Source organism: Paenibacillus zeisoli, assembly GCF_003994465.1.
In the GTDB taxonomy this organism is placed as follows: domain Bacteria; phylum Bacillota; class Bacilli; order Paenibacillales; family Paenibacillaceae; genus Fontibacillus; species Fontibacillus zeisoli.
Genome location: NZ_RZNX01000001.1, coordinates 692,056 through 807,398 on the forward strand (window position 1 = coordinate 692,056; position 115,343 = coordinate 807,398).

The window sequence follows — 115,343 nt, forward strand, 5'->3', positions numbered from 1 at the left end:
TCTGCTCCACAGCAGGGCAGCGAAAATTTGATTCGATTTGTATCTTTCGTTGCGCTCCGAGAATTTCTCAACTTCATATGGCTCTCTGGCAAAAGATTTAACCGTTCTAACTCCTGTAATATTCTCCTGTACGGAGGTAGTGAGAGAGCTTAAGGCAAGCCTCATTTCCTGAAAAGCCGGATGAATCTTGGACTCAAACTTCCATGCAACGAGAACCAGAAAAGGCATGGTAATCAGAGTCAATACCGTTAGCTCCCAGTTCATTGACATCATCATGACAGCACCGAAGCTCACCATGAAGAAGAGGTTGAGCAGCTGGGCAAACCCGAATCCGATAAAGAGGCGAATGGCTTCCAGGTCCCCGGTCAATCTGGACATGAGGTCTCCTGTCTTCGCGGTATCATAATAGCGGAACGATAGAAACTGCAGCTTCTCATAACAGGCATTGCGAAGTCGATAAGCCAAGTAATTCCCTAATCGTCCACCAAAGAACCCGCTTAAAAACTGCATGAAAGCCTTTACAATAATGACTGAAAGCGCTGTTAAAGCAAGATATGGAGCCTCACTATAATTCCGGGGTGCAATAACATCGTCAATCAGCTTTCTTAGCAAATTGGGGTACACCAGACCCAATGCCGTTGCGGCTGCAAGACATAATATCGAGAGAATCAATAGATGGTTCTTCTCCCGGTAGTAGACGTGCAATTGCCTGAGAACATTCATATGTCTCCTCCTCGCTGCCATCCGTCAATTTAGGAACTTTAAGCAGTTTACCATCATGACTTTAAGGCAGCAAAGAGGAAATACCTTCATATTGATGAGTATTATAGTTCCAATCTCAGTTACACGAACCTAATCCGATTTCGTCTTCTAAATACTCCTTCATGCTTCGTATATCTGCCTAAGTTGCTGTTCTGTGTTATCCAGGCCTATTCTAAGCTCTTCGAGGACTGCTGATTCATCATTAGAACCGCTTAATTCACGCATTTCAGCTTCCCATTCGAGCCATAAATTGATGAAATGGTCGCATGCATCCTGTTTCCGGAGTCTCGCCCCATCACAGTAATATTCGGCATACCTAATCTGAACCTGATCAACAGCTTCCTTGACGAGTATCTCCAAGGGACCTTCCAAAGCTTCCCGAAGCGCCTCTCTTCCCTTCCCCTCAAAGAAATGTTTTGGATTCCTGAAGTAAGACCAGTAAGCATGCCAATCCAGCTTCCCGGTGAGCAGACCTTCTCCAATCTCCGGTGTAGTCCAAGGAATAGGATTTCTGAGATACAAGTGCGGGCCAAGATCTCTATGCTCAGCTTTCTCAAGCCATCTGTCCCCTTCTCGCTTCACCAAAGCATTCACCTTTGTCTCGAGACGCAAGGATGTAGCCTGTAGTTCCCGTTCCAGCTCACCTGACAATTGTGCTGTCCAATCATGCATGGATACAGCAAATTTCTTCTTCAGATCTCCCCCGTCCTCCTGAAGCAGTGAAGGATGGAAGAATTCACGGTAGAGCTCCATTGAAGCGAGCCGAAGCCGCTGACGGACATGGAACAGCAGTTCATCCGATTCCTGGATAATCTCACTGCTCAGATCCATAGTGGCGAGCTCTTTAAGTGACTGTTCATAACTCGCCCGTTCTGTGTCCAGACGCTGGAGAATACGTTCCCGGTCCATTTCCGACTGTGACAAAGCGTAGAGCCTCTGCTGCACACGGAGAGAGTTTTGGTGCAGCTCATCCGCTGCAGAGCCCGCTGCCAGGCTGCTGAGATCTTTTCCTATGAACGAATCGAATGCCTCTTCAAATTGTTCAAAGCCAGAAGAAGACAGCTGGACTTGGTCTCCTATAAGCTTAGCTTCCAGCGCGTTCAGACTTGATAAGGCGTAGATCTGAGGGCGCTCAATCCCGGCTGTGCGCAGACTGCTGTTCACATGATCTACAACCTCTTGTAGTTCATCAGAGGATGCCGCCAGGTCTGCCGCATTAACGATAAAGAACATCTTATCCAGGGCAAAATTGCCTTTTACCCGGCCGAGCTGAGCTAGGAACTGACGATCGGCGCGTGAGAACGCATGATTGTAGTACGTTACGTACAATAAAGCATCTGAATTTTTCATATATTGAAAGGTGACACCCGTATGCCGTGCATGGATGGAATCCGCCCCCGGCGTGTCCACAAGAACGATCCCCTGCTCCGTGAGCGGGCAGCTGTAGTACAGATCGATTCCCGCTACAAAACAAGCTCTTGCCTCCTCAGCTACAAAGGCAGAGAACTCGGTCATATCGACCGACAGACTTGTACCAAGCTTGCCTTCGTAGGAAGTCCAGCCGATCGCTGCTGCTTGTAGGAAGCTGTAATGGGAGCGCCCCGAGGCTGGAATATCCTTGGCTTTCAGCTTCCTGACTGCCTCCAGCCAGGACTGTTCCTTCCAGGCTCCAAGCTGGAGAACACTGAAGGAGTAGGCCAGGTCTTCCCGCATAGCCTCTGGAGTCTTCAGTTTCACAACAGCTGTGCCATGAGCATATCCCCCCTCCGGGGCCATGATGCGGTTAATCGCCGCGGTGGTCGGATGCGGCGATACCGGCAGTACGCGCTGCCCCAGCAGGGCATTCGCGAACGAGGACTTGCCCGCGCTGAATGCACCGAACAGCGCGATCGTGAACCGCCCGCGGCGCAGCTCGCCGGCGCGCGCCATCAGCGCACGCATCCCCGCCTCGAAGGCGGGATGCGGCGCAAGCGCCTCGGCCGCGCCTTCCAGCAGCGCGGCCGCTTCATCCAGCCGCCGCTGGATCGGCGCGGCGGCTGGCGCCGCTGGCGCTGCCGCCTGCACTGCTGCGGCAGCTGGCGCTTCTTGCGCCGCCTGCATCTGCGGCGGCGCAGCGGGTTCCCCCACCTCCGGCAGTACGCCGGAGGTGAGGGCCGCGGGCGCGCCCAGCAGCGCCCGCAGCTCCGCGGCGCGGGCATCGGCGCCGCGGTCAAGGGCTTGTAGACGCGCGGCGAGGTTCGCGCGCGTCAGCAGCGTCTCGCGGCGGTGCGAGAGCTCGCCGCGTACGGCCTCCTGCTGCGGGGCCAGCTCCGCCAGCAGCTCGGCTGCGAAATCCAAGGCGGCTCTGCGGTACGCCGCCGTGATTACGGCTTTGACGTCCGCTGCGTAATGCAGCGTCGACTCGCCGGACAACGTCGCTCCGGCCTTCACCGGCTCGGAGATCCAGTTCAGACTCGGCTTCGGAAGCGCCTCGTCCAATTGAGTCTCCCATACGGATGACCACAAGTGATGCGACTGCCCCAATTTGCGCAGCAAATCACGAACGTGCCAATCCACCTGAGCCGAGACCTGTTCGCTCAGCTTCTGGAAGAGGTTGTCCTGCCGCCGCTGCTTCTCCGCTTCCGTCTTGCCTGCTGCGAACAAGAAGCCCATCTTGAAGCCGGGATTTCGGCTCTCCAGATAGAGCTGTGCCGCTTCCCTTATCGGCGGCGTCATCAGCTGAGCACTGCCCAGCAGCTTGTCCAGCTCAGCCGCCAATTCAGCTTGAAGCCTCGAAGGTAATGTCTCGTTCTCTTCCGAAGCCCGCTGAAGAGCGGCGATTTCTTCCTCTACTCGCGCAGCCTCTTCTTCCCCGCCCAATTCATCAATTAACCGTTCACGCTCCGGCTCCTCTATGCTGTCCAGCTGCTTCAGATGAGCTTCAGCCAAATGAAAGGCCGAACAGGATAACGAATACTGAAGCAGCTCTTCCCTGTGCTCCATCAGTTCGGCCAGAACACTCTTCAACTTTGGAAGCATATTGCGAGGATGTTCCTGCTGTTTTAAGGATAGATAAAAGATACCAGCCGGCTTCACCTGCCACAGTTCAAAAGCTTGCTCTACGGACTGCCGATATTTATCGAACTCCAACTCCTGTTCCCGATGCTTATCAATTTGATTGACCACCAGGTACACCGGTTTACCCCAATCGGACAGGCTTTTGGCAAAGCTCAGATTGGTCTCCGACTGCACATGGTTGTAGTCCATTACATAGAACACCACATCCGCCAGATGAAGCGCCGATTCGGTCGCAAGTGCATGTCCTGCATCATTGGAGTCTACCCCGGGCGTATCCAGTAGAACACCCTGATTCTCCAGTAAAGGAATCTGATCCCACACGGCAATCCGCGTATACGCCTCTCCGTTTCGGCAGTATTCCTCCAATTGATCCAGCTGCGCAAGAACTGGCTCTTCATTCGAAGATTTAGTTAGCAGCACCCGCGGAGATCCATTACGAATCATGACCACGTTCGCACTGGTTGGAAGAGGGCTGGCCGGCAGCACTCTTTTGCCGCACAGGGTATTGATCAGGCTCGACTTCCCCGCAGAGAAATGTCCGCAGAACGCGATAGTCAACTCGCCGGCCCGCTGCTTTAAAGCCAGCTCGTCCACATCTCGGCTTGCCTTACGATCCCCTGCCTGGTTCAGATGTTCCTTCAAGCTACGAAGCAGCTGCTCTACAGGCAGCCTATTTTGATCTGATAACGTTTTCATTGAAAAGTCTCTCTCCTGACCGCATTCTTCTATGTTCTCTATGGAACCCTAAATTTATAAATATGTTTATTTTATCATTCGATATCCCCGCTTGGAAGCCGTTCAAGGACAAAAAAAATAAAACCGAAAAAATTCGGTTTCATTTCAGGTGGAACCATCATTCAATTCAAATCGGGAATATCCGAAACTACTAACCTGCAGTTACAGCTTCACTTTCATCTGAAGGAATCAGAATTTCGAACACTTTACCGTGCTGAAGAATTGTAATGCCTCTGTTCTTGTCTTTCATTACTACAACTTCCGGTTTCTTCGCCATGCGCTCAAGATAGTGCTCAGGAACCTCACCAGAGTCGCTGATTGTGATTCCTTCCAGTTCACGCTCATCGTTCTCATTCAAATTAATCTCAATCACCTGTTCAAACATATCCGAGAAAAGCTCGAAATTGTCTGTGTAAACGGAAATACATCTCATGAAGTCTCATCCTCTACTATCAATATCATTTTTTGGCCTTACTCTCTCTATCTTCTCTAAGCTGCGCAGTTTTCATACGCTTTTTGCCTTCCCGGCACACATCAAGCAGTGGACATACCTGGCATTGCGGGGACTGGGCTTTACAGTGATATCGTCCAAAGAAAATTAATCTATGATGTGTCAGTGTCCACTCATCCTTCGGCACCCGCTTCATCAGCTTCTTCTCGACCTCTAGGACAGAGTCTTTCCAGCCTGCAAGGCCCAGTCGCTTGCTTACGCGCTCCACATGAGTATCTACCGCAATAGCAGGAACCCCGAATGCATTTGAGACAACGACATTGGCTGTTTTTCTGCCTACACCTGGCAGGAGGACAAGCTTATCGTGCTCTGAAGGAATTTCCCCTCCGTACTGTTCGATTAGAATTCGGCACAGATTCTGGATGTGCTTCGCTTTGTTCCGGTAGAGACCAATCCGGCGGATATCCTGCTCCAATTCTTCAATCGGCACAGATACATAATCCAGCGGAGTATGGTACTTCTGGAATAAATCTACCGTTACTTTGTTGACCGTGGCATCTGTGCACTGTGCTGACAGAAGGACGGCAATCGTCAGTTCAAAGGCGTTGCTGTGGTTAAGTTCACAGTGGGCATCCGGAAACATGGCTCCTATGCTGTCCAGTATGTGGCGGACGCCAGCCGCATTCATGTGCATTCCCCCCGGCAAAAAAAAGTCTTGATATGGGACTGAATCCCGTATCAAGACGGTCAATCTCAGAAAATGACTTATTGTTTTTCGATCTCAACCAGCTTGTCATTGTTGAAATATAATACAATATTATCATTTTCTTTGAGGGATTGCACGGTTAAAGTGATGTCTCCTTGGTGAACATACGTCTCCAGAGTCACTCCATACCGATAATTATTGTCGTTAAAGTCATGTTTTACATAGATTTCTTTCGCAGTTGAATCGTAATAATTGAATGGACGGACAATCGAATTAAGAACGGTGAATACGAGCTGGCCGTTCTCATCCTTGCGAACTTCCACATGATCGGCGGTAGTCAGGGAACCCGGATTGGTGCTTACCACTCCGTTTCTCACCACTTTAACTCCTGCTGAGACAGAGTAGGAAGTCGTCACACCTGTAAAATTCTTGACTGAGACGGATTGACCGTCGCTGATCAGAACTTTGCCAAGATCAAGCTTTACGGCTTGGACCGAAACTGCGGTCCTTCCGCTAAATACCACGTTAATAAATTGTCCCGCCGAAAGATCTGTTAGCTTAATAGATTGGCCATTGTCTCCTAGAAGTACGGCTTTATCCACATAGAATTCATCCGTTACCCCTTTGGCTTTGACCCGGAGCCGGTTATTGTATGGGTCAACCGAGACCACCTCGAACTGCATCGGTGACTTCACTGACAAAGTCTGAACCGCATCCTGAGCAGCCGTAAGAATCAGAGTAACACTTGCGCCCGTCTTAATATCCGACACCGCAGGATTAGCCAAACCATAGATTTCTATTGAAGGTGTGTAACCTGTGTAAGGCAGGGTAAGCAGTTTGCCGCTTGACAGCTGAATTGTCACGGTCTTAGCTAGCGTATTTGCCGACACAAAGTTTCCTTCGTATTTGTAGATTACCTGGAGTGCCAGTACCCGGTCGCCGATATGAATAAGACTGATTCTGCGATCTTTGGTTAATAGAGGCTCGACTCCGGCTAGAGTAGGCTGGGTTGTATTATAGTCCAGCTTGGTCTTGTCATCCAGCTTGTACACTTCAAGCTTATTCTGTGCATTCACAACCGTAAGCGCCTTGTATTTGCTATCGTAGGACACTACATTCAGGTCTGTAAGCTGCTCAGACTGCCGGCCCAGCACCTGAATCCGGGTTACTTTCTCCTGCGCATCTAGGGTGATCTCCACTTGATCACCTGCGCTAGGATCTGCAATCAGATCTGACAATCCTGCATCGGCAATTCCATCAACAAGAATAGTCGGTTTATCACCTAAAAACTTAGCTTCGAGCGAGCCCCCAGAGCTTTTGTATGTAACCAATTTACTCGTTCCATTCACATCAACCAGCATACCCTTAACTGTCCGCTCAACACTTTGGGTTACCTCAAGGTTAGTGAATACGTTGTTCTTGATCGTATACTTCACTACCGAATTCGGTTTGAGCTCGGCCAGACTGATAATTTGGCTTTGATATCTTACGAGTGTATAATCATCCACTTTGTACTGTTCAACAGAACCTGATGCATCCTTGACCGTGACTGTCTTGGCATTCAAGTCAACGGATTGGATCGTTCCTGTGCCACTTTTATTCACAAGTCCAGACTTTACTTTAACCATTACCGTCTTCTTGTCAGGCGAATAGGTCTCACGCTGAATTTCAATCGTACTGTCTGCGGTCAGTGATGCCGCTGTTATAGACTTGCCATTCTGGTCAATGAACTGGGTTCCAGCATCATAACCGTAAGGTGTATAACCTGTGGCAGTGCTGAGCCAAATTGTATTATCCCCTGAGATCTTGGCAAATGTCCCTTCAATACTGTCAACCTGCTGCTTCGTATCTGTTACCTCCACATAGGCGGCCGATCCCACCTTGTCGATGGCAACTACTTTAGTGTATGGCTTAAGGTCACTCTTCGATATCCGGGTCTCTGAATTGCTTGTAAAGAATACACTGCGGTTATCAAGTACAAAACTGCGTGTCTTACCGTTCATATACAAGGTCAATTTGGAATCTGTAAGCTCAGAGATTACGCCCTCATACACACTTGAATAGGCAGGGTTCAAATAGGACTGGCCGCGGCTGAAGAAGGTTGCAATCTGCGCACGGGTCACAAGACCAAGTGGATCAAATTTGTTGCCGTCTACACCTTTGGTCAGCCCTAGGTCAACCGCCACAGATACAAATCCTCTTGCTCCAGCAGAAATCTTGGCGTTATCAGCAAAAGTAGTTGCTTTCGCTGCCGCAACTTTAGCATCAGCTTCTTTTCCAAGTGCACGAACTATAATTTTGGCGATCCATTCGCGTGAAGCCTTCTTGGATCCCCAAGTTTCTTTGGCTCCAGTCGCTGCCGCCTCTTCCGTCTGGTCAATCAGTTTCTGCTGAAGAGCAAGCGCAACATACGGCTTGAAATAATTACCGGTCTTCAGCTTATCTGGAACTACTGGTGAAGCTGGGAGCTTGCTGTCCAAGTTCATGAACCTCAGCGCAAGTGTAATCGCTTCCTCTTGTGTGATACTGTCACCAGGACGAAACTTCCCTTTATCTCCGAGGATAATTCCTTCGGACGCAAGTTTATAAATATGCTTTTCAGCCCAATAGCCGCTGGCTACATCACTGAATATCGAAGCAGTTACCGTAGATTGAGCTGAAGTAGTTGTTGTGGCAGCCGTAGTCGTTGTATCCGCAAATGCAGCAGCACCGCCGCTCAAGCACATTGCAGTAACGAGCATGGTAGACACCGCTTTGTGAGAGTGGCGCTTACGGCTTTTGTTGTAAGACATGAAATTCTCCCCTTTAACAAAAAAAATGGACTGCTGTATTCAAATTCGACATACAGCAGTCATATTCCTTTAACTATTCCTGTTCTCTCGTCAGTGGATGCGTAAGTTCGACATGGCCCATCAGTGTGTCAACCTGCTGCCCATCAACAAGCAGCTCCAGGCTTTTCACTTCATCAAATTGAAAGCTTGTCTTCTTAAGCGCCTCAAGGGCCAGGGATTCGCCCCCCGCTCCTAACCTCGCTTCATCCGGCAGATGAATATCTACCGTCAGCAATCCGTCTTTGAAGCTAACCGACTTAAAGTTCACTTTCTCCCAAAGCGCGAACAGCTTGCTGTCGCCACTGCTCTGAAGTGACTTTATGGCAGCTTCATACTTGTCCTGATCGTTCCCAACCTTGATTTCTTTCTGAACCTTCTTCAGCTCAAGCATTTGATCATCCGTATAAAAAGCATTAATGAGCAAAGTCTTGGCGTTCGTGTCCGCCGGCTCGGTAGTAGTCGGTGTGGTTGTTGTGGCTGCCTGCTGCGTTGCTCCCCCTGTGGAAGTATCCGAAGTACCCGAAGAGTTATTGGAGTTATCCGTAATCGTGGCAGGAGCCGAACTTTTCTGTGAATTGTCTGACACAGCTGCTGACTGCGGCTTCTGACCACAACCTGCACTTATTCCAACAACTACAACCAGCAGCGCTGTGAACCAAAGTTTTCTTGTCACTTTCGCTTCCTCCTTTCAGGAAATCTATTGAACTTTCAGATATTCCTTAATGCCTGCTACAATACCCTCGGCCACTTTGTTCTGGAATGTCTCCGTATAGAGAAGAGCTTCATCTTTCGTATTACTGAGATATCCGCACTCCAGAAGAACTGCCGGCATTGTCGTCTCACGTGTTACATGAAGACTTGCATAACGAACCTTGCGATCCGTAAGGCCAGAGGCTTTAACCAAATACTTATGCATCACATTAGCCAACTGCAGACTGGAATTTCTTGTGTAATAGGTCTCTACACCCGTGGCAGCAGCTGCACCCGCATTTGCATGAACGGAGATGAATATATCCGCTTTCAGCTTCTCGGCAATTTTCACCCGATCAGACAAAGTAGGATAAGTATCCCCACTTCTGGTAAGGACTAGATCAATGTTCTTGTTGTTCTTAAGCAAGGCTTCCACCTTCAGAACGACAGCCAGATTAAAGTCCTTCTCTCTGCGTCCCTTAATGCTGATGGCACCCGGGTCTGTTCCGCCGTGACCAGCATCCAGTACCACAAGCTTCTTCCCGCTAGTTCCCGGTGGTGTTACTGGAGTAGACGAACCCTTGTTCAGATCAAGGATAATCAGACCATCCCCGGCATTTACGAGTTCGTAATTTTTGGCATAATTTAGATCGAGAACGATGCGCACTGTCGAAGGATTAGTGCTGTATAGTGAAAAGCGCACCTGTGAAACGTCTGGATATCCATTGATCTGAATGGATCCCATCTGATTGCTGTCCAGAACTCCGGCAGGAAATGTGTTATCGAACCGTGCATGGGGCACATCAATCACAATCCGGTCGGGACCCGTCATTTTGAACACATTAGGTGTAACCTTCCCGCTGGCCGCAATGATCAGACGGTTATCGCTATAGCTAATCCCGCTGATCAATGCATCTGTCTGAGAAGTGTTTCCACTATCACTTCTCGGGGTAATAAGTTGTACAGATTTCGTTGTATGATCCCAGTTGACCTTCATTCCCATCTGCTCACTGATGAAACGAAGTGGGATCATGGAAGTATCACCTTTAAGGTATGGAGCTACCGGAACGATTGCAGTCGTCCCATTTACAGTAGCTGTCTTCTTTCCTACAACTAATTTAATTAAGGTATCCGCATTCTTTATGGTTACCGTGCCTGTCTTATTCTCCCAGCTGACATTAAAACCAAGCTCCTCCATGACGACACGAATCGGAATCATCACACTTCCATTGACTTCTTGAACCTGATTAGCTGAGCTAAGATTCAGTTCTTTCCCGTCAAGATATATATGCGTACTTGCTTCAGCCGCACTTCCCATCCCGGGAAAAGCCAATAAAAAGACGAACAAAACTGCAAAAAAGCCTAATTTCTTCATCCTTCACCCCTACCATTCTTGTATTTGTCCGAAATGATTTCAACACAAAGTGCTATCCTTCGACATCACCTGGACGATTATTAGACGCGGGTTTCTATTAAAAGTTGCGAAATAATGCCAACTTTTCTGTCAAAATTCCCAGCTGATAACCCCTCTTTTCTATTATCGACATTCCTCTCATATTCTTTAGTCCGACCTTAACAAAGGTTTTAAAACGCTTTCATCCTTCGTGCAAGCGTGGGAATCAAGCTGTAATAAATGGATTCTATTTCCACCTATAGACAAAAAAAGAACCCGCTGCGCGGATTCTCAAATAGGATATGTTCACTTATGATCTTGTCATCGGATGCTCTAACTCATCATGACCCATCAAGGTATCCACTTTGCTTCCATCAACCAGAAGCTCAATGGACTTGACCTCATCGAACTGGAAGAAAGCTCTCTTCAGTGCCTCAATAGCTAAACTTTCTCCGCCCGCGCCCAATCTCGCTTCATCTGGCAAATGAATATCGATCGTTAATTCTCCATCCTTTAAAGCGGCCGACTTCAACTCGACCTTCTGCCAAAGAGCGAACAGCTTATCCGTGCCGCTGTCTTTCAAGGTTTTGAAGACTTCCGTGTACTTATCCTGCTCATTTGAGAAAGTAATCTCCTTGTGCTCCTCTTTCAATTCCATCATGTCATTATCCGTGTAATAACTGCTGATTGTTAACTTGTTGGCCGAGTTCTCAGGTTGATCAGACGACTCGCTTGGCGAAGCTGCTGCTACGTTAGTGCCAAGCTGAGAAGTTGATGGAGTCTCCTTCTCCTGATTGCCACTTGTTACACTTGGAGCACTAACCTGGTCATTGACCGGTGGAGCAGCTTGAGACTTTTGTCCGCATCCCGCACTTACCAGCATGAGCAGGATTAGTAACCCGGTAGTCAAACTCTTTCTCTTCATGCCACAAACCCCCTTATCACGGCTCTAGTCTACTGCAGGCCTAAATATTCCTTTATACCTGCTACAATACCCTCTGCAACACGCTCTTGAAACGCATCATCATACATCAGCGCTTCATCATTCTTATTACTTAGGTATCCGACTTCGAGTAGGACCGCTGGCATTTTGGTCTCCCGGGTCACTTGAAGGCTCTTCTGCCTAACTTTCCGGTCTGGAAGTCCTGTGGCTTCGACCAGATATTTATGCATCACATTAGCCAGCTCTATACTATCCGGCCTTGTGTAATAAGTCTCACTACCCGTAGCCGTAGCAACTGCGCTATTTCCATGTACAGAAACAAACAAGTCTGCATTAAGATCATTCGCGATCTTTACCCGGTCGCTGAGTGTAGGATAGGTATCATCACTCCGAGTAAGCACAAAATCAATGTCCGGCTCTTTCTTCAAAAGCTCCTGTACCTTGAGAACTACAGCAAGTGTAAAGGTCTTCTCATATTTCCCGGTTATGCTGATGGCTCCCGGATCCTTCTGCCCGCCATGCCCGGCATCTATAACGACCAACTTCTTGCCATTGCCTCCCGGAGAAGTAGCAGGCCCGGACGAATCTTGATTCAAATCAACGATTACGAGACCATCACCCGCGTTCAGCAGCTGATATCCCTTGCTATAATTCAGATCGAGCACCAGACGTACGGTTGAAGGGTTACTGCTGAACAATGAATATCTTACCTGCTTCACATCAGGAAAACCCGTAACTGGAAGCAGTCCTTGACCTGCACTATTGAGCGGCTGTCCGCTTAAGAAGGAATCCGAGAACTTCGTATTGGTTAAATCAACTACGATGCGATCAGGTCCCGTTAGCTTGGAGACCTTCGTGATCGTGGTTCCGTCAATAGCGACAATCAATCGATTATCGCTAAAGCTAATTCCGTTGATGGAAGCTAGTTGAGACTGCCCCCCGGTAGTTCCGCTTGCCCCATTTCCAGCGCTCCCACTTGAAGTTCCAGTGTCAGAGGAGCCTCCCGGAGCAGGAACAGGGGTGGAATTACCGCTTACATTTCCAGCTGTGGTACCACTATTTGAACCGGTATCACTCCCGCTTTCAGAATCTGGCGAGGTAAGAAACGCTGTCTTCAGCTTATTATCCCAAAGCACCTTTAAACCGGTCTGTTCGGATACAAAGCGAAGAGGGACGTAAGTAATATTTCCCTTAAGGAGAGGAGCCGCAGGCATGATAATCTTAGCTCCATTGACATGCGCGGTTTTCTTGTTCAACGTTAAATCCAGGGTATTACCGCCCTGCTCTATACTAATTTTCTTAGTCTTGCTATCCCAATTTACGTTGTACCCCAGTTCTTCCACAATGACTCGAAGGGGTACTAATACGCTGCCTGAGATCTCCTGAACCTGACTGTCCTTGGTTAGCTTAATCTCTCGTCCGTCCAGCTTAATGTGTGTAGCGCCTGATGCCGCTTGCCCCTGCCCGGGAAATGCGAGTAGGAAAAAAAATAGAAAGGCCAAAAATCCAAGTTTCTTCATCATTCACCCCTACCATCCTAATCAAAATTGTTTGTAAAAGACGATCAGGTGTATCCACCTGAGAACAACGGGAAACATGGACAAACAGGTCAACACTTTACGACATCTTTGACGTCAAGTTCTCTTAAATGTTGCTAATTAGTATCATTTTATCAGGAAAAAAATGCATTTAATAGAGTCACAAAAGAAACAGATTTGTAATCTATGGAATGCCCAAAAATTCGTTCACACTAATCCTATGCGATTCGTAGTCTGCTCCGATACTTCTCAATTGTTCCACGATTTTCGCTGCCTCCCGGTCAATTCCCTTATACACGGTCAGTGGCACTGCCTCCAAATGGGCTTTCGCTTCAGTATAATCGCAGGAGAACACTTTTTTGATAAACAATAATGTTTTTACTTTGTCGCTGCCCGGGCCGGTTAAGAACACCTTGTTATAAGAATACTGTTCGTCTTCATCCATATTCGAATCCTCATCTTCATAACTGCGTGGCAGCAGGACGCTATGCAGAAACTCGGTAAGATTGTCGTAAACAACAGAGAAATCCCACGTCCCGGCCCCATGCGGAGCCGTATAAATTACCGTATCCCCTCTGGAGAGATCGATACAATAAGGATCGCCTTCATCTGAAGCAATGACTAAATAACCTGCCGGCCATTCCGTGATGAGTTCTTCCTTAACAGGATTGTAGTTATAGCCAGATTGACCCCCAACCAAATCGTCAGCGCCGTAGATTTGTAGATTGATATATTCATCCGTGCTCCAAGAGACCGACCGCGGCACATAGTGTCTTAAAAAGTACAAGTATTCGTCAGGCAGCTGCCACTGGATGGAAATGCTTTGTATGACCTGCTCATCCGCTATAGTTAATAGCTGCGTAGGATATTTAGAATAGAAGTCGGGATTCTGTTCCCTGATTCGTTCCAATGCGGATTGCATTTTCTCCAGTACAATATCAATTTCTGAATAATCGTGACTCACTTTAAACGCCGCTCCCCTTAACTGGATTTGTCAAACTTCTTCCCAATTTCTCCGGTACAGGCGGGATGGCCGATGTCCCGCATTTTCAGTATATTGGTCCGTCTCTGCAACTAGATCCGCCACTTTTCGCCGAAAGGCGGCTTTCAGCAGCTCTTTATCCAAAATCACCTCGTAAACCTGCTGCAGTTCGGTCAGTGTAAACTCCTCCGGCAGCAAATTCATAGCAATCCCCGTGTAGTTCACCTTCCCGCGCAGACGCTCAATCGCATAAGCTATAATTTTGGCATGATCAAAAGCAAGTCCCTCATTAGACAAAATCGCGAAAGACATGCCTGTTGAAGCCGGACTCGTCGTTACTGTTCTTTCCACGATCGCCGTAAATTCTTCATCGCCCGAGCTAAGCTTGAGCTCGTACTCCAGCTTCTTGATATATACGCCGTCACTCGTCTCTTTGTTCTCCCTCAGAAGCCGGTAGGTTACTTTGAACCAGGCAGCGTCGGCAGCGTCGTCTCCAGCCTTCAATTGCACTTGGCTGCTGTTGATCAGGGCCATATAGCTGCAGCTCATCACCCAGGTACGGGGATCACGTCCAATATCGCTGAACGTATACAGCTGCTCCAAATAAACGTCCGCCACGCCTGTCTCCTCATACAGCTCCCTGGCCGCAGCCTGCTCCGTCGTCTCATCTGGCCGAACAAATCCTCCAGGGAGCGCCCATTTCCCTAGGAACGGGTGCCCTCCCCGGCGAATCAGCAGAATACGCAGCTCCTTATCCGGCAGCTTGCGGTAATTGTCCTCCTCCGCATTCGTTACCGTGAATATCACCATGTCCGCCGCCACCGACGGCTTCTCGTAATCCTCTGACTGATACTGCTCCATAAATTCGCGTTCCGTAAGTCCGTTGTCATCCAATGGGTACATCTGATTTACCCCCTTGTGAAATGCAATAAATGTATTTTTAGCCACCTCTAAATTGATAATAATATATTGTTACTATCAACAGCAACACGTAGACTTATCAACCAATCTTCGGAATACTTTGACTGCAGCGTTAAAAGACACAAAAAACACCCCCTAAAATACTTAAGCCTAACCCAAAAGGGTAAAGCCTAAGTATTCCACGGGGGTGCACTTCAAATATACTTCTTATTTAGGCGAACAGACGCGCTGCGTTCTTCTGTTCATAAGCTGTAATCTCGTCCTCATGCTTGAGCGTAAGTCCGATATCATCCAGTCCTTGAAGAAGGAACTGGCGGCGGTGCTCGTCGAGGTCAAAATTGATCACTAGACCGTAATCATCGGTAAGTGTTTTGTTCTCAAGATCGACATTCAGCTTATAACCATCATGAGCTGCTGTACGCTGGAACAAATCTTCTACCTGCTCCTCGGAAAGGACAATTGGCAGGATACCATTCTTAAAGCAGTTATTGTAGAAAATATCTGCAAAAGAAGGTGCAATCACACAGCGGAATCCATAGTCCATAATCGCCCAAGGCGCATGCTCACGGGAGGAGCCGCAGCCAAAGTTAACGCGGGAGATCAGCACGGAAGCTCCCTCATAGCGTGGTTTGTTCAATTCGAAATTAGGATTCACATTACCTTCTTCATCAAAACGCCACTCAAAGAATAGAAATTGACCGAATCCCGTGCGTTCAATACGCTTTAGAAATTGTTTAGGAATGATAGCATCTGTATCAACATTGACGCGGTCTACGGGACCGACGATGCCGTTTAATTTAGTGAAAGCTTGCATAGTTATTGTCTCCCCTCTACTTGCTATTTATCTTAGCTGACAACTTCAGTCTTGAAGTTCCAATCCCGAACATCTACAAAGCGTCCTTCAACTGCCGCTGCCGCAGCCATAGCCGGGGAGACCAGATGAGTACGTCCTCCGCGTCCTTGACGACCTTCAAAGTTACGGTTGGAAGTTGATGCACAGCGTTGTCCTGGCTGCAGAACGTCAGGGTTCATGGCAAGACACATACTGCATCCGGCTTCACGCCATTCAAATCCTGCCTCAGTAAAGATCTTGTCCAGACCTTCTTCTTCTGCCTGAATCTTAACTCGTCCTGAACCAGGCACGACAATAGCTGTTACTTTATCCGATACTTTATGACCTTTAGCTACAGCAGCAGCTGCGCGAAGATCTTCAATCCGTCCGTTCGTACATGAACCGATGAACACATAATCAATCTCAATCTCGGAGATTGGAGTACCTGGAGTAAGGCCCATATATTCGAGAGCTTTCTCAGCCGCTTTACGTTCGTTCTCCGACTCGAAATCAGCAGGATTCGGAACTGTCGCACTAATGTTGGTACCCATACCCGGGCTTGTTCCCCAGGTTACTTGTGGAATCAGGGAATCTACATCGAACTCAACAACACGGTCATATTGAGCGCCTTCATCAGATGTAAGCTCTTTCCAGCGGGCAACCGCTTCATCAAAAGCAGCCCCTTGAGGTACATACTGACGTCCACGCAGATATTCAAATGTTGTTTCGTCTGGAGCGATCAGACCTGCTCTAGCTCCACCTTCGATAGACATATTGCAGACCGTCATGCGCTCTTCCATAGACAGCTCACGAATAGCTTCGCCTGTGTACTCAATGACATAACCTGTTGCGAAGTCAGTACCATACTTGGCAATAACACCAAGAATAAGGTCCTTCGCTGTAACGCCAGGATTCCGTTTGCCGACAAAGCGCACTTCAAGTGTCTTCGCTTTGGCCTGCTGCAGGCACTGTGTAGCCATTACGTGTTCAACTTCACTTGTACCGATACCGAATGCCAGAGCACCGAATGCTCCGTGTGTGGAAGTATGGCTGTCACCGCACACGATAGTTTTACCCGGATGAGTAAGACCAAGCTCAGGACCCATAACGTGCACAACGCCCTGATCAATCGTGTCGAGGTCGAACAAAGTTACGCCGAAGTCACGGCAGTTCTGGGACAACGTATCGATCTGCTGTTTGGAGATTGGATCTGTAATGTTAAAGCGGTCTTTGGTAGGGACGTTATGGTCCATAGTAGCAAAAGTAAGCTCTGGTCTGCGTACCTTGCGTCCGCTTAGGCGAAGTCCTTCAAACGCTTGTGGAGACGTAACCTCATGAACAAGATGAAGGTCGATATATAGAATGCTTGGCTTGCCTTCTTCCTGATGAATAACATGATTATCCCAAATTTTCTCATACATAGTTTTCTTTTGACTCATCATAATCACCTCTAAATTTGCAGTAGTAGCGAACCTGGTGACGAAGTGGCACAATGTGCTAAGACCTGCCGCTTCGTTCGTTGAATCTACTATATCACTTGTCAGCTAATTGATCCAAGATATGATATCTATAATTGTGATAGGTTTAACCTATAGATCAACATTTAAGTAATATGAGATTGAAATACTATTTTAATATAAAAAGAAACAAGAAGCAGCAAGCATTATTACTCCTATGTGAGATATAATGTTCATAGGTATTACTTATAACTTACTGTCAGGAGGCTAACATGGAATTCAGACAGCTTCAATATACCCTTCAGATTGCTGAAGAACGTAACTTCTCCCGAGCTGCAGATAAGCTTCATATTGCTCAGCCTTCTCTAAGCCAACAGCTGTCCAAGCTGGAAAAGGAGCTTGGTGTACTGCTGTTTCAGAGAAACACGAGTACCGTAGAACTAACCCACGCAGGTGAAAGCTTTATCACTCATGCACGCAAAATTGTCGACGCCGTGGAACAGCTTCGGCAGGAAATGGATGATATTTCACAGCTCCGCAAAGGACGGGTTGTCGTTGGAAGCATGCCGATTACCGGATCGCACCTTCTGCCTTATGTACTGCCCGCTTTCAAGGAAGCATATCCAGAAATTCAAATTTCGTTATTGGAAGACACTTCACTTAATCTTGAAAAGCTGACGGCTGGAGGAGGGACGGACCTCAGTCTTCTCTCGCTTCCATTGGAAGAAGCCTCATTGACTTTCGAACCCATTGGCGAAGAACGCATTGATCTGGCCGTTCCGCCCAGTCATCCCCTAGCTGCTTTACCCACTTTGGACAGTGACGAGCAAATGAAGCTGCTTAAGGATGAACCCTTTATCGTACTCAAAAAGGGCCAGGGGCTTCGTACTTTGACGATTGATATGTGCCGGGCTGCGGGATTTGAACCGAACGTGGTATTTGAGAGCAATAATATTGAGACCATCCAGTCCCTCGTCGCCGCTGGAATGGGCATTACCTTTGTGCCCCGCTTCATCGCCAGGGCCAAACGAAGTGAAATGATCCCGGTCTATATTCCGATTGAGAATCCAGTGCCCAGCCGAACTCTAGTCATTGCTTACCGAAAGGGACGTTATCTTTCTAAGGCGGCAGAAGCTTTTATAGAAACATTCAAAGAGGTATTGGAACAAAGAATGACTCCCGAGCTATGAAGCCCGAGGAGTCATTTCATTGTTGTATCGATTCCATTAAATATAAAGGTCGGGACGGCGATCTTCGAATATAGGTATCCGCTTGCGGACTTCATCCACTATGGATAGATTGATTTCGCCAGTAACAATTTCTTCGGCTTCTCCACCCTCGGCAATAATATCTCCCCATGGATCAATGATCATGGAATGGCCGAAGAATGAGTCCTTACCACTTACCCCTACCCGGTTGCAGGCGATGACATACATTTGATTCTCGATGGCTCTTGCACTCAGCAAAGTCCGCCAGTGATGAAGCCTAGGATGCGGCCACTCTGCAGGAACGAACATCACTTTTGCGCCACTTAGAGCCAGTGATCTGGCAAGTTCAGGGAACCGGATATCATAACAGATAGAACTGCCGGCCGTAACTCCTTCGAGTTCAAAGGTCACTCTTTGTTCTCCGGCTGCCAGATGCTTCTCTTCTTCCATCAGCCTGAACAAATGAATCTTGGAATACTCGCTGACGAGTTCACCCTGACGGTCAAAGACATACATCGTATTCCTCACCTGTCCGTCGGTCTTCTGGGCAACCGAGCCCCCAACAATCTGAACACTGTGCTCCCTTGCAAAATCCGAAAGCCAGGCTTTACTCTCCATGCCCTGCAGATCTGCTATATCATCAATTACCGTCAACGCGTAGCCGGTATTCCACATTTCGGGAAGTACAATCACATCCGGTCTCGACTCAGCCTGAAGTGCCTGCTCCATCAGCTGCTTCAATCTGAATGCATTTACCTTGGGTTCGCCAAGGACAATATCGGACTGAATTAACGCAATATTCCACTTTTTCTGAATCAAATCGGGTTGTTCGGTGGACATAGGTCCCCACTCCCTTCTTAGCAATTAAGTATAATCATATCGCTTGTGCTGCTCTAAATGCAATCGTCACGCAATCTAATCCTTCTATACAGCTGGGTTAAATCGTGATAAATTATATGGAATAAAGTTGGAACAAGCAAGTTCATTTCTGTACCTGAACGGAGCGTGTCAAATATGAATAAACCTAAGCCTTCCCTTACTATAAATCCGGCGGACGTCATGAGCCGTCTTCCCAAACAGTTCTTCGCCACTCTAGTGCAGAACGTTAACCGTGAAATATCAGCAGGCCACGATGTCATTAATCTTGGACAGGGCAACCCGGACAGGCCAACCCCAGATCATATTGTCCAAGCAGCCAAGGAAGCGGTATCGAACCCTCTATATCATAAATACTCCCCCTTTACAGGACATTCTTTCCTGAAGGAGGCAGTCGCGCAGCGTTATCTTGAGGACTACGGAGTTACACTTGATCCTGAGAAAGAGGTTGCTATTCTGTTCGGCGGCAAAACAGGACTTGTCCAGATCAGCCAAATTCTGCTTAACCCCGGAGATTTGTGTCTGGTTCCAGACCCCGGATATCCGGATTACTGGTCAGGTGTAGCCCTAGCCGGGGCAGAAATGTCCTTTCTTCCCCTCCGCGAAGAGAACAATTTCCTGCCGGATTATGAGGCGGTAGCCGCTGAAGACAAGAGACGGGCAAAACTCATGTTCCTGAATTATCCTAACAATCCAACGTCAGCAACGGCTCCGCTTTCCTTTTACGAGGATACCGTGAACTTTGCGGCAGAGAACAATATCGTTGTTGCCAGCGACTTTGCCTACGGCGCGATCGGCTTCGATGGCCATCGTCCTGTCAGCTTTCTGGAAGCTCCGGGCGCCAAAGAAGTAGGTATTGAATATTACACCTTGTCCAAAACTTATAACATGGCTGGCTGGCGTGTCGCTTTTGCGCTTGGCAACGAGAGAATTATCTCGCTCATTAATCAGCTGCAGGACCATATCTATGTCAGCCTGTTCGGTGCGGTTCAGGAAGCAGCCAAGGTGGCTCTGACGTCCAGCCAGCAGAATGTGGCTGACCTCGTTGCAGTCTATGAGTCCAGACGGAATGCCTTGTTCGGCGCGCTGGATGAGATTGGCTGGAAGGCCCGTAAGCCTGGAGGTTCTTTCTTCGCGTGGCTTCCGGTGCCGCAAGGTTATGATTCTGCCGGCTTCTCACAGCTCCTGCTTGAACAGGCCAAGGTGGCCGTAGCCCCCGGAGTTGGCTTTGGGAAGCATGGCGAAGGATTCGTCCGGGTAGGACTGCTTAGCAGTGAGGACCGTCTGCGCGAAGCGGCTCATCGCATTGGAAGACTCTCGTTGTTCTAAACAGCTAGCTTATCCCTTTGCAAAGCCACTTTTCCCATGTTATTCTATCGATATATTATTGAAACGTGATGACGGGACCAGTACGAAGAAAAGCGGCGTATTCCAGAGAGTAAATTCCTAATGGCTGAGAGAATTTACCGTCCGCCCTTCAGAACCCTATCCCTGAACGGCTGGCTGAATCAAGCCGGACAGCTGCCCCTGTTAACAGGCTGTAAGTTGGATGAACGTCAGGTTCATCAATAAAGGTGGTACCGCGGAAGTCAGAACTTTCGTCCTTTGCGCTGCAAAGGCGGGAGTTTTTTTATTTATATGGACTGAACTAAATCATTGTAGGAGTGAATGTCATGCATCATCGTGTCGTTGTCAAAATAGGCAGCAGCTCGCTCACCTCACCTGAAGGAGGACTCAACCGGGAAGCGGTACAATTCTTCGCGGCCGAGCTCGCGGGGCTCCGGGAATCCGGTTATCAAGTGCTGCTTGTCACCTCCGGTGCTGTCGCGGCAGGATTTCGTGAAATCGGCTATGCCGAAAGACCGAAGCTGCTGCATGAGAAGCAGGCTGCTGCGGCCGTGGGTCAGGCTCTGCTGATGCAAACGTACCGTGCAGCCTTTCAACTGCATGGAATTCCTGCAGCCCAGGTGCTTCTAACACGTACGGACTTTCTCAACAGAAAGCGAATGGGCAATGCCAGCATGGCGGTAGAGGAACTGCTCAAGCAGGGGGTACTTCCTATCATCAACGAGAATGACACCGTCTCCATCGACGAGCTGAAATTTGGTGATAATGACACGCTCTCAGCACTTGTAGCTAACCTCCTAAAAGCGGACCACCTCGTAATTCTGACCGATACGGAAGGACTGTACACGAAAGACCCGCGGATTGACCCCGCGGCTACCCGAATCGAAAGAGTAAGTGAGTTCACCGATGAAATTTACGCTATTGCAGGAGGTTCCGGCTCCAAAGTCGGTACGGGAGGCATGCGTTCCAAGATTGATGCAGCCAAAATTGCGACACGCGGCGGGGTCCCCGTGTTTATTGGTAAAGGCGGCTTACCGGGCGAACTGCTTCGCGCTGTTGAGGGAAAAGGCCGCGGAACTTACTTCGAAACCAGCTTAAGTTCCCTGCCGATGAAGAAACAGTGGCTTGGCTTCCTCTCTACTCCTCTCGGTACACTCCTTGTGGATGAAGGTGCAGAGACGGCTATGATCTACGGCGGCCGTAGTCTCCTCCCTGTAGGTGTACGTGCGGTTGAAGGAGACTTTCATACGGGTGATGTCGTTGAAGTCGTCAACGAGAAGCGTGAAGTGTTGGGACGTGGAATTGTCAATTATGATGTAGTCCACCTCAAAGATGTGCTGGGACTGCCCAGCCAGGAAGTCATGAAGAAGATGGATGGGATACACCGTCTAGAAGTGATTCACCGGGATGAATGGATTTCGCTTAAATAATCTTAAGGAGGCAATAACGATGAGTGAAGTGAGAAACAAAGCAAAGCAGGCCGGTTCCGCGGCTCAGATCTTGGGTCAATTGACGACGGAGCAGAAGAACGAGGCCCTTCTCGCCATTGCAGAAGCTCTGATTACCGGGGCATCTGAAATCATTGAAGCCAATCAGGAAGACTTGCAGCGTGGCCGGGATAACGGAACGCCGGAATCCCTTCTCGACCGGCTTGCCCTCGACAACGGGCGTATATCCGGCATTGCCGAAGGACTCCGTCAGATCGTACAGCTTCCAGATCCGGTTGGCGATACTCTGGAAACGATTGACCGCCCTAACGGTCTGCATATTGTGAAGAAACGTGTTCCGCTTGGAGTCATCGGGATTATTTACGAAGCTCGGCCTAATGTTACTGTCGATGCCGTGGGCCTGTGCCTCAAGACAGGAAATGCCGTAGTGCTGCGCGGCGGCTCTGCTGCCCTCTCCTCGAACCGCAAAATCATTGAGCTGATTCACATCGCATTGTCCGGCACAGCGATCCCGCCAGATGCCGTGCAGCTCATCGAGGATGCCAACCGTTCTTCGGTGGATGAAATGCTCAAGCTGAACGGTCTTCTCGATGTTGTTATTCCACGTGGAGGCAGCTCATTGATTCAGAATGTTGTGCAGAATGCAACAGTTCCCGTAATTGAGACTGGAGCCGGTATCTGCCATACGTATCTCGACGCATCGGCTGAACCACAAATGGCCAAAGAAATTTCGCTCAATGCCAAAGCCCAGCGTCCATCCGTATGCAACGCCATGGAAACATTGCTTGTTCACGAGTCTTTCGCTGCTGCACACTTAAGTGAGCTCGCAGAAGTCTTCAAGGAAGCCAAGGTTGAGCTTCGCGGCTGCCCGTTAACCCTGCAGCTCGTACCATGGGCCAAAGAAGCAACTGAACAAGACTATGCCACAGAATATAACGATTACATTCTTAATATCAAAGTGGTGTCCCACCTTGATGAGGCCCTTGTACACATCTCCAAGTACGGCACCAAGCACTCCGAGTGTATCGTCACTGAAAATGAAGAGAACACGGTTCGCTTCCTGAACGAGGTGGATGCCGCTGCAGTTTATCATAACGCCTCTACCCGCTTCACTGATGGATTTGAATTTGGATTTGGCGCAGAAATCGGGATCAGTACCCAGAAGCTTCATGCTCGGGGACCCATGGGACTACCTGCACTAACTTCAACTAAATATCTCATTCAAGGCAGCGGTCAAATTCGTAAATAAAGGAGGAAACCTATCATGTCCGAACTATCCAATCACTTATCCGAGGCCAGTTCAGATCAGTATAACATCTGCTTTTATGGTGCCGGTTCGATGGCAGAGGCTATTGTACGAGGACTCATTAACAAGGAGGTTGCCAAGCCAGGGCAAATCTCCATGATCAACCGGAGCAGCCAGGAACGTCTTGATTTCCTGCACAGTACTTATGGGGTGCGCGTAGCCGCAAATGCTCAGGGTAAAGAGGAGCTTCTTCGAGAGTCCTCGATCCTGGTCCTTGCCATGAAACCAAAGGATGCCGGCGAAGCTCTGAAGGCACTCGGCCCTCTTCTCTCCGAAGACCAGCTCATTATCTCGGTCATTGCCGGACTTTCTATAAATACAATTCAAGCCCTGCTCGGCCGCAAGCAGCCCGTTGCACGGACCATGCCAAATACCTCTAGCTCCATTGGTCTTGGGGCAACAGGGATTGCTTTCTCACCTGAAGTATCTGAGGAACGTAGCCAGCAGGTACTTTCGATCTTTGAAGCAGTTGGTCTCGTAAGTGTGATCCCTGAAGAACAAATGGACATTCTTACCGGGATTTCTGGCAGCGGACCGGCTTACATTTATTACATGATGGAAGCCATGATCGCTGCAGGCATCGAAGGCGGATTAAGCCCCGAGCACGCACGTGAGCTCACGGTTCAGACTGTTCTGGGTGCTGCGAGCATGATGATCCAGACGGGTGACGATCCGGCACTTCTACGCAAAGCCATTACATCCCCTAATGGATCCACTCAGGCTGCTCTAGAAGTATTTGAAGCTGCCGGATTTACAGATACCGTCAAAGCTGCGGTTCGGCGCTGCGCAGAGCGTTCCCGTGAAATGGGGGCAGCTGTAGAGGAGGCTCTCTCATGAGCTTTTGCACGGCGACTTACCGCATCCATGATCCTAAAGCAGACTTCCGCCGCAAAGCTGAATCCATCGCGGTTGGCATGACCGTCGGCAGCTGGACAGAACTGCCTCAGCTTAAGCAGGAAAGCATGCGCAAACATCTTGGCCATGTCGTTAGCATCGAGGAACATGAAGAACCCGCTGCAGGGCGTTATGCTGATGTAACGATTGCCTATCCAGATCTCAATTTCACGAGAGATCTTCCTGCCCTGCTAATCACGGCCTTTGGCAAAATCTCCATGGACGGGCAGATCAAATTACTGGATCTCGGCTTCTCAGAAGATTTCCTGTCCGGCTTTCCCGGTCCCAAGTTCGGTATAGAGGGCATTCGCAGCCTTTTAAATGCTCCAGAGCGCCCTCTCCTTATGAGCATCTTCAAATCGGTCGTTGGCTATGACCTAGATGGACTGCAGGAACAATTTCTGGCACAAGCCTTGGGGGGCGTAGATCTGATCAAGGATGACGAGATTCTGTTCGAGAACCCGCTCACACCTATCGAGCGAAGAGTCGAAGTATGCCGTAAAGCTGCTGAAGAAGCAGAGCGGACGACAGGTAAAAAGCTGCTGTATGCCGTTAACTTGACCGGTCCGACTTCACAGCTTCGCAGTCAGGCGCTCAAAGCCATCAACGCAGGGGCGACTGCCCTGCTATTTAGTCCGCTGGCCTATGGGCTGGACGTTCTTCAAGAACTGAGCGGTGATCCGGATATCCAGATTCCCATCGCAGCTCACCCTTCCCTGGCAGGTGCTTTCTATCCATCACCTCAATATGGAATTGCTGCTTCCCTGCTGCTTGGAAAGCTGATGCGTACAGCTGGAGCAGACTTGGTTCTCTTCCCTTCCCCGTACGGCTCCGTCGTGATGCCAAGGGAAGAGAATCTGGCTATCCGTGCTGAGCTCACCCGGACAGACCTGCCGCAGAAGACCAGCTTCCCTGTTCCTTCGGCAGGTATTCATCCGGGCCTTGTCCCGCAGCTGCTGGCTGACTTCGGACATGATGTTGTTGTCAATGCCGGAGGCGGCATCCATGGTCACCCCGGCGGAGCTGCTGCCGGCGGGCAAGCGTTCCTTCAAGCAATTGACGCTAGTCTGAAAGGCATTTCTCTGGAAGAAGCGTCCAAGACCAATCCGGAACTTCAAGAAGCCCTGAATATGTGGGGAGGCCGAAAATGACCCACAATTTAGAACCTGTTGTGTTCTGTGATTTCGATGGAACCATCACGGTCAGCGACAATATTGTAGCGATTATGAGACATTTCAAGCCAGAGGGTTATGAACCGATCATGGAGCGAATTCTTGCAGGTGAGCTATCGATCCATGAAGGCGTTGGTGCCATGTTCGCGCTCATTTCTTCTGACAGACGCGAAGAGATTACTGAATTTGTACTCGGTCAAGCGGGCATACGCGAGGGCGTTGGTGAATTCCTGGACTATCTGAGAAGCAAGGAGATTCCCTTCTATGTCACAAGCGGAGGTATTGATTTTTTCGTAGAGCCTCTTCTTGCGCCGTTTGATATCCCTGCCGACCACATCTATTGCAACGGTTCTGATTTCTCAGGAGCCAAGATCAAGATTACTTGGCCGCACCTCTGTGACGAACACTGCAGTAATGACTGCGGCATGTGCAAGACTACCGTTATGCGTAAATTCCCTGCTGACCGCTATGAACGAATTCTAATTGGCGACAGCTTAACCGACTTTGAAGCTGCTAAGCTGGCCGATCGAATCTATTCCCGTTCCCATCTAACGGAGAAATGTATAGAGCTCGGAGTACCGCATACCCCTTTTGAGACATTTGTTGAGATTACCGAGGATTTCAAAAAGAGAGAGGGCGAATACAAACGATGAGTTTCACGAATATCCCCTTAGAAGAGAAGCTGGGAGCTCTGGAAGAGCTCCGTAAGGTGAAAGAACAGTTCGCAGCACGCGGGTGGTTCCCTGGGACAAGCGGCAATCTGTCCATCCGAGTTGGTGAATTCTCACCTGAATCTTTCCATTTCGCTGTAACTTCAAGCGGCAAAGACAAATCCGTGCATACTCCAGAGGATTTCTTGTTCGTGGACCAACAGGGCCGTCCCTGTGAAGTTACCAGCTTAAAGCCCAGTGCAGAGACTTTAATCCATGCCGAGATTTATCGTCTCACCGGATGCGGAGCCATCTTCCATGTGCATACCATTTATAACAATATTATAAGTGAAGGATACGGCGATAAAGGAGCTATCCCTGCTCAAGGGATCGAGCTCATTAAGGGACTGGGCATTTGGGAAGAGAATGCAAGAATTGAAATTCCCGTCGTTCCTAACTATGCGGAGATTCCTCGAATTGCCGAATTGATTCCAGCAGCTCTGAATCCTGATATCCCAGGAATTGTGCTTCGTAATCACGGCATCTATGCTTGGGGAGCCAATGCTTTTGAGGCGAAACGTCATTTGGAGTCCTTTGAATTTATTTTCGAGCACATCTACCGGAGTCTGGCTCTACGTAAATAGTTATCCCGTGAAGATATCCATATATTGGAATATCCACTTGACTGTGTTACAATCACAGTACAACCAAAGAAGAGGAGGCACCATGTGCCCCCTCTTCTTTAGTTCCTATTCTGAATTGAAAGGAACTGATCGGTATGGAATTCTTTTATCCGGATAGTCTGTTTATTGGAGGTCTTCTCGTTATGGTTATTCTGTATATTCTAGACGAATCAATGTCCAAGAAGAAATAAGTAAGCTTGTGAGGATACGGCTAGAACACTAATCAAGAAGATACTCATGACATCATATTGAATTCTCATATTCCGCCTGAAGATGGAGTGGGCCAGAATTTCGATTCCCAGCAAAATGAAATAGATCGGCCACCACGCCTTAGCTGCTGCCCAGCTTGAATATCCATACACGTGTGAGATAAGGATGACAATCCCCACAATGAGCAGAGATAGGCCCATCGTGAGTGTACCCACCCGCCATTTTGCAGCACTCGTTCTCTGAATTTCATAAGATCTGACATAGACAGGTTGCACTGAATTATAAGAGTTAGAATCGATCTTCATCAAAGTTCCTTCTCTCCACATGAACTCCTGATGGCTTCCGCTTAGTTCCAGTTAGCAGCTTCAAGCCTCCGCCAATCAATACTACGGATACAATAAAAGGCTTCAAATATTTATTGACCCTATATTCAATCCAGAGCCCAGGATAGTGAGAGGCCAGGTAAGGCACAATCAAATTCAGACTGATATAATAAAGCCCCAGAAGAAGAAGAACGGTTCCGAGCAGCCGCTTATGATTTCCAAGTCCCTCAACTAGAGGTTTGTCAGTCAAAGGCTCTCTCCCATATCTGCTGGTCAGCTGCAGTCCGTCAAAGAAGCTGAAGAACCAGATCAAAGGCAGCAGGAACAGGAATAAAGACAGACGGATCACATCAATGATATAGAACGTCCCCATGAACAGAATCATGAGCTGAATCCCTCGTCTTTGAAGTCCTAAGTACATCTGTCCAGCACCTGGAATCACTGACAGCAGAGTGGCTATTACTTTACTCCGTCGACCGTTCTCACGGCCTACCTCCCATTCGTCAAATAAAGTCCGGTCTGTTACTATCTCTCCTGATTGCTTACGATGAATGCACTGCACCGCGTCAAACATGCAGTAAAGCCAAATTACAGGCAGAACCCCCAGGAAGATCAGGAATGCTGAATCGTTCGTGATCCCTGACACAAAGACAAGCATGGTAATCGTGCCAAAGAAGGCCACGAGAAAAGATAGTCCTCTTTGCATCAGTCCCATGTAGAAATGACCCAATCCAGGTACAAAGGACAGCAGGATCGTAAAGAAGCGTTCTGCATCCTGCCGTCCGCTAAGCTCAGCAGAATGGGCATAACCTGTATGGTTTCCCTGGCCAGGATAGTCCCTTAGCAGCACAATGAACAGATCAAACATACTCACTCCCCACACGATAGCCGCACAGACAATTCCTAAGATAAACGGTTCACCACTATTGCTTAGAAGAGCTAAAGAGAACCCTCCTAATAAAAATCCGCAGAAAAACAGCATATAGAAGAAGCATCTAATCTTTTTTTCCCAATATAAATGTCCCAGTCCAGGCAAAAAGTTCATAAAAAAAGCAGTGACCCGATTTCGTACTACCGGCATTTCATTCATCCTTTCTCTTACTTGTGATTATTCCATGTATCCAGCCAGCTTGTTGCTTTGTTCATCCACTGCTCGCTGTAAGGCTTGCTGTCTTCCTTCACCATATCATCGGCGTTTATAGTTAGCTGATCGAAGAATCCCGAGGTAATTAGCAGCAGAGTAATCGACGCTGCAACCGTATAGTGCGTAATCGGATGTTTGATCCAAGACCACCTGGAATCCGCCTTAACCGGCTTAGGTGGAGCTGCTGAGGAATCTGTTAAAGGCAGGGCTTTCATCACTCGGTCTGTAAAATCATTTGTATTCGGCAGTTCCGGAAGCTCTTCATCCATACTTTCCAATACTTCCAGATATTCTATCAAGACTGCTTCATCTTCAATTAACATTTGTTCCAATTCTGCCTGCTTGTTCGTGCTTAGTTCACCGAGTATGTACTGTCTCCATATTTGCTGACGCTGCATGTCCGTTTCTCTCACGACCAATCCTCCCCCTTCCAATGCTCTCTCATCCAATGTCTGGCCCGGTAAAGTCTGGACTCCACTGTCTTCACTGCAATGCTCTGATCGGCGGCAATCTGCTCATAACTTTGTTCTTTCACATAAAATGCAGTGACAATCTCTCTATGAGAATCCGGAAGTTCATTGATCCGGCTGACCACTCTCTGAATACGTTCTTGTCTTAACACGCGATCCAGCGTCCCCTCATCGGAAGATGGAATATGCTTAAGTACCTCTTCACTCTCCCATTCTTCTTCCCTGCGCCTAACACGCCTTCGTTTGCAGTCAATGGCTTTGTTAATACAAATCCTTGTGATCCACGTCTTAAACCCTTGAGAACGATACTCGGGGAGAGACTTATAGACTTGGATGAACGTCTCCTGAGTGGTGTCCTCTGCTTCTTTCTGATCATGCAGAACCGAATATGCCATCCGGTAAAGGTACGGACCGTAGTCGCTCACCAGCTCTCTGAATGCGTCTTGGTTCCCCTGCAGGATCTGGCTGATCCGAAGCTCTTCTTCTATTGCTCTCCCCTCCTTCCAACTAAATAGACGTCACTGTCTCCATGAACCCCTGCATAAATTTATAATTTTTTATAAAAAACTGATAACTAACGAGAGAGATCACCTACATTCCTGATCTCTTGCGGACAGAACTATAGCAGGTCATTAGGAAATTTGATTCCTTAAGGCCGGCATATCTGAATACTTTTCGTAGTCACCAGACGTATCCACAGGTAACCTGCTGGTTCTTAAAGTAACATTTACAACGATGTTCACATTAAAAAGAGGCTGTTCAAACAGCCTCTCAGCTGAACGAACAACCTCTCTAGTATATCATCTTATTTGCTGTTTCCACGGAATCGTTGGGTATATGCTTTGGCGTCTTGGGCTGTCTTGACCCGATTGCGGCTCCACTCTAGGAGAATACGGTCAATATACCGGAAATGCACTTTACCTGCAAACACGGCTTCCTTCAATGCAAGCCGGATCAGTTCATCAGGATAACCGTCTTGATCCAACCAGCCGGAAATTGTCTCACATTCCATTGGGGATAAAGGCCGGGCAAATTCCTTTTCGAATACCACGAAAAGATTACGCTGCTGATCCTCTGAAGAAGCGGGCTCCTCCGCCTTGGAAAAACGTTCCTTCTGGCGCTCGGCCGCCGCATCTTCAGCAAGACATACACTTAACTTGTGATACATTCCCGTCAGATTATATCGTTCAGATCGCAGTCCGGAATGGTCGGTAACCTCATCAATGGCAAGCCAACCGTCTTTCATAAGCTTGCGAATTCCGCTGGCCACCACAGAAGGAGCAGCTCCCATTCTTCGCTCAATGTCCTCCATGGAAGGGAAATCGATTTGTTCAAGCTGCTTGAAAGCCAGCAGTTGAATTAACAACATGACTTCTGTGTCACTAAGTTTGAGCTTACGGTAATGGGCCAGCAAGGCATAGGGTATACTGGCTGAACCCTTTTCCAGCCCATATGCTATGCCATTCGCCCATACCTTCCAACCTTCGCCCATTCCCATCCAACATTCACCTCTTTAATTCAGGAACAACGCAAGGTTGTATTACTTATTACGGGTACAGCCGGTACAGAGTACGCGGGAACGGAATCGTCTCACGTACGTGGTCAAGTCCGCATATCCAGGCTACAGTCCGTTCAAGTCCTAGACCAAACCCAGAGTGAGGAACCGATCCATATTTGCGCAGATCCAAGTACCACTGATAAGTCTCTGTGGACAAGTTATGCTCCTTAAAGCGCTCTTCCATAAGCTCAGGGTCATCGATCCGCTGAGAACCTCCAATAATCTCCCCATATCCTTCTGGAGCAATCATATCGGCACAGAGTACCACATCTGGACGATTCGGATCCGGCTTCATATAGAATGCCTTGATATCCTTTGGATAATGAGTAATAAAGACCGGTTTCTCATAACGTTCAGCAATCGCTGTCTCGTGTGGAGCACCAAAATCTTCACCCCATGGAATATCAAAATCCTGAGTGTGCAGGAATTCAATGGCTTCATCGTAAGTTATACGAGGGAATGGTGCTTGGATTCTCTCCAGCTTGGAGACATCGCGTCCAACAGCTTCAAGCTCTGCCTTGCAGTTCTTGAGAACAGACTGGACCACATAAGAAATGAAATTCTCCTGTACCTTGAGACTTTCCTCATGATCTGTGAAAGCCATTTCCGGTTCGATCATCCAGAACTCGATCAGATGCCGGCGGGTCTTAGACTTCTCCGCGCGGAAAGTAGGTCCGAATGAGTAGACTTTACCCAGCGCCATAGCCGCGGCTTCCATATAGAGCTGACCACTTTGAGTCAGATAAGCATCTTCATCAAAATATTTGGTGTGGAACAAGTTGGTTGTTCCTTCGGCTGAGGTCGGCGTCAAAATCGGCGGATCCACCAGGGTGAACCCGTTGTCATCAAAGAACTGCTGAACCGCGCGGATAATTTCCGCCCGAATAACCATGATGGCACGCTGCTTCGACGAACGAAGCCATAAGTGCCGGTGATCCATCAAGAAATCAACCCCGTGCTCCTTTGGAGTAATCGGATAGTTCTCGGTAATATGGATGATCTCGATATTCGTTACAGTCAGTTCATAACCAGAAGCGCTACGCGGTTCCTCGCGGATAATGCCTTCAACATACAGCGAGCTTTCCTGAGTCAGGCTCTTGGCTTTGTCCCAAATCTCTTCAGAGACTTCACTCTTTACAACCACGCCTTGAATGTACCCTGTACCATCGCGAAGCTGTAGAAATTGAATCTTCCCGCTCGAACGCTTGTTGTTCACCCAAGCACCGATGGTTACTGTCTCCCCGACGTGATTACCTACTTGACGAATCACTGATTTGACCGCCATGTTATCTCTCTCCTCTAAGTACTGCTATATTATTGAGCCTGCTTGGCTTCCTGTACAATTCGGTTCGTATCCCGGGCAATAACAAGTTCTTCATTCGTTGGCACAACAAGTACCTCAACTTTGGAGTTAGCAGATGAAATCCGGCGAGGCTCACCCGAACGGATCTTGTTCAGCTCAGGATCAATCTCTACGCCCAGATAAGACAGGTTCTGGCAGACCTTCTCGCGGACAACTACAGAGTTCTCTCCTACACCAGCCGTGAACACAATTACATCTACCCCGTTCATAGCTGCTGCATAGGCACCGATGTATTTGCGCAGACGATACTCGTACATCTCGAATGCAAGCGTAGAATTTGCCTCACCAGCCTCCATGCCATCGGTAATATCACGCATATCACTGCTGACACCGGAGATCGCGAGCAATCCGCTGTGTTTGTTCAGCATGGAATTCACTTCACTAATCGAAAGCTCCTCTTTATTCATGACAAAAGTAACTACCGCAGGATCCAGATCCCCGCTTCGTGTACCCATCATTAGACCCTCTAGAGGGGTTAGACCCATTGAAGTATCTACAGAGACACCACCCTCGACTGCTGTCAGGCTGGCACCATTACCGATATGGCAGGTGATGATCTTAAGGTCTTCAATAGGCCGCTCGAGATACGCAGCAGCTGCTTTACTTACATATTGGTGGGATGTACCATGCGCTCCGTACCGGCGAACATGATGCTTCTTGTACAGTACTCTTGGAATAGGATACAAGAATACTTTCTCTTCCATCGTCTGATGGAAGGCGGTATCAAATGCAACAACTTGCGGTACGCCTGGCATGTTCTTCTCGGCAGCGTTAATCCCCATAATAGCCGGAGGATTATGTAAGGGAGCCAGATCAAAGAGTCTGCGGATCTCAGCCTTAACTTCTCCCGTAACCAGGGCAGATCCTTTGAATGTCTCCCCGCCGTGTACGACACGGTGTCCGATTGCTTGAATCTCGTCGACTGAATTCAGCACCCCGTGCTCTTTGTCTGTCAGCTTATCAAGCACTTTACGAATTGCAGTTGTATGTTCAAGAATTTCACTTACCTCAGTAACTTCTTCTTTGTTCGTAGGTTTGTGCGTCAGAATAGAAGAATCCATACCGATCCGCTCCACAAGACCCTTGGCAAGGACTGACTCATCCTCCATATTATACAGCTGATATTTCAAAGAAGAACTTCCCGCATTGATTACGAGAACTTTCATATCCGGTCACCATCCTTGTCGTATTTGAAAAAGCCTTCGCCAGTCTTAACGCCCAGGTTCCCGGCACGGACCATTTTCTTAAGTACAAAGGAAGGGCGATATTTGAGTTCACCGAATTCACGGAACATACGCTCCAGTGCGGCAAGTACGGAATCCAGTCCGAAACGGTCAGCCATTTCAAGCGGTCCATAATTGAACTGATACCCGATCCGCATGGAGTCATCGATGTCTTCTGCCGTTGCTACGCCTTCACCCAGGACGTGCAGCGCTTCGTTAATAAGAATGCAGATAATACGTGAAGTCACAAACCCTGGAGATTCGTAGACCATAATACCGCGCTTCTCAACAACTTCCTCAACAAAACGTTTGGTGTTATCAAATGTACTATCAGAAGTCTTCAACCCGCGAATGATTTCAACCAGGTCAATACGGGATACTGGATAAATAAAGTGCATGCCGATGACACGTTCCGGATACATGGTACCTCCGGCAATTTCGGTCAGGCTGAGTGTTGAAGTATTGCTAGCTAGAATAATATTGCTCGGGCATACTTGGTCAAGCTGGGTGAAGACTTCTTTCTTCGCATCCAAATCCTCCGAAATCGTCTCGATCACCATATCGCAGGATCCAAGTTCGGCAAAATGGGTTACTTTTTGAATACGGGAAAGAATCAATTTCTTCTCCGCCTGGGTGATTGCCCATTTCTCAAGCTGCTTATCCAGGCTTGTCTCTATCATGCTGTAAGCATGGTTCAATTTGTCCGGTGTTTCCTCAACGAGCAGAACTTCAAGTCCCTTGGCTGCGAGCATTTCACAAATGCCTTGGCCCATCGTACCGCCACCGATAACGCCTATTTTTTTAAAATACATGGTGTCTCTCTCCATCCTTTGTATTAATCTCCATACATCTATTATACCCTCGATGTCGAATAATACATCTTTTTATACCCAACATATAATAATATCTTAGCACGAATAAAAAGTAAAAAAAAATTACCAACCTGAAAAAATCAGGCTGGTAACAGGATGCTGTCACGAAATTGACAACGAAATTGTTCTCCGGAGAGTCGTTCTTCATGAATTAGTATTTCAAGTGATTTGTCGAATACCGCCGCATGCTCAATCAGAGCTGATTTGGTGCGGGCAGCAAGGTCATCCAGAATACGACTGTTCTCGTTCATAAGAACTTCCTTGGTCACCATATCCATGTTGACAATACCGAGCCGGGTAAGGCCTGAGGTCATCATGGTGTGAACGAGCTTCAAGGCTTGTTCAAAGTCATTACGGGAACCTGTACTTCTGCCCCCATAATAGATCTCTTCTGCCGCCGCTCCTGCAAGTGCCACCATAATTTGTCCTTCAAGGTATGATTTAGTATATAAGTACTGTTCTTGCTGCGGGTTATGGCGAACATATCCCAGCGCTTGGCCACGGGGGCTAAGGGCTACTTGATTCACACTGCCAGGGGAAACGATCTCAGCTAGCACGGCATGTCCAAGTTCATGTACAGCCACTCTGCGCTTCTCTTCTTCGGTTGATTCCCGGTCCGTCTTCTCTCCAAGCATGACCTTATCCACGCCCATAGACAAGTGACGTTGGTCGATAATCTGAAGGTTCTCTCTCATGGCATAGATGGCACCTTCATTCATTACGCTCTCCAGCTGGGCTCCAGAGAAGCCATACGTCTCTTCAGCAAGTCTCTCCAGGCTGACATCCGCATTTAGCGGCTTATTCTTGGCATGAAGCTCAAGGATATGCTTGCGGCCTTTCTTGTCAGGCAGCTCAACTTGAATGTGACGGTCGAAGCGTCCTGGGCGCAGAAGCGCACTGTCCAGCATCTCTTTGCGGTTCGTCGCCGCGATGACCAGGATACGAGGGGCATCCGAGTTATAGATACCGTCCATTTCCGTCAGCAGCTGATTCAAAGTCTGATCGTACTCACGCTGCTGGCCGCCTTCTCTTTTTCCACCTATAACATCGATCTCGTCTATGAAAATAATGGCATTCTCTTTCTTCTCCTGTGCGGCACGTGTCCGGGCTTCCTTGAACAATTCACGGATGCGTCCTGCGCCGACACCGACATACATTTCCACAAATTCAGAGCCGGATGCCGCTACAAAAACGGACTTGGTATAATGTGCTGCGGCTTTAGCCATCAAGGTTTTACCTGTTCCCGGAGGGCCTGTAAGCAGAATTCCTTTAAGCGGGCGAATCCCGAATTTCTGAATTTCTTCATGTCGGACCATGAAATCAAGAGCCTCACGAAGCTCCTGCTTCGCGTTGTCTTGCCCACCAATTTCCTCAAAGGTAAGCTTGGCCGGGCCTGCTTTCTTCCGCTTGCGTTCCTGGGAAGCACCAACGGTGATCCCGCCTTTCATTTGAACCACAGCGAACAATGAACCTATCATGGCCAGTCCTATAATAATAGGAATAATATTAACTCCGATGTAGGCCAAGAACACGAGAAGGACAAGTACTACTCCTACAACGATTTCCTTAATAAATTTAGACATTACTCCATACCCCCAATTCACCCGGCACACGCGGAAGTATAATGAACTTGCTGGCTTTTCCGTCTGAGAGAGAGACATATATATTCTGAGTATCCATAACCGTGTTGACTGTAAGCCCAGGTGTTCCTTCTTTGAGCTTCTCTAGTGTAGCTGGAATCTCGGTATACTTCTTATTATCCATGGCTTCCGCTACCGGAAAGAGCGCTTTGGACCACCACTGATCAAGTGTCTTGTTGGAATGGTCAACCACGGTAAGCTTGAGCTTGCGGCTGCCTAACAATGACTTGCCATCCACTGTCAAATGTTCTACCAATCCTCTTAAATCTGTTTTTGGATCCAAATCGAGTTTCAAGTCCACCTGTTTCTGGTTAATATCAAATTGAACGTTGTTGACACCTTCATATTGGGTGACTAATTTCTTAAGCGGGGCCTCAACAGCCAACTGACTATAAGCGAACCACCCACCAAAAAGAACTGCTGCGGAGATAACAACGCTAGTAGTCAATGGAACAAGACGTAATTTCAATTCATATCCCCCTTAATAATTTCAATCTCATACATACAAAATGGATACTCTAAAAAAAATTAACGGATTTCTCCGTTTATTTGCGTATCATTCTATACTGAAATGTACATGCAATAGTATATCATAGAATATATACTTTTTTCTAAGCTTATATTAAAAAATTATTGAAATATTTGATATATTTTTCTAATGTTAAAAAATTGTACGCAATTCAAAAAGACCTCCCTGTGATATGGAAGGTCTTTTTTGATAAGGTGAAGTAGGCAAAACGCCTATCTATTAGGCAAAGTATAGGTTTCAGGCAGAGCCTGACCATCGGAGAACCTATAGAATCTATAATTATAATGATCTGCATCTTTATAGAACAATTGATATACGTATTGCTTCCCTGCTCCCTGATCAAAGATTCCAGGAACAAGGCGAACAATGGAGATATCCGGCATTTGTGATTTGATGCTGTTCTTGATCTGATCAAGACTGACTCCATTCTTAGCCAGCTCCTGATGGTCCACTTTTCCATCAACTACCCATACCACAACATCTTCTCCAGCTGTGTTCTTACCTTCAACTACCCAACATACCGTGTCCCATACGGATTTACTGGCATGCGTTAACGAAGCGAGATTAGCCTGCTGCTTGGCCACAATCACCGCTGCATCCTTCTCGTTCCAGTAATCCTTCATCGTATACACGTAGTATTGCTGAATACCAATCAAGATCAGCAGGGCCAGCAGTATGGATATGAGTATGCGTTTCGTTTTTTTCTTCATGCGTTCACTTCCTTTCCCTCAGAAGTGCTCCGCTTAGCGGGAGAGCAATCCTTCAAAGCAAGCTTGAGCTTCCCGGCGTACCCGCTCTTCATCAATGGTCAGACAGCTGCCATGCTTCACAACCTGGTTGCCGTTCACCCACACATGTTCGACGTCTTTAGGTCCGGCTGAATAGACCATATGCGAAATAAAATCTGTATGTGGGATAAAGTGGGCTTGATCCGTATTCATAGCAATAAAGTCCGCTTTCATACCTTCAGCAAGCTTTCCGGTATTCGGAAGATATACGGACTTTGCACCATAAATGGTACCCATCTTAAGCGCTTCCTCTGCCGGTACAGCGGTCGGATCACCCGATACCCCTTTATGTATCAAGGCAGCCAACCTAATCTCCTCGAACATGTCTAAATTATTGTTGCTTGCCGCTCCATCCGTGCCGAGCGATACAACTACCCCAGCTTTTTGCAGATCAACCACACGCGCCACTCCGCTCGCGAGTTTCAAGTTGCTCCCCGGATTATGTGAGACCGCAACGTTATTTCTAGCCAAGATCTCAATCTCCTCGTCGTTCAAATGAACACCATGGGCAATGATCGAAGGACGTGAGAAGAAACCCAGCTTCTCCAAATGCATGGTTGGCCGGAGCCCATATTCTTCGATATTCTGCTGAACCTCAGCAGTCGTCTCAGACATGTGAGTATGCAGCGGAAGATCCAGATCATGTGCCGCTTGAACGAATTTCTCAATAAATGCAGGAGGACAAGTGTATGGCGAATGCGGAGACATCATGGTCGTAATCCGGCCATCCGCCTTGCCATGCCAGTCTTGGGCGAACCGGATCGCCTCCTCAAGCTTCTGCTGCTGTACATCTTCAGGGCAAAGACCAATAGCTCCACGCATCAGTACGGCGCGAATTCCCGATTCGTCCGCTACTTTAGCCACTTGATCCATATGGTCATACATATCCAGAAAGGTAGTCGTACCTCCCTTAAGCATCTCCACAACGGACAGTGCAGTCCCCCAGTAGACATCCCGTGAGGTAAACTTTGCTTCCATTGGCCACATCTTCTCCTGCAGCCAGTTCTGAAGCAGCATGTCGTCTCCGTAACCCCGCAGCAGTGACATCGCGGCGTGGCCATGAGTATTAATTAGACCAGGAGCAAACAACAACCCTCTTCCATCAAAAGTATCTGTCCCCTCTTCGATCTCGGGGCGAGACTCTCCGACATATTTAATCAGATCATTCTCAATTAACATGTACCCTTTGACTACAGAGCGACCCGGTTCCAGTACAGCAAAAGTTCCGTTCTCGATTAACCATTTACGACTCATTTGTTAGTGCTTCCTTTCCATCTCCCAAATAATAGGCCAGACTAAGCAGATCCGTTGTAAAATCTGCTGCATGCAGACGCACCTCGGCTGGCACCTTCAGAATTGTAGGCGCAAAGTTAAGGATCGCTTCGATTCCAGCGTCGATCAGCTGATCTGCTACACGCTGCGCTTCAAAATCAGGAACGGTAATGATCCCAATCCGTATATTGAATCTCTTCACCGTGGCCCCAAGATCCTCAATTGGCTGTACGGTCAATGAATTAATCTTTTGGCCGACCTTCTTCTCCGAGGCATCAAACACCGCCACAATTTTCATATTGTCCTTCAAATAAGTGTTGTAATTGGATAGAGCCTGGCCCAGGTTACCAGCTCCGACAAGAGCCACGTTAATCTGCTGATCCAGATTGAGAATTTGACGAATCTTCTCAATCAGATAAGCGACATCATATCCAATGCCTTTGCGACCGAAATCACCGAAATATGCAAGATCCTTGCGAATTTGAGCCGGGTTCAGATCCAGCTTTTGTCCGAGTTCCTGCGATGAGACGGTTGAGACCTCCCGAAAACTTAGTTCATTCAGAAAGCGCAGATATACGGGCAATCTGCGTACCACCGCATCTGAGATTTTCTCCGACTTCATTTCTATTTCCCCCTAGTGCTATTGAGTCCGGTCAGTTACCGGTGGTTGAGCCATTCCGAAATCCGGGGCACCATCTGATTGGTTGGCATATGCTCCATCTTTGGGCCTGGCAATGAATACAGGAAATACTTCCCGTAATAGGACTCCAAAATTCGTGTATCATATACGATTACGATACCGCGGTCCTGTGAGGATCGCACCAGCCGCCCGAACCCCTGCTTGAAGCGGATCACCGCTTGCGGGACGGACAGCTTCATAAAAGGATTCTTCTTCTGCTGCTGCAGCCGCTCACTCTTGGCCTCAACCAGCGGATGGTTCGGAGGTTGGAATGGGAGGCGAACAATTGCCAGACTAGTCAGTGCCTCACCAGGGATATCAACACCTTCCCAGAAGCTGCTCGTACCGAGCAATACAGAGGCCTGCTGGCCCTGAAATCTTCGGGTAAGTTTGGTGCGGTTCCCGCTGTCTACCCCTTGTCCAATGACCGTAATTCCCTGAGCAGATAGAACCTCTTTCAGCGGGTCATACACTTGTCTCAGCATCCGGTAAGAGGTGAACAATACCAGCATCCGTCCCTGTGTAGCAACTGCCGAGTCCGCCAGGGATTGGACGAGTGTATTCACGAAATGATCATCCCCCACACTGCCCTTCACACTCGGGAAATCCCGTGGAATGACCAGCAGAGCCTGTTCCCTGTACTTGAACGGTGAAGGGAGCAGCGAAGTCAACAGTTGATTCTGCTCGGAAGCTTCCGTAAGTCCCAGCTGCTCGATCATATACTGGAACGACTTATCAACAGATAAGGTAGCGGAGGTCATGATGACACTCTTTTTCTTATCAAAGAAAAGGGCTTTGAGCTGTTCACTTACTTCAACAGGTACGGCATAAATTTGCAATGAACGGCTGCGGTAATGACCGTTGCCTTCAAGCCAATAGACCGTCTCCTCATTGTCCAGCTTCATAAAAGAACGAATACTGTCCCGCTCGGCTCCTAAATCCTTAAACAAACCACTGATATCCGTAACCAGGCTCTCCGAGCTGTAATTGTCGTCATCATCCTTCAGCTCATTCATCATACGTTCGCCTTTGCGAATTACCGTTCCCATGGTCATATAAATCTGATTCTCGATTTCACTAAGGTCATCCCAATTCTTAGGCTTCTTGTGCGGCAGCAGACGAAGGACGAACTGTCCGGGATCACCTGGAGCGGCATCACTGCGCTCAGGCATCAGTCCGAACAATTGATCACTGAGACGATCCCAGTTCTCTTTGATCTCAAGAATCTCCGGGTACAGATTATCAATAACACTCATCCACTCGCTGGCTTTCTCCGATCCACTGGTCTGAAGCTGCGCCCGCAGATTCGGAAGCTGACCGGTCCTGCTGTCCTTGAAGAGGCGTGTCAAAGTATGAATAACTGTGAAATATTTCATATTCATACCCAAATGCTTGCCGGCTACATCTTCAAGATGATGGGCTTCATCAATAACAAGACGTTCATAGCTTGGAAGCAGCTGATGCCCCGCCTTCACATCCGTGAACAGCTTCGAGTGGTTCGTGATCACCACATCAGCAACTCCTGCTTCGTGCTTGGCCTTGTGGTAAAAGCACTTTCGGAACCATGGACAAGAGCGTCCAAGACAGGAATCCGATTCACTGGCAACCGTCTCCCAGAAGTCTGCTCCCCGGTTGCCCTGGTTCAGCTCTTCATCATCCCCGGTCTCAGTCTGGGTTAACCACACGATCATCTGCGCAGCGGTCATAACTTCTTCCTTGGGTGTCACAAAATCTCTCTTGTTTATTTTATGTTCAAATTTGCGCAGACACAAATAATGCCCCCGTCCTTTGAAGATTGCTGCCCGAAATGAAAAAGGAACTACCTCGGTAAGCAGAGGAATATCTCTCTCCCGAAGCTGCTCTTGCAGGTTAATGGTATGCGTACTTACCATAACCTTCTCCTCAGACTTAACGCTGTGATAAATCGCCGGGAGAAGGTACCCGAGTGATTTACCTGTGCCTGTACCTGCTTCAATAAGCAAATGCTTATCCTCATCAAAGGCCTTCATGACATCTCCAAGCATCATGTTCTGGGCTTCCCGCTCTTCGTACATTGGAAGCTTATTCTTCAAATTGGTACGAACTTCATCCATGAACTGCTCGAATGTCTTACCCTCCAAGGGATTATCCATTTCCTCGCTTCGAGGCGGCTTGATATCAATCCAATCTTCTGTGCGAAGTGCGAACTGGCGATAATAAGTGTAGCCATCCGTAGAGGGGTCTGTTTCCTTCTCCCTATCCTGAAGAGCAGCATCAAAGAACCATCCCAAGTCACTGTCCTCTCCCGAGAACAGATCAGACAGCCGCTGTAAAGCGAGCAGGGGAAGGTCGTCAATTTCCTCAAGCGATTTAATAAAAATAAGTGCGGTTGCCAAAGCATCAGAATCTGCCTGATGCGGCCGGTCGTGAGCGACCTCAAATTCACCTGACACAAAGCCAAGCTGATAGGAAGTAAGTGAAGGAAACATGATTTTAAGAAAATCCATGGTATCGAGAATTCTGCCTGTAAACGGCAAATATCCGGTTCGATCCAAAGCACTCTGTAAGAAATTAAAGTCAAAAGCTACATTATGTCCAACAAGGACCACATCATCCAGAAGAGGCACCATTTCCATCATGACCTCATCCAGCAAGGGGGCGTTCAGCACATCCTCCTCGGTAATCCCCGTTAACCCAGTAATAAAAGGCGGAATCGGCACACTAGGCTTCACATAAGAGGAATATACCTGACTAATCGTGCGATCGTGATCTATAATAGCAAGCCCAACTTGAATAATTTCATCAGAGGACTGGTTACCTGTCGTTTCAAAATCGAGAACGGCATATTTCATTATATACTCATTACCTTTCATTCCAGTCTCTCTAACAGCATAACAAAAAAAACACGGTTTGGAAATTAAGACATGCAAACAAATATTCGCACCCCTTAATCAAGCTGTATAAACAAAAAAAACGATGCGAAAATATTCCATTTGAATGGTCGCATCGTTCATTAAATTGAGCTGCTTTACATTAATGAAGCCAACTGGGATCCGAACTGCAGAGATCCCCGTTTTTGTTGACACACATCCAAATTATTCAAGGGCTCGATGAAAGTAGGATCAATATGATGGGCCAATGTAAAATATTCCTGTGCCTTGTCCATATGGTCGTGCGTGGCTTCAATACAGCCGAGAGCATTATAAATGATGGATCTGAGCCGCTTATTGTCCGTTAGTGGCAGTACCCACTGAAAATGACGTCCCGCCTCCCGGGTATCATTCATATTCAGATAGGACATGGCCAAATAGATCCGGGCCAGCAGACTGTCTTGAAACTCCTCGGTGGTACGCTTGAACTGTTCGGCCGCATGGGAGTACATCTTCAGCTTGTAATAGCCCTGTCCTTTTATGAAGGTACCCGACTTCATCTCAGGCAGCTCGACTTGCTGAACGGAATCCGTTAACCCCCAGCTTTTGCGTACATCACTCATTCTCTCCTCAAAAGAAAGCCATTCTTCAATAATGCCATCGCTCATAGCTTTAAGCATCTGCCACTTCTTGCCCAGCTCCTGCTTCTGGCTGCCTTTCGCGATGGGGTACATCTCAGCTATTTCCTCCAACATATGATTCATTTCCGCAAATACATGCTGAAACATCATCTGCATCCCACCCTAAACGAAAATGAAATCAAGCAGCGGCCCTATGTTCATTTTTTGTTTAGACGGATGATTTCATTCTGGAGGGAACCCCTTAAATAATGGATTCTTGCTTAACGAACGGTCGCATGTACCTCATAGCTTGCAGTTTCAGCTGGTCGGTTATTCTCATCAACAAACAGCACTGTGGGTTTATGACGCTGAACTTCCTCCTGAGACATCTGAGCATAGGAAATGATAATTACCGTATCCCCCGGTTGAACCAATCTCGCTGCCGCCCCGTTAAGACAGATAACACCGCTCCCGCGGGGTCCAGGAATGACATAAGTCTCCAGACGAGCCCCGTTATTATTATTTACAATCTGCACTTTCTCATTCTCAAGCAGATCGGCGCGCTCCATCAGGTTCTCATCTATGGTAATGCTGCCCACATAATTTAAATTTGCCTCGGTTACGGTTGCACGGTGAATTTTGGATTTCATCATGGTTCTATACATGAGTTACAACTCCTTTGGGATTAAGAAGAATATTATCAATCAGACGAGTCGTGCCAAATTTAACCGCCAGCGCAATCAGGATCTCTCCATCCAGATCACGCATTTGGGCATCTTCATGAACTTGGGTAAGCGAAGGAAAGGACAAAATATCCACATAATCGATAACAGCCAAAGGCTGAGACTTAATATTCCGGGTCAAACTTTCACGAATTTCCGCAAGCGTAACGCTGTCACTTTGCTTAATCCTGTCCCCTGCTTCACGCAAAGACGTGGACAGAATAAGAGCTTGCTTCCGCTCTTCTTCCTTCAGATAGACGTTCCTGGAGCTCAAGGCCAGCCCGTCAGACTCCCGTACAATGGGACATGGCACAATCTCCACGTCAAAATTCAAATCATCCACCATTTGCCGGATAACTGCAACCTGCTGAGCATCTTTGAGCCCAAAATAAGCTTTGTCCGGGGAGACCATATGAAGCAGCTTACCCACCACCGTGGTCACCCCGTCAAAGTGGCCAGGACGCGAAGCTCCGCACAGTTCGTCAGTAAGTTCAGATACCGCAATCTTCGTCTTAGTGGGCTGAGGATACATCTCTTGCACGCTCGGCAAAAAGACAACATCCACACCTTCCCGCTCCGCCAAAGCCAAGTCTCTCTTCTCATCCCGTGGATAACGGTCAAGGTCCTCGTTCGGCCCAAACTGAATCGGGTTAACAAAGATGCTTAGAACGACAAGATCGTTATGTTCCCTGGCCTGCTTCAGCAGGCTGGCATGGCCTTCATGAAGGAAGCCCATCGTGGGAACAAAGCCCACAGACAACTCTCGTCCAGCCTTGGCGGCGCTAAACCGCTCCTGCTTTACATATTTCTTCAGATCCGTAACTTTATCTATTACCATCATGACCGGGCGTCCACCTTTCCTCTGCCGTACAAAGAATCAACCACACTGTCATCAGCATGGAACACATGCTCTTTCCCCGGGAATTGACCTGATTTCACTTCTTGAACATATTCACGAATTCCGCGGCGAATTTCATTTCCGATGTCAGCAAAGGTCTTCACGAACCGTTTCTCCCGGTAATCTGAATCGTATTTGAGCACATCATGATAGACGAGCACCTGACCGTCGCAACCTCTTCCTGCCCCGATGCCGATCGTTGGGATGGACAGCTGCCTGGAGATTTCAGCAGCAACCTCCTCGGTCACAAGCTCAAGAACAACTCCGAATGCGCCTGCTCTTTCCAGCGCCTTCGCATCTTCAATCAGACGACGAGCGTCCTGTTCGTCCTTACCTTGAATCCGGTATCCCCCAATCTGGTTCACCGATTGCGGAGTGAGTCCAATATGTCCAAGAACGGGCACGCCCGATTTGACAATACTCTCGACTGCCAGGCAGATTTCCATTCCGCCTTCCATTTTTACCGCATGGGCATGCCCTTCCTGCATAATTCTTCTGACATTCTTAAGCGTCTCGTCAATACCGCCATGATAAGTCATGAAGGGCATATCCGTTACGATGAAGGTATGCTCAGCTCCCCGCTTAACCGCACGGGAGTGATACACCATATCATCTATAGTTACAGGAACCGTTGAATCATATCCAAGTACGACATTCCCGAGCGAGTCACCTACAAGCAGCATATCTACGCCGGCTTCTTCTGCAAGTCTCGCGGACGGATAGTCGTAAGCGGTAATCATGGTCAACTTCTCGCCGTCCTGTTTCATTTTTTTCATCTTCACAATGTTTAACACGGACTTTCATCTCCTTTGGGTGTCCCAAAATTAGAAGCATGCGTACACAGCAAAAAGAACCTTTCAGCTGTGCACCAAAAAGTCCGAAAAGTCCATAGATTCATAGAAGAGTAACATCGTTCGTCCCTTCTGTCTCGGTCCCTTCGGCTCAGAGCAGAATCCAACGCAACCAGATTCATGATCAATCTTACTTAGTATAACCAATTAATTACGGAGTGCAGTTTGGTCCAGCCAATACCACCTCGTACGGTCAGTATATCAGATCGGATCAACTTTTCAACCGCCAAGTTGCACATCTCCTGAGAAAATCGTGAACTTTTCTCCACCATTCTCCAGGATCAGTCCTCCGTTCTCGTCAATACCGGTTGCATAACCGGTCACCATGCCTCTTGACGTGTGCAGGGTTACTTCCCGGTTAATCGTTACAGAAAGAGCCTCCCATAAATGAGCAATCGGTGAAAAACCTTCCTCCTGATACAGCCGGTACAGCTGCTCGAGCTCTGACATGACCGATCCGATAAGAACTGACCGGTCAACAGCTTGCCCGCTTTCCATCTGAAGTGAGGTTACTATGCTGCGTAGTTCCTCCGGATAATCCTCTTCCGTCATATTCGCATTGATTCCGATTCCGGCAATACAGTACCGGAGCCGTTCATCCTCAGCCACCGACTCCAGGAGAATTCCGCAGATTTTGCGGCCCCCAATAAGCAGATCGTTCGGCCATTTGATCCCGCTCTCTACACCGGTGGCTGTTTTGATGGCTCTGCATACCGCTACTGCGGCTAGCAGGGTCAGCTGGGGGGCACAGGACAAGGGCTGATCAGGTCTAAGCAGCAGACTCATCCAGATTCCTTTACCGCGAGGAGAGAAGAACTTGCGTCCCAATCGGCCGCGCCCTCCGGTCTGTTCCTCAGCAATAACCAAGGTACCTTCCGGCGCACCTTCCTCAGCCAGCTTTCTTACTTCTTCCTGGGTTGACGTAGTGACCTCCAATATCTTAAGATGCCGGCCAAAAATATTTGATTTCATCGTGCTCATTAAGGTAATCGGATCCAGCCTAGCAGGCTTTTGAACCAACCTGTACCCTTTGCGGGATACCGCTTCGAATTCATACCCCGCATCGCGAAGCTTGTTAATCTGCTTCCACACAGCTGTACGACTAATCGACAATCGTTTGCTTATTTCTTCGCCAGAGATATATTCGCCTGGATGCTGCAGCAGCATATCCAGAACTGTATTAGGATTCAATTGATTTCACCATCCGTTTCACTTCATTAAGGAGAGCTTCTTTGTTATTCGGTATAGCCCCCGATGCCACAGCGTACAACAACTGCTTCATCAAGACTCCAAGCCAGGGCCCCCCTGGTCTGCCAGCCTTCTCAAGGACTTCATTGCCCTTAACCACAAGCTCGCGAACCTGATGGACTGGTATGCTGGCGTACCAAACCTCCAGGAGGTCAAGCAGCTCCGCGCTGAGCAGAGATGCGCCGTTAACTGTCTTGGAGGACTTAATCAATATCCTCATCCTTGAGATCCAAAGACCTGCCGTATACTTCCCAAAGGCTAGCTGTAATGAAATCCAGTAGGGACGTATTAAGTTCTCTCGTTCCTCGTCGGGCACACTAGATAAGGTATGTAAGTGCTCCATCAATTCCTGATCAAATCGGGCTATAGCTGCAGCCTGCTCCGAATCCCGATTGGAGAAGGTCCACTGCTTCAGTAGGCCGAGAATAGATTGGGACTCGATCCCAAGTCCCTGAACCAGCAGAGATAACCGAAGTTCTACGGGTTCGGCCGGAAGCAGGTGAAGGCATTCCAGCAATTCAGAATGGACCTGAGCAGCCTTGATCGGCAGCTTGGAATATTCAAGCAGCCGGCTGCGGCGGAGCAGCTCCAATCCGCGCTGCGGATCAGGTCCGTACAGGATTTTCTCAAATTCTGCACGAATTCGTTCAAGAGCGATATACCTCATTTTGTCCCTGTTGCGGATAATTGCCCGCCAGGTGCTCAGAATGGGAGTGAAGCCAAATACCGAGGCAAAACGAATGGCTCTCAGCATCCGAAGGGCGTCTTCCTCAAACCTTTCGTCCGCCTTGCCTACGCACCGAATCACTCCGGCTTTAATATCCTCTCTCCCATGGAAAGGATCAATCAGTTTGCCTTCCAAATCCATAGCCATGGCGTTCATTGTGAAATCCCGTCGCTTCAAATCTTCCAGAACCGCATCCACAAATTCAACCGAAGCAGGACGCCTATGATCTTCATATTCAGTTTCTTTACGGAAGGTCGTGACCTCGAACGCCTGCTTCTGGATCAGCACGGTGACCGTACCATGCTGAAGTCCTGTAGGGATACACCGTTCGAACAGCTGGGTAACCCTCTCGGGCCGTGCTGAGGTTGCGATATCCATATCGTGAACAGGTCTTCCCATGACTTCATCCCTCACACACCCGCCAACCCAATAGGCCACATATCCGGCCTCTCCGATACGACGGAGCACCTCTTCGCCCGCAGACACCATCAGCGAGTCAACCTGATTCCACTTTTTCACCAAGGTAATCCTCTCCTCGCAAACAAGACTCCGGGGAAAAGGAGTTGCCCCCTTCTCACCCGGAGTAGTTAACTGCATACCGGTTTGAGCTTTGGAACTTGGCGTCCAAGTACCCGGTAATAGATTTGTTCATATTCTTCCGTTATCCGGTCGCTGCTGAATTCAGTCCTTGCCCGCACTAAGCAGGCTTCAGATAATTGCTCAGCGAGCTTGGCGTCTTTTAGCAGCTTAATCGCATAATCGGCCATGGCTCTGGTATCCCCAATTGGAGCCAGAAAACCTGTTTTACCGTGGGATACCAGTTCAGGAATGCCTCCTGCTTCTGATCCGATCGTAGGCACGCCGCAGGCCATAGCTTCAAGTGCAACGAGACCAAAGCTTTCTTTCTCAGATGGAAGCAGGAGCACATCGGCCATGGAGATGACTTGAGCGATCTGGTCCTGTTTCCCTAGAAAATGGACACGGTCCTCCAGCCCAAGCTGCTTAATCTTGCATTGAATCTTTGGCAGTTCCGGTCCTTCCCCAACAAACAGCAGACGTGCTGGGACCTCCTTGCTGACCATGGAGAAGATCTCAACCACATCAGCCACCCTCTTTACAGGTCTGAAGTTAGAGATATGCATGAGGATTTTCTCATTGGGTTCTGCAAAATCACTTCTCAAAGAATCTATTTCACGCGGATAATATATCCGTTTATCTACAAAGTTATAGGTCAAATCAATATCTCGCGAAATTTCCAGCACTTCCCGGGTTTCTCTCATTAAATCCTCGGAGACGGAAGTTACGGCATCACTTTCATTGATCGCAAGACGGATCAAATCTTTCAGTGACTCATCTTGAGCGAGAACTGTGATATCAGTTCCGTGTAATGTTGTGACCACCTTAAGATCATCCCCCACCATCTGCTTGGCCAGAAAGGCGCACACCGCATGAGGTACGGCATAATGTACATGTAGGATGTCAAGCTTCTCCCGCTTCGCAACATGAGCCATCTTCGTAGCCAGGGACAAATCATAGGGAGGATAACGAAATACATAATAATCGTTCACTTCGACTTCATGATAATATATATTTTTCTGGAAAGCCCCTAACCGGAATGGGACACTATGTGATATAAAGTGCACTTCATGTCCCTTCTCGGCAAGCAGCTTACCGAGCTCTGTCGCTACAACCCCTGATCCACCAAGAGTCGGATAACAGGTGATGCCGATTTTTAATGTTTGGCTCATATCAGGGGCACCTCTTTCTTGTTAATCATTAAATTCACACTAGAGAGTTTATGCTTAATTTGTTTAAAATAGATGAACTTTATAAGGCGTCTTGACCGCAAAGCCTTCAGCATAAGGAATAAGCTTGCGCTGGCCAAGCAGAGCATCCCTTGCTTTTACACGTTCCACATACCCCTGGGTAAGCGGAGTAGCAACTCCATCCTTCCCGGGCGTGAACTGGGATTCGTAGCAGAGCAGGGACTTTTCTTTGGTCTCATAATAATCGGTAACATCCACGATTAGATCAGGAGTTCTCCAGTCATTTATGAAATAGAAATACAGCTCGTCCACCAGAACAGGAGGCTTGTCCGGCATCATTCTGCGCAGCTTGGCGTTAAATACCGCCTCTTCCACAAGCTTACTGCACTGCACATGATCCGGATGACGATCGTCCCAGTAAGGCGCAAAAACAACCCGGGGTGCATAGTCGCGAATGACCGAAGTTACCGCAGCTACGTGATCAGGGGTGATATACAGCCCGCGATCGGGCAGTCCCAAATTGGTACGAAGAGTAAGACCTAGTATAGTGGAAGCGTGTTCTGCTTCCTGCTTGCGAAGTTCAACTGTGCCGTTGGAGGACATTTCAGCCTGGGTAAGGTCACAGATCCCAACCTTTAATCCAGCTTCCACATGCTTCGCAATCGTTCCTGCCATCCCGATTTCTGCATCATCAGCATGAGCGCCGAAGATCAAGATATCCAGCTTCTCACTCATTTATCTAACCTTGGACGATGAAGTTCAACAAGCTCCCGCCAGCTTAAATCTCCACGATCCAGAGCTCTTGCCATGATTTCGGCCGATGCTACGTTGGTAGCTACCGGAATACCATGCACATCACATAAGCGAAGCAGTGCTGTAATATCAGGCTCATGCGGCTGAGCCATCAGAGGATCGCGCAGGAAGATGACCAGATCCATTTGATTTTGAGCGATGAGTGCTCCGATCTGTTGGTCACCGCCGAGTGGTCCAGACAGGAACCGGTGTATATTCAGTTTGGTATTATCCATAATTCGTTGTCCCGTGGTACCGGTTGAGTATAGATTGTTACCCTCGAACACATGCTCATAAGCTATTGCGAAGTTGACAATCTCCTCTTTCTTCCGGTCATGGGCGATAAACGCAATATTCAACATTTCGTAATACCCCTTTTTTAGTCTATAAAATGTTCAAAACCATAAACCATACCTTGATACTCCATTACTTTCTTTACAGCCAGAGCCACACCAGGCATATAACCCGCACGTTCATAGGAATCATGACGAATCTTCAGGGTCTGCCCAAATCCGCCAAAAATGACCTCCTGCTGGGCAAAGACACCGGGAAGCCGAACACTGTGAATACGGAACCCGTTATAGTAGCCACCCCGCGCACCATCAATGGTCTCTTCTTCGTTCGGATTACCTTGGCGAAGCTCCTCGCGGTTCTGGGCGATCAATTCTGCCGTCTTCACCGCTGTACCGGATGGGGCATCCAGCTTCTGGTCCCCGTGATACTCGATAATCTCCAGATTCGGAAAGTGCTTGGCAGCTTGTGCGGCGAACTTCATCATAAGAATGGCACCAATTGAGAAATTCGGGGCGATGAGTCCTCCGATCCCTTTGCTTTTACACTGCTTGTCCAGATCCTCAATTTGTTCCGGGGTAAAGCCTGTAGTACCGACCACAGGGGCCACACCAAGGCGAATCGCGAGCTCTGTATTCTTATAAGCGAATTGGGGAGTAGTGAAATCCACCAGCACCTGGGCTTTACTTTCGACGAGGGCCAGCTCGAGATCAGACTGGACCTTAATTCCGCAGGCGGGCAGGCCTACCAATGTCCCTGCATCCGTACCTTCCCCGGATCGGTTGATGGCTGCCGCGAGCTCCAGCTCGGCATCCTCCAGTACCATTTTAACGACTTCTTTCCCCATACGGCCTGCAGCTCCTGCTACAGCAACTCTGATCTTCGTAGTCATATTCATGCTCCTCACTGTCCACTAGGATGATGATTGATCGATATATGTTGCAACTCGTTATTCCCATAAATTAATTTCCTAATTGGAAGACCCGCAATCCAGCCTCTTCTCCTATCGACTGCTGTTCCTACAGCATATGACGAAAATGGCTATTAGGTGTCTATCCGGGTCCATCGGTCTGCATCCCTGGTGGAGAACTTATGCATGACCTTGTTGTGCGCTTCTGTCAGGTTAATCCCGAGTGAATTCGCAAAACAAATGGTGATGAACAAAATATCACCGAGCTCATACTCAATGGAGTTGTCGTCTTCCGTTGTTTTCTTCGGCTTCTCTCCATACGTATGATTCACTTCTCTGGCCAGTTCGCCAACCTCTTCACTCATTCTCGCAAGCATGGCGAGAGGACTGAAATAACCTTCTTTAAACTGGGATATGTACCGATCTACCTCGCGCTGAAGCTCTGCGAGTGACTTTTCCTCCATCTATATTCCCCCCTAGGGTACCCGAAGGTTTTACCCCTATGTTATCGTAAAGAAGTTTTGAAAACAAATCCTTTTTTAAACGCCGCCTAAAAAGGTATACTAAGGGTTGGGGCGCTAAGGCTCCCCCATCTTTCAACAAGCGAGGGATTGCATGCTTACCACACGACTAGCCCAGGTATCTAAAACCATTCTGCCAATACTGCTCGGCACAGCCATCTATGCATTTGGTCTGCTCTACTTCATTATTCCCAACAAGCTTATGGAAGGCGGAGTAACCGGGATTACCATCCTCCTTAAATATGCGTTCTCCATTTCCCCTTCACTTTCCACCTTGATCTTGAACATCCCGCTCTTCCTGCTAGGCTGGAAGGTATTGGGGAGTCGGCAAATTGTATTTACCGGCATCGGCATAGGGTCTCTAACCTTCTTTCTATGGCTGTTCGAGCAAATGATTAAGAAGGGCTGGATCGTCCCTTTTGCTACAGAACATGATTACATACTTGCGTCATTATATGCCGGGGTAACCTTGGGTGCCGGGCTGGGTCTCGTCTTTCGCTTCGGCGGCACCACAGGAGGATCAGATATTATTGCGCGTATCTGTAACCGGAAGTACGGTTGGAGCATGGGGCAGGTCATACTGGCCCTGGACGTGCTCATCATTGGTATTTCCCTTCTCTATATCAAGAAGGAACAGATCCTGTATACTTTGGTAGCCGTCTTCATAGCTTCCAAGGTCATTGATTTCATTCAAGAAGGGGCATACTCAGCCAAAGCTTTCACCATTATTAGTGATCATGCACCGGAAATCGCCGACTTGATTACGAAGGATATGGACCGGGGTGTTACGCTGATTCCCGCCGTTGGAGCTTATTCCAAACAGGCAAAGCACATGGCCTACTGTGTAGTCGCCCGGCAGGAGATTCGCAGATTAACCCTGATTGCCAAATCCGTAGATCCAAGAGCCTTTATTATTATTAATGATGTTCACGATGTTCATGGTGAGGGCTTCAGAGAAGACTAATTTCACATTAAAAGGGGTAAGGTTCCGCATGGCGAACCTTACCCCTTTTGTTCATTTCCGGTTAGAGCCTCCAGGTGTGCCTTCCCTTGCTTCCTGCTGCGGGTCTAACTTCCTGGTATGCATTATAATTGCGGATTCCAGTGTAAGTTAAAGCTACTATAATCCATCCGCCAATGAGCAGGCTCCATTGCCAAGGAGTTGTTGTTCCTGTAAGCGGAAGCAGCGTGGGTTCAGACCGCTTTTTGCCGAATAGATCATGGATTAAATCCGTTCCACTGCTGATGGCCCCTTTGAGTGTATCAGGCTCAGCTGCCTTCTCCTCACACAAGCTCTCCATGTAAGACATCCAGGAGTCCGCCCGGGATACCAGGGAAGGATCCAGCTGAATGACGGCAGCTGGCCGAATGGTCTCATAATGCTCTTGAAGCTGATGATAAGCTTGCTTAATGCCTGCGGCATCCGATTCTGTCCTAGCCTTGGACAGCTGGCTGAGATCATCCGTGAACAGCTTATAATACTGAATCCACAGCGGCTGTTCTTTGTGCAGAAGGCTGTCTACCGCCAATCTAAGCTGAGAGGAGCTGGCTCTCCACTCTTCAGGCTGTGACTGGCTGCGAGCTAAGGCTTCACGCGTATCTATAATCGTCTCAGACAGTGCGTGAATCCCTTCTACGGAAGTCAGTCCTTGGAATGAGAGTGTCTGTACGATCTGGACGATTCTATCCATTTCAAGCTGCGCCTTGGCACCGTCACCATCCTGCATGTATCGGTACAATGCCTCGGAAGCACTATCAAGCTCCTTCATCTTAGCCGTATGCGCGGCATCATGATGAGCAGCAGCCTTGTCTACCGGCAGCATTACAAACATAGCCACAATGATCAGCCCTAACCATATAGATAGACATCCCCACCCTTTTCTTTCCACGGACATCCCCTCCTATACCCCATGTCTATGACAGTCTGTCCCTGCCTAGAACCCGGGTCTTAAGGAAGCATAGAGCGGTCCCTTTGACGAAGTGCAAGCCAGCCGGCCAGCACACTCAGCAGTGTCAGGGCCACCGTGAAGTTGCGTACGCTGGTCAAATCGTCCATCAGCTGAACGGGCAGCCAGGGAAATACACCATATGTATAATCTACCATGTCGTTCAGCAGGGTCCACAAACCGGCACCTAGAAGTATTCCGGCTCCAAATTTGTAGAAACGAACATAGAGCAGTGCCTCTACAGCCATCGCAGTATGTGATGCCACCAGCATCCATTCCTGCCATCCAATCATGTTGCCCTGGTACGCTCCCGCAAAAATGATACTCACAGCCCACACCCCATATTTCACACTTGTGACTACGGCAAGGGACTCTATGAGTACACGGATCGCACCCAATTTCTTAAGCGCTTCCGACCATAGCAGGAAGCAGAGAGACAGGGTGAAGAACAGACTTGCCGTAGGGCTGTCCGGAACGAAGATGACCTGCCAAAGGGGGTTATGGGCCACGGTATAGTCGATTTGGTGCCCATACCAGTAATAGCCGTAAATCGTACCCAGCAGGTTAAAAATAAAAAGAAGCCAAAGAAATCCGCGGCTAGTCAGGAATTCCCGGCTCCACCAATATGATATATTCACTTACAATCCTCCTTTATCTAATCAGAGAATAACGGATGTGAAGGACAGAATACAAGACTCCTTCTCTCTTTTCTTATGAAAACCGTAATTAATCCTCGATATAACGATTCAATACCAGCAAAAAAACCTGACCGCTTTCACGGTCAGGTTCTCTTCAATGTATAATTATTTAGCTTCGGCTTTCTGTTTAGAGAGCCATTCGGCCAGATGGTCGATATCCTGGTCACTGAGCCCAGCGCCCTTGGCTGTATCATACATTGGAGGCATGTTGCCGTCAGGTCCCTTTTTACCCTCTTTAATGATGGTCAAAATGGCCGCCTTGTCATGCTTATCCCCAACGCCTCGTAGCGAAGGACCACTAGCTCCCTTTAGATCGGCTGCGTGGCAAGAGATACAGGTTGCTTTCTTGAATGACTCCATACCGGCATCATCCTTGTCAACTATCGCAACTTCTTTGGTCTGAACCGCATTTGAAGGAGCTGGAAGCCCCTTCTCCCGCGCTTCACGGGCTTTCTCAATCCTGCGCTCTTCCTCAGGCTTGATTCCTGTCTTAGCCAATTCATGCTTATAATGCGTCCAGGCAAAGTTCGTCAGATAGACGATGGAAACCAAGGACAATAGCATGATTGCTGAAGCAATCGGTCTGCGGTAGAAACGGCGCTCTTTCCCGCGGTCCAGGAAAGGTGCAAGCAGCAATCCACCGAAGGCAACTCCTGGTACACCGAGTGTTCCCAGGACGATAAAATCTCCTGAAGCATAAGGATACTTCAAATATTGATACAAGAATAAGAAATACCAGTCCGGCATCGGAATAACAGATGCGGTAGGATTAGCCGGGAAACCAAGTGGTGCAGGCTCTGAAATGGTGAGTACCAGGAAGCCTACAAGGACCACTACGCCGACCATCCACTCTTTCAAAAGGAAGTTAGGTATAAATGCTTCGGACTTCCCCGGGTAAGACGTATAGTCGGGAGGAGTTATAAATCCATTCCCTTTACGTACCCTTGAATCGCCGACAAACACGACTTTTTCGTTCGATTTGCCACCGTGACCCATATAATTGCCTCCCTTCTCTTAAGAATATCTTATAGCGGTCCGGAAATTCCCTGTCTGCGGATCATAATGAAATGTCCTACCAGAAGGATAAGCAACACGGCCGGAAGGAAGAACACGTGAATGGCGAAGAATCGCGTCAGCGTCTGTGCACCTACAATTGTACCGCCCTGCAAAAGTTCCTTGATAATCGGTCCAAGAACAGGAACCGAGTTCGCAATTTCCAGTGTAACTTTGGTTGCAAAGTAAGACTTGTTATCCCATGGAAGCAGGTAACCTGTAAGGCCTAGACCGATCATTACGAAGAAGATCAGCATTCCCACAACCCAGTTCATCTCACGAGGCGCCTTGTAAGAGCCTGTAAAGAATACCCGCAAGGTATGTAAGAACATCATTACAATAACCAGACTCGCTCCCCAGTGGTGCATCCCGCGGACAATCTGTCCAAATGCCACCTTGGTCTGGAGGAATTCGACACTGGCATACGCGTTAATAATATCAGGTACATAATACATAGTCAGGAACATTCCCGACAAAATCTGGATGACCGTTATAAAAAACGTCAAGCCGCCGAAACAGTATACAAAAGCGGAAAAATGGTGCGCCGGGTTCACGTGTTCAGGTACTTCGTGGTCAGCCACATCTCTCCAAATCGGCGTGATATCAAGACGTTCGTCAACCCAGTTGTAGACACTCTTCAACATGTGACTCTACGCCTCCTTATTTAGCTCGAGTATTGGGAACGATATCGCCTAAGTAAACCCAATCTTTATCAATCTTAACTTTGTACTCATCCAGCGGTTTTGGTGCGACGGCAAGGTTCTTGCCATCCTTGGTGTACTGTGCGCCATGACAAGGACAATGGTACTCATTAGGGAAGCCTTTGTCGTTATTCCAGCCAACTGTACAACCCAGATGCTTACAGATTGGTGAAAGCGCATAAATTTTTCCGCTTTCATCTTTACGAATCCAAGCTGTCAGTGATGCCGTGCTTGCATACCATCCATCCTGCTGGTGCAGTTCGAATGAGAACTCCTGCGGTTCATCTGTGATCTTGCTTACTTCTACAACCTTTACAAAGTTACCTTCGGTTTTCTTGTGTAGAACAGGATCCACAGCGAAGCGAAGCATCGGCAGTACTACTCCACCTGCCATGTAGGCGGTAGCTCCTCCCAGCGTATAAGTTAGAAATTGTCTGCGAGACATTTCTTTTCTCCGATTGGGTGGTCTGTGCGATGATTCATGCTGGTCGTGCTGATTGCTCATACTGTCTTCAACCCCCTTTTCCGAACCAATTCTCTCCATTACAATGATAAAAATCACACGAATTACTAGGACATTATTATAATATATTAGGCTTTCTAGAGCGTCAAGAATTTACAGTGCATGTTCGTTAACACTATGGTCACATTTTCTTAAAAATGTCGATTTTTCGTCACATTTAGACCTCTCGGTCGCTAAACCACAAACGCTGTATTTCCTGCATGACAGCCGCGGCTGGTGACTGCTCCTCAGAAGCCTCAAATCGGCCTGGAGTAACGACTAAATCGCTTTCATAAATTATGCCAGGATCGAGCTCTACATCAGCTGATACCACAATTACGTACTTAAAGCCAGCCGACTTGACATTGGCACACACAGCATTTATCTGGTCCCTGATGTCTTCCTTTCCATATTGAAAGGCAGGGTAGGTTACCACTCTCCCTTTGAAGGGAATCTCTATCCAATCCATCACATCTCTCAGCCGTTCCAGTGAATATACGACTTCATGAGGCTGTTCAGTCCCGCTGAGTCCGGTAACCGGGATAAGACAGGTATCCAGATAAGGCTTCAGCTCCTCCCACTCGGCAGGATTAATCTCACTAAATTTCATTCTGACTCTCCTCTCTCTATTCCTATTATACATGGAAAGAGACAACTGAGAACAAATGGGCCACATGAAAAAATAGAAGAAATGCACAAGGCATTTCTTCTATTTTTCCAAAGTTCTTAATTCTTCTGTAAGGAGGCGGAATGCTTCCTCATCGCCTTTTGCCAAAGCAGAATCAATTTCACAGTGAAGTTTCTCTGCCCGATATTTCTTTAACGCTTCGTCCCACACCATCTCAGCTGCCAGACCCAGCATAACTTCATAAGTAACCTTCATTTGATCCATAGGATGCACCTCCAGCCAATGTTAAGAGCTCCTATATTCTCTCCCTTTCACCACATAGCTGTCTGTAGTCAGCGCCATTCTGCGCAAATCCTCTTCCGTAAGCTCGCGAACTACTTTAGCCGGTGAACCTAGGGAAAGAGTATAGGGTGGAATTTTACAGTTCTCCGTGATGAGCGAGCCAGCTCCTATTAAAGCATATTCGCCGATCTCGGCACCGTTTAAACAAATAGCCCCCATCCCAATTAAAGTGCCTTTGCCTATCGTACAGCCGTGTATAATTGCAGCATGTCCGACCGAAACGTCATCGGCAACAATCAGGGGCTGTCCCGTATTCACGTGGGCAATTACACCATCCTGCAAATTGCAACGCTCTCCAATTATAATTGGAGCCAGGTCCCCTCTGAGAACTGCGTTGAACCATATACTAGAATCCTTGCCGATCCGGACATCTCCGGCCAGCTTCGCACCTTCAGCTACATAAACAGAAGGATCCACAAAAGGGGTTTTCCCCATATAAAAAATGTACATCGATCCACTCACACCCCATCTGATTAATTCTGGAATTGGAGTGATCTTAGCAAGCCTTTACTTTCTTGTCAAACCAGCCCTTCAGTCCCGTGTTGAAGCATAGGAACCGCCGTCCTGCCAAAAGCAGTAATCTGTACATAGCGCTCCCTCTCCATATCCTCACCTATTCTGATTAAGCCAAGGTGCAGCATCATTTTCAAGGTACGCTCCTCGAAAATGGATGCCGAAGTATCGTAATAGTAGGGCTTAATCAACCTGTCCATACTTTGGCTAAGAGAGGTTACAGTTACCCACTCCTGTGTGCACTGGTAAATCCAGTACATTAGGGAGAGCAGGTTTGGAATTGCTGCTTTGTAAGTTTTTAACCAAAAGCGAATCAAATGTATCATCGATTCACGTTTTTCCTCCAAAACAAACAGTTCACCGAGCGAAGTAAGTCTAAGCTGAAAATCTCTTTCCTCAATCAGCCTTTGGGAGTATGCGTAATCATACAGAAGCGACAGACGATCCGGATAGAATTTAAAGGAGCGTCCATAACCGAATCTCCAGCCACCCTTGCCAACCAACGGCTCATTGACATGAAGGGTTTCCATCAACTGCACTTGATTTCTTCGGTACATAATCCCATCCTGATTCAAGGGAATTTCATTCTTGGAGATATAATACAAGATGAGATATAAGTCTTCCGAGGCTAGGGTGTGCTCTTCGCGAATGGCCTCTGGTTCATCGCCAATGCTAACCTCCGCCTTGAGACGTTGGCCCAGCACTTCCCGGAACCTTAACTTTAGATCCTCGGGAACCTCGAACAAGAATTTCGTATTTTGCGAAGATCCGTTAAATAACCAGCCTCTCTGTCTGAATCTTGAAATGATATCCCTGGGATTCTCCTTCTCCTTAGCATCCTCCGTGAACCGGGTGTGCTGCGCTGAGGCCATCAACTCTTCCAGGCTATAACGCTGACGATGATCAAAGAGCAGTGTATTCAGGAAACGGTAATCCTCATCACTCAGCTTACTCACATGTTCTTCAATAAACTCCTTCCTGCCTACTTGATGCAGTATGGACTGAATCAGCTCGTTCTTGGAATTCTCATTACAGCTGCACTGATAGTGATTCGCTATTTTGCTAAGTTGACCAATATCTGCAAATGTAAGCATTTCCGCCAGATTCATAGTTTCATCGCCTCACCGTTTTACTACCATTATGGGAAGGTTTCAGACTTTTATTCGGCTCAAAACAAAAAAAATAACCCGCTGCTGCGGATTATTGTTCGGTCTCCTGAAGATGCTTCAGACAGTTATATAGTTGGGGCTCCCAGGATTGTTCATTTTTCTCCAATATGGTTAATGAGAGATTCCCGATTCTCTCCGTGAATTTATCTTGAAATAACGCAGTAAAGAGCTGGGCTAGCAGACCGCCATGAGAAATTACCAGCACATTCTTGTCGGCATAGCTTTCGCCTAGCTCCTTCAGAAAGGCAAGCGCTCTCTCCTGGACTTCATGGTCCTTCTCCTGGCCAAGATCCTGGAGCCTCCAGTCCATGCCCCATAAGGTCTCTCTCTCTTCTGTGGTCATTCCTTCCACTTGTCCAAATGCCCGTTCCATTAGACGTGAATCGGGATCATACACTGGAATACCAAGCTCCCCAGCAATGATCTCTCCGCTCTCTTGGGCTCTGGAAAGACCGCTTGTAATCACAAAATCCCACTTGTAAGGCTCATCTTTAAGTCTTGCGGCAAGCAGCTTGGCCTGCCTTCTTCCTTCTTCGTTCAGCGGAATGTCACTCTGACCTTGTATCTTCCCCAGTGCGTTCCAATCCGTTAAGCCATGTCGAATTAATCCAACCAGCATGAAATAACCTCCTATGTCGTCGCGCTATGTATGAATACTGCTAATAAAATTGGCAAACGCCACCCCTGCCAGATGTATAAGCAGAAGCGGCATTTGCCGCAAGCCTTAATACTACCTTCGTATACGTCTAAGTCCTCTCCATGAGAAGAGGGCAAGTCCTAGTGCCAGCATGGAGAGCAGCATCCAGTACTCGGGATAAACCGGACTCATTTTAACAATTAAGGGGTCTATAATCCCGCGGGATACATCCGGCATGTCATAGACATGATCCGCGTTAATAACAGAATCAGAGCCAGCAATGGCAATAGGAAGCAGACCTGAATTGTTCACATCAGGGGTACTCACTTCAGTCGAACCCGGAAGCATGAAATAGAGAAGACTGCACATAAAAATCGCCAGAAAGCCTGCGATCCAGAAGGCCAAACGCCGCTTCAAAATATACGATGTCTTTCTGGCTTCAGGCTCTGCAGGTGCAAGCCATGGAGACTCCGCATAAATACGGTCCATCACCGCACGGTTCATTCTTTCCGCCTGATCGGGCTGTATATCCATTTGCAAATTATGTATGATGCCCTGGGTCTCTTTCCATATTTCATACTCTGCTGCACAGCTCTCACAGCCAAGTATATGCCACTCCAGATTTTTGCGCCGGGGGTCGTCTTCAGACAAGTCCCATATCAAGCCAAAGTATTCTTGGGCTTCAGAACAATTCATCTGCTGTTCATCCCTTCAAATTGCTCATAGATCGGTTCATAGAAGTAGGGCTCAAGCTGACTCTTGACACTGCTTCGGGCACGAAATAACAAAGACTTAATTGCGCTGACACTTTGTCCGAGTATCGTCGAGATCTCCTGATAGTCTAGTTGATCATATTCTCTAAGAATAAGTGCGGAACGCTGCTTCTCCGGAAGATTGTTAATTGCTTCCCTGACCATGCCTACCCGTTCGTTTCGTAATATAGCCTGCTCAGGAACAATATCTGAAGGAGCTACAGGAGTATAACCCGTCTCATCAAGCGAGACATGCCCCGTCTTCTGCTTGCGAAGTTCGCTAAGTACTGTATTACGGGCAATGGTATACAGCCATGTGGAGAATGAGGCATCTACTTCCCGGAAAGAGTGTAAACTCCGAAATGCTTTATAAAAGGTTTCCGAGCACAAGTCTTCCGCCATAAGCTCCAATTGAGCGCTCTTCAGCATGTGATAAATAAATATCAGAATCTTTCGTTGGTACCTTCGCATCAATTCTGAATAAAGCTCTGTATTACCTTCTTTGATATCTCGAATCATCTGGGAATCCGTCATTAGAATGCGATCCTCCTCGCCCATCCATGTGCATCTTCCCCGTTCGACTCTGCTTATTATTACCGAACAGGATATAAAAAGTTTCGGTCATCCAAAAAATTCAGATTGATCATTATGACTTTGTTTGCTTCCTGGACCAACACTGCAATATTATACCATACAACTAGGGATTAAAAAAATTTGCCAAGCTCCTCAGCATTTACTTCTTATAAAAATAAAAAGACCATTAATTTATAATGGCCTTTCAATTATATAATTTGGATTGAACAATCTAACTTTGTCCTGTTAATCGTTCGGTTGTATCATTCCCCAGCCCCTTCAGCCGTTTCTCAAAAGTTAACCGCCAGCTGGAAGATAATGCTTCCACTTCAAGGATGCGCATAATGGCTTCGGTATTCTCTTTGTCATGATGCATAATATGATTAGCGAAGTCTACGGTAATCGCTTTAGGATGTGAAGTAAGCCGGGTTAATCCATCTTCGCGGCTTACATACCCCTCTTGAAGCACTCGGAAATAGAATCCGGTATAACCTGAATCCTGCATTTTGACCGGAATATGTGGTTCACCATATCTTGCTGACAGCTTATAGCATGGTTGCCGGGGCTGGCTAATTTGTACCGTCGCCTCACCAAACTTAAATACATCACCGATACACACATCCTGTTCAATCCAACCTTGTATAGTTAGATTCTCGCCAAATGCACCAAGGCCAAGAGGCCGTTCCAGTTGGCTCTCCCAGTAAGGATAATGTTCATAGGCGTATACACATATGGCCTTGTCCCTTCCCCCGTGATGCTTAAGATCCGCTTGACCGTCTCCTTCAAGATTTAGATAGGATAAGAAAAGAGGTCCGTCCACCCCATTCTTAAATATCCCGCTTATAACTTCTTTACTGTTATACTGCATCATCTGCGGTGTTCCTACATTAATCGAAACTATATTGGCTTTGTTCATCATCTTCACCTCATTTGAATTAGGTAACTAGTAACGGTAACTATTGCTTTCCGATTCCTCCGTATGGATCGATCAAGTATGTAATTGTTTGAGCATTCGTTAAACTGTTAGTTTCTTCCTAATTATATAAGGCAGCGGATTCTATCGCAATTAAAGTTGTTGTGTTCAGGCCATTATAAGCAACTCTATATTTCCGAATCAGGAAGCAAGCAAAAAAAAAGACCACTTTCTACGAAAGTGGTCTTGCTCGAACCTGAGCAAATTATATTGGATAGGAGTGGAGAGAAACCATACTGTACTTTTATTATATTGTATACGTTTACATTCTGTCAACACATTTTTATAAACGCTTACATTTCTTTTTTCTGACTATCAGTTCTAACCTGATAAACACAAAAAAACGCTGAGCTTTTCAGTTAAGAAAACACTCAGCGATATTTCTATTACAAGTACACGGTATACCCCAAGGTCAGCAGATGCTCTTTCGCACGCTCCATCTCCCCTTCCTGTCTGAAAGACAGGCGCATAACTCCAGGTACATCTTCACGACTCTCGATGATCTGCATATTGCTAAGATTAATCTGGCGAATCCCAAGCTCTGTGGCTATATGACCAATGACTCCTGGTGTGTCAGGAACATCAAGATATAGATCATACAAGGAGCTTATAGCCCCTTTACGGCGCTCTGGTAGTTCACTGCGAAAACGGTTGGCTTTATCAAAGGCTTCTACAATTCCTGTGCCGTCATCATTCATAAGCATTTCTAGGAATTCATCCATATGATTCTTCCAGTCCTTAAGCAGCTCCAGCAGCACTTCTCTGTTGCTGAGCAGAATATCCCTCCAGATCACTGGATCACTGGAGGCTATTCTTGTTATATCCCGAAATCCTCCTGCAGCTAGCTGCCGATATAACGAATTCTTGTCATTGTAATCGCAGACCTGGTTCACAAGCGCCACGGCAATGATATGAGGAAGGTGACTGATGGCTCCCACAATCTCATCATGGAGCTCGGGTTCAACACGAACGATGTGTGCCTTGGTATACACCAGGAGGTCCTCCAGCCGCTTGTAGACTTCCTTCGGCACTTTCGACGATGGAGTAAGTACATAATAGGCATTCTCGAATAAGAAAGTTGAAGCTGCAGCTACACCCGATCTCTCTGATCCAGCCATCGGATGTCCCCCGATAAAGTACACTTCCGGTAGTGTTATCGCTTCACCGCATGCTGCTACCGTAGCCTTTGTACTGCCCACATCGGTAATAATACAACCCGGCTTCAGCTTCAAGCTGCTTAATCTATGTAAATAAGGCTCCAGCTGACTTACCGGTACACATAGGAAGATAAAATCGGCGTCTGCTGCCGCTTCTTCAAAAGACAGCGTTGCAATATCTACGACACCACGATCCTTAACCTGCTGTAGGGCTTCAGCAGAGTGGCTGTGCCCAACAACCGTAATTCCCGGTTTTCCTTTGAAGCTAAGCGCGAGAGAGCCTCCAATCAGCCCTACCCCAAAGATTGCAATTTTTATAGTCATTTGTTCCCCACTCAATTTGCTCTAATTTTGTCTTCAAGTACATCCCCAAGGTTCAATAAAACAAAAAGATACTGCGGAGATTATTCCGCAGTAACCGGCTGTTCCTGGACGGTAAGCACCTTCTCCAGAGCAGCAATAAATTTAGTATTCTCATCCGGAGTACCGACACTCACACGGATATATTCCGGATATTTGTCGAAACCGGCACGAATGATAATTCCCAGCTTTAAGAGGGATTGGAATACCTCACGGCCGGATTTCTTCACATTGACCAATATAAAGTTACCATGTGCCGGAAAGTACTTAAGGCCAAGTCGGTCAAATTCAGCAGTTAAGTATTCAACTCCGCTCCGGTTCTTGGTGCGGCAGGCATCAATAAATTCATGATCAGTTAGAGCCGCTTTAGCTGCAGCCTGTGCCAATCTCGATGTATTAAAAGGTTCACGAACCTGATTAATCAGCCTTACAACACTTGGTTGTCCCACTCCATAACCGATTCTTAGTGAAGCAAGTCCATAGATCTTTGAGAATGTCCGCAGAATCATCAGATTCGGATATTTGCTGAGCAGGCTTAGGCTATCCGGATAAGAAGGATCTGTTACAAATTCCGCATAGGCTTCATCCAGCACTACAAGCACATGCTCAGGCACTTTATCTAGAAAATTAACAATATCCGTATGGGCGACGATGGTTCCGGTTGGATTGTTAGGATTGCAAATCCAGATAATCTTCGTACGCTCATTTACAGCCTTCAGCATACCATCCAAATCATGTGTGCCCTCAACAAGAGGCACTTCAATACTTACGGCACCCTCGATATCCGCATTGCTCTTATACACTGAGAAGGTCTGATCCGCCATAATATTCTCTTCTCCAGGTAAAAGGAATGCCCGGGTTATTAGAGCAATAACCTCATCGGAACCGCAGCCGAATACAAACTGATCCCGGTTCACGCCAAGGTGGCCTGCAAGGACTTCAGTAAGTTCAACAGCATTTCCATCCGGATACATACTAATTTGACTTAATTCCTGCTCAATAGCTGCTTTTGCTTTAGGTGATGCCCCGTAGGGGTTCTCATTGGAGGCCAGCTTAATAACTTCATCAAGTCCGAGTTCCCTCTTCACTTCTTCAACCGGTTTGCCCTGTTGGTATACCGGCAGATTCACAATCTGTGGTTTTGGCTGCACACGAATCCCTTCCTTTCTTGATTGACTAAAAAATTAGACTTTCAATTGTGCCACAAATTCACGAATTTGCAACAGGCCTTCTTCTCGGCGCTCGGAATCCGTAAGAAGTGGAATCGTGTCCTCGATCTTGCGGACGATGGCGCTTCCTACCACTACACCGTCACAAATGGAGGAGAATCGCTCCACCTGCTCGCGGTTGGATATCCCAAACCCTACAGCAACCGGAAGATCTGTGCGCGACTTAACATCGTTAATGAACTGCTCTACGCCCTCATGGAAGGAACTGCGTTCACCCGTAACTCCCAGAGACGAGACACAATAAATAAATCCGCGTGCATTGGTTAATATGCGGGAAATCCGCTCATTAGAGGTGGGTGCCACAAGCGGCACCAAGCTAATCCCAGCGGTATCAGCTAGTTCAAGCACTTGTGCTGATTCCTCAATTGGTAGATCCGGAATGATCAATCCGCTGATATCGTGTGCTGCGAGCTGCTGGAAGAAATCTTCCAGCCCGATCTGCAGTACAGGATTAAAGTAAGTAAACAATACAAACGGAATTTTCACCCCGCGCTGTCTAGCCTTCTGGGCAATATCGATACATGTGCCAATCGTAACCGAGCTGGTAAGAGCACGCTCGGAAGCGCGCTGGATCACTGGCCCATCCGCAAGCGGGTCCGAATAAGGTACACCAAGCTCCAATACATCCGCGCCCGCCGCCTCCATCTGAATAATTAATTCCACTGTCGTATCCAGATCAGGATCCCCAACAGTTAGAAATGGAATAAGAGCTGTTCGCCCCGCTGCTTTGAGTTCGGCAAATTTCTGATCCATTAAGTTCATGATGGATCACCTCCCAAGTAACCCATAATAGACTCAACATCTTTATCGCCTCTGCCTGACAAGCAGATTACGATAATCTGATCAGAAGCTAGCTTCGGGGATTCCTTGATTACCTGGGCTACCGCATGAGCTGACTCCAACGCAGGAATAATCCCTTCAGTCTGGCTCAGAAGCTGAAGCGCATCCAGAGCTTCCTGGTCAGTAATCGGTGCATACCGCGCCCGCTCGATATCTTTGAGGTAGGAGTGCTCCGGACCGATACCCGGATAATCAAGCCCCGCTGAAATCGAGTGTGCAGGCAGAACTTGACCGAAAGCATCTTGAAGCAGATAGCTCAGCGAACCCTGAAAGACCCCTTTGGTCCCCTTGGTCATTGTCGCTGCATGGTATTCAGTTTCTACACCGCGTCCTGCTGCTTCTACTCCAAGCAGCTTCACGGATGTATCTTCTACAAAAGGATAAAACATCCCAATCGCATTACTTCCCCCGCCTACAGCGGCAACAATAAGATCCGGAAGTCTTCCTTCCGATTCGAGAATCTGACGCCGAGTCTCATCCCCGATAATCCGCTGAAAGTTACGAACCATCATCGGATATGGATGAGGACCTGTAGCGGATCCTAAAATATAAAAAGTGTCCTGTACGTGGCTGACCCAATACCGGAGTGCTTCATTACAAGCATCCTTAAGCGTCCGGGTACCGGATACCACAGGAACGACTTCGGCACCAAGCAGCTTCATCCGAAACACATTAAGCTGCTGACGCTTCATATCCTCTTCACCCATGAATACTTTACACTCAAGTCCAAGCAGTGCAGCTACCGTTGCTGTAGCAACTCCATGCTGTCCGGCTCCAGTCTCAGCGATAACTTTCCCCTTACCCATCCGTTTGGCCAGAATGCCCTGACCTATTGCATTATTAATCTTATGAGCCCCTGTATGGTTAAGATCTTCACGTTTGAGATAAATCTTGGCTCCGCCCAGATGCTTTGTTAAACGCTCTGCGTAGAACAAAGGAGTTTCCCGGCCGGAATATTGTTTCAATAAGTAATCAATTTCCTCCTGAAAAGCTGGCTCCTGCGAATACTTGCGGTAAGCCTCTTCCAATTCAATCAAGGCATTCATTAGCGTCTCGGGGACATAGCGGCCTCCGAAGTCACCGAATCGTCCATTCTCGTCTGGTACCTGTGTCATCTAGCGCTTCACCCTCTCGACAAAAGCTCGTATTTTTGCGATATCTTTAAGTCCTTCGGTCTCTACCCCGCTGGACACATCTACACCGTCCGGCTGGAAATTCTCCAGCAGATCACCAACATTATCCGGGTGCAGCCCACCCGCTATAATAAGAGGAATCCCCTCTTGCTTCGGCCATTCCCGATAGGGTTCGATTTGCTTCCAATCGAAAGTTTGACCGGATCCCCCACCATAAATCGGATCATAAGTATCCAGAAGCATACCATCCAGAGTACCTTGGTATTCATGAAGTCCAAAGCCCTCTATCAGGCCGTCCTGCTTGACGGACAGCACTTTAAATACTTTCACGCCGAAACGTCTCTTCACCTCTCGGCAAAATTCAGGTGATTCCTGTCCATGAAGCTGAATGATATCGAGACTCGCTTTCTGCAAAATATCAGACAACTCTTCAATCGTAGGATTAACGAATACTCCCACGCTTTCCGGCTTCAAGGGTCTATCCCACTGCTTAAGGATGGGAATCAACCCCGCAGCCTGATCGGCGGAGATCTGCCGCTTGCTCTTAGCAAACACAAATCCAATATAATCAACAGGCAAGTTTATCATAGATTTTAGCACTTCAACGTCCTGAAGTCCACATATTTTTACCGACGTTTCAGCCATGAACAGCCCCGCCTTCATTGATAACAGGGCCCATTAGTTCATGGACAGCCTCGTTCACCAGCGGCTTGCGCATGAAAGTCTCACCGACCAGAACCCCATGAGCCCCGCACGATGAAAGGTAATTAATATCTTCTGGAGTTGATATTCCACTCTCACTTATCAGAGTTATTCCCGCGGGAACCAGATCAACCAGCTCTTCCGTAGTCCGCAGACTAACTTCAAATGTTCTTAGATTGCGGTTGTTAATTCCAATCAGCTTGGAGGAACCAAGGCTCAGCACTCGCTCCAGCTCTTCTCTGTCATGGACTTCCACCAGCGCATCTAGACCCAATGAGTTGGCCGCTGCTTCGAACTGCTTCAATTGCTGATCCGTCAGAATCGCAGCAATCAGAAGAACAGCGTCTGCACCCAGCAGCCGGGCTTCATAGATTTGACGCTCATCAATAATGAAATCCTTGCGCAGCAGTGGAACCTGTACCGCTTGACGTATCGCTTTCAAATACTCGCCGCTACCTTGGAAATACTCTTTATCTGTAAGCACTGAAATACAGTCCGTCCCGGCGTCCGCATAGTTCTTCGCTATCTCGACCGGATTAAAGTCAGGGCGGATGAGACCCTTGGATGGTGAGGCCTTCTTAACCTCAGCGATCAGTCCCATAGAACGCTTGCGGCCTTCGGATAGCGCCCGATAAAATCCGAGTGTAGCCGGCAGATCCGCAATGGCTCGCTCCGCGGAGGAAAGCGAGAAACTCGTGGCTAGCTCGGCCACTTCTTTATGTTTGGTTGCTACAATGCGATCAAGATACATAGCTGATTTCTCCTGTCGTTTGAATAAGCTGCTCAAGTTTGCTTTGTGCCTTCCCCGAATCGATGGCTTCTGATGCCATAAGTACCCCATCCTGAATGGTATCCGTAAGACCGGATACATAGATGCAGGCACCCGCGTTAGCAAGAACAACATCCCGATAAGGACCTTTCTCACCTTGGAGCACACGCCGGATAATATCCGCGTTAACCTGAGGATCTCCACCTATGACATCGCCAAGCGGATACATGGAAAGTCCGAGATCATTCGGATGTAGTTCATAGGTGTTAATTACACCATTTTTCAGTTCGGATACCCGGGTAGGTGCCGATATACTAATCTCGTCCAAACCTTCATGGCTTGTCACTACAAGCGCACGCTTGGATCCAAGTTCTTTCAGGACTTCAGCAATAACCTCAGTCTTGCTTCCATCGTAGATGCCCAGTACCTGACGATCAGCCGAGGCCGGATTGGTCAAGGGACCCAGCATGTTGAATACCGTTCTGAAACCCAGTTCTTTACGAGTGGCACTTGCATGCTTCATAGAAGGATGATAGATCTGGGCGAACAGGAAACAAATTCCGATATCGTCCAGGCACTTCTCAGCCTGATCTGCCGTTAAGTGTATATTCACGCCTAATGCCTCGAGCACATCTGCACTTCCGGCACGACCTGATGCCGAACGGTTGCCATGTTTGGCAACCCGGACTGACACAGAAGCTGCGACAATGGCCGCAGTTGTGGATATGTTAAACTTATGAATTCCGGAGCCGCCGGTTCCGCAAGTATCCAGAAGCTGTCTTGATTCCGTATGCAGACGGTTGCCGTAACCGCGCATAGCCTCGGCAAAACCGGTGATTTCTTCAACAGTTTCACCCTTCATTCGGAGGGCCGTTAGAAGTCCGCCGATCTGTGAAGGCGTAGCTGTGCCTGCCATTATCACTTCCATTATACTCCGTGCTTCATCCCGGCCCAAGTTCTGTCCTGAAATCACACGCGAAATCCCCGTCTGCAGTGTTTCATATCCACTCATCTTTATCTCCTCCTTCGGATCCTTAAGGCGTGTATTCATAAAGATAATCCTGATTAATGACTCCGTCACTGCCTGGGGTAACCGGGAACAAATGCTCCGCTGTCCGGATTGCCTTAAGAAGTGCCTTGGCTTTATTTACCGTCTCTTCATATTCCTTCTCGGGAACAGAATCCCATACAATCCCTGCCCCTGCCTGAACATATGCTTTCCCCTTCTTGAAGACGATCGTTCGTATGGTAATGCAGGAATCCATATTGCCTGAGAAACCAAGATAGCCGATCGCCCCGGCGTAGGTTCCACGAGCTTCCCGCTCAAATTCAGCTATAATCTCCATCGCTCTAAGTTTGGGAGCCCCAGAGACAGTACCCGCAGGCAGACAGGATAAGAAAGCATCGAAGAAGTCTTTGTCTTTACGAAGCTCTCCGGATACGTTGGAGACGATGTGCATGACATGGGAGTACTTCTCGATTTCCATGAACGAATCACATTTCACAGTTCCAAATTCTGATACACGGCCAATATCATTTCGACCAAGATCCACCAGCATTAAATGCTCGGCACGCTCCTTCTCATCCTGTAAAAGCTCCTCAGCAAGTTCTCGGTCTTCACTCTCATTAGCTCCACGCGGCCGGGTTCCTGCGATGGGTCTGGTCGCTACCCGGCCATTCTCCACCTTTACCAAAGCCTCCGGAGAAGTCCCAACAATGATTTCATCATCCATTTTGAGATAATACATGTATGGAGATGGGTTCAATGTACGCAGGACACGATATACATGGAGCGGAGACACTTCTGTCTCAATATGGAATCTTTGCGAAAGTACGACTTGAAAAATATCACCGGCACGGATGTATTCCTGTGCCTGTTTAACATTATCGATATACTTCTCTTTCGTCATGTTGGAGGCAATTTCTCCGAGCTCTACATCCTCAGGGAAAGGACGACGGTTGAAGCTCTCGCTGGGTCCCTCCTGCTGAAGCACCTCGGCCATTTCATCCAGCTTGGTAAGGACTGTCTCATAAGCGTCCTTGATGTCCGAATCTGTGGCTCCATCAGCCACATGAAGGTTCGCTACGAGCAGAATCCGCTGCTTCACATGGTCGAAGACAATGACTTGATCGCAGAACATGAACTGGATATCCTTCATCTGCAGATCATCAACCGCATGTGCAGGAAGCTTCTCATAATATTGAAGCAAGTCATATCCGAAGAATCCGATGGCTCCGCCGGTGAATGGCGGCATATCTGGCAGCTCAGGGCTGCGATAGCTGCGAAGGATTGCTTTTAGTTCTTCAATCGGCTTTCCCGAAAGAGATCTCTGCTCTCCGCCCTGTTCTACAACCACACCGCCCTTCTTGGCGGATATCATCAGGAAAGGATCTGTTCCGATAAAAGAGTACCGCGCCCATTGCACCCCGCCCTCTACACTTTCAAGTAGGAACGCCCGATCACGCTGCGCGAACCGCTGGAACAATCGGATTGGAGTCTCCATATCCGCCATTAGCGTCCGAACGACTGGAATCAGGTTATATTGTCTGGCCATTTGGATTACTTCTTCAATACGCGGGGTTGTCATAGTCCTTCACTCCTTTATCTTGAATAGATCAAATGTGTGGGTAGATAAATTAAAAAGCCTCTACCGAAGTAGAGGCTAGATTGAATGTACAGTGAAATAACCTATCGTCGTCCAAATGACAGGTATTGACCTGGTATATATGAAAATACACCCGGACAAATCATGAATCACAAGTCTAAACCTCTTCCATTACCAGGCTTACGACCGATTCAACTACCGAAGGACTTCGCTCAGCTCAACTCTGCTCATCTCAAACTTAACTCTACTCAGCTCTAATAGCACTAATTACACTACAATCACTATACACCAGACACCTTCGGGTTGGCAATACTTTAAAAGTCAGATCCTGTTAATTGCCTGTGGCAGAAAGATCTGGACGAAGTGCTTTGGCTTCATTCAGATATACATGCTTAATTTCGCGTTGGCTCTTATTCGTATTTATCTGAATCATCAGTCGAATACAGAGCGGCAGGCTTCCTTTAACCGGAATTTCAATTGAACACATAAGTGGAACCAGGTCCCAGCCATTCATCTGCCGAATGGCACGAGCCGGGAAAGTCGCGTCAAGATCCTGGGTCATTGTAATCCAGACACTGCAAATATCTTCAGGCACGATTTCATTGCGGGCCACAATTTCTTTTAACAGCACGACGGTCTCGCGTAGAATCTCATTCTCATCATTTTGGGTGACTGTTGTAGCTCCCCGTATACCACGGTTATACATCCGCTATGCCTCCTCTTTCAACTGCTCTATAACCTCTCGAACCTCATCCAGCGTGATATCTGTAACAATATCCACCTTGCCTATGGCAACCGGAAGCACAAAGACAATCTTGTTATCCTTAAACTTCTTATCATGGAGAAGAGCATGGATCAGAGCTTCTGTATCCAAGTGCTTTGGCAGCGAGGTGGGCAGTCCGAACCTGCCAAACAACTGCTTTGTTCTCGTATAGATCGACTGATCTCTTCCCCGCTTCACAGCCAGAAGAGCTGAACCCATCATGCCGATGGAGATCGCTTCCCCATGCAGAAATTCACCGTAACCTCCAACCGCTTCAATCGCATGTCCAATGGTATGTCCGAGGTTAAGGATCGCTCGCAATCCATTCTCGCGTTCGTCCTCTGAGACTACAGCCGCCTTGATCGCACAGCCTCGTTCCAGTCCATAAGCCAAATCCTCACGATTCAGAGCCAAGAGGCTCTCTGCCTGATTAAGGCACCATTCTGCAAATGCCTCATCCCAGATCAGTCCATGCTTGATCATTTCGGAATATCCTGCCTTCACTTCGCGCATTGGAAGTGTCTGCAGTGTATCCACATCATAGAGGACCATAACAGGCTGATGGAAAGCACCGATCATATTCTTGGCTAGCGGATGATTTACCGCAACCTTGCCGCCGACACTGCTGTCATGGGCTAGAATGGTCGTAGGAATCTGCACGAAGCGGATTCCCCGCATATAGCTGGCAGCTACGAATCCTGCCAGGTCGCCTACCACGCCTCCGCCGAGAGCAAGCACGGCAGAGTTCCGGTCAAGCCCGCCTTCGATAGCTGCGGTCATCACATTTTCAAACACGGATAATGATTTGGCTTTCTCACCAGCATTAACAATAGAGGTCACGACACGGTATCCGCTTTGCTGAAGTGTATGTAACGTCTTCTCGAGATAGAGAGGTGCGATATTATCGTCAGTAACAAGCAGCAGTGAGTTTTTGGTCGTTATACCATGCTTTTGAAGATAGCTCCCCAAATCATTTAGAAGACCGCTTCCAATGTAAATGGGGTAGGAACGCTCACCCAGTTCCACCATTAGCGTTCTCATTAGTAATTCTCCAATTGCTCTTTGTAGCTTTGTACGTTTCTCTCAATTTCTTCGATAGAGTCGCCACCGAATTTCTCCAAGAAAGCTTTAGCCACTTCCCAGGCAACAACGCTCTCCAGTACCACGCTTGCGGCCGGTACAGCACAGGCGTCCGATCGTTCTACTTGAGCCGTGAAAGGTTCTTTTGTATCAATATCCACACTTTGCAGTGGTTTATAAAGCGTAGGAATCGGCTTCATTACGCCGCGAACCACAATCGGCATCCCGTTCGTCATGCCGCCTTCAAATCCGCCCAGACGATTGCTTGCCCGGTAGTACCCACGTTCTTCGCTGTACAGAATTTCATCATGCACTTTAGAGCCAGGAATCGTACCCGCTTCAAATCCGATACCGATTTCAACACCCTTAAAAGCATTGATTGACATTACAGCTTGGGCAATCCGTCCATCCAGCTTGCGGTCGTACTGAACATGGCTTCCGAGCCCGACTGGTACGCCTTCGACAATACATTCCACGATTCCGCCGATGGAATCTCCATCCTGCTTGATCTGATCGATGTAGGCTTCCATCTTCTTCTCTGTATCAGCATCTACAACACGTACCGAGGATTGTTCTGTTGCTTCACGCAGTTCATCTAGCGACAAGTTATGAGGCGGCGCTTCAATCTCACCAATTCGAATCACCTGACCGGCAATCTTAATGCCGAAATGTTCCAGTAATTGACGGGCTACTGCACCACAAGCCACCCGAATCGCTGTCTCCCGCGCGCTGGAGCGCTCTAGCACATTTCTTAGGTCTTTCAAATTATATTTCAATCCGCCGTTCAAATCAGCATGTCCCGGTCTTGGGCGGTGTACGCGGCGCTTCTCTTCATCCGATCCTTCAATGGGCTCAATATTCATAATATTCTGCCAATGCTTCCAGTCATTGTTCTCTACAATGAGGGCTACCGGAGCACCTGTGGTGTACCCGTGTCTAACTCCGCCGGCAATCTTGGCTGTATCTTTCTCGATCTGCATACGGCGGCCGCGGCCGTAACCCTTCTGGCGACGTAAAAGTTGGAAATTAAGTGCCTCGAAGTCAATTTCCAAATTGCTCGGTAATCCCTCTATAATCGCAGTGAGCTGGGGACCGTGTGTCTCCCCTGCCGTTAAATAACGTAAACTCATGATGCGTTCCCCCTTTAAACTGTTAAACTGTAATTGGCTAAAATCCGAGAATTCTTTGCTCATTATAGTATAGGTTCTGCGCTTTTGACAAGGAAAGCCAATGAGAGGATTCCCAAAACGAAAAAACGCACCATCTCCTGAAGCAGGAGTTAGTGCGTCAACATTATTGATATGTCATTTACTAGCCGACCGTTTCCCTACCAAGAAGCTCAGCTTCTGCTTCACTGCTATCTTCTTCATTCTTACTGCCGAGTAGACTTTCTACCTGTCTTCTCTCCACGCCAAGAATCTGCGCACACTCCTGAAGTGTCAGGAATCCGCGCTGGTAGGCGTGAATCACTTTTCTTTTGTCCATGACCTTGCCTCCGATATGGATTTACATATAACCAGTATCGGAGATTCTGGACATGAATATACTAGTGATTTTTTACATTTTCCGATAAAAGAATGTATCTGCGGCTTCCAGTCCATATCTGCCCGGGGAGAAAATCTGTTCAGTACTTCCCACAAATAGAATCCCGCCAGGGCGCAGAGCATTCGCAAACTTTGTATAAAGAGCGCTCTTCGCTTCTTCAGTAAAGTAAATCATTACATTGCGGCATACGATAAGATCAAAATCTTCTTCAAAACGATCCAGCAGCAGATTCTGCTTCTTGAACGTTACCGCCTTCTTCAGCTTGTCATCGATCCGATACATCGCACTGCCTTCAGGCTTAAAGTAGCGCCGGCTCACTTCCTCTGGTACATCCTTCAAGGATCTTTCCAGATATAGCCCCTCGTTAGCTTTCGCCAGGGCACCTTCATCGATGTCAGAGGCTAGTAAATAGCTGCTTTGGAGCAAGCCCAGATCGGAGAGTATCATGGAAATGGTATAGGGTTCCTCCCCGGTGGAACACGCCGCGCTCCATACCTTAAGACGCGATCTACTGGCAACCAGTTCAGGAATGATTTTGTCCCTGAGAACTTCCCATCGGTTCGGATTACGCCAAAATTCAGAGACATTAATCGTCATCTTATCAAGAAATTCATAGAAGAGCTTCTTATCCGCCATCATGGCACTAAAGAAAGAACTGAAAGTAGAATGACCATTCTTGGTTCTTAAGGTGGTCAATCGCCGTTTCATTTGAGCTTCCTTATACTGCGCCAGGTCAATGCCGGTATGCTGCTTAACACTTTGAATAAAACCTACATAATCGGGATCTGGTGAAGTTCCCTCTTGTTCCGTCTTGTCAACTTGAGCAGGGGTGCGACTTAGATCCACGTGTCCGTACTCTTCTTATAGTTAAGTATTTCATGCGGTTCGAAGAAGTTAGCGATTTCACGTTCAGCACTCTCCACCGAATCGGAACCATGAATAAGATTTGACGGAGTATGGGCGGCATAATCCCCACGAATTGTTCCCGGTTGTGCTTCTGTAACATTTGTTTTGCCAATGACGATACGTGACAATGTTACAATTTCATCGCCTTCCCAGACCATCGCGAACACAGGCGCCGAAGTAATAAAGCTCACCAGGTTGTCAAAAAAAGGCTTACCTTCGTGTTCAGCATAATGTCTCTTGGCTTGCTCCTGTGTAATTTGGACAGGCTTGGCAGCCACCAGCTTAAACCCTTTGTCTTCCAAACGGCTAATAATCCGGCCGATCAAGCCGCGCTGTACGCCATCCGGTTTAACCATCAAAAAAGTACGTTCCATAGAATAGGTAACCCTCCCGTTGTGTCGCCGCTTTCTCTCGTATCCAGGCGAATCTAGCGGACTCACTCCATATATTAGCAGAATAATGCAAGGGTGATAAGTGCTTAATAGGCTCTTCTGTTGACAAAATAAGCAATGTCCTGCAAATGCTTCTTCGCTTTGTTGTCTTTGAGACGCTGGAGTGAGGACAGCGCCTTCTCAATATATCTGTCGGCAAGTAATTCAGCACGTGAAATTCCTTGGCTGCCAAGGATCATCTGAATGGCCCGGGAAGTATCCGCAGAACCATCCCCGGCATGAATATCGGCAATCTCACGTAGAAGCGGTTCTCGCAGTCTCTCTTCCTGAAGGGCAAATAGCACGGGAAGTGTGATATTTCCCTGTCTCATGTCACTGCCTGGCGGCTTGCCCAGCTGCTTCTCGGTGCCTTTTAAATCCAGCAGATCGTCCCGGATCTGAAAAGCCATACCTACATTATAGCCGTAACGGTACAACATTCTGCTCACTTCAACCGGTGCATCAGCAGCTATCGCTCCGAGCTGACAGCTCACCGCGATTAAGAGAGCCGTCTTCCGGCGGATCCGAAGCAGATAGTTCCGGACGGATTGACTCGTATTGAAGAAATCCCGAATTTGTTCCATCTCGCCGATGGACATTTGGACCAACGCTTTAGATAAAATCCGGTGTATCTCCGGGTTACCCAGCTTGGTTACGAGTGAGAGCGCTTTGGCATAAATATAATCGCCGGTGTACATGGCGATCTTGTTATCCCATTTTGATTTAACGGTAGGCTTGCCGCGGCGGGTGTGGGCATCATCAATGACGTCATCGTGCACCAGGGATGCCGAATGAATTAATTCCAGAGGAACTGCAATATGCTGAAGGCGATCCAGATTGTAGTTGCCAAATTTGCCACCCAGCAGCACGAACACAGGGCGCAGTCTTTTCCCCCCCGCCTGAAGCAGGTGAAGAGAGGTTTCTTTAAGAAGCTCCTGATCCACGTCAATGCTCCGGTACAGCTGCTGCTCCACAGCATCCATATCTTTCTTTAGTGTCCCGAAAATATCCAATAGTTTCATTCTTTCACCCGTGTCAGCTTATTGTCACTCCATATATTTAAAGGCACTTCGGTCTTTAGTAGACCCATTTCGTAGGCGTATTTAAAATACAACGCAAGTCCGGCTTGCTGCTCGTCCTTGAAATCATAACATAGATTACTGAAATAATGTCGCCAGTAGTCCGATGTGCCTCCGATGTGTTCAACTGACCGATTAATCAAAGGCTTCAAATCGCTTAGACTCCGCTGCTTGCTCGTAGCAAAAGCATCAACTATCTCGCTCAGCAGCTCTGAATTTTGCTCTGCAAAAGTCCGTTGAACCGTCCACACTGCAAAAGTCATTCCGTAACCCGTCCATCTTTTCCAGACTTCCCCTAAATCTGTAACAATATAACCATGATCTTCCCATGAAGCCCGTATCGCATGATCTCCAATAAGCAGGGCTGCATCACTTTCCTGCATCATGGATGTAAGTTCGGGTTCGCTATTCCAATATGTAGGCCTGCCTCCATATGCTTTCTCCACAATAATCTTAAGCAGATTTATAGAGGTGGCAGACGTATTCGTTAGAGCAATTTTGCCGTTGATTACTCGTTCCAGGGGTTCCCTGGAGAAGAGTAAAATAGAATTGACCGCATTTCTGGCACTGACCGATAAATCAGGCAGCAGTACAAATTGCTCGTGACCGAGTCCATAAGCAAACGAAGAAATCGGTGACAAATCCAGAGATCCTTCCAGCATCCGCCGGTTAAGAATAGCGGGTACCTCCGTTACCATACTCACTCGTCGCGATAAGGTCTCCGGGTGAAAATGATGAAATATCGGCCACACATTCGTGTAATCAATTTGTCCGATGAGGATTCTGTTCTCCCTGTTGTCCACCTGTATCCCCCCATCTCGTAAACAAGCGATGATCTATATTAAGACTGTCTAGTACTTTACCCACGAGGAAGTTAATCAAATCATCCATGCGCTTCGGGCCGAAATAAAAGGCCGGCATCGCCGGAATCATCCGTACTCCGAGCCTTGCTAAAGTAAGCATATTCTCCAAATGAATGGCGTGCAGAGGTGTCTCTCTGGGCACAAGCACAAGTGTGCGGGATTCCTTCATCATTACGTCCGCGGCCCGGGTCATCAGGTTCTCAGACGAGCCGTGAGCAATCGATGACAGCGTGCCCATGGAGCATGGCATAATAATCATGCCATCAACACGAAAGGATCCGCTTGCTATGGATGCGCCGATATCTGCCACAGGATGGTAACGATAAGTTCCTGCGTAGGAGCCAAACTTCTCAGCAAGCAGTGCCTCCCGGTTAGTCGTGTTCCAACCGAGTTCCTCTTTAATTACCCGCCAGCCCGCATTAGAGATGACGATATGGACAGTTATTCCAAACTTAAGAAGCACCTCGATCAGTCTTACTCCATACACCGACCCGCTAGCTCCAGTGATCCCTACGACATACGCTCTGGATGAGTAAAGCTCCACCGCTTTAGAATCGATATGAACGTCCATCATTGATTCACCAGCAGATCAATTAGCGTGAAAGAAAATACAACAATGCTCAGAACCCCGTTCATCAGGAAGAATGCAGTCTGAAGGCGACTTAAGTCTTTCGGGGAGACGATGGTATGCTCATAGAAAAGAATTAAATAAGCAATAACCATTCCGGTAATGTACCACCAGCCCAAATGTGTCATAAGAAAAAGTGCAACGAATCCGAGCGCGGTTATAATATGAAAAACTCTGGCTATTTTAAGCGACTTAGCAACACCGAAGCGTGCTGGAATCGAGAAAAGCCCTTCTTTTCGATCGAACTCGATATCTTGACAAGCATAAATAATATCAAAACCCGCCACCCAGAAAGTAATAGTCGCAAAGAAAATCAATGCCGGTCCATTTACAGTTCCGTTCACAGCTACCCAGCCCCCGAGCGGCGCTAAGGCTATCGTCATGCCCAGCACCACATGACAAAGCCATGTGAAGCGTTTGGTATAGGAATATAGCACCAGCATAAATACAGCAATGGGAAGAAGTTTAACTGAAAGCGGATTAAGCTGTGAAGCAGCCCAGAATAGTAAGATAAATGATACTACGATAAAAACAACGACTTCGCTGATTCTCAGCAGTCCAGCAGGAATGGCGCGGCCTGCGGTGCGCGGATTCTTCTTATCACTTACCCTGTCGATCAGACGGTTAAGCCCCATGGCGGCGCTTCTTGCTCCGAACATGGCAAGCAGTACCCAGCCAATCTGTGACCAGCTGGGCAGGTGACCATTTACCGCAACGGAGCCCAGAAGAGCTCCCATAAACGCAAATGGAAGGGCAAATACGGTATGTTCAAATTTGATCATTTGTAGAAAGATTACAGTTTTCTTAAACATCTGGCGTCTCCTTGATTCCGATATGTAAAGCAGCAATTCCACCTGTCAGAGGATAAGCTTCCACCTGAGTCAGTCCGATGTCACGGAAAATTTGAGCCAGTTCATGTCGGCCGGGAAATTGCACAAGCGAGTCCGGAAGCCATTTATACTGCTCGTAACGTTTAGCGAACATTTTACCTAGAAGCGGTAGAACTCTGTTGAAGTAGAAATAATAAATACCTTTGAAAGGCTGCCAAGTAGGCTTGGACAACTCGAGACAGACAACCATGCCACCGGGCTTAACCACTCGCTTCATTTCACGGAGCACCTGGTGCAGATCAGGAACATTCCTTAGACCGAAACCGATGGTCGCATAATCAAATTGACCGGTCTCGAAAGGAAGATCCATCGCATTGCCCTGGTATAGCTGAACCTTTCCGTCAAGTCCGCGGGCATGAATCTTGCCCCGTCCGACCTGCAGCATATTCTCGCTGAAGTCCAGACCCTTGATCTGTCCCCCGCTCTCTTCAGCCATGCTTATCGTCCAGTCACATGTTCCGCAGCAGAGATCAACGGCTGTATCTCCTGCCGACATGGCCATTTTTTTCATAGTAAATTTGCGCCAGGCCTTGTGTCTGCGGAAGCTTAAAATGTCATTCATTAGATCGTATTTTGGAGCAATGCTCTCGAACACGGAGTGCACAAATTGTTCCTTTTGATTAGGAGATTGTGATTCCATTGAATTCTTTCACTTTCCCTTCCTTATAAAGCAGGCTTTGATAATCTTAGGATGGAGACAAAAGGCTCAATCAGCTCGTACAGCTCTTTACGAAGGCTTTCATCCTGCAAATCCAATATGAACTGCTGGATTCGATCCAGAGATGGCTGCAACTGGGCTGTAACCAAGTCATGGGCTGCCGAAATGTTCGTAGCTGCCCCGGAAGTTACCGCTAGCACATTATTCAACTGTATCATCGCTGTCTCGCAGCGGCTGACTTCATCAAGCAGCTTCAACCAGGCATGCTGATACGACTGATCAAGCAGTGAACTTAAGGGCAGATAAAGCTCCATGTTAAGTTCAACCTGACTTTGGAAGAGATCCTCTGAAGACAAATTTGATTGAAGCACCTTTGTATACAAATTCACTTTCTTACGGTTCACTTCACATACAGCCGCACTAAGCTCAGATATCAGTTCCGTCCTGCCCGCACTGGCAAGCAGTTCATAGAACAGGCTGCTAAAGTAATCCCCGGCAAGCACATTTAACTGGCGAGAGCGCATTCGGCTCTCCACCTTGCGAACCGGTTCGGCATCGATTAGGTCATGGGTATCCATACCTAGCTGAACAAGATATACGGCCAACGCTATGTTCTCGGCATCAACTTCGTTAAAGCTTTCTTGATAATTTAAAAAGGTGTAAAGCAAACGAACACGGGCATTCGCAAAAGGCGGCAGCTCCGTGTGAGTCGTTATCATGTCGTAATCGACGTATTTTTTTGCTAATTCAGGTATGCGATAAGTTCTCATCCTCTTCCTCCGGGCCGCTCATACTGACGATGTCTATTTACATGTCACAATCCAATATAGTATAGCATATGTTGTTTCGGCACGCACGGAGTTAAGCTGAATCGAAAGGATTTACCAGCACCTTTACTCAAACCGGTTCTTCCACAAGCTTGTAACCGTCAAACGGAAATACTGCCTCAGTTCATCAGATAGAGGATGATCGCCTAAATTCTCCAAGTCATCCAGCGCCGAAGGCGGCCACTCTCCGCGGCGCACATCCGAGGCCAGAAGCAAATGCTTGGTACCAACCCACTTGTCTTCGGCAACCAGCCGGATTAACAGTTGAGACACATTACTCGTCCGCTCAAAAGAAAACCGAATCAGCTCGGCCATGTTCAGGTACAGAACGGAGGGCTGGTAGCTCTCTTCACCAATCTTTAAATCTACCGAAAGGATCGATTGATTGAGGTTAACCTTTGACAATCGTACCGATAGAGGAAGCTGTGAAAGTTCATCTACCAAATTATTCTCCGTCAGATCAATCACTTTGCCATCGGCAAAAGCGTTATAGGCTGCTATACTCCTCCATGTATCCCCGTGTGCTGTAAATGCAGCCACCGCAAGCGCAGTGGTCAGTGTCAGTATGAATGCTGTTAAGATTGTCGTCCATCTTTTCATGGTATCCTCCCCCTCTACAGTTCATGTCCTGCTTGGTGGCAGATACATTCAGGGTCCATACCTCATTTTATACAGTCTGGACGTCAGGAAGAACGCCTTTATTAATTCTACCCGAGCTTAATCTTGTGTATGAAAAAAAGCAGGCTGCGCCTGCGGTTATTCTTCCGTATCGATTACACCGTGCTTGGTCATGACGATCGCTTTGCCGCGAACTTTAACTGCGGAGGTATGATCCGTGAATTGGGCAATCAGAACCTCGCCCTTGTCCAGCTTCTCCGTATGATGGAACCGGGTATCTCTTCCCCGGGTAAGTCCAATTACTTGAACCCCCTGCTCTTTAGCTTTAACTACAAAGTAGTCCCCATTGTTCACGTTCTGTTCATCCACTATATTAAACCTCCCACTTCGAATTGCCTTGCCCTATTCAAAAGAAAAGGCCGTGAACAAATGCTCACGGTCTTTGTAACGGAAGAAATATGTAGAAATCTTATTTGATTCCGTCTTTGAGCGCTTTACCCGGTTTAAACGCTGGGATTTTGCTCGCAGGGATTTCGATTTCCTCTCCGGTTTGTGGATTGCGTCCTTTACGTGCGGAACGTTCACGAACTTCAAAGTTACCGAAGCCTACCAGTTGCACCTTGTCTCCATTTTGAAGTGCTTCTGAAATCGCTTCAAATACCGCGTCAACGGCTTTAGTAACATCCTTTTTGGACAGTTCCGTAGCTTCAGACACCTGTGCGATCAAGTCAGATTTATTCATCCTGTTTCACCTCCCCGAAAAGGAATAACTGCTGCTCTGCTATACTTTGTTTCCGTTTTGACCGAAAATATACGTTAATCTTCGGAAGAACAAACTTATAGTAATACACCTAAAGCAGAATTTCAAGGTATTTCAGGGTTTTCGCTGGATTCAAGTCTCTTTTCATAGAAAAAAACCGACCAAGATGAACCTTGGCCGGTCATAATTCTCATGCTTACAAAATAATGGCAATTAATCCGCCGGAGCCTTCGTTAATGATTCGTCCCAGCGTTTCCTGTAATTTGTAACGTGCATTATCCGGCATCAAGGCAATTTTGCCCTGAATTCCTTCGCGCACAATGGAATGCAAGGATCTTCCGAAGATATCGGATTCCCAAATTTTGATTGGATCGCTCTCGAAATCTTGTACCAAATAGCGTACAAGTTCCTCGCTCTGCTTCTCGGTACCGATAATCGGCGAGAACTCAGATTCTACATCCACACGAATCATATGAATGGATGGAGCGGTTGCTTTGAGCCTTACTCCAAATCTGGATCCTTGACGGATTAATTCTGGTTCATCCAAGGCCATCTCAGCCAGCGATGGAGCGGCAATTCCGTAACCCGTTGTCTTGACCATTTCCAGCGCTTCTGCGAAGCGGTCATATTCCTTTTTGGCATGGGTGAATTCCTGCATAAGCTGCAGCAAATGATCTTTACCGCGGATCTCCACACCCACAACGTCTGTCAGGATTTGATCGTACAGCTCATCCGGGGCGAACAGGTCAATCTCTGCAACCCCTTGACCCATATTCAAGCCGCTGAGGCCGGCACGCTCAATGAAGTCATATTCAAGAAAATTAGCAACGACCCGATCCACATCCCGGAGACGACGAATATCCTTGACCGTATCGCGAACTGAATTCTCATAATTGCTGCGCAGCCAGTGATTCTCATTCAGGACCATAACCCAGCTAGGAAGGTTCACATTCACTTCATGTACTGGGAATTCATACAGCACTTCACGAAGAACGCCGGTGACATCCTCTTCTGTCATGGTTGCTGCGCTGAGCGTGAGAACAGGAATATCATACTTCGCAGCAAGCTCGCTCCGAAGCTGAAGAGCTTCTTCACTGCGGGGCCGAGTTGAATTAATAATAAGGACAAAAGGCTTGCCGACTTCTTTGAGTTCAGCAATGACCCGCTCCTCGGATTCCACATAGGAATAACGCGGGATATCCGCAATCGTTCCGTCCGTCGTAACTACCACACCCAGGGTGGAGTGTTCCTGAATCACCTTGCGGGTGCCGATCTCAGCTGCCTCCTGGAAAGGAATCGGTTCTTCGAACCATGGCGTTGAGATCATCCGGGGGCCATTTTCATCCTCATATCCTTTTGCCCCTTCTACTGCATATCCAACGCAATCGACCAGCCGCACGTTCACTTCAAGGCCTTCGTCCACCTTAATTTGAACGGCATTATTCGGGACGAATTTGGGTTCTGTTGTCATAATGGTCTTTCCCGCTGCGCTTTGCGGAAGCTCATCGATTGCACGCACGCGGTCTGCTTCGTTCGTAATGTTAGGCAGGACTACCGTTTCTACAAACCTCTTAATAAAGGTTGATTTACCTGTACGAACAGCTCCAACGACACCCAGGTAAATGTCACCTCCGGTACGTTCGGCTATGTCCTTGAAAATATCTACTTTTTCCAGTGCCAATGAAATCCCCTCCTCAAATTTCGCCGAAGGAAAAATGCTTTTGAGAGCATCCGCTTCGTTATTCACTGAGTCATTCATAATTGCAACGGCAGAGCACTGTTGTTGCCCCTACCTGTGTCCGCCGCCAGAAGCCTGTTTGGAGATATAGGAACGAAGCGGCGTGAACTCGTACATGCTTTAGGACTAGTACCATCATATGTACCAGATACGGAAATATGACAGATATATAGATACCTGAGAATTATTTATGTTCCGGGACAAAGGGTTAGACCACGATCACCGGAAAATCCGCCATATTGTATATGTATGTGAATCTATAATTTTTATGTCATCAGAATAGGAGAGTTTAAATAAAAAAAGACCCTATACGGGTCCTTTATTGGCTTACAGCAACAGGCTGCTTGTTCTGCCAGTGATAGGGCAGAGACTTGACAGGTACAAAGTAAGAATGCTCGAGAAGCAGGCTTCTAAGATCGGTATCTGCCTTCGGTGTAACCCCCGACTTCTCTACGGCCTGCATAATATCAAGCGCGTAATCTACATATACCTGTCCTCTTGGGTCAAGAAGATAATCAGAAGTTTGCCCGGAATAAAAGCTTGTCCAGGCGAGTGACTCACTGTTGATCGCCATAAGATCAATGGAGTAAATACCAGGATACAGCTCCTGCCCAACCGGGAGTTTGCCTTGATGACTGCTCTTGTACTTATCAACCGCGCGCTGAATATCATTGACCTTCTGTACCGTGGTCAGTTCCATGACCTTCACTACAGGCTTTGTCTCCTCATCGAGAATCAAGAAATAAGCCGAGCCTCCTTGTTCAAACGCCGTTGCAGGAATCTCATCAATATATCCCGTCTTATTCAGCTTATCCAAGTCAATTCTGAACTTCTCGAACCGCGGAGTCGATTCATCCGCATTCAGAATAGGAAGGATGCCCTGATCCTTCTGAAATTGATCGACAGCGAGCTGCAGACGATTCACACTCTCACGGTAAGACACCTGATTACCCGGGCGGCTCTCTCTAGGATACATACATCCTCCCAATACGCCGAGAAGAAAAGTGCTAATAAACATCACAGCACCAAAGCGGGAAATCAACCGTACAAATTTATTGTTCAAGCCTACCCATCCTTATCTGCTAATATAAATGTTGCCATCTTACCATAAATCGTCCTCTGCCTGCTGCTTCTCCAACTGCCTGCGAATGGCCGCTTTAAGCGGATCCTCTGGCAGTACAACTACTGCCGGACCTGTAACTTTAGCCTGACAGGCCAGCCTTGTTCCCTGATCCATCATAGAACCAAGCTTACGACGCTCGGCATCAGTTGGAGTCGAAAGTCCACTTTGGCCCTGCTGATCCGGCACGTTGACCTTACACATAAGGCATCCTGCGTTCCCTCCGCACCGAGTTGCAATGTGAATCCGGCCCTGACGAGCAGCAGAAAGCACTGATGTTCCCCGGCGTACCTTAACGATCTTACCAGTGGGTTCAAACTTTATCTCACAATCCATCAAGTATGCCCCCTCCACTCAGCTGACTGGCGATGATGTCTAGATGCTTCTGAGACCATTTATTCCGCGTAATCAGATCCCGAAGCAGGGGAAGGTGATCCTCCGTATGAAGGCAGATCGCCCTGGCAATAGGTACGTAACGATCTGGCCTGTCACGCAGCACATTGAACAAAAATTCGTGGCTTAACGGCATCAATCTAAGCTGCTCGGTCTCCAGCTGGACTATAGGGGCTTGTCCAGACAGCAGTTCCTCTATTTCAACCTTATAATGGCTTCCCTCGGTCTTAATCTCAAATCCACCAACCAATTCAAGCACATACTGACCCATTTGATAATGGCTTAAGAGAGAGACATAAATACCACTTTCATCAAAGACCTGCTCATCTATGGATCGAATCCCCAGGATTTCATGAAGATCTCGTGCGCCTGTAAGGTCCGTGTACACATCAATGTCCCGAGGAGCTTGTTCCAGTGCAATGCTCTGGAGCCAAAGTCCACAACTCCCTCCAACAAGCCACCTCTGCCGGCTGTTTCCCCATTCGCGTGCTAAATGACGAAGAGCATCCAATAACTCCGGGTTGTGGGTATTTCTTAATCCCTCCATCACTCTACCTCTTTCTAGTGAACTTCCTGCTTGCCCTCTAAGTGATGGACACAACGCCTACCAGAAAACCAGCAAGCATAATAATAAAAGCAATCAAAGAAAGCAAGCCTCTAACCAGGCCTCTAGTCTTTGCCCTTGCAAACGTAATCAGAAATACGGACAATCCCATAACAAGAATGGCCGCAATCGAGAGCCACATTTTGGTCATTGCATCCATGCGTGTGAGTTCCCCCAGTGTCATTATTATGAACAACATTATAGCATTGTCCCCAAAAAAGGGCTACGGCGTACTAAAAAGACCCTGCCGGCTGTTGTACAGGGCATGGGTCTTCTCTCAAACCTATAAAGGAGTGCAGCTGTATTATTTTTTGAGCATTAACTTCATAAGGGCTTCCATATTGCTAGGGTTCATCCCACTCTTTTTCACAGCTCCAACAATTTCATTAATTGTCGCCTCAGATACGGGTACATTTGCCATAGCAGATACCTGCTTAATCAGTTGCCGCAGCTGCGTCTCACTCTGAAGTGTAGAAGGCTTAACGGTGCTCGCCAGTTTCTTCACAGCATTCTCCGTAATCGGCTTGCCCGTCTTCTTATTAATCGCATTCAGAGCTTCTTTAGAAATGTTCTTGTTCAAGTTCTCCCCTCCTCTGGCAGTCGTTACACTTAATGTATGACTAATGCACAGAAAAGGTGTGGGCATCAACTAAGTATGCCACTGTTCCCAGGTTTCCTGGGACATGACTTCCATTTCCGTCTTGCGATCCCGGCCCATCAGAGCTTCGACCGCCGTCTTGGCGGGCATATCTTCAAACAGAACATGATAGAGCTGAGTTGCAATCGGCATCTGCACGCCATATTTCTCTGACATCGTATGTGCAGCTTTCGTAGTCCGTATACCTTCTACAACCATTCCCATGGACTCCAACACTTCTGGAAGCGGCTTGCCCTGACCCAGAAGTGATCCGGCACGCCAATTACGGCTGTGCTGACTTGTTGCAGTAACAACCAAATCACCAATACCAGCAAGTCCAGAGAACGTGAGCGGATTAGCGCCCATCTCTACACCGATTCGAGTAATTTCCGCCAGCCCCCGAGTAAGAAGTGCCGCTTTTGCATTATCTCCAAATCCAAGTCCGTCCGACATTCCCGCTCCCAGAGCAATAATGTTCTTCAATGCTCCGGCAAGCTCTACTCCAACCAAATCCCGATTGGTATATACCCGGAAAAAGTTATTCATGAACAAATCCTGGGCACGCTTCGCCTGCTCCTCTTCCAAAGAAGCGACTACTACGGTAGTTGGACAGCGTTTGACGACTTCCTCGGCATGACTTGGACCGGATAGAACAACAATATGTCCTTCCTGACATCCAAGTTCCTCGGAAATTACAGTAGAGATACGCTTCAGCGACTCTGTCTCGAACCCTTTAGTAGCATGAACAACCAGCATATCCTTGGTCCAATACTGCTTTAACTGGCGAGATACCTCACGAACGGCAGAAGACGGAGCTACCATAATGACAGCCTGCGCTCCACTCACTGCTTCTTTCATATCTGTTGTCGCCTGTATATTGGCCGAAAGAGAGATCCCCGGCAAAAAACGCTCGTTCTTATGTTCCCGGTTAATTTCATCCATTTGCTTCTCATTCCGCGTCCAAAGAGATACTTGTATCCCTTTATCCGCAAGAACACTCGCTAAGGCCGTCCCCCAGCTTCCCGCAACTAGTACAGCAGCTTTACTAAACAACCCTGCTTCCCCCTTTGGATCCGAGTTTGTTCTCCTTACCCTGCGCAATTTTCACAATGTTCGTGCGGTGTCTCCAGAAAGCAAAGACACAAATAATTAGGCTGGTCCAGAAATAAGGTCCATGTGCTCCCATGATCAGCAAGAGAATGGGAGTCAGACCGACAAACAGCAAAGAACCAAGTGAAACATAGCGCGTAATAACAATAGAAACTATGGCAATCAAACCGGCAATTAGAGAAGGAAGGAAAGCTAGGGACGCCATGACACCAATGGTCGTAGCAATCCCTTTTCCTCCGCGGAATCTGAAGTAAATCGGCCAATTGTGGCCGATAATGGCGGCAATTCCGCAGATGGCAGGTACCCAGTCAGAATCATCACCGATCCAGCGTCCAAGCCAGATTGCAGCGATTCCCTTGAGTACATCCAGGACCAGCACCAGGATTGCCGGGCCTTTACCAAGCACACGAAGGGTGTTGGTTGCCCCGGCATTTCCGCTGCCATGCTGCCGTATATCAATGCCTTTCAAGGTTCTGGCCAGCACCACGCTGAAGCTGACTGAACCTAACAAGTAGCTAATAATTACTGCTATAACAGATGTTAAGCTCACACTTCTCTCTCCTAACCTTCATCCGATTTACGGCGGGTAAACAACCGGATCGGTGTGCCTTCAAAGTCAAATGCTGCCCGGATTTTGTTCTCTAAATAACGCTCATACGAGAAATGCATGAGCTCCGGATCATTGACGAAGACCACAATGGTCGGTGGCTTAACCGTCACTTGAGTGACATAATTAATTCTCATCCTGCGTCCTTTATCCGTAGGAGGAGGATTAATGGCAACCGCATCAGAGACAACATCGTTCAGCAGATGAGTCTGAACGCGTCTGGCATGCTGCTCTGCGACATGCTGAACTACAGGGAGCAGCTTTTGAAGGCGCTGTTTAGTGAGCGCAGATAGGAAGACAACAGGAGCATAAGTCATGAACAAGAAGTGATCACGAATATTCTTCTCAAAATTATGCATGGTCTTGTCGTCCTTCTCTACAGCATCCCATTTGTTAACAACGAAGACTGAGGCTCTGCCCGCTTCATAAGCATAACCGGCGATGTGCTTATCCTGTTCAATAATGCCTTCTTCACCATTAATGACAACAAGCACCACATCGGCACGTTCAATTGCCTTCATTGCACGCATGACACTGTATTTCTCAGTTGTCTCGTACACCTTGCCTCTTTTTCTCATACCCGCGGTATCAATTAAGACGTAGCGCTGGCCATCCTTCTCAAAAGGAGTATCAATCGCATCACGCGTTGTGCCTGCTACATCACTGACAATGACACGTTCTTCTCCCAGAATGGCATTTACAAGCGAGGATTTACCTACATTCGGTCGTCCGATCAGGGCAACCCGGATCACATCTTCATCGTATTCCTCATCTTCAAGCTCAGGCAGATTCTCCACAATCGCATCAAGCAAATCACCCACGCCAGTACCATGGCTGCCTGATACTCCAATTGGATCGCCAAAGCCTAAATTATAGAACTCATAAATATGATCCGCGCGGCTTAAGTTATCCACTTTATTTACAGCAAGAATGATGGGCTTACCCGAACGATACAAAAGAGCAGCCACTTCTTCATCCGACTGGGTCAAGCCTGATTTGGCGTCACACATAAATATAATGACGTCTGCCTCTTCGATGGCAAGTTCAGCCTGCATCCGAATCGATTTGAGAATCATGTCTTCCCCGTCCAGCTCAATACCTCCGGTATCGATAATACTGAACGATTTACCGTTCCATTCCCCAATTCCGTAAATTCGGTCACGGGTAATTCCCGGTTTATCTTCCACAATGGCCAATCGTTCGCCTATAATGCGGTTGAAAATCGTAGATTTTCCCACATTTGGACGTCCTACTATAGCCACAACGGGTCTTGCCATATGAACTCCTCCTAAATGTTTACGTAGGCCTGCTTAACTTTATAACAAGAGCTGAAAGTGATGTCTCTCAACTACATGAAGTTTTGCCATATATAACGATATCGTAAACTTGTCTTTGTGACTCGTAACTCATCATAGCAAAAAATAACTTGCTTGGCTAACCAATCCATGGATAACTTAAGCTTAAGCTACAAAAAAATCGGCGAACCCGTCACGAGTTCGCCGATTCCTCTTCATGGTGAGAATATATTATTTGAGTTTGCTCAGCTTATCGCCAAAGCGCTCTCCAAGTGTAATGCTAAGACCTTGGTTGCTAAGAGAAACGTTAGGATTGTTGTTGATATCCTCACGGTTCACACGATCAGCACCACCGCCACCTCTTCTTTCCGTTCTTTCCGGCTTAGCTTCTTGAGCAGGAGCTTCTTCAGTTTCTTTGATGCTCAGGCTAACCCGTTTCTCGGAAGGGTTCACGTCAAGGATTTTGACTTGGACAGTTTCGCCTTCTTTAAGTACTTCTTGAGGTGTACCGATATGTTTGTGAGAGATTTGGGAAATATGAACCAAACCTTCTACTCCAGGTGCAATTTCAACGAAAGCACCGAAAGTAACCAGACGTTTCACTTCACCGCTAACGATGTCGCCAGTCTTGAAGAGTTCTGCAGCTGTCTCCCAAGGTCCAGGTGCAGCAGCTTTAATACTCAAGCTGATTTTGCCTTTCTCCGGATCAACCTTCAGAACTTTGACTTTCACTTCATCGCCTTCGGAAAGAACATCAGCAGGCTTGTCAACATGATTCCATGCGATTTCGGACACGTGAACAAGTCCATCCACGCCGCCTACATCAACAAAAGCGCCGAATTGAGTCAGACGTTGTACTTTACCGTCGATCAATTGTCCTTCTTTTAGGTTGCCCATTACTTGTTGTTTGTTTTGCTCGAATTCTTCATCAAGAACATCCTTAGCGGAAAGAATGACTTTGTTGTTCTCGCGGTCAATTTCTTTCACTTTTACGCGAAGAGTGCGACCTTTATAGTCACTGAAATCTTCAACGAAATGACGCTCTACCATAGAAGCAGGAATGAATCCGCGAACACCAACATCTGCAACAATGCCGCCTTTAACTACATCAGCAACAGTGACTTCAAATGTTTCTTTGTTCTCAAAGCGCTGGGTCAGGACTTCCCAAGCGTTCTCGCTGTCGATCGCACGTTTGGAAAGAACCAGTCTTTCTTTCTCATCATCGATGCTTACGACTTTGGCTTCTACTTCTTGTCCTACTTCAACTGCATCCGAAGCATTATCCAGATGAATAGAAGATAATTCACGAATAGGAATGACGCCGTCATATTTATATCCAATGCTTACGTAAGCCTGGTTATCCTCAACTTTAACGATAGATCCTTTGACGGTGTCACCTTTTTTCAAGGACACGATTTGCTCCAACTCATCTTGATTTGTCACTTCAGTATTGTCTTGCTGGTCTTTGATTTCTTCCGACATCTCAATACCCTCCTCGATTCAAAACCCCATTTATTTAAACCCGCGGCTAGCGTGGTTCAAAACATGCATTATATAGTAGCTTTCCAAACTTCCAATTGTTCATGCATGATTTGGCCCGTAAATACGGGTCTTTTATCCGCGGGCTTTAAGCTCCGCAATGTGATGCATAATCTTCTCAGTGGCCAGTTCGAGCGAATCAGGAGACGGTGTCTCACGAAATTCGGATAGATCCACTGGTGCACCATAAATTACTTTGGTTCTGCGAAATAATTTATAATTCCCAATAATGGCAGCCGGAATGACAGCCGCATCACTGCGAAGCGCAAAACTTGCTGCGCCTTTCATAGCCACTCCGCTCTCCCCTGAACTCGAACGTCTTCCCTCAGGGAAAATGCCCATAACTTTGCCGCTTCGCAGCAGCGTCAAAGAAGTTTTAATTGATTCTTTGCTCACGCCTCCACGTTTGACGGGAAAAGCGCCGAGCTGTTTGATGAGCCATCCGAGTACGGGAACCTCGAAAAGCTCTGCCTTTGCCATGAAATGAACTTTGCGGTCTAACAGAATACCGACCGTAGGCGGATCAAAGTTACTGATATGATTGGAACAAAGCAGCACGCCGCCTTCCTTTGGAATATTTTCAAGTCCTATTGCTTTCAATCTGAACAGAAACTTGTAAATAATCCTAAGCGCCCCGCGAACTAAGTAATAAATCATATCCGTCCTCGTTCCTTCCCATACGTTCTGCACATCGAAATGATCGCATCCGTAACTTCAGACAGGCTCATGTTCGTTGTATCCAGAAATTCGGCATCTTCCGCTTGACGAAGCGGTGATATCTCACGCTGTTCATCAAGGCGATCCCGCTCGGCAATATCATGCTCAAGCTGTTCCAAGGTGATGGCAGCCGTATCCTTAATTTCATTATAACGGCGCCGTGCCCGTTCCTGCACACTTGCGGTCATAAAAACCTTAACTTCCGCATCAGGGAGTACTGTAGTGCCGATATCGCGACCGTCCATGACGACGCCTTTGCGCAAAGCCATTTGCCGCTGCAATGTAACCAGCAGGTTGCGCAGCCCCTCGATTTGCGCATATCGGGACACCTTGGCATTCACCGCGAGTGAACGGATTTGGTCGCTAACGTCCTCACCATTAACCAGCACTTTCTGGCCATCTACTCCCGGTTTTAATTCAATAACCATGTTTTGAGCCGTTTGAAGCACCTTTTGATCTTCTTCCGGTTCAATTCCTTTGAGAAGCATGTACCAGGTAACTGCCCTGTACATTGCCCCTGTGTCTACATAGACATAAGCAAGAGCTTCTGCCACCCTTCGGGCGATTGTGCTTTTGCCGGCCCCAGCAGGTCCGTCTATTGCGATGTTGATATTCCCGCTCTCGTATGACTTATGACTTGCCAACGGGGTATTCCTCCTCAAACAATGGCCTCAATAAAAAAGCAGGCATTGCCTGCGACGTGAAAATTATACCACACAACATAGGGTGATGCAAAAGCGTTCACTTATCGGTAAATTTTTCAAGCAGCACTTGCAAGGGCGGCAGTGGCTTGCCTTCAAAGTGTTCGGCAGACGATAGGAACAACCTGATTGTAGGTACCTTTAGCAAAGTCTGAAATAGAAAAAGGCCAATCAGCAGAGCGATCAGCAGCTTAATGAATACCTTATGAACCTTATTGCTAAAATTCAGAAATAACCCTTCATATCTATGTACGGGCAACAATTCCTTAATGTCTTCTTGTTCCATAAGCACGCTCATCTCCTAGGGATTTATGCTTACCGTTCCCGGAAATAAGAAATTTGATCCACTATACATAATCACCGATTGCGAAAATCAAATTGGCGTTCAAAGCAGTATCTAATCAGCTTCTGGCGCTCCATATCGGAAATGCTTTCAAACTTCATCATAACTAGACTTCTGCCTGTCTCAAGTTTCTTAGTGCGGACAATCTCAGCTTCAATAGGCACATGTTCAATTGACCCATTCTTATAAGGAAGAAGGACCCAGCAGTGCAGGATATCACCCTCAAGTAGGCTGTATTGGGGTTCGCAGTAGAATGAGAAGCCTCCCCCACCTATATCTTCAGTCCGAGCTACAAAACGAATGTTATTCGGAGTCTTAACAGCTACCTCAAGATCGGCAGTCACCCGGAGGAAATTACGGCGCTGAATTCTTGTAATCGATTCCGGATCAGGCTTGCGAATCCGAACCAGCTTGATATTGTCACTGACAAATCCAAGCACATAAGTGTTGAAATAATTTTTGACACCTTCATCAGTCAGAAAATATACCGATAGTTCATCCCCCATATAAAGCTTCTTCATCCCGCCACCATCAACAGGAATCGGCACCTCTATTAGGAAGGAATCCTCCTCCATTTCGGAGATGCGTGACTTGTACTCAATTTTCTCTTCCTTTTCTATTTCTGAGGCAACCTGGATATATACAAGATCATTGATTTTCGGAAGCAACCTCTTCACCCGCCCACCTGAATTTTTGTCTATTTGACATTATAGCATGGTGACCGGGAGCGTGAAGGATAACTTCACAAAAAAAAGCATCCTACCCAACAAGGAAGAATGCCTTTTCATACTTTATTTGAGCGAAGCACCTTTACGTCCAGATCGAATTTCCTCTACAGCTTCTTCAGCGCCTGTATTTCCATTGATGAAAATTCTATACTGTGAACCATTGATCCGGCCGCCAAACTCATACGTTACCACACGTTCGGACTGTTCATTCTCGATAAGAGCCTTGCGGTGATACGTCTCTTTGAGATCCGAATTCAAATACTCACGCGCTTTAGCTAAAGTTAACTTAGGCTGTGAGACTTTTGGCGTATTCTCATGCTCGTATACATAATCACTGGATTGGAGACCAATGACCTGGCCGTTATCCAGCGCAACGCGCACGGACAATTTCTCCGGATATATCAATATATCATCATGCTTGGTTACATAGGTCAGGTTAGCTATGTTATCCGAAGGATCGTAGACAATAGCCTGCATGTTCTTATAACCTTTACTCTCCAGGAAATGAGCTGCACTGCGGTGAGCTTCTTCATCCGAAATCGAGCGGGCTCCCACTTGGCGGGTGTAGTTATAAGCGATCACTTGTCCACCGTTCTTGGTAAAATCGATCGACAATCGGTCACCCTTTACTTTCCCTGGTACGGTAGCCGTAAAGGAAGACCATTCTGTCCCTTTTCCGTTCTCGCTAACCTGAACTTTAGTTGGATCGGTGTGGCCAGCAAAGTCAGCTGCTTTCTTTTTTATTTGCTCAACTGTAGTCGGAGCCCCGCTCAGCTTCTTAACTGAACGCTTGTTGTAAATGCTCAGTACGGAAGGACCCCAGTCCAGCTCGGGGTACTCACTAACCTTTTTGTCAACTGTTTTGAAACCGTCAATAATGGTATTATCCTGTGACCTATGTTCGCTGGCTAGAGCGGTCTCCACATCCATCCAGCGCAAATGGTTATTGATGACCTTCCCTTGAACCTTCTGGATTTCTGATGAAATCTCATTTGAGTTTTTGTAGAGCTCCTTAAGATTCTTAAGCTCCTTGTCCGTCAGAGGCTGCTTTGTGAGATCCCTGTTGGCGGTCTGGTAAGAGAACTTGGATATTTTGGACAGGAACTCTTCAGTCTTATTAAAGTGCAAAAGGGTGAGCGGGAGCTGGTTGATCTCGTTCTGCGCTTCACTGGTGATCCGCCATAAATTCATAAGCCCTTTGCGATGCATGGGTGTAGATGCGGAGTGAACGGCCAACGTATTACCAATCTCTCCATGCAGACGATCTACATGATAGGACAAATCATGAAAGGCCCGCTGATATTGATTCTCTGCCTTGATCAGGATTGAGTTTTTCTCCTGGTTCTCTTGATAGCCCCAGATGAGAGCCCCGATTAGCAAGATTGCACTTATGGGGAACAGAACAGCACTTAGTCTCTTGTACATACAAATTCACGAGCTCCTTTCTTCAATTAACTGCCATTAGTTTGACAAGAAGAAAGAAGCTTTATGCATGATTTCGGAAGACTTGGATTTCAGAGCGTTTCTTCCTGAATTTCGAAGAGTTCCTTGTTATCACAAACACACATTTTGAATCCTGTTTCAATGCGTCCACTTTCCTTTTTGCCCCTTAAAACGAACCGTTCCCCGCAATTTTTACATATAATTTTCACTTTAACGCGCATAACGAAAAAGCACCCTTTCTTAATGGGATGAATACATCGCCTTTTAAGATTAGGGTGCCCAACATTTACCTGTGTTAATCGCTGCCACCGGCTTCTGTAAGCCGGAAAGGAGATCGGTCATTAGCCCGATACATCTTGCCAATCCCACCAAACCAGAGAAAAGCCATCAATGGGATGATGTACCAGATCCAATATTGCGTAGTGTAATTAAGAATCCAGTCATAGACCCCATGCCAGAATACGGGGAGCAGTAAGGAGAAAATTAAGAACTTGTGACTTCTGCGCCCTTCTGAGAACTTAGCTCTGCCCAGGTAGTAACCCATAATAACCCCAAACATGGCATGTCCTGATACAGGAAGAAGAGCCCGTACTAGAAGCGTACCTACGGATGCCTGATGTGCAAGAGCAAAGATCACATTCTCAACCGTCGCAAATCCCAGAGATACCGCCGTAGCGTATACAATTCCGTCATAGGGTTCATCGAACTCCATATGATTATAGATCATATGATACAGTACGAACCATTTAATCAGTTCTTCAATCCCAGCAGATACAAGGAAAGATTCAACGAACGAATTATCACCAAGCCAATGAGTCATACCCCGCTGCAGAATCATGATCGGCAGAACGATCAGGAATCCAAGCAGGAATATCTTGATCACCATATGAAGGGGCTCGGCATCATATCTATCCTTCAAATAAAAATAGGTAAGCAGCGCGACCCCTGGAGCCACCGCTGCAGTTCCTATAGCAAACCAAAGCAACGGCTTCTCCTCCTTTTGCTGATCGCCGCCCTACCTAATGTAAGCGGCGGTTCCAATGTAACCGCCGCTTAAGGTGTATATCTGCAATCCTTAGTTAATCTTAAGATTGACGCTTGAAATGTTCACAGATCACCCGGACAGCATTCTCTGCCATCACAAGCTTACCGTATTCTTCTAGTACCGCAGGAGTTACTGATGTAGCTTCCCCATACTCGGCTAGAACTGCAATGAGTGCAGGATGTTTACCTTCGTCCAAGTCTTCCGGCTCTAAATGTAGAATCCATTTCCCTTTATAGTTAAATAATCTGCCGGCATCGGTTATCGTTGGCTGCAAAACATGAGCGGCTTCGATCAATGCTTCAAAATCACTAAATGCATATACAATGGCATCGCTAAGTTCGAGCGTGACTTCCATTTCGTAAATTTCTTCCGGCATTTCATCTTCATGCAATGAACCAAATTGATGATTCTCATATTTCCCCCGTGTCACAATGACGACCATTCCCTGAGCGGGAAGAGCGAACACTTCAACGGCAAGAGGTCCTGAGGCGTCAAAGCCTACTTCACTGTAAGCTTGATCCATCATCTCTGTGAACAGGTCATGGACTTTAGGAATTTCCTGCCACATGTCCTCTTTTTGAATGCCTCTCTCGCTAAGATCGTCAAAAGTGAGGAAAATCCGTATCTTATCCTGGCCCAGTCTTTCTATCTTCATACAGGATCCTCCTCTCCAAGCCGTGTTATCAACAGATTATGAAACCTGTTTTATATTGTGCTGGAAATGGTTCTATGTAAGTATGTTATCATTTATTTTCTTCAAATGCACGCAAATATAAGCATTGAACATAAGAAATTGAGCCTTAAATTTTGGTTAAATTCATGAATTGTTAGAATTTGGATTACACACCCTGATTCATTCCAGATATACAGACAAAAAAGAATCAGTTCCTACAAGCCCAGAAGGCAGCGGAAATGATTCTTTTTTGTTAAAGCCGTTTACAAACCAGGTATAACTGTGTTTGTTTCTTTCAAGATTTGCTCCACTTCACGGTGAAGACCGGGATTTCCTTTGATGATACTCTTGATTGTATTCAAGTTGGATTCCTTCGAATGATTCGAGCTGGTCGACGCAGAACTGGGAGACACCTGGCCCAAATGAGAGCCATAAGATGAAGGTGTAATTCCTGTGGAGGAACCTTCATTTTTTTGATTTGTGAGCCCAGCCAAGAATGGCGATCCAGATGAGCTTAACAAGTGAGTTTTTCTTTTTGAAAGCCAGACAGCTCCTGCCGCTCCAAGAATTAGACCTCCTATAAATGAGGAAGAATTCACGTTAAACACCTCCTTGTATGTTAGAATCGTATGTAGTGTTAGCCATTTGTCGTCAACTCATGCGGGTGTAATGCAGAAAGCGAGATGATATCTTTGTTGAACAAAAAACTTCTAGTCATTGCGGCTACGTGCATGATTTTAAGCGCATGCAGTCAAAAAGCGGATCAGCTTCCAACTGATTCGAATACAAAAGCCAGCAGTCCTGCCCAATCAAAGTCCCAACAAGCAACGGAAGCCCCCTCTGCCACAGAACCACAGACAGATAACAAGTCAGTCAGCACCAAAGGGACTAATGAACCATCAGCGGAATCGAAAGAACAGACAAAGGCTGTTCCAGAAATCAAATATCATATGAACAAAGTCTATAACATTGTCCCAAATGAAGAAGGTACCGAGAAGAAAGTCGTTCTTCTGACCTTTGACGACGGACCTAAGAACAAAGAATGGATTAATGGAATTATTGATGTGCTAGACAAGCATAAAGCCAAGGCCATCTTCTTCGTCAATGGATATCGAATTAAAGAAAATCCCGAACTGCTTAAGCTAATTCACGACCGGGGACAGCCGATTGGCAACCATAGCTGGGATCATATTTCTCTGAAATCGCAGCCCCTTCCCAAGGTGAAACAGCAAATTGAGGATGTTCAAAAGATCGTCAAAGAGCTAACCGGTGAAACTCCCGTATTCTTCCGTCCTCCATTTGGTGAAGGGGGCGATGTTGGGCGCAAAGTTGCCAAGGACAACAAACTTCTCTATATGACGTGGTCCAACGGTTCACTTGACTGGACACTAAAGACCAAAGATAAGAGCAGCAATCCAGATAAGGTAGTTAAAAATGTGCTCGAGCAGCTTCATCCCGGTGCGAACATTCTTATGCACGAGCTTCCCTGGACGGTTGAAGCTTTGGACACGTTATTAACCAAGCTGGAGGACAAGGGCTACAGTTTTGTCGATCCGGCAAGCATCTCCACAGAGCCTGTGACTGATTCAAACAAGTAAATTTGTTATTAAAAAGGGCATCCCTCTAAGCCGAGCTGTTGGCCGATGGGATACCCTTTTTTTGCGCAAAATATATGTGGTTGCTGCTCTATCTAATGCTGCTTCCCCCAGGTGGATTGCTGCATGCCCCAAAAGAATAATAAAACCATAAGTGCAATAAATATAAATAGCAGAGAATTGTAGAACCATTTGGTCCATTTAATCCTGTGAGACGGATACACTTCTCTTCGGGAAGGCATATCTAAAGCTGATATTTCCTCCTGAGCTACCATCTCGGCCGAGGTTATCTCCGGGCCAGATCCTGTCTCTGCCGAGGCAGCCACTCTTTCTCTACCCGTCTGCTGCCGGTGCACTTCACTTCTTCTCAGCCTGATCTGAGCTTCACTTCTTCCTAACTGTATCTCATCTTCCCGAACCGCTTCCCTATCATGCTGCTTACGGCTGTACCGCTCCATTCTGCTCAAGCGCTCGTTCATCTTTCCCTCCGAAATCGAATGATCAAACCGGACACCAGGTCAATGATGAAATGACACAAAATAGGTGCCCACAACGTTCCTGAATGAATGTAAATGTAACCCAGTCCGTAGCTGCTCAAGAACACCCAGCCCGTCGGAATCCAGTGTTTCAAATACCTGATATGAATAATAGCAAATATAATGCTTGTCCAGTAGGGGCCAAAGGCATGCTGAATAGCTCCGCGAAAAAGAAGTTCTTCGCATATGGCAACAAAACCAGCGATAACGATAATGTGCCACACAGGCCTCGTACGAAAGAGCATCTCATTGATGCCCCCATCATCCATGCTGTCCTCTGGTATAACCTTCGATAGAACAAGATCAATAACGAACATGACCCCTGCTAGCCCTGCCCCCCAATAAATAAACCCGGGACCATTCGGGAAGGTCAGCAAATTCACGAGGCTTTGTTTCTGGAAGAATAAAATAATGAGACCCATAATTAAGGCCAGACCCTGGGTAATATACAAATTAATTAATAGAAGCCGTTCATTAAGCTGCCCCGGCTCGATAGGCTCAATCTTGACTTTGCCAATCTTAAATTTTTTCATTAAGGTGTCTGTCCTTTTAAGTATAATATAAAAATCATAACTAAATTCGGCCGCAGATTCAAGGAGAGTGTATGGAGATGGCATTTCGACTATTGACACCCTTCCTGAGGCTGTGATACATTATGAAAAAATTAGTTCGCCAAACACGTTGAAGGAAAGAAGTCGCTTTGATGCTTACAGAGAGCCGGTGGTTGCTGGAAACCGGCAGCTGAGATGCGTACTTTAGCACTCCTGAGTTATTACGCTGAAACTTAAGTAGGTGTAATCGGATTAACTCCGTTATCATTTTGTCTGTCCAGACAACTGAGGCTGTTCCTGTAAAGGCGCAGTGAATTAGGGTGGTACCACGATCAACTCTCGTCCCTTACTACGGTAGTAGTATGCGGGTCGAGGGTTTTTTATTTATATTTTCCCTTTGGTGCGTTGCTGCTATAATGGAGTAAAGAGCGTATTTTAAGGATTTCGTCATATTGGCGGGCCTTTTAATTAATAAAGTCGGATATAGTTCAATCTATATTACGCATTTAATTTCTTGGAGGAGGAAATCAAACATGTATAAGGTGTTAGTATCGGATCCGATCAGTGATCTGGGAATCCAACAGCTCGTTGATGCAGAAGATGTCGTAGTAGAGAAAAAGACAGGGCTTAGTGAGGAAGAGTTAATCCGCATTATTCCCGAATACGACGCGCTTCTTGTTCGCAGCCAAACTACAGTAACAGAGAAAATTATGGCCGCTGGCGAGCGTCTTAAAGTAGTTGGCCGTGCCGGAGTTGGTGTAGACAACATTAATCTAGAAGCAGCTACCCAGCGCGGAATTATTGTCATTAATGCTCCAGACGGCAACACAATCACGACTTGTGAGCACGCTTTTGCGATGATGATGGCCCTTGCAAGACACATTCCTCAAGCCTATGCCAAAACTATCAGCGGAACATGGGATCGCAAATCCTTCCTCGGCGTCGAGCTCCGCAACAAAACCCTGGGAGTTCTAGGTATGGGACGTATCGGTAGTGAAGTTGCCAAGCGCGCCAAAGCTTTTGGTATGGACATTCTGGGCTTTGACCCATTCCTTACTGAAGAACGTGCCGAGAAATTGGGCGTTAAACTTGCAAGTGTTGACGATATCGTTCGGAATGCAGACTTTATTACTGTGCATACTCCGCTTACTCCGGAAACACGCGGTATTATCTCCACTGCACAATTTGCAGTAATGAAAAAAGGCATGCGTATCATCAACTGTGCCCGCGGCGGCGTTATTGATGAGAATGCTCTTGTGGAAGCTATTAATCAAGGCATCGTGGCTGGAGCCGCGTTCGACGTATTCGAGCATGAGCCGCCACAAGCTGATCACCCGTTCCTGAACAATCCAAAAATCATCGTTACCCCTCACTTGGGTGCTTCAACCATTGAAGCTCAAGAGAATGTAGCTATTGATGTATCTGAACAGGTTCTGCACATCCTGAGAGATGAACCTTTCAAGAACGCCGTGAACATGCCTCCTGTAGCGCCAAGCGTAATGAACAAGCTTCAGCCATACTTCGGACTGGGTGAGAAGCTGGGTACGATCGCAGCTCAAATTAACAATGAAGCTGTTAAAGAAATTGTGGTTAACTATGCGGGTGACTTGTCCGAAGTGGATACTCAGCCATTGACCCGCTACATTGTTAAAGGACTTCTATCCCGTCATTTCGGAAATGACGTGAACATCGTAAATTCCATGCATTTGGCAAAAGCTCGGGATATCAATGTGGTCGTATCCAAATCAACTGCAGCACAAGACTTCACCAACCTGATTAGTGTTACTCTCAAGCTGCAAAGTGGTGAAGAGCAGCGCGTTGCGGGTACTCTTCTATCCGGATACGGAGACCGTGTTGTACAAATCAACAAGTTCCCAGTCGATATTGAGCCAAAAGGCAATCTGATCTACATTTCCCATAATGACAAACCAGGCATTATCGGTAAAGTAGGTACTCTCCTTGGCAACAACGACGTGAACATCGCTGCCATGCAGGTTGGACGTAAAATTGTTGGCGGTGAAGCAATCATGGTTCTGACTGTCGATAAGGCCGTCTCGAAGGAAGTACTTGAAGAGTTGACCAAGCTTCCGGAAGTTAACGCAGCTCAGGAAATTGTTCTTTCTTAATAGCCGGTAAATATGATTAGCAAAAGAGCTGTCCTTCTCAGAAGGGCAGCTCTTTATTATGTCCGATTAATCACGCATTGTTCCACGATGAACAAGATTAATCTTGCGTATTCAACAAAAATCAATTTTATATCTCAGCGGGTGTCATTCAGACAGCAGTGTTTCGACAGGAAGAAGAAGCTTAAAGGTGGTACCCTGCCCCACTTCGCTGATGGCTGTAATCGTTCCACGATGAGCTTCGACGATATTTTTGACAATCGCAAGACCAAGCCCTGTCCCGCCGGACTCCTCACGAACTCTAGCTTTATCTGCTTTGTAGAACCGCTCAAAAATATAAGGCAGATCATCTGGCGGAATGCCTCCACCCTCATCCTTAATCTCCAGTCGAAGTTCCCTCTTACCGCGATGAATTACCTGCTCCGCCTTTATTTCGATTCTCTTACCACTCGGTGTATGCCTGAAGGCATTATCCAGGAGATTGGTCAGCACCTGCTCCAGACGATCCTCATTCGCTTCCTCTAAGATCAGGTTGTCCTGAAGGTCATGCAGAATCAGCTCAATCTCACGGTCTTTCGCACGTACACTGAATTTGCGGTACACCCGTTCAAGCAGTTCTCTTACATCAAGCGGACGCATCACCATATCCGTGTGGCCAGCCTCCATGCGAGCCAGATCGAGCAGGTCCTTGACCAGCCTCCCCATACGAAGGGACTCATCATGAATCACCTGTACAAGCTCTTCACTTTCCTCCGGAGATGCCGCCATCCCATCCAGCAGAGCCTCACTATAGCCCTGCATCATGGAGAGCGGTGTCCGTATCTCATGAGAGACATTAGCAACAAAGTCACGACGCATTTTCTCAAGCCGTACCTCTTCGGTCACATTGCGCAACACCGCAACCGCCCCCCTTATATCCCCATCCGAGGCCAGAGGAGCCATATGGACAGACCAGACACTCTGCTTGACGTGTACATTGGCGCTTTGGTCCCCCCCATCACTCAGCACTCTTGTGAACATCGGGAGCAGCGGCTTCGGTACATGGGATTGACCTGGATGTAGGGAAGCGGAGTGAGGCAGGCTGTCCTCGTCTTCTGTTAAGCTTCTCCAAGACTGCATAATCTCATCACCTGGTGGGTTGGTGAGGATAACAGATCCTTCGATATCCATGGTAATGACCGCATCGTTCATACTGCGAAGGACACTGGACAGATGTTCTTTCTCGTGATTCAAACTTCTAATCGTATTCTCTAGTTCTTCAGCCATATGGTTGAAGGAATTGGCAAGCTCACCAATCTCATCACTAGTACGAAGCGAGAGCCGGGTATCATACTTCCCCTTACGAACAGAATCGGCAGCCCGAATTAGCTGCTGCATGGGAAGTGTAATTTTGTTAAATAGAATCAGCGCAAAGAACGTAGTCATTGAGAACCCAATCACTGATACCAGCGTGAACAGCTTCTTAATGGCACCGGAATTTGTAAAGTTGGTATCAATGTAAGGAAGCAGGAATAGGCCCAGAATCATAAGGACACTACCGACTAGACAAATGATCGTAATCCACAGCTTACCTACGAGCGTCCTCCAGAATCTTTTCACTTATTTCGCCACCTCTAGCTTATAACCGACACCCCATACTGTAGTAATCATCCCTGCCGACTCTGGAGATACTTTGTTCAGCTTCTCTCGCAGCCTCTTCACATGGGTATCCACCGTACGAAGATCACCGAAGAATTCATAATTCCACACGTCCTTAAGAAGCTCTTCACGCGAGAATACCTTGTCCGGTGACACAGCCAGATAGTGCAGCAGTTCATATTCTTTTGGCGTTAGACTGACTTCATGCCCACTAGCCGTAACCCTGTGCGCGTCATGTTCAATAATCAGGTTAGGAAATACAATATTATTGCTTGTCCCACTCTCCTTGGACAAATACGCCGTAGCCGACGATCTGCGCAGAATGGCCTTTACTCTATAAATAACCTCACGCGGGCTGAAGGGCTTCACAACATAATCGTCGGCCCCTACCTCAAAGCCCTGCACTCGATTAATTTCTTCACCTTTTGCAGTCAGCATTAATACCGGTGTAGATTTGACCTGTCTGAGCCTATTGCAGACTTCTACGCCATCAATGCCTGGAAGCATCACGTCAAGCAGAATCAGACCATAATCGCCCGTGCTTGCCTTGCGCAGCGCCGTCTCTCCGTCTTCCGCCTCATCGATCTCGTAGCCTTCTTTCTCAAGGTACATTTTGAGCAGACGGCGAATGCGTTCCTCATCATCCACTACCAGAATGCGATTTAATTGATCTGACATCGACAACAACCCCTTTATCTTCTTACCTATTCTCTCCAAGAGCAAATACATAATTCGGTGTGTAAAATATGGAATGAACTAAAGACAGTATACCTCAAGTGAGGCTCCGGAAAGAAGCACTCAAGAATGAGTATATAATATCTTTAGTTCATTTTAGAAGAAAATCTTAATTTGTACCGGCATAGGAGTGCAGACCGGCAATAACCAGGTTCACCCCAACGAGTGTGAACATAATGACCAGGAAGCCCAGCACGGCAATCCAGGAGGCCTTTCGACCCTGGAACCCTCTGGATAGACGCAAGTGCAGATAAGCACTATAGTACAGCCAGCTTATAAGTGCCCAGACCTCCTTGGGATCCCATCCCCAGAATCGGCCCCAGGCCTGCTGCGCCCATATCATTGCAAAGACCAGTGCGCCCAGGGTGAAGATCGGGAAGCCGATCGCAATCGCACGATAACTGATTTCATCTAGATCGTCCGGGTCAAGTCCTTTTAGAAGCGGGGAGACAAGCTTCCCTAGTGGACGGCGGACCAACAGTCTTAACAGAAGATATATAATTGCGCCGCCAACTATGGACCATACTATCGTATTCAGCTTGCGACCAGCGGTTGCCCCTTCAACCCAGGAAGGAGCATGAAGCAGCGGCTGATCCAGCCCGGCAAAGCTCTGCATACTCTCAACCTTACTGTTATAAGGAGCCACGATAGGAGGAAGATTATACTCGACTTTGTCTTCCTTCGTCGTAGTCTGACCTGCCGTATCCGTGGTGATCTGTTGACTGGTGAATACAGCTTGATAACCCGATGCCCGGAAAGCAAAGACAGCGACGATGAAGCCGATAACCATGATGATGGAGAACATGGTGAACTCCACCCACCACTTTTGCCGGCGGTCCACCTTATCTTTGCCATCGAAATTAACTGTGCGCAGCAAATACATGAACGCTGCCGCAAAGCCGACAGCAAAGAATGATTCGCCCGTGGCAGCCAGCGTAACGTGGATATACAGCCAAATCGACTTCAATGAAGGTATCAGCGGCTGAACTTCAGCAGGAAATACGGCTGCATATGCCATAACGATAACTGCAATCGGCAAAGCGAACAAGCCGAGCAGTGTTTTGCGGTAAATCAGAAAGACGATCGTAAAAGCAACCATGATCATCATGGATAAAAATGACATAAATTCGTACATGTTGCTGACCGGAATCCGACCGGCTCCAGCCCAGCGGGTTCCAAAGTATAATAGATGCCCCAGCAAACCTACAGAGGAAATGAAGAACGAAATTCTTCCCCATTTGCGCTCATGTCTCACGGGATCCCGATTTCTCCAGCTTTTCCCGATTACAGCTACCGCAAAGGCAATAAAGGCTATGCAGTACAGAAAGAAGGAATACATAAAGGCCTGCTTGCTTATTTCTAATAAATCCTGCGTACTCATTCTTGGTTCCTCCCGTTATCCAGAGACTTCTCATCCACTTCCACACCCAGCGGCTTCAGGATCGACACCACTTCCCGGCGAAGGCCGAAGAAATTCTTCGTGGTATGTCCGCCTAAAGTAAGCTGTCCGTCATCGATTCGCAGCCATATCCGGCGGTGTGTCCAGTAGAACCCGAGCACAAGCCCGAGCATGACAATCGCAAGTCCAGTCCAGACGAACGGCATGGCTCGATCCATGCGAATGTTGAGGAAGCTTGTAGATTTAGCGAAGTCTACGTCGCTCATTGCCTTAACATCCAGATCCAGCTTCTTCTCAATCCCGCCAAGCTTCTCATTAATCAAATCCTGCTGGAAGCGCGCTTTGTCGATTTGTTTCGGAAAGTAAATGAACTGGGCGCCTTCCTTGGGAAGATCCGGACCCTTAACCAGGAACAGAAAAGCTGGTGCATTCGGATTAGGAGACTTGGATGTCGGCTCCCCATCATCATTCAGCATAAAGTCCATATACTTGTTTTTTAGCTCAAGGGTATAAGGCCCAAGTGTATAGCTCCGCTTCGGATTCATCATATCGAGCTTGAACTTCCCATATTCTTCTCCGGTCACTTTATTGACCAGCACAGGCTGAACGGAGCGAAGCTTAGGTGTTAGATCAAAGTCGTACTGATAGGCAACAAGGCCTTTGTAATCCAGCGGCTTGTTCACTTCAATATCATGACGAGCGACTTCCTTCAGCACCGGAGTTTTGGAAGGGTCCTCACAGCTCGAGGTACATTCATATAACACGGCCTTGGTCTGAAATAACTTCGGCAGCATCTTACCGGTGTTCTGGAACTCTTTAGGTAGTTCTTTCTCACTATAATAATTGACGGTAAATTGCTCGTTCTTCAGATAAAAGGTTGTTCCCGGAATCCGTTTGGCTTCGCCCTCAGGGAAGCTGACATATTCGTCCATATGAAGCCCTGGTAATCCTCGAAATAGAACAGCCAACAGGAATATGATCAGTCCGATATGAATGACATAGGGGCCCCAGCGGCTGAATCGCTGCTTCTCCGCAAGAAGAGCTGCACCTTCACTATGTACCCGGTAGCCTTTCTTCTTCAGTACCGGGGTTGCCCGCCGAATCCACTCTTCAGCTCTTTCCAGAATAGGACCTTGGTAGACCACCCGCTGGCGAGTTAGAAATTCCATATGCTTCTTAATCTTCTGTTTGGAAAGAGCTTTGTACAGCGGTAGAACGCGGTCCAGGCTGCATATCACAAGCGACGAACCGATCATTACAAGCAGCAGAATGAACCACCATGAATTATACGTATCTGCGAGTCCCAGACTATAATAGATTCCCCCAAGTGTACCGTAAGTCTTCTTATAGTACTCTTCGGGATTTTGCAGATTAATAAAAGTGCTGACCTGCGGAAATACGGTTCCAAGCATGGCTCCGAGTAGAGTAAGAATAATCAGATAGATGGCAACTTTGACAGAAGAGAAAAAGTTCCAGATCTGATCGATAAAATTCGGATTGGCGCGCTGGGATCGGCGGGCCGCCCCATCATAACGCATTTCAAGAACTTCGCCAGCCTCGCCAAGCTCAATCAGCGGCTTACCGCACGCCTCGCACAGTACGGTACCTACGCGATTCTGGTGTCCACACTCACATTTCGTGTTGCTTATCAATTAGATGTCCCTCCTGTCTAATCATGGCGCGACTAACTGCCCGATCTGGCTGTCCAGTGTATTCAGATCAAGCTCACCTTGATGAATGGAGGTGATATTACCTTTAGCGCTTACAAAAAAAGTCGTAGGAAGAGGCGAGATATTATAATCTCGTACAGCATCACTATTTGGATCAAGTAAAATCGGGAACGTCACCCCGCGGTCTTCCGCAAAATTCTGCACGGTCATCTCATCTTCTCCGGCATTAATCCCGAGCACTACGACCCCTTTATCCTTCCACTTCTCCGCCTGCTGCTGAAGAGCTGGCATTTCCTTAACGCATGGCTTACACCAGGAGCCCCAGAAATTAATTACCATGGCCTTGCCTTCATATTCCTTCAAATGATGAACACGGCCATCAATTCCGAGCAGTGAGAAAGAAGGCGCCTTATCGCCGACCTGCAATCTGTCGTGAGAGCCAAGCACAGCAGAGCCGATCGCATAGCCGCCCAATATCACGACGAGGAGGAGAATGACGATTTGCACCGGCCGCCTGTATTTCTTCATACCGAAGCAGCTTCCCTTCTATGGCAATATGATAAATACAGACTGAACTACCTCATCGCACCCGATAAAGATGTGAGATTAATCATAGTCCATTCTGTATTTATGGACATTCAGTGAATATCCTATGAATATTATAACGAATATCGCCACATTTTCAGCTTCGTTATTTGAAGATTATGTGTCTACTGACGTTTTCCCTGCTTGTCCGCTTTCTTGGCGCTCTTCTTGAGATCTTCAATCTCAGCAGGCGTTAGATGACGGTAAAGCCCCCGCTTCATGTTGCCGAGGTGCAGCTCACCGAATGAGATTCTCTTAAGCCGCTGAACCGGGTGATTAATCGCCTCGAACATCCGTCTTACCTGGCGATTTCTACCCTCATGAATGGTAATCCGAATGGTAGATTCCTTCTCATCCGCAGCAATGTCATAGTAATCCACTTCGGCGGGAGCCGTCATTCCGTCTTCAAGCATGACACCCTGCTTCAGCTTGTCCAGGTCCGTACCATGGGGAACTCCTTTTACGGTAGCCAAGTAGGTCTTAGGCACGTGATGCTTCGGATGGGTAAGCAGGTAGGCAAAATCCCCGTCATTGGTCAACAATAATAATCCTTCTGTATCATAATCAAGGCGTCCAACCGGAAATACGCGTTCATTCACGCCTTTTAAATAGTCGGTTACGATCTTGCGGCCCTTAGGGTCGGATGCGCTTGTAATAACACCTTTCGGTTTGTTGAACACAATATAAAGTTTCTTCTCAATTCCTATTCTCTTGCCATTTACAGTAATCTCGTCGACCGCGGGGTCGGCTTTTGTACCGAGCTCCGTTACCGTCTCTCCATTTAGCTGTACTTTTCCTGCAAGGATCATTTCCTCGCATTTCCTGCGTGAAGCTACACCCGCTTGGGCTAATATCTTCTGTAATCTTTCCATGTCTTATAAGTCACCTCATCCTAATGATACCCACTAAGGTATAAAATCACAATAGCCCTCCGAGAGAGGGCTGCGGCTGTGAAAGCTGAATATCAATTTTTAAACAACGTTAAATTAAATTTCTAAGGTAGAATCTCCATTAACACTTTTGCTTTGTACTTATTTGCATACCGCAATAACTACCCAAATACAATCAAACATATGGCAATTGCGGCTACAAATCCGATCACATCGGAGAACAAGCCTACCTTTAGAGCGTACATCCCATTCTTGACGCCGACTGCGCCAAAATAAACCGTCAGCACATAGAATGTGGTATCTGTACTGCCTTGTATTGTTGAAGCAATGCGTCCAATCATGGAATCGGCGCCATAAGTCTTGATCAGATCCGTTGTAAAAGCTAGCGAGCCTGTTCCTGTTAACGGCCGCAGAAATCCAAGCGGAAGAACCTCGGGCGGTGCCCCCAGCTTGGTCATCAGAGGAGCGATCCAACCTGTGAAGAAATCCATGGCGCCAGAAGCCCTGAACACGCTGATCGCTACCATCATACCGACAAGATGCGGAATAATCTCAATCGCCGTATTGAAACCGCTCTTCGCTCCGTCTACAAATGATTCATAGACAGGGACTTTGCGGATGAACGCAAACAGAGGAATGAAGGCAATCATGACCGGTACGGCCCAATTGGAGAATACATGGATCAAGGTTTGCAAGGCTCCTCACCTCTCCACGGTCAATGTGGCCGCGGCCGGATTTGCAGGCGGATTTACTGGCGGACGATGGCTTTTCACATACCTTCTGCGATACCAACGGTCTGCCATTATGGCCGCTAAAGTAGCGACAAATGTGGCCATGAGGGTCGTCCCTACAATTTCTGCGGGGTTCGCTGAACCGAAGCTAATCCGGATCGCAATCAAGGTTGTGGGAATTAGCGTAATACTTGCTGTATTTAGCGCGAGCAGCGTGCACATGGCTGGAGTTGCTTTGTCCTTGTCTGGATTCAACGTTTGCAGCTCTTGCATGGCCCGGATCCCCATTGGAGTTGCGGCGTTACCGAGTCCAAGCAGGTTAGCGCTCATGTTCGACAGAATGAAGCCCATTGCTGGGTGATTCTTCGGAACATCTGGGAACAAGAAGGAGACCACCGGTCCGAGCAGTCTGGATATGCCTTTAACCAGCCCTGAATCTTCGGCAAGCCTCATCATTCCTAACCAGAATACCATGATGCTAATCAGTCCGAAGCATACCGTTACTCCAGTCGTAGCTCCATCAAAAGCCGCTTCGGTCACAGCGCTGATATTCCCCTTAGCTGCGGCAAAAGCAAAGCCAATCAAAATAAAAGCCAGCCATATTTTGTTAACCATTTGAACTCCTCCCCCATGTTACATAGCCTGATCTGTTCTACCTATGACTCGCTGCAGTAGGATGGTTCTCTTGTGCAGCAGTGGTATAGATAGGCAGGGAACCGATAAGCTTATCCTCCAGCAGGATCTCCATCCGTGCACGCAGCTTGAAATCTGCCGGCTTCGGTGTGATCAGTTTGAGTTTTTTGACAATCCTCTGCTCTTCCCCGGTTCGCAGTGGATAGCTAAAGCTTGCACCTGTAACCCAGTCAGCATTCTGCACGGCAGGCTCTCCCTTCTCCACAATTCGCTTCAGCGGATAGGTACTGAATCCGTAATCAAGAAGCTTGGCATGATCATTCCAGTCATCCCCATCGTTAAGCGTGACCACAGCAAGCTGCTGACCGTTACGTGTTGCTGAACTAACAAGACACCGGCGGGCGATCTTGGTGTACCCTGTTTTGACGCCGTCAGCGCCGTCATAGAGCCGCAGCATCTTGTTTTTATTTGCCCATTTATACTCCCATGGATCATTGGGATTCGGGGCTGTCTTGACCTTCGTACGGACAATTTCCCTGAACACGGGATTGTGCAGAGCGTAGGCTGTCAGCTTGGCCAGATCACCCGCGGACGAATAGTGAGCCTTTGCATCAAGTCCGTGCGGATTGGCAAAGTGAGAGTGTGTCAGCCCAAGCTGCCGCGCCTTCTCGTTCATGAGATACACAAAACCTTCTTCTGAGCCGCCAACATGCTCAGCAATGGCCGAGGCTGCGTCATTACCAGAACGAAGCATAAGACCATAAAGCAGATTGCTTAACGTCATTTGTTCACCAAGCCTTAAGTACAGAGATGAACCTTCCTTGGCAAAAGCATTCTTTCCGACCTTCACCTTATCTTCCAGTCGGCCATGCTCGATCGCTACGATTGCAGTCATGATCTTGGTAAGACTCGCGATAGGCAGAATCTCTTCTCCCCTGGCACTGTAGAGCATCCTTCCTGAAGTCACATCAATCAAAGCCGCTGCCCTGGCATTCGTCTTCGGCCCAGTGGAAATGCTAAGGTTTTGAGCTCCCGCTTGCGATGGGAACATCGGGACCAGAAAAAGGAGCATGGAAATTGTAATCATGAATAGGGACTTGGGTGTATACATGTTGTATTCCTCCGAGTGGGATAAGCCCAAATACTTATACCATAGTATGCAAAAAGACCAGACAGTATGTCCCTTTTCCAGGACATGAAAATCCCTTCCGCTTTCTGCAGGAAGGGATTCATGGCAATTTCATTTAACGGCTTAGAGCAGTGATTGCCCGTGCTGCGTATTCGGAATATCATTTGCACTTATATTCATTTGCCCGGTAGGATACGCATTGGCCGGATTCACCATGCCGCCGCCCGCATGGGTGCCGCTTGTTCGTTGATTCTGGCTTGAACTCGAGTTAGGGAACAAGGATTGAATCTTATCAATGACATTAGGAACAGCGTCGATTAACTTCTCAACGACATGAGTCTGATTATCGAGAGGCACAACGTTGACACCCTGCTTGCCAACGACCAGGAACGCAATCGGGTTAATGGATACGCCGCCGCCGCTTCCGCCCCCGAACGGCTTAACCTTGCCATCGACAGCAGCTCCGGCTTTCTCGTGCCCATCTTCGATATTGAAATCACTACCTCCGGCTGCAAATCCAAAGCCAACGCGGCTGATTGGTAAAATCACACTTCCATCGGGAGTCTCTACCGGCTCACCTACTATCGTGTTTACATCAACCATTTCCTTAATGTTCTCAAGAGCGGTTTGCATCAGCCCTTGAATAGGATGTTCTGCCATTTCTTTGCTCCTCCTTTCACTTTTAACACTCGAACCATTAGCACCAGTCCAGCATACATAGCATATCCACAGCGAATTTCTGCTATACAGGTCATTTTGGTGGAAATATGAGCCTGACTGCCATATATTGGGATTACAAATAACTGTGGAGGAACCATCAGCTTCAGCTGGTAGGACAACCAGCCAAGGATGCTGTATTTCACCCCATATAAGGCTCCGGTTAACTGAGCCGTATGAACTGCATCCCTGAGGCCCAACTCAGTGGTCCAGTCCAGGTGCCTTACCCTAACCTGTCTCAGCGTCCGGCTTAACCACAGCTTCAAGTCATGTGTTGCGTCAAGCATCCTCTTCCAATTATCAACCCAGGAGTCCACCTTATCCTTGTCGATATTCGTTTGTTGCTCTTGGTGAAGATCCTTCATGACATGGCCTTCCTTTTTCTCCTTCACCTGCAGGCCTTGCTTGAAATCCTTGAATTTGAGCATAGGAATCTCATAGTGGTATCTAAATAACCCAAAAAGAGCTGAGACCTCAATTAATATGGTATCGTCCTTACCGAGCTTATTCACATTAAGGGTCAGCTTGATTCTGGAGATTAAAGCCGCGAAGATCAAGATCAGCAGCAGGAGCAGCAATCCTCCGAGCCAAATCCACACGTGCAACCCTCCATACTGATGACTGAAATAGAAACTTCGTATAGTATGGCACCAAGATTAGGAAATATTCGCTTAATGAGGAAAAAAAGAGCCACTCCATAAGGAGCGGCTGCAATTTTAACTGCGTCTCATATACTCAATTTTATTTGTCCACATCTTCAAATGTAAGCTGCTGTTGCTCCTCAAGCTTCTGGAAGAGAAGCTGAGTTTCTTCTTCGAGATTCTCCGTATTCTCGAATTGATCCATTTCCGGCAGGTCGACAAGACTTCCCAGCCCGAAATAATCAAGAAATGCCTTAGTTGTGCCGTAGAGGATTGGGCGTCCAATCGCCTCGGCTCTGCCGACCTCCTCAATTAAATCCTTGTTCACCAAAGTATGAATAGCCCTTTCCGACTTAACCCCGCGAATTTCCTCAATCTCAATTCGGGTAATAGGCTGCCGGTAAGCAATAATGGATAAGGTCTCGAGGGCCGCCTGGGATAACGATGAACGAGAAGGCGAGTAAGCCAGCTTCTCGAAGTAAGGGGCATGCTCAGGCAGTGTTGCCAGCTGATACCCGCCTGCTATCGATATAATCTGAAGTCCGCGCCCTGCTTTCTTGAATGACTTCTTCATATCTTTAAGCGCATCAACTATCACCTCACTGCGCTGATCCAGTACCTCTGCCAGCTGTTTTACCGTGAGTCCTTCATCACCAGCCAGAAACAGCAGGCCTTCAATAATCGATTTCATCTTCTGAAAATCCATTCTTGCTTCCTTCCCCTTTCCACTCCATCACAATATCATCGAACAGCTTGTTCTGATAACAGACAATCTGTTTCATTTTCATTAATTCAAGGACAGCCAGGAAAGTGACGACGATCTCGTGCCTATGCATCTCCTCGTGCAGCAGCTTCGAGAACAGGATCCGCCCGCCTTTACCTTGAAGCTCCAGCACTGACACCACTTCTCTGAGTCGATCTTTAACGGAGATCTCATCTCTCTGAATACGTGCCACTGTACTCCGCTTAACCGCCTTGCGAATAGCTTTTTGGAAGACGGCGATGAGATCAGCCGCATGCAGGCCTTTTACCGGGTTCTCAATGATCTCTGGCATAAAGGGCGACAAATCCTCAGGTTCCTTGGAGAAAATAAGGCTTCTCTCCCACTCCTTATCGTGCAGATGCTCGGCGATCCCTTTATACTTCCGGTATTCAATCAGCTTGCGAATCAGCTCGTCACGCGGATCTTCTTCTTCCTCATAATAATTATAATCCTCTTCTATCTCGATTACGGGCGGTTTGGGAAGCAGCTGCTTGCTCTTGATAGATAACAACGTGGCTGCCATGACAAGGAATTCGCTTGTGATTTCAAGCTCCAGTTCCTGCATGCTGTTCAAATAGGCTAAATATTGGTCTGTAATCTCACTTATGGATATTTGATGGATGTCGATCTCCGCTTTATCAATCAGATGCAGCAGCAGATCAAGCGGTCCTTCAAAAGTCTCCAGCTTGTATAGTACCGTCACGTATTGCTCCTCCGCCCGATAAAAATAAAAATGTAGTACCATTATAATGGTACTACACTAAATAAGCACTATTTTAATTGTTTCGTCAAGTTTGCCATTTCAATTGCTGCGGTCGCCGCATCCCAGCCTTTGTTCCCAGCCTTGGTACCTGCCCGTTCAATCGCCTGCTCAATGCTCTCTGTGGTAAGTACACCGAAGATAGTAGGTACACCGGTCTTCAAGCTGATGGCAGCAACGCCCTTGGCTACCTCATTACATACATAGTCATAATGGGAGGTTGACCCTCTGATGACCGTACCCAGTGTGATCACAGCGTCATACTTGCCGCTTTCTGCCAGCTTCTGGGCTGCAAATGGAATTTCGAAAGCGCCTGGCACCCATGCTACATCCACTTCCTCATCCTTAACTCCGTGACGCTTAAGCGCGTCCTGTGCTCCTCCAAGAAGCTTGCTTGTGATAAACTCGTTGAATCTTCCTACAACAATCGCATATTTAAGACCTTCCGATACCAAATTTCCTTCAAAAATGTTCCCCATGGTTAATCAACCCTTCTGGTTTTAGTTTGTGGTTTTAGTTTTTAGTTTAGTTCTCTGCGGATTCATTCTGTTCCAGATCATCGAATTTCAGAAGATGACCCAGCTTGGCCTGCTTGGTATGAAGATAATTGGTATTATCTTCATTCTCTTTCATTTGGATAGGCACACGTTCCACAACCTGCAGACCATACCCCTCAAGCCCTTTGATTTTGCGGGGATTGTTGGTCATCAGCTTGATCTGGCGCACCCCTAGGTCCTTGAGGATTTGAGCTCCAATTCCGTAATCCCGCAAATCAGCAGCAAATCCAAGCTTGATATTGGCATCGACCGTGTCGAGTCCTTCCTCCTGAAGCTTATAGGCTTTCAGCTTGTTGATCAGTCCAATGCCTCGCCCTTCTTGACGCATGTAGAGCAGAACTCCGTTGCCTGCCTCTTCAATCTGCCGAAGCGCGGCCTCAAATTGCGGACCACAGTCACAGCGATGCGAATGGAATACATCCCCGGTCAAGCACTCGGAGTGGACTCTTATCAATACCGGCTTACTGCTGTCAATTGTGCCTTTGACCAAGGCTACATGTTCTTTCTGGTCAACTTCATTGGAATAGGCAACCGCGCGGAACACACCATAGTCAGTCGGCATCCGCACTTCGACTTCCCGGTTAACCAGTCTTTCCTTCTCATTACGATAGTGAATTAGATCTTTAATGCTGATAAGCTTCAGGCCATGAGTCTTAGCGATCTGCATCAGATCGGGCAATCTGGCCATCGTTCCATCTTCCTTGATGACCTCGCAGATCACTCCAGCCGGATAAGCGCCCGACAGCACAGCCAGATCGACTGCGGCTTCCGTGTGACCTGCCCGGCGGAGTACTCCGCCTTTCTTGGCGATCAGCGGGAACATATGGCCCGGACGGCGGAAGTCAGACGACTTGGCATCCGGGTCCATCAGCCCCTGTATGGTGACCGAGCGTTCTTTTGCAGAGATCCCTGTTGTCGTATATTTATGGTCCACCGATACTGTGAAAGCTGTACCGTGAAAATCCGTATTTTGCGCGACCATCGGCTTTAAATCCAGCTCATCCGCCCGTTCCTGGGTAATCGGTACACATACCAGACCTCTGCCTTGGGTGATCATGAAATTAATCACTTCCGGCGTCGCCTTCTCAGCCAGCGCAATAAAGTCCCCTTCGTTCTCCCGGTCTTCATCGTCTACGACAATAATGACCTTCCCATCCTTCAGATCTTGAATGGCTTCTTCAACCAAATCCAGCTGGATATCACTCATAGTTATTCACTCCTTTGTGTATATAAAGTCACAGCTAAATTGTTCAAATTTGTGGGTAAAGGCGTAACTACGGGGAATGCTTGGACTTTCGGCCGCTATTGTCTCCAGATTTCTTGAATAATACAGTTAGTTCGGATGAAATCCGGAGACAAAGGCGATCGCTTTCGCTCCTACAGTTCCAAGCTTCCCCTCCGTTACGCCTTTCCTACATGTCATATTTTTAACTGCGTCTCATATAGAACGTCGTTTGTCAGGCAAAGCCGTTCTCAACGAGAAACTCCATCCCGATAGCCTGCTTTGGTGAGTTAGAC

The 115,343-nt window shown here is 47.5% G+C and carries 122 protein-coding genes and 1 other annotated feature (2 of these 123 only partly in view); of the genes, 12 read left to right on the forward strand and 110 right to left on the reverse strand.

Annotated features, from left to right (window positions below; genetic code table 11):
* The 13 genes from EJP77_RS03215 to leuC form a co-directional block, all read right to left on the reverse strand.
* Nucleotides 1-723, reverse strand: the 5' end (the start) of a protein-coding gene (locus EJP77_RS03215) for an ABC transporter ATP-binding protein (protein WP_127197717.1). The gene continues 1,050 nt to the left of window position 1, outside the view; only the first 723 of its 1,773 coding nucleotides appear in the window; its start codon is at nt 721-723; its stop codon lies off the left edge, out of view.
* 159 nt (nt 724-882) lie between these two features.
* Nucleotides 883-4,515, reverse strand: a complete 3,633-nt coding sequence (locus tag EJP77_RS03220; protein WP_127197718.1) for a dynamin family protein — start codon at nt 4,513-4,515, stop codon at nt 883-885.
* A gap of 190 nt (nt 4,516-4,705) precedes the next feature.
* A complete protein-coding gene (locus EJP77_RS03225; protein WP_127197719.1) occupies nt 4,706-4,987 on the reverse strand; it encodes an NAD/NADP transhydrogenase alpha subunit in 282 nt (93 codons plus the stop codon).
* A gap of 25 nt (nt 4,988-5,012) precedes the next feature.
* The gene (gene nth / locus EJP77_RS03230) at nt 5,013-5,693 is read right to left on the reverse strand and encodes an endonuclease III (protein ID WP_127197720.1); all 681 of its coding nucleotides are present in this window, start codon (nt 5,691-5,693) and stop codon (nt 5,013-5,015) included.
* Between the two features lie 77 nt (nt 5,694-5,770).
* Nucleotides 5,771-8,503, reverse strand: coding sequence for an S-layer homology domain-containing protein (locus tag EJP77_RS03235; protein ID WP_127197721.1), 2,733 nt, complete (start codon nt 8,501-8,503; stop codon nt 5,771-5,773).
* A gap of 73 nt (nt 8,504-8,576) precedes the next feature.
* Nucleotides 8,577-9,215: a GerMN domain-containing protein gene (locus tag EJP77_RS03240; protein WP_127197722.1), complete on the reverse strand. Its 639-nt coding sequence runs from the start codon at nt 9,213-9,215 to the stop codon at nt 8,577-8,579.
* Between the two features lie 24 nt (nt 9,216-9,239).
* A complete protein-coding gene (locus tag EJP77_RS03245) occupies nt 9,240-10,607 on the reverse strand; it encodes an N-acetylmuramoyl-L-alanine amidase family protein (protein ID WP_127197723.1) in 1,368 nt (455 codons plus the stop codon).
* Nucleotides 10,608-10,935: 328 nt separating this feature from the next.
* The gene (locus EJP77_RS03250; protein ID WP_127197724.1) at nt 10,936-11,550 is read right to left on the reverse strand and encodes a GerMN domain-containing protein; all 615 of its coding nucleotides are present in this window, start codon (nt 11,548-11,550) and stop codon (nt 10,936-10,938) included.
* A gap of 29 nt (nt 11,551-11,579) precedes the next feature.
* Nucleotides 11,580-13,091 (reverse strand): N-acetylmuramoyl-L-alanine amidase family protein, encoded by a 1,512-nt coding sequence (locus tag EJP77_RS03255; protein WP_342772973.1) that lies wholly within the window; start codon nt 13,089-13,091, stop codon nt 11,580-11,582.
* A 199-nt stretch (nt 13,092-13,290) separates the two neighbouring features.
* Nucleotides 13,291-14,070 (reverse strand): SMI1/KNR4 family protein, encoded by a 780-nt coding sequence (locus EJP77_RS03260; protein ID WP_246021650.1) that lies wholly within the window; start codon nt 14,068-14,070, stop codon nt 13,291-13,293.
* A gap of 30 nt (nt 14,071-14,100) precedes the next feature.
* Nucleotides 14,101-14,991: an NUDIX hydrolase gene (locus tag EJP77_RS03265; RefSeq protein ID WP_127197725.1), complete on the reverse strand. Its 891-nt coding sequence runs from the start codon at nt 14,989-14,991 to the stop codon at nt 14,101-14,103.
* Between the two features lie 229 nt (nt 14,992-15,220).
* Nucleotides 15,221-15,823, reverse strand: coding sequence for a 3-isopropylmalate dehydratase small subunit (leuD, locus tag EJP77_RS03270; protein ID WP_127197726.1), 603 nt, complete (start codon nt 15,821-15,823; stop codon nt 15,221-15,223).
* Between the two features lie 32 nt (nt 15,824-15,855).
* On the reverse strand, nt 15,856-17,280 hold the full coding sequence (gene leuC / locus EJP77_RS03275; protein ID WP_127198292.1) for a 3-isopropylmalate dehydratase large subunit: 1,425 nt from the start codon (nt 17,278-17,280) through the stop codon (nt 15,856-15,858).
* A gap of 290 nt (nt 17,281-17,570) precedes the next feature.
* On the opposite strand from leuC, the gene EJP77_RS03280 reads away from it, so the two are divergent.
* On the forward strand, nt 17,571-18,488 hold the full coding sequence (locus EJP77_RS03280) for a LysR family transcriptional regulator (RefSeq protein ID WP_127197727.1): 918 nt from the start codon (nt 17,571-17,573) through the stop codon (nt 18,486-18,488).
* Nucleotides 18,489-18,524: 36 nt separating this feature from the next.
* On the opposite strand, the gene EJP77_RS03285 is transcribed toward EJP77_RS03280, so the two are convergent.
* On the reverse strand, nt 18,525-19,346 hold the full coding sequence (locus EJP77_RS03285) for a carbon-nitrogen family hydrolase (protein ID WP_127197728.1): 822 nt from the start codon (nt 19,344-19,346) through the stop codon (nt 18,525-18,527).
* A gap of 174 nt (nt 19,347-19,520) precedes the next feature.
* Here EJP77_RS03285 and EJP77_RS03290 point away from each other — a divergent pair, with 174 nt between their 5' ends.
* The 8 genes from EJP77_RS03290 (at nt 19,521) to mtnB (ending at nt 26,843) form a co-directional block, all read left to right on the forward strand.
* Nucleotides 19,521-20,711 carry a pyridoxal phosphate-dependent aminotransferase gene (locus EJP77_RS03290; protein WP_127197729.1) on the forward strand — a complete coding sequence of 397 codons (1,191 nt, stop codon included), beginning with the start codon at nt 19,521-19,523 and terminating at the stop codon, nt 20,709-20,711.
* Between the two features lie 120 nt (nt 20,712-20,831).
* Nucleotides 20,832-20,954 (forward strand): hypothetical protein, encoded by a 123-nt coding sequence (locus EJP77_RS20970; protein ID WP_281278450.1) that lies wholly within the window; start codon nt 20,832-20,834, stop codon nt 20,952-20,954.
* Nucleotides 20,955-21,055: 101 nt separating this feature from the next.
* On the forward strand, nt 21,056-22,159 hold the full coding sequence (gene proB / locus EJP77_RS03295; RefSeq protein WP_127197730.1) for a glutamate 5-kinase: 1,104 nt from the start codon (nt 21,056-21,058) through the stop codon (nt 22,157-22,159).
* Between the two features lie 19 nt (nt 22,160-22,178).
* Nucleotides 22,179-23,426, forward strand: a complete 1,248-nt coding sequence (locus EJP77_RS03300) for a glutamate-5-semialdehyde dehydrogenase (protein WP_127197731.1) — start codon at nt 22,179-22,181, stop codon at nt 23,424-23,426.
* A gap of 15 nt (nt 23,427-23,441) precedes the next feature.
* Entirely contained in the window at nt 23,442-24,320 is an 879-nt protein-coding gene (gene proC, locus EJP77_RS03305; protein ID WP_127197732.1) for a pyrroline-5-carboxylate reductase, read from the forward strand.
* A complete protein-coding gene (locus EJP77_RS03310) occupies nt 24,317-25,528 on the forward strand; it encodes a 2,3-diketo-5-methylthiopentyl-1-phosphate enolase (protein ID WP_127197733.1) in 1,212 nt (403 codons plus the stop codon). Before proC ends, EJP77_RS03310 begins: the two co-directional genes overlap by 4 nt.
* The gene (locus EJP77_RS03315) at nt 25,525-26,202 is read left to right on the forward strand and encodes a 2-hydroxy-3-keto-5-methylthiopentenyl-1-phosphate phosphatase (protein WP_127197734.1); all 678 of its coding nucleotides are present in this window, start codon (nt 25,525-25,527) and stop codon (nt 26,200-26,202) included. Before EJP77_RS03310 ends, EJP77_RS03315 begins: the two co-directional genes overlap by 4 nt.
* Nucleotides 26,199-26,843, forward strand: coding sequence for a methylthioribulose 1-phosphate dehydratase (mtnB, locus tag EJP77_RS03320; protein WP_127197735.1), 645 nt, complete (start codon nt 26,199-26,201; stop codon nt 26,841-26,843). Before EJP77_RS03315 ends, mtnB begins: the two co-directional genes overlap by 4 nt.
* A 209-nt stretch (nt 26,844-27,052) precedes the next feature.
* Here mtnB and EJP77_RS03325 read toward each other — a convergent pair whose 3' ends face one another.
* The 25 genes from EJP77_RS03325 to EJP77_RS03445 all read right to left on the reverse strand — a co-directional run bounded on the left by EJP77_RS03325 (nt 27,053) and on the right by EJP77_RS03445 (nt 51,091).
* The gene (locus EJP77_RS03325; RefSeq protein ID WP_127197736.1) at nt 27,053-27,397 is read right to left on the reverse strand and encodes a LiaF transmembrane domain-containing protein; all 345 of its coding nucleotides are present in this window, start codon (nt 27,395-27,397) and stop codon (nt 27,053-27,055) included.
* Nucleotides 27,381-28,496: a hypothetical protein gene (locus EJP77_RS03330; protein ID WP_127197737.1), complete on the reverse strand. Its 1,116-nt coding sequence runs from the start codon at nt 28,494-28,496 to the stop codon at nt 27,381-27,383. Before EJP77_RS03330 ends, EJP77_RS03325 begins: the two co-directional genes overlap by 17 nt.
* 17 nt (nt 28,497-28,513) lie before the next feature.
* Nucleotides 28,514-28,972, reverse strand: a complete 459-nt coding sequence (locus EJP77_RS03335; protein WP_127197738.1) for an anti-sigma factor — start codon at nt 28,970-28,972, stop codon at nt 28,514-28,516.
* Nucleotides 28,969-29,454: an RNA polymerase sigma factor gene (locus EJP77_RS03340; RefSeq protein ID WP_246021652.1), complete on the reverse strand. Its 486-nt coding sequence runs from the start codon at nt 29,452-29,454 to the stop codon at nt 28,969-28,971. Before EJP77_RS03340 ends, EJP77_RS03335 begins: the two co-directional genes overlap by 4 nt.
* A 380-nt stretch (nt 29,455-29,834) precedes the next feature.
* Entirely contained in the window at nt 29,835-30,527 is a 693-nt protein-coding gene (locus EJP77_RS03345; protein WP_127197740.1) for a DnaD domain-containing protein, read from the reverse strand.
* Between the two features lie 49 nt (nt 30,528-30,576).
* Nucleotides 30,577-31,872 (reverse strand): asparagine--tRNA ligase, encoded by a 1,296-nt coding sequence (gene asnS, locus EJP77_RS03350; RefSeq protein WP_127197741.1) that lies wholly within the window; start codon nt 31,870-31,872, stop codon nt 30,577-30,579.
* A 29-nt stretch (nt 31,873-31,901) separates the two neighbouring features.
* Entirely contained in the window at nt 31,902-33,116 is a 1,215-nt protein-coding gene (locus EJP77_RS03355) for an acetate/propionate family kinase (protein WP_127197742.1), read from the reverse strand.
* Nucleotides 33,113-33,985 carry a 3-hydroxyacyl-CoA dehydrogenase family protein gene (locus EJP77_RS03360; protein ID WP_127197743.1) on the reverse strand — a complete coding sequence of 291 codons (873 nt, stop codon included), beginning with the start codon at nt 33,983-33,985 and terminating at the stop codon, nt 33,113-33,115. The genes EJP77_RS03355 and EJP77_RS03360 overlap by 4 nt, the downstream gene beginning before the upstream one ends.
* A gap of 140 nt (nt 33,986-34,125) precedes the next feature.
* Nucleotides 34,126-35,628 (reverse strand): AAA family ATPase, encoded by a 1,503-nt coding sequence (locus EJP77_RS03365; RefSeq protein WP_127197744.1) that lies wholly within the window; start codon nt 35,626-35,628, stop codon nt 34,126-34,128.
* Entirely contained in the window at nt 35,621-36,154 is a 534-nt protein-coding gene (locus tag EJP77_RS03370; protein ID WP_127197745.1) for a hypothetical protein, read from the reverse strand. Before EJP77_RS03370 ends, EJP77_RS03365 begins: the two co-directional genes overlap by 8 nt.
* 272 nt (nt 36,155-36,426) lie before the next feature.
* Nucleotides 36,427-36,924 (reverse strand): cell wall elongation regulator TseB-like domain-containing protein, encoded by a 498-nt coding sequence (locus EJP77_RS03375; protein ID WP_127197746.1) that lies wholly within the window; start codon nt 36,922-36,924, stop codon nt 36,427-36,429.
* Between the two features lie 33 nt (nt 36,925-36,957).
* Nucleotides 36,958-38,256 (reverse strand): amidohydrolase, encoded by a 1,299-nt coding sequence (locus EJP77_RS03380; RefSeq protein WP_127197747.1) that lies wholly within the window; start codon nt 38,254-38,256, stop codon nt 36,958-36,960.
* Nucleotides 38,246-38,896, reverse strand: a complete 651-nt coding sequence (locus EJP77_RS03385) for a redox-sensing transcriptional repressor Rex (RefSeq protein ID WP_127197748.1) — start codon at nt 38,894-38,896, stop codon at nt 38,246-38,248. The genes EJP77_RS03380 and EJP77_RS03385 overlap by 11 nt, the downstream gene beginning before the upstream one ends.
* Nucleotides 38,897-38,931: 35 nt before the next feature.
* Nucleotides 38,932-41,784, reverse strand: a complete 2,853-nt coding sequence (gene dinG, locus EJP77_RS03390; protein WP_127198293.1) for an ATP-dependent DNA helicase DinG — start codon at nt 41,782-41,784, stop codon at nt 38,932-38,934.
* Nucleotides 41,785-41,960: 176 nt separating this feature from the next.
* Nucleotides 41,961-42,593 carry a tetratricopeptide repeat protein gene (locus EJP77_RS03395; RefSeq protein ID WP_246021654.1) on the reverse strand — a complete coding sequence of 211 codons (633 nt, stop codon included), beginning with the start codon at nt 42,591-42,593 and terminating at the stop codon, nt 41,961-41,963.
* Between the two features lie 110 nt (nt 42,594-42,703).
* Nucleotides 42,704-43,087 carry an aspartate 1-decarboxylase gene (gene panD / locus EJP77_RS03400; RefSeq protein WP_127197749.1) on the reverse strand — a complete coding sequence of 128 codons (384 nt, stop codon included), beginning with the start codon at nt 43,085-43,087 and terminating at the stop codon, nt 42,704-42,706.
* Nucleotides 43,080-43,985, reverse strand: coding sequence for a pantoate--beta-alanine ligase (gene panC, locus EJP77_RS03405; RefSeq protein WP_127197750.1), 906 nt, complete (start codon nt 43,983-43,985; stop codon nt 43,080-43,082). Before panC ends, panD begins: the two co-directional genes overlap by 8 nt.
* A complete protein-coding gene (panB, locus tag EJP77_RS03410) occupies nt 43,982-44,818 on the reverse strand; it encodes a 3-methyl-2-oxobutanoate hydroxymethyltransferase (protein ID WP_127198295.1) in 837 nt (278 codons plus the stop codon). Before panB ends, panC begins: the two co-directional genes overlap by 4 nt.
* Before the next feature lie 294 nt (nt 44,819-45,112).
* A complete protein-coding gene (locus EJP77_RS03415) occupies nt 45,113-46,060 on the reverse strand; it encodes a biotin--[acetyl-CoA-carboxylase] ligase (RefSeq protein WP_127198296.1) in 948 nt (315 codons plus the stop codon).
* A gap of 13 nt (nt 46,061-46,073) precedes the next feature.
* On the reverse strand, nt 46,074-47,387 hold the full coding sequence (locus tag EJP77_RS03420) for a CCA tRNA nucleotidyltransferase (RefSeq protein ID WP_127198297.1): 1,314 nt from the start codon (nt 47,385-47,387) through the stop codon (nt 46,074-46,076).
* A gap of 68 nt (nt 47,388-47,455) precedes the next feature.
* A complete protein-coding gene (gene bshA / locus EJP77_RS03425; protein ID WP_127197751.1) occupies nt 47,456-48,616 on the reverse strand; it encodes an N-acetyl-alpha-D-glucosaminyl L-malate synthase BshA in 1,161 nt (386 codons plus the stop codon).
* Nucleotides 48,617-48,679: 63 nt separating this feature from the next.
* Nucleotides 48,680-49,369, reverse strand: a complete 690-nt coding sequence (gene bshB1 / locus EJP77_RS03430; RefSeq protein WP_127197752.1) for a bacillithiol biosynthesis deacetylase BshB1 — start codon at nt 49,367-49,369, stop codon at nt 48,680-48,682.
* Nucleotides 49,366-49,788 carry a methylglyoxal synthase gene (locus tag EJP77_RS03435; RefSeq protein ID WP_185897133.1) on the reverse strand — a complete coding sequence of 141 codons (423 nt, stop codon included), beginning with the start codon at nt 49,786-49,788 and terminating at the stop codon, nt 49,366-49,368. The genes bshB1 and EJP77_RS03435 overlap by 4 nt, the downstream gene beginning before the upstream one ends.
* A 17-nt stretch (nt 49,789-49,805) precedes the next feature.
* On the reverse strand, nt 49,806-50,609 hold the full coding sequence (gene dapB / locus EJP77_RS03440) for a 4-hydroxy-tetrahydrodipicolinate reductase (RefSeq protein WP_127197753.1): 804 nt from the start codon (nt 50,607-50,609) through the stop codon (nt 49,806-49,808).
* Between the two features lie 152 nt (nt 50,610-50,761).
* Nucleotides 50,762-51,091, reverse strand: a complete 330-nt coding sequence (locus EJP77_RS03445; protein WP_127197754.1) for a nucleotide pyrophosphohydrolase — start codon at nt 51,089-51,091, stop codon at nt 50,762-50,764.
* Nucleotides 51,092-51,242: 151 nt separating this feature from the next.
* Between EJP77_RS03445 and EJP77_RS03450 the strand changes: the two genes are divergently transcribed.
* The gene (locus tag EJP77_RS03450) at nt 51,243-52,112 is read left to right on the forward strand and encodes a YitT family protein (RefSeq protein WP_127197755.1); all 870 of its coding nucleotides are present in this window, start codon (nt 51,243-51,245) and stop codon (nt 52,110-52,112) included.
* A 61-nt stretch (nt 52,113-52,173) separates the two neighbouring features.
* On the opposite strand, the gene EJP77_RS03455 is transcribed toward EJP77_RS03450, so the two are convergent.
* From EJP77_RS03455 to EJP77_RS03715, 53 genes are all read right to left on the reverse strand, one after another.
* Nucleotides 52,174-53,037 carry a sporulation protein YpjB gene (locus tag EJP77_RS03455; RefSeq protein WP_185897135.1) on the reverse strand — a complete coding sequence of 288 codons (864 nt, stop codon included), beginning with the start codon at nt 53,035-53,037 and terminating at the stop codon, nt 52,174-52,176.
* A gap of 59 nt (nt 53,038-53,096) precedes the next feature.
* Nucleotides 53,097-53,732 (reverse strand): DUF1405 domain-containing protein, encoded by a 636-nt coding sequence (locus tag EJP77_RS03460; protein ID WP_127197757.1) that lies wholly within the window; start codon nt 53,730-53,732, stop codon nt 53,097-53,099.
* Nucleotides 53,733-53,897: 165 nt separating this feature from the next.
* Nucleotides 53,898-54,788 carry a menaquinol-cytochrome c reductase cytochrome b/c subunit gene (locus tag EJP77_RS03465; RefSeq protein WP_127197758.1) on the reverse strand — a complete coding sequence of 297 codons (891 nt, stop codon included), beginning with the start codon at nt 54,786-54,788 and terminating at the stop codon, nt 53,898-53,900.
* Nucleotides 54,789-54,817: 29 nt separating this feature from the next.
* Nucleotides 54,818-55,489: a menaquinol-cytochrome c reductase cytochrome b subunit gene (gene qcrB / locus EJP77_RS03470; RefSeq protein ID WP_068617160.1), complete on the reverse strand. Its 672-nt coding sequence runs from the start codon at nt 55,487-55,489 to the stop codon at nt 54,818-54,820.
* A gap of 16 nt (nt 55,490-55,505) precedes the next feature.
* On the reverse strand, nt 55,506-56,051 hold the full coding sequence (locus EJP77_RS03475) for a Rieske (2Fe-2S) protein (protein WP_127197759.1): 546 nt from the start codon (nt 56,049-56,051) through the stop codon (nt 55,506-55,508).
* A 175-nt stretch (nt 56,052-56,226) separates the two neighbouring features.
* A complete protein-coding gene (locus tag EJP77_RS03480; RefSeq protein ID WP_127197760.1) occupies nt 56,227-56,658 on the reverse strand; it encodes a DUF2487 family protein in 432 nt (143 codons plus the stop codon).
* Between the two features lie 99 nt (nt 56,659-56,757).
* Nucleotides 56,758-56,940, reverse strand: coding sequence for an IDEAL domain-containing protein (locus tag EJP77_RS03485; RefSeq protein WP_127197761.1), 183 nt, complete (start codon nt 56,938-56,940; stop codon nt 56,758-56,760).
* Between the two features lie 21 nt (nt 56,941-56,961).
* Nucleotides 56,962-57,468, reverse strand: coding sequence for a gamma carbonic anhydrase family protein (locus EJP77_RS03490; RefSeq protein WP_127197762.1), 507 nt, complete (start codon nt 57,466-57,468; stop codon nt 56,962-56,964).
* A 68-nt stretch (nt 57,469-57,536) separates the two neighbouring features.
* A complete protein-coding gene (locus EJP77_RS03495; protein ID WP_127197763.1) occupies nt 57,537-58,640 on the reverse strand; it encodes a hypothetical protein in 1,104 nt (367 codons plus the stop codon).
* 91 nt (nt 58,641-58,731) lie between these two features.
* Nucleotides 58,732-59,319: a histidine phosphatase family protein gene (locus tag EJP77_RS03500; RefSeq protein ID WP_127197764.1), complete on the reverse strand. Its 588-nt coding sequence runs from the start codon at nt 59,317-59,319 to the stop codon at nt 58,732-58,734.
* Nucleotides 59,320-59,430: 111 nt separating this feature from the next.
* Nucleotides 59,431-60,033, reverse strand: coding sequence for an anti-sigma factor family protein (locus EJP77_RS03505; RefSeq protein WP_127197765.1), 603 nt, complete (start codon nt 60,031-60,033; stop codon nt 59,431-59,433).
* Nucleotides 60,030-60,623 (reverse strand): RNA polymerase sigma factor, encoded by a 594-nt coding sequence (locus tag EJP77_RS03510; RefSeq protein ID WP_127197766.1) that lies wholly within the window; start codon nt 60,621-60,623, stop codon nt 60,030-60,032. The genes EJP77_RS03505 and EJP77_RS03510 overlap by 4 nt, the downstream gene beginning before the upstream one ends.
* Before the next feature lie 271 nt (nt 60,624-60,894).
* Nucleotides 60,895-61,578 carry an MOSC domain-containing protein gene (locus EJP77_RS03515; protein ID WP_127198299.1) on the reverse strand — a complete coding sequence of 228 codons (684 nt, stop codon included), beginning with the start codon at nt 61,576-61,578 and terminating at the stop codon, nt 60,895-60,897.
* 443 nt (nt 61,579-62,021) lie between these two features.
* Nucleotides 62,022-63,116 carry a prephenate dehydrogenase gene (locus tag EJP77_RS03520; RefSeq protein ID WP_127197767.1) on the reverse strand — a complete coding sequence of 365 codons (1,095 nt, stop codon included), beginning with the start codon at nt 63,114-63,116 and terminating at the stop codon, nt 62,022-62,024.
* Nucleotides 63,117-63,196: 80 nt separating this feature from the next.
* Nucleotides 63,197-64,303 (reverse strand): histidinol-phosphate transaminase, encoded by a 1,107-nt coding sequence (gene hisC / locus EJP77_RS03525; RefSeq protein ID WP_127197768.1) that lies wholly within the window; start codon nt 64,301-64,303, stop codon nt 63,197-63,199.
* Nucleotides 64,304-64,336: 33 nt separating this feature from the next.
* Nucleotides 64,337-65,143 carry a tryptophan synthase subunit alpha gene (gene trpA, locus EJP77_RS03530; RefSeq protein ID WP_127197769.1) on the reverse strand — a complete coding sequence of 269 codons (807 nt, stop codon included), beginning with the start codon at nt 65,141-65,143 and terminating at the stop codon, nt 64,337-64,339.
* Nucleotides 65,140-66,336 carry a tryptophan synthase subunit beta gene (gene trpB / locus EJP77_RS03535; RefSeq protein ID WP_127197770.1) on the reverse strand — a complete coding sequence of 399 codons (1,197 nt, stop codon included), beginning with the start codon at nt 66,334-66,336 and terminating at the stop codon, nt 65,140-65,142. The genes trpA and trpB overlap by 4 nt, the downstream gene beginning before the upstream one ends.
* Complete coding sequence (locus tag EJP77_RS03540; protein WP_127197771.1) at nt 66,337-66,999, reverse strand: phosphoribosylanthranilate isomerase; 663 nt, start codon at nt 66,997-66,999, stop codon at nt 66,337-66,339. It lies immediately after the preceding gene.
* Nucleotides 66,992-67,807: an indole-3-glycerol phosphate synthase TrpC gene (gene trpC / locus EJP77_RS03545; RefSeq protein WP_127197772.1), complete on the reverse strand. Its 816-nt coding sequence runs from the start codon at nt 67,805-67,807 to the stop codon at nt 66,992-66,994. Before trpC ends, EJP77_RS03540 begins: the two co-directional genes overlap by 8 nt.
* Nucleotides 67,797-68,837 (reverse strand): anthranilate phosphoribosyltransferase, encoded by a 1,041-nt coding sequence (gene trpD, locus EJP77_RS03550; RefSeq protein WP_127197773.1) that lies wholly within the window; start codon nt 68,835-68,837, stop codon nt 67,797-67,799. The genes trpC and trpD overlap by 11 nt, the downstream gene beginning before the upstream one ends.
* Nucleotides 68,838-68,859: 22 nt before the next feature.
* Nucleotides 68,860-70,413, reverse strand: coding sequence for an anthranilate synthase component I (gene trpE, locus EJP77_RS03555; protein ID WP_127197774.1), 1,554 nt, complete (start codon nt 70,411-70,413; stop codon nt 68,860-68,862).
* Between the two features lie 349 nt (nt 70,414-70,762).
* Nucleotides 70,763-71,137 (reverse strand): chorismate mutase, encoded by a 375-nt coding sequence (aroH, locus tag EJP77_RS03560; RefSeq protein ID WP_127197775.1) that lies wholly within the window; start codon nt 71,135-71,137, stop codon nt 70,763-70,765.
* Nucleotides 71,138-71,140: 3 nt separating this feature from the next.
* Nucleotides 71,141-72,235, reverse strand: coding sequence for a 3-dehydroquinate synthase (aroB, locus tag EJP77_RS03565; RefSeq protein WP_127197776.1), 1,095 nt, complete (start codon nt 72,233-72,235; stop codon nt 71,141-71,143).
* The gene (gene aroC / locus EJP77_RS03570) at nt 72,235-73,404 is read right to left on the reverse strand and encodes a chorismate synthase (protein ID WP_127197777.1); all 1,170 of its coding nucleotides are present in this window, start codon (nt 73,402-73,404) and stop codon (nt 72,235-72,237) included. Before aroC ends, aroB begins: the two co-directional genes overlap by 1 nt.
* 181 nt (nt 73,405-73,585) lie before the next feature.
* Nucleotides 73,586-73,759: a UPF0175 family protein gene (locus EJP77_RS03575; RefSeq protein WP_127197778.1), complete on the reverse strand. Its 174-nt coding sequence runs from the start codon at nt 73,757-73,759 to the stop codon at nt 73,586-73,588.
* 72 nt (nt 73,760-73,831) lie between these two features.
* Nucleotides 73,832-74,665, reverse strand: coding sequence for a CheR family methyltransferase (locus EJP77_RS03580; RefSeq protein ID WP_127197779.1), 834 nt, complete (start codon nt 74,663-74,665; stop codon nt 73,832-73,834).
* Nucleotides 74,656-75,099, reverse strand: a complete 444-nt coding sequence (gene ndk, locus EJP77_RS03585) for a nucleoside-diphosphate kinase (protein ID WP_127197780.1) — start codon at nt 75,097-75,099, stop codon at nt 74,656-74,658. The genes EJP77_RS03580 and ndk overlap by 10 nt, the downstream gene beginning before the upstream one ends.
* Before the next feature lie 104 nt (nt 75,100-75,203).
* Entirely contained in the window at nt 75,204-76,178 is a 975-nt protein-coding gene (locus tag EJP77_RS03590; RefSeq protein WP_127197781.1) for a polyprenyl synthetase family protein, read from the reverse strand.
* Entirely contained in the window at nt 76,175-77,038 is an 864-nt protein-coding gene (locus EJP77_RS03595; RefSeq protein WP_127197782.1) for a menaquinone biosynthesis protein, read from the reverse strand. The genes EJP77_RS03590 and EJP77_RS03595 overlap by 4 nt, the downstream gene beginning before the upstream one ends.
* Entirely contained in the window at nt 76,998-77,672 is a 675-nt protein-coding gene (locus EJP77_RS03600) for a UbiX family flavin prenyltransferase (protein WP_246021656.1), read from the reverse strand. Before EJP77_RS03600 ends, EJP77_RS03595 begins: the two co-directional genes overlap by 41 nt.
* Nucleotides 77,669-78,538, reverse strand: coding sequence for a UbiA-like polyprenyltransferase (locus EJP77_RS03605; RefSeq protein WP_127197783.1), 870 nt, complete (start codon nt 78,536-78,538; stop codon nt 77,669-77,671). Before EJP77_RS03605 ends, EJP77_RS03600 begins: the two co-directional genes overlap by 4 nt.
* Complete coding sequence (locus EJP77_RS03610; protein ID WP_127197784.1) at nt 78,531-79,256, reverse strand: demethylmenaquinone methyltransferase; 726 nt, start codon at nt 79,254-79,256, stop codon at nt 78,531-78,533. Before EJP77_RS03610 ends, EJP77_RS03605 begins: the two co-directional genes overlap by 8 nt.
* Before the next feature lie 23 nt (nt 79,257-79,279).
* Nucleotides 79,280-80,044, reverse strand: a complete 765-nt coding sequence (locus tag EJP77_RS03615) for a heptaprenyl diphosphate synthase component 1 (protein WP_127197785.1) — start codon at nt 80,042-80,044, stop codon at nt 79,280-79,282.
* A gap of 123 nt (nt 80,045-80,167) precedes the next feature.
* Complete coding sequence (locus EJP77_RS03620) at nt 80,168-80,701, reverse strand: hypothetical protein (protein ID WP_127197786.1); 534 nt, start codon at nt 80,699-80,701, stop codon at nt 80,168-80,170.
* Nucleotides 80,702-80,857: 156 nt separating this feature from the next.
* Nucleotides 80,858-81,088: a trp RNA-binding attenuation protein MtrB gene (gene mtrB / locus EJP77_RS03625; protein WP_127197787.1), complete on the reverse strand. Its 231-nt coding sequence runs from the start codon at nt 81,086-81,088 to the stop codon at nt 80,858-80,860.
* Nucleotides 81,089-81,188: 100 nt separating this feature from the next.
* The gene (locus tag EJP77_RS03630; RefSeq protein ID WP_127197788.1) at nt 81,189-81,461 is read right to left on the reverse strand and encodes an HU family DNA-binding protein; all 273 of its coding nucleotides are present in this window, start codon (nt 81,459-81,461) and stop codon (nt 81,189-81,191) included.
* 214 nt (nt 81,462-81,675) lie between these two features.
* Nucleotides 81,676-83,154 carry a stage IV sporulation protein A gene (gene spoIVA, locus EJP77_RS03635; RefSeq protein ID WP_127198301.1) on the reverse strand — a complete coding sequence of 493 codons (1,479 nt, stop codon included), beginning with the start codon at nt 83,152-83,154 and terminating at the stop codon, nt 81,676-81,678.
* Nucleotides 83,155-83,536: 382 nt separating this feature from the next.
* On the reverse strand, nt 83,537-84,280 hold the full coding sequence (locus EJP77_RS03640) for a DUF3939 domain-containing protein (protein WP_246021658.1): 744 nt from the start codon (nt 84,278-84,280) through the stop codon (nt 83,537-83,539).
* A gap of 39 nt (nt 84,281-84,319) precedes the next feature.
* Nucleotides 84,320-84,673, reverse strand: a complete 354-nt coding sequence (locus tag EJP77_RS03645; protein ID WP_127197789.1) for a 2Fe-2S iron-sulfur cluster-binding protein — start codon at nt 84,671-84,673, stop codon at nt 84,320-84,322.
* The gene (locus EJP77_RS03650; RefSeq protein ID WP_127197790.1) at nt 84,663-85,277 is read right to left on the reverse strand and encodes a nucleotidyltransferase family protein; all 615 of its coding nucleotides are present in this window, start codon (nt 85,275-85,277) and stop codon (nt 84,663-84,665) included. The genes EJP77_RS03645 and EJP77_RS03650 overlap by 11 nt, the downstream gene beginning before the upstream one ends.
* 37 nt (nt 85,278-85,314) lie before the next feature.
* Nucleotides 85,315-85,533: a DUF2768 family protein gene (locus EJP77_RS03655; RefSeq protein ID WP_425464221.1), complete on the reverse strand. Its 219-nt coding sequence runs from the start codon at nt 85,531-85,533 to the stop codon at nt 85,315-85,317.
* Nucleotides 85,534-85,638: 105 nt separating this feature from the next.
* Nucleotides 85,639-85,914 carry a stage VI sporulation protein F gene (locus tag EJP77_RS03660; protein ID WP_185897137.1) on the reverse strand — a complete coding sequence of 92 codons (276 nt, stop codon included), beginning with the start codon at nt 85,912-85,914 and terminating at the stop codon, nt 85,639-85,641.
* Nucleotides 85,915-85,983: 69 nt separating this feature from the next.
* Nucleotides 85,984-87,024 carry an NAD(P)H-dependent glycerol-3-phosphate dehydrogenase gene (locus EJP77_RS03665; protein WP_127197792.1) on the reverse strand — a complete coding sequence of 347 codons (1,041 nt, stop codon included), beginning with the start codon at nt 87,022-87,024 and terminating at the stop codon, nt 85,984-85,986.
* A complete protein-coding gene (plsY, locus tag EJP77_RS03670; RefSeq protein ID WP_127197793.1) occupies nt 87,017-87,631 on the reverse strand; it encodes a glycerol-3-phosphate 1-O-acyltransferase PlsY in 615 nt (204 codons plus the stop codon). Before plsY ends, EJP77_RS03665 begins: the two co-directional genes overlap by 8 nt.
* A gap of 11 nt (nt 87,632-87,642) precedes the next feature.
* Nucleotides 87,643-88,965 carry a ribosome biogenesis GTPase Der gene (gene der, locus EJP77_RS03675; RefSeq protein ID WP_127197794.1) on the reverse strand — a complete coding sequence of 441 codons (1,323 nt, stop codon included), beginning with the start codon at nt 88,963-88,965 and terminating at the stop codon, nt 87,643-87,645.
* Nucleotides 88,966-89,214: 249 nt separating this feature from the next.
* Complete coding sequence (gene rpsA / locus EJP77_RS03680; protein WP_127197795.1) at nt 89,215-90,465, reverse strand: 30S ribosomal protein S1; 1,251 nt, start codon at nt 90,463-90,465, stop codon at nt 89,215-89,217.
* A gap of 132 nt (nt 90,466-90,597) precedes the next feature.
* Nucleotides 90,598-91,179, reverse strand: coding sequence for a lysophospholipid acyltransferase family protein (locus EJP77_RS03685; RefSeq protein WP_127197796.1), 582 nt, complete (start codon nt 91,177-91,179; stop codon nt 90,598-90,600).
* Complete coding sequence (gene cmk / locus EJP77_RS03690) at nt 91,176-91,883, reverse strand: (d)CMP kinase (protein ID WP_127197797.1); 708 nt, start codon at nt 91,881-91,883, stop codon at nt 91,176-91,178. Before cmk ends, EJP77_RS03685 begins: the two co-directional genes overlap by 4 nt.
* A gap of 97 nt (nt 91,884-91,980) precedes the next feature.
* Nucleotides 91,981-92,226, reverse strand: coding sequence for a hypothetical protein (locus EJP77_RS03695; RefSeq protein ID WP_127197798.1), 246 nt, complete (start codon nt 92,224-92,226; stop codon nt 91,981-91,983).
* Nucleotides 92,227-92,297: 71 nt separating this feature from the next.
* Nucleotides 92,298-92,951 carry a flagellar brake protein gene (locus EJP77_RS03700; RefSeq protein WP_185897178.1) on the reverse strand — a complete coding sequence of 218 codons (654 nt, stop codon included), beginning with the start codon at nt 92,949-92,951 and terminating at the stop codon, nt 92,298-92,300.
* A gap of 123 nt (nt 92,952-93,074) precedes the next feature.
* Nucleotides 93,075-94,436, reverse strand: coding sequence for a germination protein YpeB (ypeB, locus tag EJP77_RS03705; protein WP_127197800.1), 1,362 nt, complete (start codon nt 94,434-94,436; stop codon nt 93,075-93,077).
* A gap of 313 nt (nt 94,437-94,749) precedes the next feature.
* A complete protein-coding gene (gene prsW / locus EJP77_RS03710; protein ID WP_127197801.1) occupies nt 94,750-95,439 on the reverse strand; it encodes a glutamic-type intramembrane protease PrsW in 690 nt (229 codons plus the stop codon).
* 100 nt (nt 95,440-95,539) lie between these two features.
* Nucleotides 95,540-96,154: a genetic competence negative regulator gene (locus EJP77_RS03715; RefSeq protein WP_127197802.1), complete on the reverse strand. Its 615-nt coding sequence runs from the start codon at nt 96,152-96,154 to the stop codon at nt 95,540-95,542.
* Nucleotides 96,155-96,864: 710 nt separating this feature from the next.
* Between EJP77_RS03715 and EJP77_RS03720 the strand changes: the two genes are divergently transcribed.
* A complete protein-coding gene (locus tag EJP77_RS03720) occupies nt 96,865-97,770 on the forward strand; it encodes a polysaccharide deacetylase family protein (RefSeq protein WP_246021660.1) in 906 nt (301 codons plus the stop codon).
* Between the two features lie 92 nt (nt 97,771-97,862).
* On the opposite strand, the gene EJP77_RS03725 is transcribed toward EJP77_RS03720, so the two are convergent.
* Nucleotides 97,863-98,246 (reverse strand): hypothetical protein, encoded by a 384-nt coding sequence (locus EJP77_RS03725; protein ID WP_127197804.1) that lies wholly within the window; start codon nt 98,244-98,246, stop codon nt 97,863-97,865.
* Nucleotides 98,243-98,836, reverse strand: coding sequence for a CPBP family intramembrane glutamic endopeptidase (locus tag EJP77_RS03730; RefSeq protein ID WP_127197805.1), 594 nt, complete (start codon nt 98,834-98,836; stop codon nt 98,243-98,245). The genes EJP77_RS03725 and EJP77_RS03730 overlap by 4 nt, the downstream gene beginning before the upstream one ends.
* A 139-nt stretch (nt 98,837-98,975) precedes the next feature.
* Nucleotides 98,976-99,204 (forward strand) — a binding site (T-box leader).
* 183 nt (nt 99,205-99,387) lie between these two features.
* Here EJP77_RS03730 and serA point away from each other — a divergent pair.
* Nucleotides 99,388-100,980 (forward strand): phosphoglycerate dehydrogenase, encoded by a 1,593-nt coding sequence (serA, locus tag EJP77_RS03735; RefSeq protein ID WP_127197806.1) that lies wholly within the window; start codon nt 99,388-99,390, stop codon nt 100,978-100,980.
* A gap of 144 nt (nt 100,981-101,124) precedes the next feature.
* Here the strand turns inward: serA and EJP77_RS03740 are convergent, their stop codons facing one another.
* From EJP77_RS03740 to ribE, 16 genes are all read right to left on the reverse strand, one after another.
* Nucleotides 101,125-102,576: an ATP-binding protein gene (locus EJP77_RS03740; protein ID WP_246021662.1), complete on the reverse strand. Its 1,452-nt coding sequence runs from the start codon at nt 102,574-102,576 to the stop codon at nt 101,125-101,127.
* Nucleotides 102,577-103,293, reverse strand: coding sequence for a response regulator transcription factor (locus tag EJP77_RS03745; protein ID WP_127197807.1), 717 nt, complete (start codon nt 103,291-103,293; stop codon nt 102,577-102,579).
* Between the two features lie 166 nt (nt 103,294-103,459).
* Entirely contained in the window at nt 103,460-104,731 is a 1,272-nt protein-coding gene (gene ccsB / locus EJP77_RS03750) for a c-type cytochrome biogenesis protein CcsB (protein WP_127197808.1), read from the reverse strand.
* Nucleotides 104,728-106,401 (reverse strand): cytochrome c biogenesis protein ResB, encoded by a 1,674-nt coding sequence (resB, locus tag EJP77_RS03755; protein ID WP_127197809.1) that lies wholly within the window; start codon nt 106,399-106,401, stop codon nt 104,728-104,730. Before resB ends, ccsB begins: the two co-directional genes overlap by 4 nt.
* A 21-nt stretch (nt 106,402-106,422) precedes the next feature.
* Entirely contained in the window at nt 106,423-106,947 is a 525-nt protein-coding gene (locus EJP77_RS03760) for a redoxin domain-containing protein (RefSeq protein WP_127197810.1), read from the reverse strand.
* A gap of 182 nt (nt 106,948-107,129) precedes the next feature.
* On the reverse strand, nt 107,130-107,876 hold the full coding sequence (locus EJP77_RS03765) for a pseudouridine synthase (protein ID WP_127197811.1): 747 nt from the start codon (nt 107,874-107,876) through the stop codon (nt 107,130-107,132).
* A 179-nt stretch (nt 107,877-108,055) separates the two neighbouring features.
* Nucleotides 108,056-108,544, reverse strand: coding sequence for a spore maturation protein (locus EJP77_RS03770; protein WP_185897180.1), 489 nt, complete (start codon nt 108,542-108,544; stop codon nt 108,056-108,058).
* Between the two features lie 51 nt (nt 108,545-108,595).
* The gene (locus EJP77_RS03775) at nt 108,596-109,240 is read right to left on the reverse strand and encodes a nucleoside recognition domain-containing protein (protein ID WP_127197813.1); all 645 of its coding nucleotides are present in this window, start codon (nt 109,238-109,240) and stop codon (nt 108,596-108,598) included.
* A 37-nt stretch (nt 109,241-109,277) separates the two neighbouring features.
* Nucleotides 109,278-110,369: a D-alanyl-D-alanine carboxypeptidase family protein gene (locus EJP77_RS03780; RefSeq protein ID WP_127197814.1), complete on the reverse strand. Its 1,092-nt coding sequence runs from the start codon at nt 110,367-110,369 to the stop codon at nt 109,278-109,280.
* A 141-nt stretch (nt 110,370-110,510) separates the two neighbouring features.
* A complete protein-coding gene (ytfJ, locus tag EJP77_RS03785; RefSeq protein ID WP_127197815.1) occupies nt 110,511-111,047 on the reverse strand; it encodes a GerW family sporulation protein in 537 nt (178 codons plus the stop codon).
* Nucleotides 111,020-111,703, reverse strand: coding sequence for a DUF2953 domain-containing protein (locus EJP77_RS03790; protein WP_127197816.1), 684 nt, complete (start codon nt 111,701-111,703; stop codon nt 111,020-111,022). The genes ytfJ and EJP77_RS03790 overlap by 28 nt, the downstream gene beginning before the upstream one ends.
* Before the next feature lie 142 nt (nt 111,704-111,845).
* Nucleotides 111,846-112,451 (reverse strand): SMC-Scp complex subunit ScpB, encoded by a 606-nt coding sequence (gene scpB / locus EJP77_RS03795; RefSeq protein ID WP_127197817.1) that lies wholly within the window; start codon nt 112,449-112,451, stop codon nt 111,846-111,848.
* Nucleotides 112,420-113,211 (reverse strand): segregation and condensation protein A, encoded by a 792-nt coding sequence (locus EJP77_RS03800; RefSeq protein WP_127197818.1) that lies wholly within the window; start codon nt 113,209-113,211, stop codon nt 112,420-112,422. Before EJP77_RS03800 ends, scpB begins: the two co-directional genes overlap by 32 nt.
* A 68-nt stretch (nt 113,212-113,279) precedes the next feature.
* On the reverse strand, nt 113,280-113,747 hold the full coding sequence (gene ribH, locus EJP77_RS03805) for a 6,7-dimethyl-8-ribityllumazine synthase (RefSeq protein ID WP_127197819.1): 468 nt from the start codon (nt 113,745-113,747) through the stop codon (nt 113,280-113,282).
* A 46-nt stretch (nt 113,748-113,793) separates the two neighbouring features.
* On the reverse strand, nt 113,794-115,032 hold the full coding sequence (locus tag EJP77_RS03810) for a bifunctional 3,4-dihydroxy-2-butanone-4-phosphate synthase/GTP cyclohydrolase II (RefSeq protein WP_127197820.1): 1,239 nt from the start codon (nt 115,030-115,032) through the stop codon (nt 113,794-113,796).
* Nucleotides 115,033-115,282: 250 nt separating this feature from the next.
* A protein-coding gene (ribE, locus tag EJP77_RS03815; RefSeq protein ID WP_127197821.1) for a riboflavin synthase crosses the window boundary here: on the reverse strand, nt 115,283-115,343 show its 3' end. It continues 611 nt past the right edge of the window; the window shows 61 of its 672 coding nt (coding positions 612-672); its start codon lies off the right edge, out of view; its stop codon occupies nt 115,283-115,285.

Coding starts and splice junctions, on each gene's coding strand:
- EJP77_RS03760 (WP_127197810.1), bottom strand. CDS start 106,947: ATGAAGAAATACAGGCGGCCGGTGCAAATCGTCATTCTCCTCCTCGTC.
- EJP77_RS03590 (WP_127197781.1), bottom strand. CDS start 76,178: ATGAAACTATTGGATATTTTCGGGACACTAAAGAAAGATATGGATGCT.
- EJP77_RS03360 (WP_127197743.1), bottom strand. CDS start 33,985: ATGTATTTTAAAAAAATAGGCGTTATCGGTGGCGGTACGATGGGCCAA.
- EJP77_RS03330 (WP_127197737.1), bottom strand. CDS start 28,496: ATGCCGGTAGTACGAAATCGGGTCACTGCTTTTTTTATGAACTTTTTG.
- ribH (WP_127197819.1), bottom strand. CDS start 113,747: ATGGGGAACATTTTTGAAGGAAATTTGGTATCGGAAGGTCTTAAATAT.
- EJP77_RS03325 (WP_127197736.1), bottom strand. CDS start 27,397: ATGAAGATCGATTCTAACTCTTATAATTCAGTGCAACCTGTCTATGTC.
- EJP77_RS03450 (WP_127197755.1), top strand. CDS start 51,243: ATGCTTACCACACGACTAGCCCAGGTATCTAAAACCATTCTGCCAATA.
- EJP77_RS03745 (WP_127197807.1), bottom strand. CDS start 103,293: ATGTCAGATCAATTAAATCGCATTCTGGTAGTGGATGATGAGGAACGC.
- EJP77_RS03610 (WP_127197784.1), bottom strand. CDS start 79,256: ATGGAATCACAATCTCCTAATCAAAAGGAACAATTTGTGCACTCCGTG.
- EJP77_RS03220 (WP_127197718.1), bottom strand. CDS start 4,515: ATGAAAACGTTATCAGATCAAAATAGGCTGCCTGTAGAGCAGCTGCTT.
- EJP77_RS03235 (WP_127197721.1), bottom strand. CDS start 8,503: ATGTCTTACAACAAAAGCCGTAAGCGCCACTCTCACAAAGCGGTGTCT.
- EJP77_RS20970 (WP_281278450.1), top strand. CDS start 20,832: ATGGCTGAGAGAATTTACCGTCCGCCCTTCAGAACCCTATCCCTGAAC.
- panD (WP_127197749.1), bottom strand. CDS start 43,087: ATGTATAGAACCATGATGAAATCCAAAATTCACCGTGCAACCGTAACC.
- EJP77_RS03630 (WP_127197788.1), bottom strand. CDS start 81,461: ATGAATAAATCTGACTTGATCGCACAGGTGTCTGAAGCTACGGAACTG.
- EJP77_RS03490 (WP_127197762.1), bottom strand. CDS start 57,468: ATGTACATTTTTTATATGGGGAAAACCCCTTTTGTGGATCCTTCTGTT.
- ndk (WP_127197780.1), bottom strand. CDS start 75,099: ATGGAACGTACTTTTTTGATGGTTAAACCGGATGGCGTACAGCGCGGC.
- EJP77_RS03520 (WP_127197767.1), bottom strand. CDS start 63,116: ATGACTATAAAAATTGCAATCTTTGGGGTAGGGCTGATTGGAGGCTCT.
- EJP77_RS03475 (WP_127197759.1), bottom strand. CDS start 56,051: ATGAGCAATCAGCACGACCAGCATGAATCATCGCACAGACCACCCAAT.
- EJP77_RS03310 (WP_127197733.1), top strand. CDS start 24,317: ATGAGCTTTTGCACGGCGACTTACCGCATCCATGATCCTAAAGCAGAC.
- EJP77_RS03645 (WP_127197789.1), bottom strand. CDS start 84,673: ATGGATTGTGAGATAAAGTTTGAACCCACTGGTAAGATCGTTAAGGTA.
- trpA (WP_127197769.1), bottom strand. CDS start 65,143: ATGAACTTAATGGATCAGAAATTTGCCGAACTCAAAGCAGCGGGGCGA.
- EJP77_RS03765 (WP_127197811.1), bottom strand. CDS start 107,876: ATGGAAAGATTACAGAAGATATTAGCCCAAGCGGGTGTAGCTTCACGC.
- dapB (WP_127197753.1), bottom strand. CDS start 50,609: ATGACTACGAAGATCAGAGTTGCTGTAGCAGGAGCTGCAGGCCGTATG.
- EJP77_RS03620 (WP_127197786.1), bottom strand. CDS start 80,701: ATGAAAAGATGGACGACAATCTTAACAGCATTCATACTGACACTGACC.
- EJP77_RS03495 (WP_127197763.1), bottom strand. CDS start 58,640: ATGAATCTGGCGGAAATGCTTACATTTGCAGATATTGGTCAACTTAGC.
- trpE (WP_127197774.1), bottom strand. CDS start 70,413: ATGACAACCCCGCGTATTGAAGAAGTAATCCAAATGGCCAGACAATAT.
- EJP77_RS03385 (WP_127197748.1), bottom strand. CDS start 38,896: ATGAAGTCGGAGAAAATCTCAGATGCGGTGGTACGCAGATTGCCCGTA.
- EJP77_RS03650 (WP_127197790.1), bottom strand. CDS start 85,277: ATGGAGGGATTAAGAAATACCCACAACCCGGAGTTATTGGATGCTCTT.
- EJP77_RS03245 (WP_127197723.1), bottom strand. CDS start 10,607: ATGAAGAAATTAGGCTTTTTTGCAGTTTTGTTCGTCTTTTTATTGGCT.
- EJP77_RS03615 (WP_127197785.1), bottom strand. CDS start 80,044: ATGAGAACTTATCGCATACCTGAATTAGCAAAAAAATACGTCGATTAC.
- EJP77_RS03500 (WP_127197764.1), bottom strand. CDS start 59,319: ATGCTGGTTGGATTAATTCGACATGGCTTAACGGATTGGAACGCACTG.
- EJP77_RS03605 (WP_127197783.1), bottom strand. CDS start 78,538: ATGTTTAAGAAAACTGTAATCTTTCTACAAATGATCAAATTTGAACAT.
- EJP77_RS03445 (WP_127197754.1), bottom strand. CDS start 51,091: ATGGAGGAAAAGTCACTCGCAGAGCTTCAGCGCGAGGTAGATCGGTAC.
- EJP77_RS03290 (WP_127197729.1), top strand. CDS start 19,521: ATGAATAAACCTAAGCCTTCCCTTACTATAAATCCGGCGGACGTCATG.
- EJP77_RS03715 (WP_127197802.1), bottom strand. CDS start 96,154: ATGAAGATAGAAAGACTGGGCCAGGATAAGATACGGATTTTCCTCACT.
- EJP77_RS03465 (WP_127197758.1), bottom strand. CDS start 54,788: ATGGGTCACGGTGGCAAATCGAACGAAAAAGTCGTGTTTGTCGGCGAT.
- EJP77_RS03435 (WP_185897133.1), bottom strand. CDS start 49,788: ATGTTGAATATTGCGTTTATCGCCCATGACCGGAAGAAAGAGGAGATT.
- serA (WP_127197806.1), top strand. CDS start 99,388: ATGTATAAGGTGTTAGTATCGGATCCGATCAGTGATCTGGGAATCCAA.
- der (WP_127197794.1), bottom strand. CDS start 88,965: ATGGCAAGACCCGTTGTGGCTATAGTAGGACGTCCAAATGTGGGAAAA.
- EJP77_RS03510 (WP_127197766.1), bottom strand. CDS start 60,623: ATGACGGATTCCCAGATGATTCGAGATATCAAAGAAGGTAATACAGAG.
- aroB (WP_127197776.1), bottom strand. CDS start 72,235: ATGAGAACGCTAATGGTGGAACTGGGTGAGCGTTCCTACCCCATTTAC.
- dinG (WP_127198293.1), bottom strand. CDS start 41,784: ATGAAATATGCCGTTCTCGATTTTGAAACGACAGGTAACCAGTCCTCT.
- EJP77_RS03575 (WP_127197778.1), bottom strand. CDS start 73,759: ATGGACAAAAGAAAAGTGATTCACGCCTACCAGCGCGGATTCCTGACA.
- EJP77_RS03345 (WP_127197740.1), bottom strand. CDS start 30,527: ATGGGAATGGGCGAAGGTTGGAAGGTATGGGCGAATGGCATAGCATAT.
- EJP77_RS03505 (WP_127197765.1), bottom strand. CDS start 60,033: ATGAATTGTTCTGAAGCCCAAGAATACTTTGGCTTGATATGGGACTTG.
- EJP77_RS03395 (WP_246021654.1), bottom strand. CDS start 42,593: ATGATGTTTCAGCATGTATTTGCGGAAATGAATCATATGTTGGAGGAA.
- EJP77_RS03600 (WP_246021656.1), bottom strand. CDS start 77,672: ATGATGGACGTTCATATCGATTCTAAAGCGGTGGAGCTTTACTCATCC.
- trpD (WP_127197773.1), bottom strand. CDS start 68,837: ATGAGTGGATATGAAACACTGCAGACGGGGATTTCGCGTGTGATTTCA.
- ccsB (WP_127197808.1), bottom strand. CDS start 104,731: ATGAGTACGCAGGATTTATTAGAAATAAGCAAGCAGGCCTTTATGTAT.
- EJP77_RS03315 (WP_127197734.1), top strand. CDS start 25,525: ATGACCCACAATTTAGAACCTGTTGTGTTCTGTGATTTCGATGGAACC.
- bshB1 (WP_127197752.1), bottom strand. CDS start 49,369: ATGAGTGAGAAGCTGGATATCTTGATCTTCGGCGCTCATGCTGATGAT.
- EJP77_RS03380 (WP_127197747.1), bottom strand. CDS start 38,256: ATGAGTCGTAAATGGTTAATCGAGAACGGAACTTTTGCTGTACTGGAA.
- qcrB (WP_068617160.1), bottom strand. CDS start 55,489: ATGTTGAAGAGTGTCTACAACTGGGTTGACGAACGTCTTGATATCACG.
- proB (WP_127197730.1), top strand. CDS start 21,056: ATGCATCATCGTGTCGTTGTCAAAATAGGCAGCAGCTCGCTCACCTCA.
- panB (WP_127198295.1), bottom strand. CDS start 44,818: ATGAAAAAAATGAAACAGGACGGCGAGAAGTTGACCATGATTACCGCT.
- EJP77_RS03810 (WP_127197820.1), bottom strand. CDS start 115,032: ATGAGTGATATCCAGCTGGATTTGGTTGAAGAAGCCATTCAAGATCTG.
- EJP77_RS03780 (WP_127197814.1), bottom strand. CDS start 110,369: ATGTATACACCCAAGTCCCTATTCATGATTACAATTTCCATGCTCCTT.
- rpsA (WP_127197795.1), bottom strand. CDS start 90,465: ATGTCGGAAGAAATCAAAGACCAGCAAGACAATACTGAAGTGACAAAT.
- trpB (WP_127197770.1), bottom strand. CDS start 66,336: ATGACACAGGTACCAGACGAGAATGGACGATTCGGTGACTTCGGAGGC.
- ypeB (WP_127197800.1), bottom strand. CDS start 94,436: ATGTACAAGAGACTAAGTGCTGTTCTGTTCCCCATAAGTGCAATCTTG.
- nth (WP_127197720.1), bottom strand. CDS start 5,693: ATGAATGCGGCTGGCGTCCGCCACATACTGGACAGCATAGGAGCCATG.
- EJP77_RS03375 (WP_127197746.1), bottom strand. CDS start 36,924: ATGAAGAAAAAAACGAAACGCATACTCATATCCATACTGCTGGCCCTG.
- EJP77_RS03770 (WP_185897180.1), bottom strand. CDS start 108,544: ATGATTGCCTTCATTCCTCTGTTTGCGTTCATCCGCAAAGTCCCTGTC.
- EJP77_RS03225 (WP_127197719.1), bottom strand. CDS start 4,987: ATGAGATGTATTTCCGTTTACACAGACAATTTCGAGCTTTTCTCGGAT.
- EJP77_RS03255 (WP_342772973.1), bottom strand. CDS start 13,091: ATGATGAAGAAACTTGGATTTTTGGCCTTTCTATTTTTTTTCCTACTC.
- EJP77_RS03775 (WP_127197813.1), bottom strand. CDS start 109,240: ATGGTTAACAAAATATGGCTGGCTTTTATTTTGATTGGCTTTGCTTTT.
- leuD (WP_127197726.1), bottom strand. CDS start 15,823: ATGCAAGCTTTCACTAAATTAAACGGCATCGTCGGTCCCGTAGACCGC.
- EJP77_RS03280 (WP_127197727.1), top strand. CDS start 17,571: ATGGAATTCAGACAGCTTCAATATACCCTTCAGATTGCTGAAGAACGT.
- bshA (WP_127197751.1), bottom strand. CDS start 48,616: ATGAGCCAAACATTAAAAATCGGCATCACCTGTTATCCGACTCTTGGT.
- EJP77_RS03540 (WP_127197771.1), bottom strand. CDS start 66,999: ATGGCTGAAACGTCGGTAAAAATATGTGGACTTCAGGACGTTGAAGTG.
- EJP77_RS03730 (WP_127197805.1), bottom strand. CDS start 98,836: ATGAAAAAATTTAAGATTGGCAAAGTCAAGATTGAGCCTATCGAGCCG.
- EJP77_RS03485 (WP_127197761.1), bottom strand. CDS start 56,940: ATGGATCAAATGAAGGTTACTTATGAAGTTATGCTGGGTCTGGCAGCT.
- EJP77_RS03480 (WP_127197760.1), bottom strand. CDS start 56,658: ATGAAATTTAGTGAGATTAATCCTGCCGAGTGGGAGGAGCTGAAGCCT.
- EJP77_RS03695 (WP_127197798.1), bottom strand. CDS start 92,226: ATGGAACAAGAAGACATTAAGGAATTGTTGCCCGTACATAGATATGAA.
- EJP77_RS03655 (WP_425464221.1), bottom strand. CDS start 85,533: ATGTTGTTCATAATAATGACACTGGGGGAACTCACACGCATGGATGCA.
- EJP77_RS03300 (WP_127197731.1), top strand. CDS start 22,179: ATGAGTGAAGTGAGAAACAAAGCAAAGCAGGCCGGTTCCGCGGCTCAG.
- EJP77_RS03365 (WP_127197744.1), bottom strand. CDS start 35,628: ATGTCTAAATTTATTAAGGAAATCGTTGTAGGAGTAGTACTTGTCCTT.
- trpC (WP_127197772.1), bottom strand. CDS start 67,807: ATGTATCTTGATCGCATTGTAGCAACCAAACATAAAGAAGTGGCCGAG.
- EJP77_RS03285 (WP_127197728.1), bottom strand. CDS start 19,346: ATGTCCACCGAACAACCCGATTTGATTCAGAAAAAGTGGAATATTGCG.
- proC (WP_127197732.1), top strand. CDS start 23,442: ATGTCCGAACTATCCAATCACTTATCCGAGGCCAGTTCAGATCAGTAT.
- EJP77_RS03685 (WP_127197796.1), bottom strand. CDS start 91,179: ATGATTTATTACTTAGTTCGCGGGGCGCTTAGGATTATTTACAAGTTT.
- aroH (WP_127197775.1), bottom strand. CDS start 71,137: ATGTATAACCGTGGTATACGGGGAGCTACAACAGTCACCCAAAATGAT.
- aroC (WP_127197777.1), bottom strand. CDS start 73,404: ATGAGTTTACGTTATTTAACGGCAGGGGAGACACACGGTCCCCAGCTC.
- EJP77_RS03515 (WP_127198299.1), bottom strand. CDS start 61,578: ATGAACAAAGCCAATATAGTTTCGATTAATGTAGGAACACCGCAGATG.
- EJP77_RS03725 (WP_127197804.1), bottom strand. CDS start 98,246: ATGAACGAGCGCTTGAGCAGAATGGAGCGGTACAGCCGTAAGCAGCAT.
- EJP77_RS03250 (WP_127197724.1), bottom strand. CDS start 11,550: ATGAAGAGAAAGAGTTTGACTACCGGGTTACTAATCCTGCTCATGCTG.
- panC (WP_127197750.1), bottom strand. CDS start 43,985: ATGATGGTAATAGATAAAGTTACGGATCTGAAGAAATATGTAAAGCAG.
- asnS (WP_127197741.1), bottom strand. CDS start 31,872: ATGGCGGTCAAATCAGTGATTCGTCAAGTAGGTAATCACGTCGGGGAG.
- EJP77_RS03415 (WP_127198296.1), bottom strand. CDS start 46,060: ATGCTGCTGCAGCATCCAGGCGAATATATCTCTGGCGAAGAAATAAGC.
- EJP77_RS03355 (WP_127197742.1), bottom strand. CDS start 33,116: ATGAAAGTTCTCGTAATCAATGCGGGAAGTTCTTCTTTGAAATATCAG.
- EJP77_RS03265 (WP_127197725.1), bottom strand. CDS start 14,991: ATGTACCCATTGGATGACAACGGACTTACGGAACGCGAATTTATGGAG.
- scpB (WP_127197817.1), bottom strand. CDS start 112,451: ATGGATTTTCAGAAGATGAAATCGATTATTGAAGGCCTGCTGTTTCTG.
- mtnB (WP_127197735.1), top strand. CDS start 26,199: ATGAGTTTCACGAATATCCCCTTAGAAGAGAAGCTGGGAGCTCTGGAA.
- ytfJ (WP_127197815.1), bottom strand. CDS start 111,047: ATGGCAGAACATCCTATTCAAGGGCTGATGCAAACCGCTCTTGAGAAC.
- leuC (WP_127198292.1), bottom strand. CDS start 17,280: ATGAGTCAAAAGAAAACTATGTATGAGAAAATTTGGGATAATCATGTT.